109 protein-coding genes, 4 tRNA genes and 1 riboswitch (2 of these 114 only partly in view) are annotated in these 112,595 nt (G+C 67.3%); of the genes, 44 read left to right on the top strand and 69 right to left on the bottom strand.

The annotated features are described in order from the left end of the window. The 4 genes in view from AB6732_RS04515 to AB6732_RS04500 are tightly spaced (at most 53 nt apart) and all read right to left on the bottom strand, a layout consistent with a single transcriptional unit that may run on beyond the window. Positions 1-951, bottom strand: partial view of an FAD-dependent oxidoreductase gene (locus tag AB6732_RS04515; protein WP_370958653.1) — the beginning only. The gene continues 1,557 nt to the left of window position 1, outside the view; 951 of the gene's 2,508 nt are visible here — the first part of the coding sequence; its start codon is at positions 949-951; its stop codon lies off the left edge, out of view. 25 nt (positions 952-976) lie between these two features. Continuing rightward, positions 977-1,900, bottom strand: coding sequence for a formyltetrahydrofolate deformylase (gene purU, locus AB6732_RS04510; protein WP_370958651.1), 924 nt, complete (start codon positions 1,898-1,900; stop codon positions 977-979). Positions 1,901-1,953: 53 nt separating this feature from the next. Then, positions 1,954-3,348 carry a flavin reductase family protein gene (locus tag AB6732_RS04505; protein ID WP_370958649.1) on the bottom strand — a complete coding sequence of 465 codons (1,395 nt, stop codon included), beginning with the start codon at positions 3,346-3,348 and terminating at the stop codon, positions 1,954-1,956. Beyond that, positions 3,345-4,649, bottom strand: coding sequence for an aromatic ring-hydroxylating dioxygenase subunit alpha (locus AB6732_RS04500; RefSeq protein WP_307497279.1), 1,305 nt, complete (start codon positions 4,647-4,649; stop codon positions 3,345-3,347). Before AB6732_RS04500 ends, AB6732_RS04505 begins: the two co-directional genes overlap by 4 nt. A gap of 122 nt (positions 4,650-4,771) precedes the next feature. Here AB6732_RS04500 and AB6732_RS04495 point away from each other — a divergent pair, with 122 nt between their 5' ends. The 3 genes from AB6732_RS04495 (at position 4,772) to AB6732_RS04485 (ending at position 8,178) form a co-directional block, all read left to right on the top strand. Beyond that, entirely contained in the window at positions 4,772-5,701 is a 930-nt protein-coding gene (locus tag AB6732_RS04495; RefSeq protein ID WP_307497280.1) for a LysR family transcriptional regulator, read from the top strand. 114 nt (positions 5,702-5,815) lie between these two features. Continuing rightward, positions 5,816-7,381 carry a protease pro-enzyme activation domain-containing protein gene (locus AB6732_RS04490; protein WP_370958646.1) on the top strand — a complete coding sequence of 522 codons (1,566 nt, stop codon included), beginning with the start codon at positions 5,816-5,818 and terminating at the stop codon, positions 7,379-7,381. Positions 7,382-7,458: 77 nt separating this feature from the next. Next, the gene (locus tag AB6732_RS04485; protein WP_370958644.1) at positions 7,459-8,178 is read left to right on the top strand and encodes a VOC family protein; all 720 of its coding nucleotides are present in this window, start codon (positions 7,459-7,461) and stop codon (positions 8,176-8,178) included. 39 nt (positions 8,179-8,217) lie between these two features. Here AB6732_RS04485 and AB6732_RS04480 read toward each other — a convergent pair whose 3' ends face one another. Next, entirely contained in the window at positions 8,218-8,466 is a 249-nt protein-coding gene (locus tag AB6732_RS04480) for a hypothetical protein (protein ID WP_370958642.1), read from the bottom strand. Positions 8,467-8,691: 225 nt separating this feature from the next. Here AB6732_RS04480 and AB6732_RS04475 point away from each other — a divergent pair, with 225 nt between their 5' ends. Then, complete coding sequence (locus tag AB6732_RS04475) at positions 8,692-10,332, top strand: serine hydrolase domain-containing protein (protein ID WP_370958640.1); 1,641 nt, start codon at positions 8,692-8,694, stop codon at positions 10,330-10,332. Positions 10,333-10,342: 10 nt separating this feature from the next. On the opposite strand, the gene AB6732_RS04470 is transcribed toward AB6732_RS04475, so the two are convergent. Further along, the gene (locus AB6732_RS04470) at positions 10,343-11,449 is read right to left on the bottom strand and encodes a LacI family DNA-binding transcriptional regulator (RefSeq protein ID WP_370958638.1); all 1,107 of its coding nucleotides are present in this window, start codon (positions 11,447-11,449) and stop codon (positions 10,343-10,345) included. Between the two features lie 184 nt (positions 11,450-11,633). On the opposite strand from AB6732_RS04470, the gene AB6732_RS04465 reads away from it, so the two are divergent. Further along, complete coding sequence (locus AB6732_RS04465) at positions 11,634-12,953, top strand: MFS transporter (RefSeq protein ID WP_370958636.1); 1,320 nt, start codon at positions 11,634-11,636, stop codon at positions 12,951-12,953. A gap of 31 nt (positions 12,954-12,984) precedes the next feature. After that, entirely contained in the window at positions 12,985-13,983 is a 999-nt protein-coding gene (locus AB6732_RS04460) for an alpha/beta hydrolase (protein WP_370958634.1), read from the top strand. A gap of 18 nt (positions 13,984-14,001) precedes the next feature. Here AB6732_RS04460 and AB6732_RS04455 read toward each other — a convergent pair whose 3' ends face one another. Beyond that, a complete protein-coding gene (locus AB6732_RS04455) occupies positions 14,002-14,166 on the bottom strand; it encodes a hypothetical protein (RefSeq protein ID WP_370958632.1) in 165 nt (54 codons plus the stop codon). Between the two features lie 111 nt (positions 14,167-14,277). Between AB6732_RS04455 and AB6732_RS04450 the strand changes: the two genes are divergently transcribed. Further along, positions 14,278-14,781 (top strand): sigma factor-like helix-turn-helix DNA-binding protein, encoded by a 504-nt coding sequence (locus AB6732_RS04450; RefSeq protein ID WP_370958630.1) that lies wholly within the window; start codon positions 14,278-14,280, stop codon positions 14,779-14,781. A 100-nt stretch (positions 14,782-14,881) separates the two neighbouring features. On the opposite strand, the gene AB6732_RS04445 is transcribed toward AB6732_RS04450, so the two are convergent. Next, positions 14,882-15,328 carry a hypothetical protein gene (locus tag AB6732_RS04445; protein WP_370958628.1) on the bottom strand — a complete coding sequence of 149 codons (447 nt, stop codon included), beginning with the start codon at positions 15,326-15,328 and terminating at the stop codon, positions 14,882-14,884. A 182-nt stretch (positions 15,329-15,510) separates the two neighbouring features. On the opposite strand from AB6732_RS04445, the gene AB6732_RS04440 reads away from it, so the two are divergent. Genes AB6732_RS04440 through AB6732_RS04425 form a run of 4 tightly spaced genes read left to right on the top strand, consistent with a single transcriptional unit; the run spans position 15,511 to position 17,889 of the window. After that, positions 15,511-15,762 carry a multiubiquitin domain-containing protein gene (locus AB6732_RS04440; protein WP_370958626.1) on the top strand — a complete coding sequence of 84 codons (252 nt, stop codon included), beginning with the start codon at positions 15,511-15,513 and terminating at the stop codon, positions 15,760-15,762. A gap of 8 nt (positions 15,763-15,770) precedes the next feature. Further along, positions 15,771-16,157: an E2/UBC family protein gene (locus AB6732_RS04435; RefSeq protein ID WP_370958624.1), complete on the top strand. Its 387-nt coding sequence runs from the start codon at positions 15,771-15,773 to the stop codon at positions 16,155-16,157. Positions 16,158-16,159: 2 nt separating this feature from the next. Then, complete coding sequence (locus AB6732_RS04430; RefSeq protein WP_370958622.1) at positions 16,160-17,545, top strand: ThiF family adenylyltransferase; 1,386 nt, start codon at positions 16,160-16,162, stop codon at positions 17,543-17,545. Continuing rightward, positions 17,542-17,889: a DUF6527 family protein gene (locus AB6732_RS04425; RefSeq protein ID WP_370958620.1), complete on the top strand. Its 348-nt coding sequence runs from the start codon at positions 17,542-17,544 to the stop codon at positions 17,887-17,889. The genes AB6732_RS04430 and AB6732_RS04425 overlap by 4 nt, the downstream gene beginning before the upstream one ends. A gap of 452 nt (positions 17,890-18,341) precedes the next feature. Here AB6732_RS04425 and AB6732_RS04420 read toward each other — a convergent pair whose 3' ends face one another. After that, complete coding sequence (locus tag AB6732_RS04420) at positions 18,342-18,785, bottom strand: hypothetical protein (protein ID WP_370958618.1); 444 nt, start codon at positions 18,783-18,785, stop codon at positions 18,342-18,344. 248 nt (positions 18,786-19,033) lie between these two features. Next, positions 19,034-19,969 carry a hypothetical protein gene (locus AB6732_RS04415; protein ID WP_370958616.1) on the bottom strand — a complete coding sequence of 312 codons (936 nt, stop codon included), beginning with the start codon at positions 19,967-19,969 and terminating at the stop codon, positions 19,034-19,036. Positions 19,970-20,161: 192 nt separating this feature from the next. Between AB6732_RS04415 and AB6732_RS04410 the strand changes: the two genes are divergently transcribed. Further along, positions 20,162-20,395, top strand: a complete 234-nt coding sequence (locus AB6732_RS04410; RefSeq protein ID WP_370958614.1) for a hypothetical protein — start codon at positions 20,162-20,164, stop codon at positions 20,393-20,395. A gap of 14 nt (positions 20,396-20,409) precedes the next feature. Here the strand turns inward: AB6732_RS04410 and AB6732_RS04405 are convergent, their stop codons facing one another. Then, a complete protein-coding gene (locus AB6732_RS04405) occupies positions 20,410-20,664 on the bottom strand; it encodes a helix-turn-helix transcriptional regulator (RefSeq protein WP_370958612.1) in 255 nt (84 codons plus the stop codon). 96 nt (positions 20,665-20,760) lie between these two features. On the opposite strand from AB6732_RS04405, the gene AB6732_RS04400 reads away from it, so the two are divergent. Further along, on the top strand, positions 20,761-21,303 hold the full coding sequence (locus AB6732_RS04400) for a hypothetical protein (RefSeq protein WP_370958610.1): 543 nt from the start codon (positions 20,761-20,763) through the stop codon (positions 21,301-21,303). Beyond that, positions 21,303-21,599, top strand: a complete 297-nt coding sequence (locus AB6732_RS04395) for a hypothetical protein (RefSeq protein ID WP_370958608.1) — start codon at positions 21,303-21,305, stop codon at positions 21,597-21,599. Before AB6732_RS04400 ends, AB6732_RS04395 begins: the two co-directional genes overlap by 1 nt. Positions 21,600-22,012: 413 nt before the next feature. On the opposite strand, the gene AB6732_RS04390 is transcribed toward AB6732_RS04395, so the two are convergent. Further along, positions 22,013-22,894 (bottom strand): IS5 family transposase, encoded by an 882-nt coding sequence (locus tag AB6732_RS04390; protein WP_370958606.1) that lies wholly within the window; start codon positions 22,892-22,894, stop codon positions 22,013-22,015. A 299-nt stretch (positions 22,895-23,193) separates the two neighbouring features. Here AB6732_RS04390 and AB6732_RS04385 point away from each other — a divergent pair, with 299 nt between their 5' ends. Then, entirely contained in the window at positions 23,194-23,400 is a 207-nt protein-coding gene (locus AB6732_RS04385) for an excisionase family DNA-binding protein (RefSeq protein ID WP_370958604.1), read from the top strand. Positions 23,401-23,488: 88 nt separating this feature from the next. Here AB6732_RS04385 and AB6732_RS04380 read toward each other — a convergent pair whose 3' ends face one another. The 6 genes from AB6732_RS04380 to AB6732_RS04355 form a co-directional block, all read right to left on the bottom strand. Next, on the bottom strand, positions 23,489-24,319 hold the full coding sequence (locus tag AB6732_RS04380; protein WP_370958602.1) for a hypothetical protein: 831 nt from the start codon (positions 24,317-24,319) through the stop codon (positions 23,489-23,491). A gap of 514 nt (positions 24,320-24,833) precedes the next feature. Beyond that, positions 24,834-26,264: a toll/interleukin-1 receptor domain-containing protein gene (locus tag AB6732_RS04375; protein WP_370958600.1), complete on the bottom strand. Its 1,431-nt coding sequence runs from the start codon at positions 26,262-26,264 to the stop codon at positions 24,834-24,836. Between the two features lie 269 nt (positions 26,265-26,533). After that, positions 26,534-26,609, bottom strand: a tRNA-Val gene (locus AB6732_RS04370). A 133-nt stretch (positions 26,610-26,742) separates the two neighbouring features. Next, positions 26,743-27,609, bottom strand: a complete 867-nt coding sequence (locus AB6732_RS04365) for an NAD-dependent protein deacetylase (RefSeq protein ID WP_370958598.1) — start codon at positions 27,607-27,609, stop codon at positions 26,743-26,745. Then, complete coding sequence (locus tag AB6732_RS04360; RefSeq protein ID WP_278266650.1) at positions 27,606-28,100, bottom strand: peroxiredoxin; 495 nt, start codon at positions 28,098-28,100, stop codon at positions 27,606-27,608. The genes AB6732_RS04365 and AB6732_RS04360 overlap by 4 nt, the downstream gene beginning before the upstream one ends. Then, positions 28,100-28,519, bottom strand: a complete 420-nt coding sequence (locus tag AB6732_RS04355; RefSeq protein ID WP_307497293.1) for a DUF3052 domain-containing protein — start codon at positions 28,517-28,519, stop codon at positions 28,100-28,102. Before AB6732_RS04355 ends, AB6732_RS04360 begins: the two co-directional genes overlap by 1 nt. Before the next feature lie 346 nt (positions 28,520-28,865). On the opposite strand from AB6732_RS04355, the gene aceE reads away from it, so the two are divergent. From aceE to fabF, 6 genes are all read left to right on the top strand, one after another. After that, positions 28,866-31,604, top strand: coding sequence for a pyruvate dehydrogenase (acetyl-transferring), homodimeric type (gene aceE, locus AB6732_RS04350; RefSeq protein ID WP_370958595.1), 2,739 nt, complete (start codon positions 28,866-28,868; stop codon positions 31,602-31,604). A gap of 212 nt (positions 31,605-31,816) precedes the next feature. Beyond that, entirely contained in the window at positions 31,817-33,046 is a 1,230-nt protein-coding gene (locus AB6732_RS04345; protein ID WP_066210684.1) for a CdaR family transcriptional regulator, read from the top strand. A gap of 91 nt (positions 33,047-33,137) precedes the next feature. Continuing rightward, positions 33,138-34,121, top strand: a complete 984-nt coding sequence (locus AB6732_RS04340; RefSeq protein ID WP_370958593.1) for an ACP S-malonyltransferase — start codon at positions 33,138-33,140, stop codon at positions 34,119-34,121. Further along, positions 34,118-35,167 carry a beta-ketoacyl-ACP synthase III gene (locus AB6732_RS04335; protein WP_370958591.1) on the top strand — a complete coding sequence of 350 codons (1,050 nt, stop codon included), beginning with the start codon at positions 34,118-34,120 and terminating at the stop codon, positions 35,165-35,167. The genes AB6732_RS04340 and AB6732_RS04335 overlap by 4 nt, the downstream gene beginning before the upstream one ends. 99 nt (positions 35,168-35,266) lie before the next feature. After that, positions 35,267-35,512: an acyl carrier protein gene (locus tag AB6732_RS04330; protein WP_066210694.1), complete on the top strand. Its 246-nt coding sequence runs from the start codon at positions 35,267-35,269 to the stop codon at positions 35,510-35,512. A gap of 205 nt (positions 35,513-35,717) precedes the next feature. Next, positions 35,718-36,956, top strand: coding sequence for a beta-ketoacyl-ACP synthase II (gene fabF, locus AB6732_RS04325; RefSeq protein WP_307497302.1), 1,239 nt, complete (start codon positions 35,718-35,720; stop codon positions 36,954-36,956). A gap of 200 nt (positions 36,957-37,156) precedes the next feature. Here fabF and AB6732_RS04320 read toward each other — a convergent pair whose 3' ends face one another. The 15 genes from AB6732_RS04320 to rpsP form a co-directional block, all read right to left on the bottom strand. After that, positions 37,157-37,660: a DUF3145 domain-containing protein gene (locus tag AB6732_RS04320; protein WP_066210699.1), complete on the bottom strand. Its 504-nt coding sequence runs from the start codon at positions 37,658-37,660 to the stop codon at positions 37,157-37,159. 232 nt (positions 37,661-37,892) lie between these two features. Continuing rightward, a complete protein-coding gene (locus tag AB6732_RS04315) occupies positions 37,893-38,816 on the bottom strand; it encodes a tyrosine recombinase XerC (protein ID WP_370958588.1) in 924 nt (307 codons plus the stop codon). Between the two features lie 129 nt (positions 38,817-38,945). Continuing rightward, positions 38,946-40,145 carry a DNA-processing protein DprA gene (gene dprA, locus AB6732_RS04310; RefSeq protein ID WP_370958586.1) on the bottom strand — a complete coding sequence of 400 codons (1,200 nt, stop codon included), beginning with the start codon at positions 40,143-40,145 and terminating at the stop codon, positions 38,946-38,948. Next, entirely contained in the window at positions 40,142-41,695 is a 1,554-nt protein-coding gene (locus AB6732_RS04305; protein WP_370958584.1) for a YifB family Mg chelatase-like AAA ATPase, read from the bottom strand. The genes dprA and AB6732_RS04305 overlap by 4 nt, the downstream gene beginning before the upstream one ends. Continuing rightward, complete coding sequence (locus AB6732_RS04300) at positions 41,695-42,051, bottom strand: YraN family protein (protein ID WP_066211895.1); 357 nt, start codon at positions 42,049-42,051, stop codon at positions 41,695-41,697. Before AB6732_RS04300 ends, AB6732_RS04305 begins: the two co-directional genes overlap by 1 nt. Positions 42,052-42,196: 145 nt before the next feature. Then, positions 42,197-43,492: an MFS transporter gene (locus AB6732_RS04295; protein WP_370958582.1), complete on the bottom strand. Its 1,296-nt coding sequence runs from the start codon at positions 43,490-43,492 to the stop codon at positions 42,197-42,199. Positions 43,493-43,513: 21 nt separating this feature from the next. Next, the gene (locus AB6732_RS04290; RefSeq protein WP_066210710.1) at positions 43,514-43,840 is read right to left on the bottom strand and encodes a DUF2469 domain-containing protein; all 327 of its coding nucleotides are present in this window, start codon (positions 43,838-43,840) and stop codon (positions 43,514-43,516) included. A gap of 61 nt (positions 43,841-43,901) precedes the next feature. Beyond that, positions 43,902-44,702, bottom strand: coding sequence for a ribonuclease HII (locus AB6732_RS04285; protein ID WP_370958580.1), 801 nt, complete (start codon positions 44,700-44,702; stop codon positions 43,902-43,904). A 3-nt stretch (positions 44,703-44,705) separates the two neighbouring features. Next, a complete protein-coding gene (lepB, locus tag AB6732_RS04280) occupies positions 44,706-45,524 on the bottom strand; it encodes a signal peptidase I (RefSeq protein ID WP_370958578.1) in 819 nt (272 codons plus the stop codon). Between the two features lie 19 nt (positions 45,525-45,543). Beyond that, on the bottom strand, positions 45,544-46,200 hold the full coding sequence (gene lepB / locus AB6732_RS04275; protein WP_370958576.1) for a signal peptidase I: 657 nt from the start codon (positions 46,198-46,200) through the stop codon (positions 45,544-45,546). Between the two features lie 54 nt (positions 46,201-46,254). Beyond that, a complete protein-coding gene (gene rplS / locus AB6732_RS04270; RefSeq protein WP_370958574.1) occupies positions 46,255-46,614 on the bottom strand; it encodes a 50S ribosomal protein L19 in 360 nt (119 codons plus the stop codon). A 260-nt stretch (positions 46,615-46,874) separates the two neighbouring features. After that, positions 46,875-47,684, bottom strand: coding sequence for a tRNA (guanosine(37)-N1)-methyltransferase TrmD (trmD, locus tag AB6732_RS04265; protein ID WP_307497314.1), 810 nt, complete (start codon positions 47,682-47,684; stop codon positions 46,875-46,877). 3 nt (positions 47,685-47,687) lie between these two features. After that, entirely contained in the window at positions 47,688-48,236 is a 549-nt protein-coding gene (gene rimM, locus AB6732_RS04260) for a ribosome maturation factor RimM (RefSeq protein ID WP_370958572.1), read from the bottom strand. Positions 48,237-48,389: 153 nt separating this feature from the next. Then, a complete protein-coding gene (locus tag AB6732_RS04255; RefSeq protein ID WP_307497316.1) occupies positions 48,390-48,632 on the bottom strand; it encodes an RNA-binding protein in 243 nt (80 codons plus the stop codon). After that, on the bottom strand, positions 48,633-49,046 hold the full coding sequence (gene rpsP / locus AB6732_RS04250) for a 30S ribosomal protein S16 (RefSeq protein WP_066210725.1): 414 nt from the start codon (positions 49,044-49,046) through the stop codon (positions 48,633-48,635). A gap of 294 nt (positions 49,047-49,340) precedes the next feature. Between rpsP and AB6732_RS04245 the strand changes: the two genes are divergently transcribed. Further along, on the top strand, positions 49,341-49,706 hold the full coding sequence (locus AB6732_RS04245) for an ArsR/SmtB family transcription factor (RefSeq protein ID WP_370958569.1): 366 nt from the start codon (positions 49,341-49,343) through the stop codon (positions 49,704-49,706). Here AB6732_RS04245 and AB6732_RS04240 read toward each other — a convergent pair. Then, on the bottom strand, positions 49,691-49,858 hold the full coding sequence (locus AB6732_RS04240) for a hypothetical protein (RefSeq protein WP_370959624.1): 168 nt from the start codon (positions 49,856-49,858) through the stop codon (positions 49,691-49,693). The two genes, AB6732_RS04245 and AB6732_RS04240, sit on opposite strands and share 16 nt — an antisense overlap. On the opposite strand from AB6732_RS04240, the gene AB6732_RS04235 reads away from it, so the two are divergent. After that, entirely contained in the window at positions 49,841-50,773 is a 933-nt protein-coding gene (locus tag AB6732_RS04235; protein ID WP_370959594.1) for a cation diffusion facilitator family transporter, read from the top strand. The genes AB6732_RS04240 and AB6732_RS04235 overlap by 18 nt on opposite strands. A gap of 84 nt (positions 50,774-50,857) precedes the next feature. On the opposite strand, the gene AB6732_RS04230 is transcribed toward AB6732_RS04235, so the two are convergent. The 3 genes from AB6732_RS04230 to AB6732_RS04220 form a co-directional block, all read right to left on the bottom strand. Further along, positions 50,858-51,304, bottom strand: a complete 447-nt coding sequence (locus tag AB6732_RS04230) for a hypothetical protein (RefSeq protein ID WP_370958567.1) — start codon at positions 51,302-51,304, stop codon at positions 50,858-50,860. 73 nt (positions 51,305-51,377) lie between these two features. Next, the gene (locus tag AB6732_RS04225; RefSeq protein WP_370958565.1) at positions 51,378-52,256 is read right to left on the bottom strand and encodes a VOC family protein; all 879 of its coding nucleotides are present in this window, start codon (positions 52,254-52,256) and stop codon (positions 51,378-51,380) included. 27 nt (positions 52,257-52,283) lie between these two features. Beyond that, positions 52,284-53,411, bottom strand: a complete 1,128-nt coding sequence (locus AB6732_RS04220) for an amidohydrolase family protein (protein ID WP_370958563.1) — start codon at positions 53,409-53,411, stop codon at positions 52,284-52,286. 102 nt (positions 53,412-53,513) lie between these two features. Next, a riboswitch (TPP riboswitch) is annotated at positions 53,514-53,620 on the top strand. Here AB6732_RS04220 and thiC point away from each other — a divergent pair. Continuing rightward, complete coding sequence (thiC, locus tag AB6732_RS04215) at positions 53,614-55,401, top strand: phosphomethylpyrimidine synthase ThiC (RefSeq protein WP_370958561.1); 1,788 nt, start codon at positions 53,614-53,616, stop codon at positions 55,399-55,401. (Overlaps the previous riboswitch by 7 nt.) Before the next feature lie 104 nt (positions 55,402-55,505). Here thiC and AB6732_RS04210 read toward each other — a convergent pair whose 3' ends face one another. Then, positions 55,506-56,015: an alpha/beta hydrolase gene (locus tag AB6732_RS04210; RefSeq protein ID WP_370958559.1), complete on the bottom strand. Its 510-nt coding sequence runs from the start codon at positions 56,013-56,015 to the stop codon at positions 55,506-55,508. Positions 56,016-56,018: 3 nt separating this feature from the next. Further along, positions 56,019-57,590, bottom strand: a complete 1,572-nt coding sequence (gene ffh, locus AB6732_RS04205; RefSeq protein WP_370958557.1) for a signal recognition particle protein — start codon at positions 57,588-57,590, stop codon at positions 56,019-56,021. A gap of 142 nt (positions 57,591-57,732) precedes the next feature. Here ffh and AB6732_RS04200 point away from each other — a divergent pair, with 142 nt between their 5' ends. Continuing rightward, entirely contained in the window at positions 57,733-59,136 is a 1,404-nt protein-coding gene (locus AB6732_RS04200) for a glucose-6-phosphate dehydrogenase (RefSeq protein WP_370958555.1), read from the top strand. Positions 59,137-59,266: 130 nt separating this feature from the next. On the opposite strand, the gene AB6732_RS04195 is transcribed toward AB6732_RS04200, so the two are convergent. The 4 genes from AB6732_RS04195 to smc form a co-directional block, all read right to left on the bottom strand. Further along, a complete protein-coding gene (locus AB6732_RS04195) occupies positions 59,267-59,605 on the bottom strand; it encodes a P-II family nitrogen regulator (RefSeq protein ID WP_066210740.1) in 339 nt (112 codons plus the stop codon). After that, entirely contained in the window at positions 59,602-60,969 is a 1,368-nt protein-coding gene (locus AB6732_RS04190; protein ID WP_066210742.1) for an ammonium transporter, read from the bottom strand. The genes AB6732_RS04195 and AB6732_RS04190 overlap by 4 nt, the downstream gene beginning before the upstream one ends. A gap of 296 nt (positions 60,970-61,265) precedes the next feature. Further along, positions 61,266-62,471: a signal recognition particle-docking protein FtsY gene (gene ftsY, locus AB6732_RS04185; RefSeq protein WP_370958552.1), complete on the bottom strand. Its 1,206-nt coding sequence runs from the start codon at positions 62,469-62,471 to the stop codon at positions 61,266-61,268. Between the two features lie 21 nt (positions 62,472-62,492). Further along, positions 62,493-66,089 carry a chromosome segregation protein SMC gene (smc, locus tag AB6732_RS04180; RefSeq protein WP_370958550.1) on the bottom strand — a complete coding sequence of 1,199 codons (3,597 nt, stop codon included), beginning with the start codon at positions 66,087-66,089 and terminating at the stop codon, positions 62,493-62,495. Positions 66,090-66,383: 294 nt separating this feature from the next. Between smc and AB6732_RS04175 the strand changes: the two genes are divergently transcribed. From AB6732_RS04175 to AB6732_RS04165, 3 genes are all read left to right on the top strand, one after another. After that, positions 66,384-67,325: a 5'-nucleotidase gene (locus AB6732_RS04175; protein WP_370958548.1), complete on the top strand. Its 942-nt coding sequence runs from the start codon at positions 66,384-66,386 to the stop codon at positions 67,323-67,325. 216 nt (positions 67,326-67,541) lie between these two features. Further along, a complete protein-coding gene (locus tag AB6732_RS04170) occupies positions 67,542-69,200 on the top strand; it encodes an Eco57I restriction-modification methylase domain-containing protein (RefSeq protein WP_370958546.1) in 1,659 nt (552 codons plus the stop codon). After that, complete coding sequence (locus tag AB6732_RS04165; protein ID WP_370958544.1) at positions 69,187-69,918, top strand: hypothetical protein; 732 nt, start codon at positions 69,187-69,189, stop codon at positions 69,916-69,918. Before AB6732_RS04170 ends, AB6732_RS04165 begins: the two co-directional genes overlap by 14 nt. A 413-nt stretch (positions 69,919-70,331) precedes the next feature. Here AB6732_RS04165 and mutM read toward each other — a convergent pair whose 3' ends face one another. From mutM to coaD, 5 genes are all read right to left on the bottom strand, one after another. After that, positions 70,332-71,273 (bottom strand): bifunctional DNA-formamidopyrimidine glycosylase/DNA-(apurinic or apyrimidinic site) lyase, encoded by a 942-nt coding sequence (mutM, locus tag AB6732_RS04160; RefSeq protein WP_370958542.1) that lies wholly within the window; start codon positions 71,271-71,273, stop codon positions 70,332-70,334. A gap of 3 nt (positions 71,274-71,276) precedes the next feature. Beyond that, positions 71,277-71,972: a ribonuclease III gene (gene rnc / locus AB6732_RS04155; protein ID WP_370958540.1), complete on the bottom strand. Its 696-nt coding sequence runs from the start codon at positions 71,970-71,972 to the stop codon at positions 71,277-71,279. A 16-nt stretch (positions 71,973-71,988) separates the two neighbouring features. Next, positions 71,989-72,192 carry a 50S ribosomal protein L32 gene (rpmF, locus tag AB6732_RS04150; RefSeq protein WP_307497329.1) on the bottom strand — a complete coding sequence of 68 codons (204 nt, stop codon included), beginning with the start codon at positions 72,190-72,192 and terminating at the stop codon, positions 71,989-71,991. 52 nt (positions 72,193-72,244) lie between these two features. Then, positions 72,245-72,772 (bottom strand): DUF177 domain-containing protein, encoded by a 528-nt coding sequence (locus AB6732_RS04145; RefSeq protein WP_370959593.1) that lies wholly within the window; start codon positions 72,770-72,772, stop codon positions 72,245-72,247. Positions 72,773-72,917: 145 nt separating this feature from the next. Next, complete coding sequence (coaD, locus tag AB6732_RS04140) at positions 72,918-73,400, bottom strand: pantetheine-phosphate adenylyltransferase (RefSeq protein ID WP_370958538.1); 483 nt, start codon at positions 73,398-73,400, stop codon at positions 72,918-72,920. Positions 73,401-73,578: 178 nt separating this feature from the next. On the opposite strand from coaD, the gene AB6732_RS04135 reads away from it, so the two are divergent. The 3 genes from AB6732_RS04135 to AB6732_RS04125 are packed head-to-tail and all read left to right on the top strand — an operon-like array spanning position 73,579 to position 76,074. Beyond that, entirely contained in the window at positions 73,579-74,784 is a 1,206-nt protein-coding gene (locus AB6732_RS04135) for an aminotransferase class I/II-fold pyridoxal phosphate-dependent enzyme (RefSeq protein WP_370959592.1), read from the top strand. Further along, positions 74,781-75,566 carry a spermidine synthase gene (locus AB6732_RS04130; protein ID WP_370958536.1) on the top strand — a complete coding sequence of 262 codons (786 nt, stop codon included), beginning with the start codon at positions 74,781-74,783 and terminating at the stop codon, positions 75,564-75,566. The genes AB6732_RS04135 and AB6732_RS04130 overlap by 4 nt, the downstream gene beginning before the upstream one ends. Positions 75,567-75,570: 4 nt before the next feature. After that, entirely contained in the window at positions 75,571-76,074 is a 504-nt protein-coding gene (locus AB6732_RS04125; RefSeq protein ID WP_370958534.1) for a GNAT family N-acetyltransferase, read from the top strand. 180 nt (positions 76,075-76,254) lie between these two features. Here the strand turns inward: AB6732_RS04125 and rsmD are convergent, their stop codons facing one another. From rsmD to thiL, 4 genes are all read right to left on the bottom strand, one after another. Further along, positions 76,255-76,818 (bottom strand): 16S rRNA (guanine(966)-N(2))-methyltransferase RsmD, encoded by a 564-nt coding sequence (gene rsmD, locus AB6732_RS04120; protein ID WP_370958532.1) that lies wholly within the window; start codon positions 76,816-76,818, stop codon positions 76,255-76,257. A 60-nt stretch (positions 76,819-76,878) separates the two neighbouring features. Further along, the gene (locus tag AB6732_RS04115) at positions 76,879-79,098 is read right to left on the bottom strand and encodes an ATP-dependent DNA helicase RecG (RefSeq protein ID WP_370958530.1); all 2,220 of its coding nucleotides are present in this window, start codon (positions 79,096-79,098) and stop codon (positions 76,879-76,881) included. Positions 79,099-79,161: 63 nt separating this feature from the next. Further along, entirely contained in the window at positions 79,162-80,136 is a 975-nt protein-coding gene (locus AB6732_RS04110; RefSeq protein WP_370958528.1) for a DAK2 domain-containing protein, read from the bottom strand. Positions 80,137-80,158: 22 nt separating this feature from the next. After that, positions 80,159-81,217 (bottom strand): thiamine-phosphate kinase, encoded by a 1,059-nt coding sequence (thiL, locus tag AB6732_RS04105; RefSeq protein WP_370958526.1) that lies wholly within the window; start codon positions 81,215-81,217, stop codon positions 80,159-80,161. Positions 81,218-81,359: 142 nt separating this feature from the next. Here thiL and AB6732_RS04100 point away from each other — a divergent pair, with 142 nt between their 5' ends. Then, positions 81,360-81,893 (top strand): DUF3515 domain-containing protein, encoded by a 534-nt coding sequence (locus AB6732_RS04100; RefSeq protein ID WP_370958524.1) that lies wholly within the window; start codon positions 81,360-81,362, stop codon positions 81,891-81,893. 77 nt (positions 81,894-81,970) lie between these two features. Here AB6732_RS04100 and AB6732_RS04095 read toward each other — a convergent pair whose 3' ends face one another. The 5 genes from AB6732_RS04095 to AB6732_RS04075 all read right to left on the bottom strand — a co-directional run bounded on the left by AB6732_RS04095 (position 81,971) and on the right by AB6732_RS04075 (position 87,690). Next, on the bottom strand, positions 81,971-83,113 hold the full coding sequence (locus AB6732_RS04095; protein WP_370959591.1) for a D-alanine--D-alanine ligase family protein: 1,143 nt from the start codon (positions 83,111-83,113) through the stop codon (positions 81,971-81,973). A 41-nt stretch (positions 83,114-83,154) separates the two neighbouring features. Then, complete coding sequence (locus AB6732_RS04090) at positions 83,155-84,219, bottom strand: NAD(P)H-dependent glycerol-3-phosphate dehydrogenase (RefSeq protein WP_370958522.1); 1,065 nt, start codon at positions 84,217-84,219, stop codon at positions 83,155-83,157. Continuing rightward, complete coding sequence (locus tag AB6732_RS04085) at positions 84,216-84,995, bottom strand: lysophospholipid acyltransferase family protein (RefSeq protein WP_370959590.1); 780 nt, start codon at positions 84,993-84,995, stop codon at positions 84,216-84,218. Before AB6732_RS04085 ends, AB6732_RS04090 begins: the two co-directional genes overlap by 4 nt. Positions 84,996-85,031: 36 nt before the next feature. After that, the gene (gene murA, locus AB6732_RS04080; RefSeq protein WP_370959589.1) at positions 85,032-86,354 is read right to left on the bottom strand and encodes a UDP-N-acetylglucosamine 1-carboxyvinyltransferase; all 1,323 of its coding nucleotides are present in this window, start codon (positions 86,352-86,354) and stop codon (positions 85,032-85,034) included. Between the two features lie 109 nt (positions 86,355-86,463). Continuing rightward, positions 86,464-87,690 (bottom strand): ROK family protein, encoded by a 1,227-nt coding sequence (locus tag AB6732_RS04075; protein ID WP_370959588.1) that lies wholly within the window; start codon positions 87,688-87,690, stop codon positions 86,464-86,466. Between the two features lie 235 nt (positions 87,691-87,925). Here AB6732_RS04075 and AB6732_RS04070 point away from each other — a divergent pair, with 235 nt between their 5' ends. The 5 genes from AB6732_RS04070 (at position 87,926) to AB6732_RS04050 (ending at position 94,574) form a co-directional block, all read left to right on the top strand. After that, on the top strand, positions 87,926-89,218 hold the full coding sequence (locus AB6732_RS04070; protein WP_370958520.1) for an ABC transporter substrate-binding protein: 1,293 nt from the start codon (positions 87,926-87,928) through the stop codon (positions 89,216-89,218). Then, positions 89,215-90,117 carry a carbohydrate ABC transporter permease gene (locus tag AB6732_RS04065; RefSeq protein ID WP_370958518.1) on the top strand — a complete coding sequence of 301 codons (903 nt, stop codon included), beginning with the start codon at positions 89,215-89,217 and terminating at the stop codon, positions 90,115-90,117. Before AB6732_RS04070 ends, AB6732_RS04065 begins: the two co-directional genes overlap by 4 nt. Next, positions 90,117-91,031: a carbohydrate ABC transporter permease gene (locus AB6732_RS04060; RefSeq protein WP_370958516.1), complete on the top strand. Its 915-nt coding sequence runs from the start codon at positions 90,117-90,119 to the stop codon at positions 91,029-91,031. The genes AB6732_RS04065 and AB6732_RS04060 overlap by 1 nt, the downstream gene beginning before the upstream one ends. 48 nt (positions 91,032-91,079) lie before the next feature. Then, entirely contained in the window at positions 91,080-92,786 is a 1,707-nt protein-coding gene (locus AB6732_RS04055) for a glycoside hydrolase family 13 protein (RefSeq protein ID WP_370958514.1), read from the top strand. 69 nt (positions 92,787-92,855) lie between these two features. Continuing rightward, complete coding sequence (locus AB6732_RS04050) at positions 92,856-94,574, top strand: glycoside hydrolase family 13 protein (RefSeq protein ID WP_370958512.1); 1,719 nt, start codon at positions 92,856-92,858, stop codon at positions 94,572-94,574. A 139-nt stretch (positions 94,575-94,713) separates the two neighbouring features. Here the strand turns inward: AB6732_RS04050 and leuD are convergent, their stop codons facing one another. After that, a complete protein-coding gene (gene leuD, locus AB6732_RS04045; RefSeq protein ID WP_370958510.1) occupies positions 94,714-95,313 on the bottom strand; it encodes a 3-isopropylmalate dehydratase small subunit in 600 nt (199 codons plus the stop codon). A 33-nt stretch (positions 95,314-95,346) separates the two neighbouring features. Continuing rightward, complete coding sequence (gene leuC / locus AB6732_RS04040) at positions 95,347-96,798, bottom strand: 3-isopropylmalate dehydratase large subunit (protein ID WP_370958508.1); 1,452 nt, start codon at positions 96,796-96,798, stop codon at positions 95,347-95,349. A gap of 133 nt (positions 96,799-96,931) precedes the next feature. Here leuC and AB6732_RS04035 point away from each other — a divergent pair, with 133 nt between their 5' ends. After that, entirely contained in the window at positions 96,932-97,651 is a 720-nt protein-coding gene (locus tag AB6732_RS04035; protein WP_066210786.1) for an IclR family transcriptional regulator, read from the top strand. A 15-nt stretch (positions 97,652-97,666) separates the two neighbouring features. Next, positions 97,667-98,206 carry a DUF1697 domain-containing protein gene (locus AB6732_RS04030; protein ID WP_370958506.1) on the top strand — a complete coding sequence of 180 codons (540 nt, stop codon included), beginning with the start codon at positions 97,667-97,669 and terminating at the stop codon, positions 98,204-98,206. A gap of 167 nt (positions 98,207-98,373) precedes the next feature. On the opposite strand, the gene AB6732_RS04025 is transcribed toward AB6732_RS04030, so the two are convergent. The 7 genes from AB6732_RS04025 to AB6732_RS03995 all read right to left on the bottom strand — a co-directional run bounded on the left by AB6732_RS04025 (position 98,374) and on the right by AB6732_RS03995 (position 102,843). Beyond that, a tRNA-Glu gene (locus tag AB6732_RS04025) sits at positions 98,374-98,449 on the bottom strand. 102 nt (positions 98,450-98,551) lie between these two features. Next, positions 98,552-98,624 (bottom strand) — tRNA-Glu (locus tag AB6732_RS04020). A gap of 65 nt (positions 98,625-98,689) precedes the next feature. After that, positions 98,690-98,761 (bottom strand) — tRNA-Gln (locus AB6732_RS04015). A gap of 114 nt (positions 98,762-98,875) precedes the next feature. Beyond that, positions 98,876-99,730: an HAD family hydrolase gene (locus tag AB6732_RS04010; protein WP_370958504.1), complete on the bottom strand. Its 855-nt coding sequence runs from the start codon at positions 99,728-99,730 to the stop codon at positions 98,876-98,878. An 8-nt stretch (positions 99,731-99,738) separates the two neighbouring features. Then, complete coding sequence (gltX, locus tag AB6732_RS04005) at positions 99,739-101,256, bottom strand: glutamate--tRNA ligase (RefSeq protein ID WP_278266701.1); 1,518 nt, start codon at positions 101,254-101,256, stop codon at positions 99,739-99,741. A 139-nt stretch (positions 101,257-101,395) separates the two neighbouring features. Continuing rightward, complete coding sequence (locus AB6732_RS04000; protein WP_370958501.1) at positions 101,396-102,172, bottom strand: fumarylacetoacetate hydrolase family protein; 777 nt, start codon at positions 102,170-102,172, stop codon at positions 101,396-101,398. Between the two features lie 50 nt (positions 102,173-102,222). Further along, positions 102,223-102,843 carry a TetR/AcrR family transcriptional regulator C-terminal domain-containing protein gene (locus AB6732_RS03995; protein ID WP_370958499.1) on the bottom strand — a complete coding sequence of 207 codons (621 nt, stop codon included), beginning with the start codon at positions 102,841-102,843 and terminating at the stop codon, positions 102,223-102,225. A gap of 62 nt (positions 102,844-102,905) precedes the next feature. Here AB6732_RS03995 and AB6732_RS03990 point away from each other — a divergent pair, with 62 nt between their 5' ends. Beyond that, entirely contained in the window at positions 102,906-104,132 is a 1,227-nt protein-coding gene (locus tag AB6732_RS03990; RefSeq protein WP_370958497.1) for a beta-ketoacyl synthase, read from the top strand. On the opposite strand, the gene AB6732_RS03985 is transcribed toward AB6732_RS03990, so the two are convergent. The 3 genes from AB6732_RS03985 to AB6732_RS03975 form a co-directional block, all read right to left on the bottom strand. Further along, positions 104,129-104,983, bottom strand: a complete 855-nt coding sequence (locus AB6732_RS03985) for an MBL fold metallo-hydrolase (RefSeq protein ID WP_370958495.1) — start codon at positions 104,981-104,983, stop codon at positions 104,129-104,131. The two genes, AB6732_RS03990 and AB6732_RS03985, sit on opposite strands and share 4 nt — an antisense overlap. Before the next feature lie 95 nt (positions 104,984-105,078). Then, complete coding sequence (locus AB6732_RS03980; RefSeq protein WP_370958493.1) at positions 105,079-106,191, bottom strand: branched-chain amino acid aminotransferase; 1,113 nt, start codon at positions 106,189-106,191, stop codon at positions 105,079-105,081. A gap of 86 nt (positions 106,192-106,277) precedes the next feature. Further along, positions 106,278-107,339 carry a 3-isopropylmalate dehydrogenase gene (locus AB6732_RS03975; protein WP_370958491.1) on the bottom strand — a complete coding sequence of 354 codons (1,062 nt, stop codon included), beginning with the start codon at positions 107,337-107,339 and terminating at the stop codon, positions 106,278-106,280. 139 nt (positions 107,340-107,478) lie between these two features. Here AB6732_RS03975 and AB6732_RS03970 point away from each other — a divergent pair, with 139 nt between their 5' ends. The 4 genes from AB6732_RS03970 to AB6732_RS03955 all read left to right on the top strand — a co-directional run. Continuing rightward, positions 107,479-108,705: a sensor histidine kinase gene (locus tag AB6732_RS03970; RefSeq protein ID WP_370958489.1), complete on the top strand. Its 1,227-nt coding sequence runs from the start codon at positions 107,479-107,481 to the stop codon at positions 108,703-108,705. A gap of 2 nt (positions 108,706-108,707) precedes the next feature. After that, the gene (locus AB6732_RS03965; protein ID WP_066210809.1) at positions 108,708-109,421 is read left to right on the top strand and encodes a response regulator transcription factor; all 714 of its coding nucleotides are present in this window, start codon (positions 108,708-108,710) and stop codon (positions 109,419-109,421) included. 113 nt (positions 109,422-109,534) lie between these two features. After that, a complete protein-coding gene (locus tag AB6732_RS03960) occupies positions 109,535-110,311 on the top strand; it encodes an ABC transporter ATP-binding protein (protein ID WP_370958487.1) in 777 nt (258 codons plus the stop codon). Further along, positions 110,311-112,595, top strand: the 5' portion of a protein-coding gene (locus AB6732_RS03955; protein ID WP_370958485.1) for an ABC transporter permease. 250 nt of this gene lie beyond the right edge of the window; the window shows 2,285 of its 2,535 coding nt (coding positions 1-2,285); the start codon lies at positions 110,311-110,313; its stop codon lies beyond the right edge, outside the window. The genes AB6732_RS03960 and AB6732_RS03955 overlap by 1 nt, the downstream gene beginning before the upstream one ends.

The following is a 112,595-nucleotide window of genomic DNA, read 5'->3' as shown; positions in this document are numbered from 1 at the left end:
GGCCGGGAGGAAGTCCTCCAGCGTGAAGTCCAGGCGGGACGGCATCTTATGATCCGACATCTCCTCGGCGGAGACCTGCGGCAGCCGGGTCATGTCCACGGGCATCGGGCGGTGGGCGTAGCTGCCGATGCCGATGCGGTCGCCCCACTCGCGGTAGTAGAGGTCCTTGTCCTGGTAGCGCAGGATGGGCTTGCTCGCACCCTTGGGCAGCTCGTTGACCCCGTCGAGTTCCGGCAAGGGCGTGGTGACGGCGTACTGGTGTCCGAGCGGCAGCAGCGGCACTTCGAGCCCCACCATCTTGCCCAGCTCGCGGCCCCAGAATCCGGCGCAGGAGACCACGATGTCGGCGGGGATCAGGCCGGCGTCGGTCTCGACGCCGGTGACCTTGCCGCCGTCGCGGGCGATGCCGGTCACGGTGGTGGAGCCGCGGAACTCGACGCCGCGCTCGCTCGCGCGTTCGATGAGCAGCTGCACGGCACGGGCCGCGAGCGCGAGGCCGTCACTCGGGATGAGCAGGCCTCCGAGGATCTCACGGCCGTCGCTCAGCGCGCCGGTGGTCAGCAGGGGATAGTGCTTTTCGCACTCGTCGGCGTCGATGATGCGGCTCTCGACGCCCCAGGAGGTCATGAGACCCATCTTGCGATGGAGGTCCTTCAGCCGCTCCGGCGTGGTGGCGAGCTCGAGGCCGCCCACCTGGTTGAAGCAGGACTGGCCGTCCTTGCTCAGCCCCAGGAGCTTCTCCACGGTGTACGTGGCGAACTGGGTCATGGTCCGGGAACCGTTGTTCTGGAACACCAGGCCCGGCGCATGGGAGGTCGAGCCGCCCGCCAGTTCCAGGGGTCCCTGCTCGACGACCGTGACGTTCGTCCAGCCGCGACTGGAGAGTTCGTCCGCGAGGTTGGTGCCGACGATGCCGGCGCCGATGATGACGACTCGTGGTGATGTGCTCATCTTCTTGTGTTTCTCCTGGTTCGCGTCAGCGGAAAACGACGGTTCGGGTGTTGTTCAGCAGGACCCGGTGCTGGCAGTGCCACTGCACGGCCCGGGACAGGGCCTGGGACTCGGCGTCCCGGCCGACGGTGGCGAGGGCGTTCGCATCCAGGCTGTGGTCCACCCGGAACACCTCCTGCTCGATGATCGGGCCTTCGTCCAGGTCCGCCGTGACGTAGTGCGCGGTGGCCCCGATGAGCTTCACGCCGCGGTCGTAGGCCTGGTGGTACGGCTTGGCGCCCTTGAAACCCGGGAGGAACGAGTGGTGGATGTTGATCGCTCGGCCGCGCAGGGTCTGGGTGAGGCCATCAGAGAGGACCTGCATGTAGCGGGCCAGCACCACCAGATCGGCCTGATACTCGTCCACGAGTTCCAGCAGCCGCGCCTCGGCCTGCGGCTTGGTGTCGGCGGTGATCGGCACGTGGATGAACGGCAGGCCCGCGGCCTCCGCCATGGCCCGCAGGTCCTCATGATTGGACACCACGACGGCGATCTCCGCCCCCAGGCTGCCGGCTCGCCACCGGAAGATGAGGTCGTTGAGGCAGTGGCCGAACTTGGACACCATCACGAGCAGGCGCTGCGGCTTGCCGTCATGGATGGTGAAGTCCATGCCGAACTCCTCGGCCACGGCGGCGAACTCCGCGCTGAGGCCTTCGACGGTGACGTCCTCGTCGCCGGGGGTGAAGGCCGTGCGCAGGAACAGCTTGCCGCTGACCTGGTCGTCGAACTGCTGGTGCTCGATGATGTCGAAGCCACGGTCCGCCAGGAAGGCGGTGATGGCGCGGACGATCCCCGGGCGTTCCGGACAGGCGAGAGTGAGGACGTACTGGGGCGTGGGGGTCCTGCCCTGGGTGGCAATGTTTTCGGCAGTCGCCTCGCCGGCGGTGCGGCTTTCAAGAACAACGGTCACGATCTACTCCTGGATCTTGAGACGTGCTGTGTGGTGACGGGGGGACGGAGAGGTCAGGCGTCGATGACCAGGTCGGTCTTCGCCGTGGAGCAGCAGGGCAGGAACTTTCCGGCGGCGATCTCCCGCGCACGGATGCCCCCCTGGTGGTTCATGTCGACGTCGCCGGAGAGCTTGACGACTTTGCAGGAGCCGCACATGCCTTCCTTGCAGTTGGCGCCGATCCGCACGCCCGCGCGCTGCGCCACTTCGAGGATGTGTTCGCTGGGGTCGATCCGGACGTTGACCCCGGTGCGGAGAAAGGACAGGGTGAGGCTTCCGGTGCCCACGGTGCTGAAGTCGGCGGGGTCGGGGGCCCCGGGTGCGGGCGCCGGCTCGGCGTCGGGTGTTCCCGTGCCCGCGGCTTCCAGCGGCAGCCCCGTGGCGTCGAGCGTGCCGTCCTCGTCGTAGCCAGGTTCGTAGAGCCCGAAGGCGGCCGGCTGGCTCTCGTAGTACTCCTCGGGGGATTCCGCGATCTCTTCGGCGATCTCCTCCGCGATGTCCGAGGCCAGCGCGATCTCCCGTTGGTACTCGAGCAGTGTCTGCCGGTTCCCGGTGAAGAACTCCATGTAGATCGAGGTGTCGTCCACCCCGACCTTCTTCAGGAGCTCCGTGGCGGTGTTCAGGTACCCCTCGGGACCGCAGGCGTACACCTGCCGGCCGTTGGCGTCCGGGGCGACCTCGTCGATCATCCCCGCACTGAGCCGCCCGCGCAGGCCCTGCCATCCCTCCGGGACGCCCCGGTCGCCGAGCGAGTAGTGCACCCGGATCCGCGAATCCACGGAGGCAATGTGGTCCAGTTCCCGCTGGAAGGCGAAGCCGTCGGCCTCGGCCCCGTGATAGAGCACGACGACGTCGGCCTGGCCGGGCAGTGAATGGATGGTCCTGACCATGGACATGATGGGAGTGATGCCCGCCCCCGCGGCCAGCAGGAGATAGCGGGCGCGGCGGTCCGCATCCGGCAGATGGAACGCGCCGACCGGCCCGAGCATGTCCAGCACGGTGCCGGGCTTCACGTTCTCGTGGATCCACGGCGAGACCGCGCCGGTGGAATCCCTCTTCGCCGAAAAGCTGAAGGTCCACGGCTGGGTGGGTGAGCTGGACAGCGAGTAGCTGCGGTCCACCGGTTCTTCGTCGTCGCCGTTCACCGGGAAGGCGATGTTGACGTACTGGCCGGCACGGAACGCGAGCGGGGCCCCGTCGCCGCGACGGAAGACGAAGGTCATCAGACCGCCCGCCTCGGGGATGGTCTCGACGCACTCGGCCATGAACTCCTGCGGGTGCCACGGACCCAATGCCCGGGCGGCCCGGGCGGGGGTCTCGGCGCTGCCCATCACCCGGTTCCAGGGCATCTCCAGCCCGCGGATGCGCTGGGGTTCCCGGACCGCCTGCTGAGTGAGGACTTCGGTCATGCCAGGTGCTCCTGCACGCGGTGCACGTACCAGTTGATGAACGCCTCCACCTGGTACTCGCTCTTCATGTACGGGCCGGGTTCGTAGGCGGGGCTCGCGGCGCCCTGCTGGCAGAGCTCCACGAACGCCTTGTCCTGGATGTTGGTCTGCTTCCAGGTGTAGGTGAGCTTGTCCAGGTCGTAGTCGACGCCTTCCACGGCGTCGTCGGCCACCAGCCAGGTGGTGCGGACGAGCGTCTGGTGCTCGTTGATCGGGAACACGCCGAAGGTGATGACGTGGTCGCTCATGAAGTGGAACCAGCAGTTCGGCTGGAGGTGCATCGAACAGCGGCCCAGGCGGAAGTCCCGCAGGTCGCCGAGGAGCTTCTTGGACAGTCGGCGGCCGTCGGCGGAGAACGACTCACCGTCGCCGTCGAGAGCTTCACGGGAGATGCGGATGCCGGCGATGCGGGTGTCGAGCTCCTCCACCACCTGGTGTGGCAGGCCGTACCGGTCGCAACGCGCCTCGAGATCCGACTGGGCCACCTTGTTGCGCTCCCAGACCTCTTCAAGGTGGGTGGGGATGAGTCCCTCCGTCAGGCCCCAGGTGGGGAACAGGGAGCACGCGAGCTCGGGGTGCCCGTCGCAGTGGTAGCACTCACGGTTGTTCTCCATGACGAGCTTCCAGTTGCCCTCTTCGATGATGTTCTGCTGGTACGCGATCTTCGTCGTGGCGAGCTCGTGGGGCGCCAGGTACGGCTCGAAGATCTTGGCGGTCTCATAGAAGTCGGTGGGCGGTTCGGCCGCGAGACACACGAAGATGAGGCCGGCGACCTCAAGGCCGTGGGCCTTTTTGAGCGCGAAGCAGTTCTTGTCGAACTTGGCTTCGCCGGGTGCGGAGGCGTGGATCAGGTTGCCCTCCGGCGAGTACGTCCACGAGTGGTACCCGCAGACCAGGTTGCCGGTCTGCCCCGCGGCCTCGGTGAGCACCCGGGCGCCACGGTGGCGGCAGACGTTGTGCAGGACGTTCACGCCGCCGTCGTCGTTGCGCAGGACGATCAGGGAGTAGGGCCCGTAATCTACCGTCACATAGTCCCCCGGCTCCGGCAGCTCCGCGGTGCTCGCGGCGAAGATCCAGTGCTGCCCGAAGATGGCTTCCATGTCCAGCTTGAAGATCGTGGGGTCCGTGTAGAACGGGGCGTCGAGCGAGTATCCGGTGCGCCGGAACTCGAACAAGGCGGAGATCTCGGCCAGCTGCTCCACGGGCAGAGTGGCGGCGAGTCGTCCGCGCGAGCTGAGGGGAGCGTTCGCTGGAGCGGTCATGGGTTTCCTCCCGGGGAGACACGAGGGGCGGGGTGCGCGACAGGCTTGTCATGATGAGATTAGGGTCACATTCCCCGCAGAAAAAGCGCGAGATTTTGGGAATATCCATGCAGAATTAGCGCATGATCGATGTCAGGCTCATCACACTCCGCGTCTTCGGCCAATGCGGCACCATCGGCGCCACCGCGGAGCTCACGGGCTACTCCCCCTCGGCGGTCTCCGCACAGCTCCGCGAGCTGCAACGGGTGCTCGGAATGCAACTGCTCACCAAAGACGGACGTGGCCTGCGGCTGACCACCACGGGACGCATCCTCGTCGCCGGCTCGGACGCGCTGATCGCCGAATGGGAACGCCTGCGCGCGGCCGCCATGGAGGCCGGGGACCAGGTCCAGTCCCACTTCGGCCTTGGAGGCTTCTCGACGGCGGCGGCCCACCTGCTCGCCCCGCTCGCCGCGACCCTGCGCTCTACGCGGCCCCTCGTGGATGTCCAGGTCCTCGAAGCCGACCCGGCCCGGTGCTTCGACCTCCTGGTCGCGGAGCGGATCGATCTGGCGGTCATCATCGCGATGCAGTCGGACGCTCAGGAGGAGGACCAGCGCTTCGAGAAGACGGTTCTGCTGGATGACCCGCTGGACGTGATCGTCCCGGCCGATCATCCCCTGGCATCGCGGGAGGTCGTCACCCTGGAGGAACTGGCCTCGGAACCGTGGATCACGGAGGCCGTCGGGTCCACCTATCACTCGCTCTTCACGGCGGCGTTCACGGCGGTCGGCGTGACACCCCGGATCGCCCACGAGGCCTCCGAGTGGGAGACGATGATCGCGTTTGTCGGCGCGGGCCTCGGCGTCGGTCTGCTGCCGCGGCTGGCCCCATTGCGCGGCGCCGAGAACGTCGTACGGCTGCGGATCTCCGGCAAGGGGCGGCCGTCGCGCCGGATCATCGCCGTCGCCCGCCGGGGCAGCCTCGGCTCGCCGTTGATCCAGGAATCACTCGGCATCCTGCAGGCCGGCGCGCACCAGATCCTCACGGCGCGCCTGGACGAAGAGGACTGATCGCCTCGGTTTTGACGGCCCGCCCGAGGGAGCGAGGGGCCTTTACCCTGTCAGTCGGCACGGTGATACTGGCATCGGGGATCCGTTATGAACCGACGATGTCTGGAGGACCCGATGGCCGGAGTGAACGAACCCTACAACGCACGGGAAGACGGCATTCCCCTCAAGAGTTCCGCCCGGGCGGTGGTGCCCGGCGTGGAGCTGCACGGCCCGGCGGACGGCGCCAGCCGCCTGGAGATCACGGTGGTCCTGCGGCGCAGGACGGCGCTGCCGTCCTCTGCGGCGGAAAGCCATCTGACCGCCGCTGAACTGGCGTCGGAGTACGGGGCGTCGGACGACGACGTGCGGCTCGCCACCGAGGTCTTCACCCGGCTGGGCGCGGACGTGGTCGAGTCGGACCCCGCGTCGCGCCGTCTCCGGCTGTCCGGCACCGTGGAGCAGCTGAGCAGCATCTTCGGCACCACGCTGGAGGATGCCACGAGCACCGCGCCGGACGGCGCCACGGTGCACTACCGGCACCGGCAGGGTGAACTGAGAATCCCCGCCGAGCTGAACGGCATCGTGGTCGCCGTGCTCGGCCTGGACGACCGCCCCCAGGCCCGCGCCCATTTCCGTGTGCTCCCCCGCGCGGCCGCGGGCACCAGCTACAGCCCCGTGGACCTGGGCCGCGTGTACGGCTTCCCCGACGGCACCGACGGCTCGGGGCAGACGGTGGCCATCATCGAGCTCGGAGGCGGCTACGCGCAGGCCGATCTCGACGCCTACTTCTCGGGACTGGGACTCGCCACGCCCCACATCACGTCCATCGGCGTCGACGGCGGCATGAACCAGGGCGGGAACGATCCGCAGGGCGCCGATGGAGAGGTCCTGCTGGACATCGAGGTGGTCGGCGCACTGGCGCCGAAGGCAGCGATCCAGGTCTACTTCGCCCCCAACACGGACGCTGGATTCCTGGACGCCGTGGTCGCCGCGACCAAGGCTTCGCCGTGTGCCATCAGCATCAGCTGGGGCCAGAGCGAGGACCAGTGGACGGCCCAGGCCCGCGACGCATTCGACCAGGCCCTCGCCGACGCCGCGGCGCTCGGCATCACTACGACCGTGGCGGCCGGGGACCGCGGCAGCAGCGACGGCGCGGCCGACGGAAAGGCCCATGTGGACTTCCCGGCATCCAGCCCGCACGCTCTGGCCTGCGGCGGCACGAGGCTCGAAGCGGATCCTGCAACCGGGACGATCAGCTCGGAGACCGTGTGGAACGAAGGTCCCGACTCGGCGACCGGCGGCGGCTACAGCAAGGCGTTCCCCCGGCCGGCCTGGCAGTCGCCGTCGGCCGGGAAATCCGGGCGGGGGGTGCCGGACGTCAGCGCCGTCGCGGATCCGCAGACCGGCTACCGGATCCGCGTGGACGGCAAGGACATGGTGATCGGCGGCACGAGCGCCGTGGCCCCGCTCTGGGCTGCGCTCATCGCGCGCTTCGCGCAGGCCGGGAACCGGCGGTTCGGTCTCATCCAGCCCTCCCTCTACGCCGTGTCGTCGGGATTCCGGGACGTGACCGTCGGCGACAACGGCAGCTACCACGCGGGGCCCGGCTGGGATGCCTGCACGGGACTGGGCACACCCGACGGCACTGCGCTGCTGGCGGCACTGAAAGGGCACTTAAAGAATGAGGCACTGAAAGAATGAAGCACTGAAAGGATGACGGCGACACCTGGACAGCCACGCCCGGAGACTTCACCGCGAAAGGCCGAGAAAGGAATGACATGACCCACCCCCGCCTCGCAGCACTGTGTTTCGATGCCCGGGATCCTGCCGCGCTCGGCGTCTTCTGGTCTGCGGTCCTGCGCCGGGACGTCTCCGCGGACGGAGACGGGTCCGTGCTCGAAGCGATGCGCGACACCGAGTTCCCGGTGCGTTTCCGGCCCAGCCTCGAGCCGAAGACCACACCGAACCGCTTCCACTTCGACCTCACGAGCTCCTCGCCCGAGGACCAGGCCGCCATCGTGGACCGGGCACTGGCTCATGGAGCGCAGCACCTCGACGTCGGTCAGCGTCCCGAGGAGCGCCACGTGGTCCTCGCCGATCCAGAAGGCAACGAGTTCTGCGTGATCCCCTCGGACAACCGGTTCCTGGCGGGAACGGCGGCCATCGGGGCTCTGTCCGGTGACGGCACTCAGCGCGTGGGCCATTTCTGGGCCGAGGCTCTCGGCTGGCCTCTGGTCTGGGATGAGAACGAAGAGACCGCGATCCAGTCCCCCGACGGCGGGACCAAGATCACCTGGGGCGGCCCGCCCGTGCGCCCGAAACTCGGAGTGTCCCGTCTGCGCCTCGAACTCGCCGCTCCCCGGGAGACGTTGGCCGCGACGGTGGAACGCCTGGTGGCACTCGGCGCCTCCTCCGCGGCCGACCCGCCTTCCAGCGACGGCGGCGGCGTGGTGCTGGCCGACCCCGACGGCAACGAGTTCACCCTGCTGGCGTTGTAGTCCGCCGGGGGCTGGAAGTCGCGCGCTGACCCCGCGACGCTACACAGAGCTGCTGGCCCGGTGCCGCGCCCTCGCGCCGCGCCGTGCCTTCATCCAGTTTCTGCGAGCCCGCGTCGCACTGCCCGGGAGCCACCGGAACAGCGCCTTCGGCACAGCACCGGAGAAGAGGTACGTCTTCCCGTCGTGCTCCAGGGCGAACTCGGGTTTGCCCTCCGGGGCCGTCGATCCTGCGCCGAGGGACAGGGCGAAGGCGCACTTCCCACCGAAAGCCAGGTAGCTCTCACTCACGTTGACATCCTCAATCCTCTGGGCGGGCCGCCGATGGCTGACCTCCGGCACCACCGCATCACTCTGATGAGTGGCGCGAGGCCCCGGATCATGACGTGATCCGGGGCCCCGAATTGGTCCGGGTTCGATCTCGAACGTCAGGGGTGGACCGAGGACTCACACTTGCATAGGCTGACGTCAGACGCCGTGTATGCGCATACAGTCCCCTCGCGGAAGGTGGTCCTCGTGACCCACGAAGTGTTGCCCCGTCAGACGCCCGAACAGCTCGGCGTGAATCCCGTCGGAATCAGGTCTTTCCTCGACGCCGTCGAACAGGCCGGCATTGAAATGCACAGCCTCATGATCGCGGTCGACGGCGCCGTGATCGCCGAGTCCTGGTGGCATGCCTATGACGCGTCAACGCCTCATCTGCTGTACTCGCTGAGCAAGAGCTTCACCTCCGTGGCAGCCGGCATCGCGGAGTCCGAGGGCCTGCTGCACCGGGACGACCGGCTGGCCGATCACCTCCCGGAGGCCGCGGGGTACGGCGAAGCGACGATCGCCGACGCCCTCCGCATGTCGGTGGGACATCTCCTCGACCCGGTCCTCGATCCGAGCGTCGAGCTTCCGGTCACCGACGACGGCCTGCTCCAGCTGCTGTCCGCGTACCACCCGGAGCGGCCTCCGGGAGAGATCTTCACCTACGACCAGCTCGCCACCTTCGCGGTCGCCAAGATCATCGAACGCGCCGCCGGAACCTCGCTCCTCGAGTACCTGCGTCCCCGCCTCCTCGATCCCCTCGGAATCACGGAGGCGAAGTGGGCCGGCGGCGAGTCCAACCCCGGGTTCACGGGCCTCCATCTCCGCACCGAATCGATCGCCGCGTTCGGGCAACTGCTCCTGCAGCGCGGTGTCTGGCAGGGCCGCCGGCTCGTGCCGGCGGAGTGGATCGATCAGGCCACCTCGGTGCGGATCAGCAATGACGCGGACCACCGGTTCCCACCGGGCCAGCCGGTGGACCGGGACAGCTCGCTCGGCTACGGGTACCAGTTCTGGATCGGCGACCACGGCTATCACGCGGGCGGCGCGTACAGCCAGCTGTGCATCGTCCTGCCCGCAGTGAACTCGGTGATCGCCCTGACCGCCTCGACCGTGCTCGGCCAGACCCTCCTCGACGCCGTCTGGGAGCACCTGCTCCCCGTGCTGTCGGACCGGGGATCAGGTGCTCCGACGGTCGATGCCGATCCCGTGGACAGCGCGGCCCTCTCCCGCCGCCTTCTGGAAGCGACTATTCCCGCGCCCACGGCCGGCGCCGAGCTCCGCGCCGCAGCCCAGGCGAAAGCCAATCTGGGGATGCTGGCGGGACTCGTTCTGGCGCTCCGGGGCGATGCTGCCCCCGCCGGCTGGGTGGAGGCCGCCGAGCGCGCGCCGGAGTGGGCCGCCCTGGCCGCGCAATCGGCCGGCACGGAAGGCGCACGGCTGGCGCCGCCGTCGTCGCACAGCGTCGCCGGGACCGTTTTCACCCGCGCGCCCGGGGAGCCGGGGCTCCCCGAGGTGCGCTTCGGCGGGCTCGGCGGCACGGACCTGCCGGAGCTCGAGGAGGTGCGGCTCGACGGCGACACCCTGACCTTGACGCTCGACGGCGCGGCCTATCGTCTCCAGGTCGGCGGCGATGACTGGGCGCAAGGCGAGCTGCTGAGTGATCCGCCGGTCCGTTTCGCCGTGCGCGGCGGCTGGGACGGGACCGACACGTTCGAAGCTGAACTCCGGATGATCGAGGGCCCGCATGTGGGGCTGCTCAGTCTCTCCCCCGCGACCGGGCACTTCTCGTTCACCTGGCGGGAACCGACGCTCGTGGGCCGGGGCCTCGCCGGCTACCAGGTGTAAGGCCAGCCTCTCAGGGACAGCCGCAGCTGCGGCCCAGGAGCATCGCCACCGGCAGGACGACGTGCCGCGTGTCCCCCGGCGCCTCCAGAGCCTCGGTGAGAAGCTCGACGGCGGCGCGCCCGAGCTCGTCCATCGGCTGGCGGACCGTCGTGAGCGGCGGATCCGCCAGCCGGGCCGCGTCGATGCCGTCGAAGCCGGTGACGGCGACGTCCCCGGGGACCGCGATCCCGTGCTCCACGAGCGCGGCCTGCACCCCCAGGGCCGTCTGATCACTGGAGCAGACGATCGCGTCCGGGAGCGAGTCCGAGAACGAGGGGACCGACGTCAGCAGAGTGGTCATGGCGGCGTACGTGGCGGAGCGGGACCCGGCGTCCACGAGCGGCTCGGCCGGAACCTCCAGGCCTCGGTCCTGCAGCGCAGCGCTGAAACCCGCATGACGAGCGGCGTGCTCGGCTCCCGTGGCGGAACCGGCGAACGCGAAACGGCGGGCGCCGTGGTCATCGGCCAGATGCGCAGTGAGCGCCCGCATGCCGCTGAAGTCGTCGACCCTGACGGAGGAGGCGGTCATGCCCTCCGGCACGAGCTGTGAGACGAGAACCATCGGGAGCCGCTGCGCCAGGAGCCTCAGTTGCGCCTCCTCGATCGTGGCGGGCAGCACCACGAGACCGTCGCTGCGGCGTGCGATGTCATCGAGCGCCACGCCTCGGCCGTCGGCGTCCTGCCATCCGACCAGGAGTGGGAGCCGGCGCAGGGTGCACTCGAGTTCGATGCCCCGCAGCACCTCGTCGGCGTAGAGCGGGAACAGCCGGGGCCAGCCGCCGCGGTACTCGACGCGGGGCACCTCCCCCTCGGCGCTCGGCACCGGGCTGCGGTCCCATTCGTCGGGTTCGTGCCCGCTGAACGAATAGAAGCCGAGGGTACCGGTGCTCCGTTCGGCGAGGCCGCGGGCCAAACCGCTGGGCAGATAGCCGAGTTCCTGGACGGCGCTCTGGATGCGGTCCCGGAGCGTCTCGCTGAGCTTTTCCGGAGTGCGGAAGTACCTCGAGATTGACGCCGTGGACACACCGGCCGCCGCTGCGACGTCGTACACCGATGGACGCGCCTTCGTCACGGTCATCCCTCACTCCCTGTCCTCCGACGCCCGTCCGGCGTCGGCCGCCCCGGAATGGGCCGGGGCCGCCGCCCCCAACGGTATCGGAAGAAGCGCCACTCCAGCCCTTGTTTCCACGAATGTACGCGCATACACTCGTGTCCACCAACCTCGGGTACGACATCCGTGCACCAACTCGATGAGGAGTTACATGTCGGTCCAGAAGAGAACCCCCGCCGCGCTTGACCCATCGCCGGCCGTTCCGGAACCCGTCCTGCACCTGGCCGACGCCGAAACGGTGCCCGGGGAACGGCAGACTCCCTGGTTCTGGGTGAGCTTCGCCCTCGCTTGGGGCGCCACCGGCGTCGCGCAGGGGGTGGCCGGCGTCGCGGTGCCTCAGCTGCTGAAACAGTGGGACGCTGCGAGCGCCTCGGCGAACCTCAGTGTCCTGCTGACGGTGGGCGGCTTCGCCACGCTTGTGGTGACCCCGGTCTTCGGGCGGCTGAGCGACCGCTCGCGATCCCGCCTGGGGCTGCGGCGGCCGTGGATCCTGACCGGATCGCTGATCGCCCTCGCCGGCTACCTCGCGCTCGCCTGGGCGCCGTCGCCCGCGTGGCTCTGGATCGGCATCGTGCTGAACTATGTGGGCTGGGGCGCCGTCGCCATGGCGCAGCACAGCCTCTTCGCGGATCAGATCCGACGCCGGATCCGCGCCATCATGTCGGCGGTCACCGGGGCGGCCGGCACGGTCGGCATCCTGGTGGGCACGATGATGACCGGGCAGCTCGCCTCCCTGGGCCAGGCCGCCATGTTCCTCATCCCGGGCGCCGTGGCGGTGGTGCTGTCTCTGACGTTGTTCTTCACCCTGCGGGATCTCCGTCGGACAGACGCTCCCCCGCCTTTCAATCTGGAAGCGTTCATCAGCACCTTCTGGCTCAGTCCGCGGCGCCACCCTGACTTCGCCTGGGCCTGGATCTGCCGTTTCCTCATGACCGCGTCGATCGTCACGGTGACGAGCTACCTCTACCTGACGATCTCCGGGCGGTTCGACCTCGACGATCCCTCGGTGATCGCCGGAGTGCAGACCCAGGCCACGCTGGTCTTCACCGTCTGCAATCTGCTGTTCGCCTTCATCTTCGGCGTCATCTCGGACCGGACCAGGCGGCGCAAGCCGAGCGTGCTGTTCGGCGCGATGCTCAGTGCCATCGGTCTCATCGTGGCAGTCGCGACGCCGGGGCTGCCCATCTTCCTGGTCGGGATCGCCCTGATTGGCGCGGGGCAGGGCGCCTACATCTCGGCCGACGTGGCCCTGATGACCGAATGCCTCCCCTCGGTGGAAGAGGCCGGCAAGGACCTGGGAATCGTGGCGCTGGCGTATCTGCTGCCGAACATCTTCGTCCCGGTGCTCGGCTTCCTCCTCACCCGGATCGGCTCGCCCACCGGGGAGAACTTCGCAGCCCTCTATGTGGCCGCCTTCGCCATGGCCGTGCTGGCCGGTCTGTCCGTCCTCAGAATCAGGAGTGTGCGCTGATGACCTGCGTCAACGGGAAAGGCCGCCTCGGATGAGGTGGAGACGAGGACGCTGGCGGCGTCCCGCCGTCGACCCCGCCGTCACCGCCTTTGAGCAGGCTGCGGCTCCTTTCAAGAAGCCGGAACCGTCCGATCCTGCCGGGCGTCGCCGCGTGGCCCAGGAGAATGACGACCGGATCCAGGCCCAGTTCGCCGAGCAGCCTCCTGAAACCGCGACGGCGGATCACCTGGTCCCGGCACGTCAGGCGCCTGACGTGCGGGTGCGGGTGTACTGGCCGGGCGGGGAGCCGGCGTCCCCCGGGGCGGGACTCCCGGTGCTCGTGTACTGCTACGGCGGCGGCTTCACCCTGGGCGGGATCGACTGGCAGGCCTGGGACGCTCGACTGCGACGGCGGGCGCAGGACGCCGGCGTCATCATCGTGGCGCCGGACTACGCGCACGCCCCGGAGCACCGGTTCCCGGTCCAGCCGGAGCAGTGCTGGGCGGCGTTCGAGTGGGCCGTCGAGCACGCCGAGGAGCTGGGAGGGTCGCGGGACCGGATGGCCGTCGGTGGCGCCTCGTCGGGCGGCAACCTCGCAGCGACGGTGACGCTCATGAATCGCGACCGGAAGCAGATCCCGGTGCGGCTTCAGATTCTGGAGAACCCGGCGCTCGACCTCACGATCGGCCACGCGGACATGAGTGGCATCGGCCCCAGCATGCCGCACGTCATCCTGGAGAAGGCGGGCCGCGCACTCGTGGCTCAGTACCTCGGGCCGGACCGGGCGCTCGCTCGGGAACCGTATGCGTCACCTCTCCTCGCGGAGTCGCACGAGGGCCTCCCACCCGCCGTGATCTTCACCGCAGAACTGGACCCACTGCGCGGCGACGGTGAGGCGTACGCCCGGGCACTCTCGGCGTCGGGCGTCCCGGTGATGGCGCTACGGTTCGTCTCGCAGACCCACGAATCCTTGGGGATCCCGCTCCCGTTCGCGGCCGGTGATTTCGCACACCGGGCGTGGGTCAATGAGGTGGCACGGCTGCGGGAGTAGGTGTGGTGCGGGGCGTTTTCAGCCGCGGTCGCGGGCCGCTTCCCGCTCAATGCGCTTCCGGCGGGACGACTCCGCCAGGATCGCGGCGGTGATCGCCCCGATCGCCGCCGACGTCGGTCCGTTCACGTAGTAGCCCACTCCGGCGCCCAGCACCGTCACGATGGCCGTCCCCCACAAGTTCATCTGAGTGCTCCCCACTGCTCACGATTTTCGACCGTCTGTCTCTGGAGACTATCGAGGAAAGCACCCGAGGACAACGGTGCGGTCGCTTGGCAGAGGAATTCGGATGAACCATTGCCCACAGAAGAAGCCCCGGTTCCGCAGTATGATATTCCTGCGGAACCGGGGCTTTCGGTGGTGGGCCTGGTCGGCCGCCCTTCCCACCCTGTCTACCCCGAGAAAACCCTGACGGAACTACAGGACCTGAACCGAGCGTTGGCCAGGGTTACACCCGAGGAGTCCACGTTGAAGCCGCCTTCCCGGACCTGGCGACTGTCCACTGCTCAGGAACGGCAGCTGGTGGATGCGTACGACCATGGCGCGACCATCAGCGAGCTCGGCCGGCGATTCGGCATCAGCCGCGGACGAGTCCGCACCATCGTGGCCAAATATGACGCGACCCAGGATCGGCAGCCGCATCCCAAAGAAGCCGAGTTCGCTCAAGCCGTCACAATGTACGAGGCCGGCCAGACACTGAAGAGCATCTCGGCCACGGTGGGCATGCCAGAGACAACGCTCCGGATCGGTCTCGTGAAGCGCGGCGTGAGGATGCGTCCCCGAGGGAAGGTGAAGGGCTAGGTCATCATCTTCGGCGGAGCGTCAGTTACGCGGCACGGCCTCGTTCATCAGCTGGCCGCTCGCGGTCTTCGGCTTCTCGCATCAGCCGGGCCAGCTCCTGCTAGGCCTCCTGAAGGGTCTGCTCCAGCTTGACAAGGTCCCGCTCGATATCCTGGCTGGCCAGCTCGACGGCCGCGGTTACCAACTTACGCAGATCAGGCTCAGGGCGAGCGATGGCTGTGACGACGATGCGGTCCGCTCCCCTATGTCGCCGACTACGCACAGGTACAGGCGTATCGGTGACAGGCCAGGGCTCAGGTAGGAATGGCAGGATGCGCTTGAAGGCACGACCGGCCCGCTGGGGGAGAGAGTAGTCGTGTCGCGAGACCTCTTGCCTGTGCGCCAACGCCCCTTCGCGGCTGAGCAGCTTGCTCGGAGCGTAAAAGTGATGCAGGACCATCTGACCTTTGTAGGTGAGGTAACTGAAGCCGTGGGCGCTCCGGTCCGCCCAGCAACGGTGCAGCAGGGTTCGTTGCTCTAAATATGTTTTGTCGGTTAGTCGTGGCATCGCGCTCCTCCTTTGCCGTTAGATCCGCTGACATTGAGCCCCCTTGTGCAGCCAACCTCCAGAAAAATTGTCAGTGGGTCGCGCTAGGCTCGATTCAGGCTAGGTCGAGATGGAAATTGACGAAGGTTCCGCATCCAATTTATGTCATAATAGATAATAACTAAACCTTATGGAGGAATATCGTGGAAACTGCGAAACAGGGACCCAAGGAAAATACGATCCACATCGACAAGCACGTCTACAAGGTGTCAGCCAACTCCTTGACTGGGACTGAGATCCGAAACTTGGTCGCTCCGCCCCTGGCGTCGACCTATGACCTGTATTTGGAAGTACCAGGCAAGGACGATCACCTCGTCGGCAACGATGAGTCCATCACCCTGAAGCCGGGCATGCACTTCTTCAGTGCCCCTGGCAACATCACGCCGGGACGATAGGCGACACAATGCTGGACGATGACGACCTTGCGAAGCTCGATGCGAAGGGCCTCAAACATGAGGTCACAGTCGATGGAAGTGGTTGGACAGAGCTCGTCATCAAGGACTACCCACTCCCCCAAGGATTCACAGCTCAAGCGACAGATCTACTCGTTCGGCTGCCGCCAGGATTCCCCGACGCGGCGCCGGACATGTTTTGGGTGAACCCAGAAATTCGATTGGCTGCGACCGGCGCCTATGCGCCCGCCTCCGAAGTTCCAGAACAATACCTTGGTCGAATCTGGCAACGCTTCAGTCGCCATCTCGCCCCTGGTACTTGGCGACCCGGAATTGATTCTCTCGAAACGTGGATGGCAGCAATCGCTCAGCTCCTCAGGAAGGACGTCGGACTCTAACCATGGGCACGACAACAGTTGCCTTCACAGAAGCTGCCTGGCGCGAACTCACCAGCGCCCTTGATGAGAACCTCGAGCGAGCCTGGGTACTGACTGCCAGGCTCGTCAGAACCGACGCTTCTAGGCACACGACGTTGCTAGTCCGGTCGGTGCTTACCGTTCCTGACGAGACGTACCTCCTGCGATCTCATGATGGCCTCTCCATCGCAAGCGCTGGCTGGGTGCCCGCATTTCGAGCAGCAAGCGACAGCGATTGCCTACCGATCTTCGTTCACACCCATCCCGGCGGAGAGCCTAAACCCTCCAGCCATGACGATGTCGTGGACAAGCAGCTTCGGTCAGTTGCCGGGGTACGAACCGAGCTTGGTCACTACGCATCGCTCGTTCTCGGTGGCAAGGCAAGCTCCCCCGCATTTAGCGGGCGCGTTTATCTCAGCGGTTCCGTCCAGCATCTTGAAGTCGACAGGGTCCGGGTTGTCGGCGAGCGTCTCTCGATCACGTCGGCTTGGTCCAGTGACGACGATGACGTACAAACCGAGATCTTCGACCGCCAGGTCCGAGCGTTTGGCGAGGCCGGGCAACACACGTTGCGGCAACTGAAAGTAGGAGTGGTCGGGGCTGGCGGCACAGGCTCGGCCGTGATAGAACAACTCGCTCGGCTTGGTGTCGGCGAGCTAACCATTGTCGACCTCGACACGCTGACAGAAACGAACGTCACCCGTGTCTACGGATCTTCCCTGTCCGACGTTGACAGGCCGAAGGTGGACATTGCGGCTGAGCATGTGAAGGCAATTGGTCTCGGGACGACGGTCATTCCAGTTCACGGCAGCCTACTCGACAAGCAAGTTGCCCTGGCGCTGGCTCACTCTGACATTCTATTTGGCTGCACCGACGACCATGCCGGCCGGACCCTCCTCACACGCATGCCACAGGCCATGCTCCAGCTCCTGATCGATTGTGGAGTCACGATCGATTCCCGCAATGAGGCTGTCCATGAAATCTGGGGGCGGGTGTCGATCGTCTCACCAACATCGCCCTGCCTTGTTTGCCTTGGTGAGATTGATCCGGACAAGGCAAGTGCCGAGCAGCTGCCCGCCGCCGAGCACGCTCGGAGAGTTGCCGAAGGCTATGCACCAGAGTTGAAGACACCAGATCCTTCGGTAGTCACCTACACTTCTGCAACAGCGGCCTTCGCAGTGAACGAGGGAATCTCACGGGTCCTCGGGTATTCCGAGGCAGAGCCAGCCAACAGAATCCTCTACGGCATGATCAACCGGCGACTCAGCACCGCGCATCGGCCGCGCCAAGGAACACATAGCTGCGGCAAGGCAGACCGGATCGCCGCCGGCCTCCACGGGGCCTTCCTGAATTGGGGATGGACTCAATGAGCCACAACGTCATCCGGCGGTGGCTCCGCCGCCATCACATCTTCACCGGCAGAGTTGATCGGGTTATCTACTACCCGGAGCGGCACGACCTGCCCGAGATCCCCCGTGCCAACGAGCTCGCAGTTGCCGGCTCGCCGGATTTCCCGAAATGGTTACTGATCGACTGCCCTTGCGGGAAGGGCCACACCGTACTGGTACCACTTTCCAAGCGTGCCAACCCAGCGTGGCGGATAAGCATCGATGACCGCCATGGTCCGTCAGTGTTTCCCTCGATTGATCGCAATCGACACGAGGGCGAGCGGTGCCACTACTGGATCAAGAACGGACAGATCCACTGGGCATAGACCACCGATAGCAGGTCCCTGCAGTCATCGGTACATCTCACAGAAGTGGCCCATGCGCCCAAAAGAAGTACCGATGTCCACCCGCTATGAGAGTAAAACCCCCACAACAGGGGTACCCGTCGAAGGCGAATCGGGCATGCCTGCGGGAACGCGGGTTCGCAGCGACGATCCCCGAGCGCGACGATCAGATCGCACTCCACGAGAACGCCGAACGGCAGCGACTTCGTGACGGTAGCGGCCGCTACGTCACCGACCGCGAGAAACTGATCGTCCACGCATCCACCTCCTTTCCCTGAATCGGGCGAAGGAGAACAGGCGGATCAAGAAACGGTCGGGGAGCCCTTCCAGTTCGTGCCGCGCTTCGCGTCCAGCACCATCTCGATCTTCACAGGACCAGTCTAGCGACACGGCTCGACGACGAGGTCACGACAGCCGAGCTTTAGCAACACGCCCTAGGAGAGTCGTCCATCCCAGGCATGCAATTCTCCTAGCTGAACCCGCATCTCACCCAGCTTGACGCTTTTGCGAAGTCGACTCCTGCTATAGGGCACGAGGACGACTATCGCCACCCTCTCGGAATGTTCCAACTCGATTCGAATGGCATCGCCACCGTCAAACCGCACATCGGCGACATACGCGGCTGCTCGTAGGGCTTCCTTGTCCGAGGCTACGCCTTCACGCAGAAGCGCCAGCACATCGTTCGAATTGGGGTGGTCGCCCAGGCCCGGGTCCGCCGCGATCAAGGACGCCCGCCCACCCCTAGTGATAGTTGCGCCAAACGGATACAACTCCCCTCTACGCCCGAGCGTCTCGATCGCGAAAGGTAGAACTGCATTGAGCAGTTCGTCTAGATCGTCCTGGGCTACCGGTGATGCAGAATCCCGCCATGATGCCATGGGGCGAGTCTGCCACATAGCGATATCCAGGAGTGGCTTAGCTGGCGACTCACCGCACAGCGAGTCCCACCCCGAGCGATCAATCGTTCATCGGCCCCAACGAACGCTGTGCGCAAAAGCAAGCGCCCCCGGCAGATTGCTGGAGGCGCGAGCAGAAGCGGTTCAACAAAAACCACAAGTGGTCGTGGTGTGACTAAGAGGACGCGCCAATAGTCCTTCGTAGCATCGGCGCGTCCTCGTCTGGCGAGCTACATCCCGAGGAGTGCGGCCTGGGCGAGCGCGAGTAGCGCCTGTCCCGCCCCAGTTCCGGCCGCAGATCCCAGCGCTCCGATGAACGAGGTCACGGCCGACTTGAGCACTCCGGCGGAGGCTCCCTCATGAGCGGCAGCTTCAATTTCTCCGACCGCTCCTTCAGCGCTGGCTTTATCGTCCTCTGACATCTGAAGGAGAGGTGCCATCTGACGGAAAGCATCAACCAGATTGCGAGCTTCCTGCACCTGCTTCTGGGTGACAGAAACCGACTGTTCAACGTTCTTGCTTCCGGCCGCAACGTTGACGTTGTTCGAGCCACTGATGTGCACGTTGTTGTTTGTCACGCTCATTCCCACCCCTGGGTCGTTAACTGATCGATTTTGCTCTACTACGGCCGTCCCACGCGGAGTGATAGAGGGACGGAGCACTCCTGTCCCCATGGCCGCGGGACCCTTGATGTAATCCTCCTCGCGGAGCCAAAGGCTGGCTCGGTCCACCTCTTCGTCGGAATAGGGCGAGCCGAAATGGTTTGCCCCTGACTCGGGCAGGAAGCTTGACAGTCTCGGACTGCTCCCCAGGGCGTGTTCCGCCGCATAAACCCACCTGAGGAGGCTATCTCGAAGCGACCTGTTCCTAGAGACAAGGTCACGTTGAAGATCGGAGAAGTTCGCCGCGATGTCTCGCCCTTCCTGGCGAACCTGAACGCCTCCAATGCCCGCAAGGGTTTCCCAATAGTCAATCCACTTCAACTGACGCATCTGGGCCAGGTCGGAGTTGAGGGATTCACGGGTCCCGCCGTCGGCGAAGAAATCTTCCTCGACATCTTCCACTGGGACATCCTGGCCGTCGCCTGGTTGTTCAGCAAGGAGCTTCATCAGCTTGAGCTGTCGAAGCCCGCCTGGAGCACCGGCAAAGTTTTGCAAGGTCGTCACAATGTCCCCAATCTCGGATGCCAGAGCGTTCGTGCTCTGCCTTCCGAAAATACCAATAGGCTCTGACATTTCAAGGCCCGTGACAGCAGAGCGCCGCCGATCTTCTGAGTGAGACGCCAAGCCCCCTAGGCCCTAACGAGTGTCGAACCCCGATCGACCCTTCAATCCCACCCCTCCATCTACACTGAGGCCGTGAAGAGGATGAAGTACGAGAAGGGTCTGATCAGCCGCGCGGCGCCTGAGTACTTCCCGTCTGCCACAGTGTTCCCCGCCAGAGTCCTCGCGGCCCAGGTAGCAGCTTCCATGGCTCTCGACGGTCGCCGTGTTAATCCGGATGCGATCACCGTGGAGTCAACCGTGGAGTCAACGGCGGCATCCAGCAAGGTGGTTGCCAGGATTCTCGCCATCAAGAACGGCGAGGCCTAGCTTTCCAGCGAACCTCAACCTTTGGGATCGGCCCGACCATCACCAGTCCACACCGGCGCGAGCAGCTCGTCCATGCCGACGCCGAACGCCTTCGAGAGCTTCAGCCAGGTCATGAGGTCCCCCTTGTGCCGTCCTGCCGCGATGTTCAGCAAGGTCTGACGCCCCAGATTGGACGCCTCCGCCAGCTGGTCGTACGTCAAACCGGCCGCTTCTCTACGTGCATTGAAGATGTGGCGAAGCTGCGTGAGGTCGGGATCGTGAAAGGCCATCTATCCAGCCCACGGGACTTCCCCCTCGAAGTCAGTCCACGATTGTGTACTATCGGTACATGATCATGAACTGCCTAGTGCGAAAGGGGCCCTCCCATGCCGTCACGTCTTGAGCCGATCAAGGCGGCCTGGAGAGCCGCGCCGAAGCCCCTCCGTGCCGCTTCCACTCTGTGGGCCGCCGCGGGAGTATGGGCCGTGATCACGGCAATCTCCATGCTCATTGCGGCAGCGAATGCGGTGAACCGGGCTACTGACGCTCTAAACGGAGTCGGGCAGTTCAGCGACAGCCAGGAAATCCGCAGCGGCGAGTTCATGGCGAAGGGTCTCGCGCCGTTCCAGGGGATCGCGACCGGGATGAGCTTCGGATTGATCGTCGTAGCGCTCCTCATGTGCGCCTGCTACGTGCTCCTGGGCTTCTTCGCGCTGAAGGGCAAGGCCGCGCCCCGAGTCGTCGCTACGGTTCTCGCGGCACTCTCACTTCCGGGCCTGTTCATGGGGGCAGGGGTCTTCTTCGGTGTCCTCCTAGGAATCGCGGGCGTCGTGTTCGCTTGGCAGAAGCCGGTCACCTACTTCATAAGGGCGAAGGCGCTGCCTCTGCCGTCGTACCAGCCGCGAAGCACTCCAGAGGGAGGCCAGTGATGAGTAATCGTTTTGAGTCGAAAGACCTGCACCGGACCGCTGCAATCGCACGCTTCCTCGAGGTGGTGCGAGAAGAGCTGGGCGACCGTTCACACTTGTCGATCCCCGACGAAGAGGTCTTCCCGCTCATCATGTCCGTCGTAGCCACCGGCGCGACACATGCTGAAGCTGCACGTGGTCGATGCACTGAGGGGGTGCTGGTCGAACGGCACAAGGAATGGGCCAAGTCTGGGCTCTGGACTCGCTACCTGTTTTTGGACTACCCGCAAGTCATCGAAGCGATTGGGATGCTGTAGCGAGTCGGACGAGTCGAGTGGGAAGCAGAATGGCTATCGCGTGAGCATTCAGATTACATTCTGTAGTCTTGTAGTAAGCTATTCATAGAGAGATCGATAGAGCAGAGTGGGCCAGCCCTCCCCGCAAAAGAGAACTGGCCCACTCGTTTCGGATAGCGACTACCCTCCGATCCGCTTGATCAGGTCAAGCAGTACGGGATTGAGAGCCGAGAGAAGCTTCGCAACGGTATCCAGCCACTGGCGAAGCCTCTCGGCTCTTCCATATTCAGGGGACTTCTTCCCCACATTCATCACCTCCTTCTCGCTTACGCCGCACCTGCGACGAGTGCCGCAGAAGGATGCGACAGGCCTATCTTGCCAGAGCATGGAAGAACTTCTTGGCATTGGATCGGGTTGAATTCTTAGAGCGATCGTCAGTTGCCGGTCTTCCGTTTTATTCGTCGCGCGAGGCTCCGTCCCCACTTCGACTTCCACCGCTTGGGTCGCCCTTCCCAGCGATATCGCGCCCATCCCTCTTTGACGAGCTTCTTGATTAGGATGATCGTCGTGGCGAACTGGACCCATGCGTCAATCACCGCTCGGCGCCGTTCATGGCAAACCGCCAGAACCTTAAACGAGTTGAACCAACTGTGAGCCCTCTCAACCTTCCATCGAGAGTCGACTTGAAGCTTCACGCCCTTCTTGCTGATCATGTAGTCACAGCCAAGTTCGTCCAGGAACGCACGCGTCTTCCGCGAGTCATACCCGGCATCGAGGTGGACGGTCATCTGGTCTGGTAGCTCGAACGTGAACGGACGAAGTCCTTCGAACGTCGGCGTCAGGAGCCGCGAATCGTTGGTATTTGCCGGAGCAATAACAGTGACGAGCGGTGCGCCATTACCGTCGACCATCAACGAGCGCATGATGCCGAGTTTCGCCCTGTCCACGGGCGACCTGCCCGCGACTTCGCCACCGCCAGGAGCTTTCGTGATGCACCCGTCCACCGCTACATCCTCAAAGTCGAACCCGATCATTCGGTCGTAGCCCGCTTGGACGATCTCAAGGAGACGGCCAAAGATACCGGCCTCAATCCATTCGTCTCGCCGACGCCTCAGGGTCGTGGCTGAAACCTCGAGGGTGCTGGCTCTCTCAAATGAACGTCCCTCGACAACGATCGAAACCAAGCACTCAAAGATGGTTCGATCACTGATCCGAGGGCGGTGGCCGCCATAGGGATGTGTGTCGATGCGTTCCGGGATGAGCGGTTCGAACGCCTTCCACAGAGGAATCAGGAAGTCCCGAGCGAGAGCGGGCACAGAGATGCTCCAGTCATTGATGACTAGAGCCGGAAAGGCGAACCAAGGTTGCCGATCCATAAGCTGACGGTCGTCTGATACCCGCCAGGAGCATCGCCCCATGCAGAGCTCTGCTAGAAATTGCTGCCGATCTCGGGCTCTTACCACCGAGGGGAAGGTCGTGTTTCTCCGGACGACCACCGGGACTGCTTTCGTTAGTTCGAGATTAGCGAATCTTCGGGCATGCCCGTCAACCCCAATAGCCTGAGAGTTCCCTGGGAATAAAATAGAGCGCGAATTCGTCTACCGATGGAGGGAAGATGGCAGATAAGCCGCTAACCGTTGCAGAAGCAGCCAAGCTTGCGAAGATTCCTGAATCGACGTTCCGGTTCTGGATCAAGCGTGGTGAGATCAAGATGGAGCGTTCGCCCGGTGGCCTCATGCGCGTTAGGGAGTCCGAAGCGCGACGGCTCAGAGCATGGCTTGACGGCGAAGATGTGGAACCGTCGCGGATGCCACATGACTGAGCGTCAACACTAGGTTTCCGTAGAAGAAAGCCTCAAAGATTCACTGCTTTCTCATACCGGTTCGCTCGCCCGAGAACAAGTGTGGTGCTCAGAAGCTGGTTGATGCCCGGTCGGATATGAGCATGGATGCTCCATCATTGTCGGAAAGAGCGAAATCGAGCGTTCCGGCAAGGTGGCAGTATTTGGTGGAGGCCAAATCAAGCAAACTGACTGTTGTCTCTAGAATCTTCCAAACTGCAGGATAGTTGAGATACGTGTGAAATAGGCCATCCATCACCTCGTCATTGCGAACGACTTCAATTAGCGCCCACTGAGAGCCGTGAATCATTCCACTACAGAGATTCCACGACTTTAGCCATGTGGAATCGTGATCGAGAAACGTCAGGCTTCGGAATATTTGACTTATCTGGGGAAGTTTCTGATTCTTTCCGAGACTCTCAAGTGAGAATTTTCTCTCGATCGCACGAAGGGTGACTTCCTTCTGATCAACTTCGTCTCTGACATCAACACCCATGCTTCTTGCGAAATCCACTCTTCGTCGGTTTTCGTCGCGACCCGCCTGGATGTATCTCCGGATGCGAGCCTTCTTATTGAGCGGAAGCATTAACCATACGGCTAGTGCGGAGCATTCCAAAGACTGACGAAATACAGAAAAGGAACTGAGATTCAGTTCCGTTAGATATTCCGGATGATCATCGCTAAAGCCGAGGAGTCTCGGCACGTCATTGAGGGTCGAAGCTGAGAATCTCAGGAGGGTCGATACATAATTTGAGTACTCCAAGGGCTCGCACATGGAATCCATCGCACTCAGATCGGACTCGCTCGTCGGCTTCAGTCGATTTGAGATGTAGTCCTGAACAAATAGGGCTCGCCGAAATTGTGGACCAAGATATTCGTGCGCCAAAGGCTTGTCGAGCATTAAAGCTTCCCCTTTTCGATAATAGTGTGCGAAAACTTCGTCAATTGAGCAAGAGCTTCCGAATGATGGCGAATGTCATTCTAAATGAACTCGCCGCACTCTGTGGCAAACTCGGACGTGAACTTTATGCTGGAAGTAGCGTAATCATCCCATGCTACGGCGCTTCAACGAGTTTGGGGTCGGCGAAGTTCTTGCAGTCTATCCAGCTGGCTGCAATGGCGGCCTGGCAAGGACTCGCGTCAAGACTGAGAGCCTCAGTTTGCTGGACGGCGAGCGTGTTGATGAAGGACGAAGTGACGATGACTACCTGAGCCTCTTCTACTCCCACGAGGTGGTGCCAGTCCCTGTAGGCGAGTAGCCCATCGAGATTATTGGACCGTCCACTTAGGGCCGTGCCATCTCAGGTGAATTCAGGCGATTCAGGTGTCACGATCACTCAAACCTCCCGGCGCCGGACTCCCCATACTCTCGGGAGGGGTCACCCCGATTCCGGGTCTTACACCATGGAGGCCGCTCACTTCCTCTTCATCTTCCGCGCTCTTCGCTTCTCGCGGTGTGCAAACAAGTGGTGAAGAAACTTCGGCGCTATCACTCTCGACGCCAGCTCATCAGCACTCTCCGCCAGCGATAGACGTCTCACGCTAAGTCCCAAGCGCTGCACCAGATCACGACGAGCCTCATTTGTGACTTGGAATTCGTCGAGCGACTCCGCTTCGCTCACAAGCTCGCCAAACTTACCCGCGATCTCACGATCAATTTCATGATTCTCTTCATCCGCATCGCGATAAGTCATATCCTGAATCCAGACTCCCCAGGATGCCATTCCTTCAGTTAGGATTGCCCGGACTTGAGGTCCCAACCATTCACTGTTCGAGGAAAGGAGCCACGCGAGATAGTCGATATAGTCGTAGAACTTAACGGGCGGTCCGTTGGCAACTGCATGTCCCTGAACGAAAGCGCATGCGACATGGATAGGCTCATAGCCGCCAAAATTTGGGTCGTGTAGTGCAAAGCCCTCAGAACATCTTGGGACTCGACCGTCGCTGGTGATTGCGGTGCCGAATGATGAACCTTTGGCAACTTGTTGCTCACTCCATGCGATAGAACGCTGATAGGCGGCTTCGATAGCTGACTCAAAACGGCCGCCAAAGCCGGTGATTGTAAGCTGAGGAGCATAGGTTATGAGATAGTCGATGTGATCCGCGCACATATCGCCGAGGCCAATGTGTGTTTCGATAAATTCCAGAACCTCACTCGGCGGCGTGATCTGCGTAATCGGTCTTTCCTCGGCCGCCAACAGCCATTGCATTTGCAACGCTGCCCATCCGAGTCGGACGCCACGTTCGGTCGGCTCGCTCGTAAAGTCTGGAAGGGGGAAGCCCCAGCGACCCCATCCCATTGCTTCCTGCCAGGTGCCCTCCATATCGTTGGATTCGGCTGTTGCTGCGACGTCAAGCCACCAGTCATCTGTAACTACTGGTGGCACAAAGCCCTTTTCAATCAGAAAGTCCCTCGCAACGACGAGCGTTGAACCTTTTGGTCGGATCACGTCGACTAGACGGGCCACAATATCGTTCAAATCGGAGTCAGCACTTAGAGCCAATCTGTCCGCTAGCGGCGGCGAGTACGCCAGGACTTGCTCTCGCGTTAGGTCGAGCCAGATAGGAAGGATGACATCGTCTGAACCGCCCAGCTGGCGCGAAACCAAACCGTCGAGTTCCCACTGCGACCATTGCTTCTCGAAGAAGTGCGGGCTCAAAACCACGATTCCGAACCGCGACTGGGCAAGCCCGCGGTCGATGGAACGGCGTAAGCTATTGCCCACTCGTAGACTGAATTCGTCATACCAGACTTCAATGTGGGCATTGCGCAGTCGTTCTGCGAGAGGACGGACGAACGACTCCTTGTCTTCGCTGGCATGGCTAATGAACACGTCGTAGAGCATGGCTCAGATTCTAAACTGCAATAGCTTCCGATCCTCGTTGATCGTCGCTACTTCGACCAGTAACCGCTGTGAGCTCACCTTGAACCTCGTCCTGCGTCAACTGCTTGAACTGGTCTCCTCTGGCCTACCATGTTCGCCTCGTCGGCTTCGAGGCTACTCGCCTAGCGGATCAGCGCATAGCCCTCCGGTGCTTATGCGAATGATCTCGGCGGGCGACGGTGGAGGGGAGCCGATGTCGAGGGCTATTGGCGCGTCCCCTAAGACCGATTTGGTGGGCCCTACCGGGATCGAACCGATGACATCCACGGTGTAAACGTGGCGCTCTACCAGCTGAGCTAAAGGCCCTTCTCTGTCGTCCGCGCTGCGGTCAACAGGTATCAACCTTAGCGGATGCCCAGTTCAGCGGGCAAACGGCGACGCCGCCGGCAACCCTGCCGCGGCACCCCAGAGGAGGCCGACCGCCGTCGTGGTGCGCGGGTCAGCGCGCCCGGGGCGCCGGCGGCGGAAGCATGGCACGGGCGAACGCCCGCAAGGTCTCCGAGGTGCCCCTGTGCAGCCGCACGGTGGCCAGCTCATCGCCCCTGGTCGGGCCTTGATTGACCAGCACCACCGGGGTGCCCGTCTTGTCGGCCTGCCGGACGAAACGCAGCCCGCTCATGACCGTGAGCGAGGTCCCGGCCACGAGCAGCACGTCGGCTTCCTCCACGAGCTTCAGGGCTCGGGCGAGACGCGGCTTCGGGACGTTCTCGCCGAAGAACACGAAGTCGGGCTTCAGCACTCCCCCGCAGCGCGGGCACGGAGCGACCACGAACTCACGGGCCAGGGCGTCATCGATCCGGGCGTCGGCATCGGGCGCCTCCACGACACCGAGTTCCTCGGCCCGCTCGATGAACCCGGGATTGAGCGCGGTCAGCATCTCCTCGAGCGTCCGGCGCCGCAGCAGATCGCCACACTCGGTGCAGATGATCTGGTCGACCCGGCCATGCAGATCCACCACGTTCTCGCTGCCGGCGTCCTCATGGAGCCGGTCCACGTTCTGCGTGATGACGGCCTGGATGGCCCCGCCGCGTTCGAGCTCGGCCAGCGCGAGGTGACCGTCGTTGGGCTCGGCCCACTTCACGCGTCGCCAGCCCAGATGATTCCGGGCCCAGTACCGTTGCCGGGCCGCAGCGGAGCCCATGTACTCCTGGAGCGTGATCGGATTGGAGGGACGCGAACCCGGGCCCCGATACGCGGGGATCCCGGAATCCGTGCTGATCCCGGCCCCCGTCAGCACCACCACGGCACGGGAGCGGAGAAGGCCCAGGGCCTCCTCGAGCGCCTCGTCCGTGGTGATTTCGGTCATTCCGCGAGTTCCGCGAGGGCCTGCCGGTACGCCTCGAAATCGCGTGCCTGGCCGCGCGGGTTGACCACGCCGTAGCGGACCACTCCGTCGGCGTCCAGGATGAACGTGCCGCGCACGGCCATGCCGGATTCCTCGTCGAACACCCCGTACGCCCGGGCGGCTGCGCCATGCGGCCAGAAGTCGGCCAGGAGATCGAAGTCGTAACCCTGCTGATCGGCCCAGGCCCGCAGCGCGAACTTGCTGTCCACGGACACGGCCAGCACGCGGGCGTCGAGCCCGGCGAACAGGGAGATGTTGTCCCGGATCTCACACAGCTCACCCGTGCAGATGCCGGAGAACGCGAACGGGAAGAACACGACGACGGCGGGGCGGCCGCGCAGCGCACTGAGCGTCACCTCTTCACCGAACTGGTTCACCAGGGTGAAGTCGGGTGCCTCCTCCCCCACGGCCGGGGAAACCAGCCCCAGAGGGTTCGCCACTTGTTGAGACATCACTTCTTCTTCCGGAACACCAGTCGGGTCCCGGACCAGTCCTTCGCAGCGGACAAAGTCGATGTGCTGTGCAGACCTGCGGTGGGGGCGGCCTGCTGGATATCCGCGGGAGGAACGTACCCGTCCCGGCCGGACTTGGGGGTCAGGATCCAGACCACACCGTCGCCTTCCAGTGCGGGAAGCACGTCCACGAGGGCGTCTACCAGGTCGCCATCCTCGTTGCGCCACCACAGGATGACGGCGTCGACTACTTCCTGTTCTTCCTCGTCCAGCAGCTCCGAACCGGTGATGTCCTCGATGTCCGCGCGGAAGTCGAAGTCGACATCCTCGTCGTATCCGAACTCCTGGATCAGGTCGCCGTCTTTGAAACCCAGACGGCTGGCAGTGGTGACGTCCGCGACGGCGTCGGCCTCGCTCACTCGTTCCTCCTCGTAGTAGGCCGGTAACTCCATTCCGGCCCGCGTCACTTCCCATTGTGATGCATGAGAGGCGCTTTCGCAGCGGTTGACACCGAATTGTCGTCAGTCGTCCTTCCGAGACCCGCGGGCCGCGCGCAATGCACGGGTCCCCAAATGCGAAGGCCTCGATGTGAGGGCTAGAGTGATCCATGAACACGAGTGAGTCATGTCCGGAACCCCGGCCGTGCAGGACGAGTGACCAGTTGAGAGTGCCGGAATCACCTGACCGGCGCCCGGAAGCGATTTGCCGCGCGCGGTAGCCCCTGGATCAGCGAGGCGCCGCAGTTGCATCAAAGAGAGGTTTGACGTGGCTGCTGAAGAAATCACCCCTTCGATCCTGAGCGGTCTGACCGCCGGTGTCCCCGATGTGGATCCCGAGGAGACCAGCGAATGGGTTGAATCATTCGACGCGTTGGTCAAGGAGCAAGGCACGGAGCGCGCACGCTTCATCATGCGTTCCCTGCTCCAGCGTGCCGGCGCACAGTCCGTGGGCGTCCCCATGGTCACCACCACCGACTACGTGAACACCATCCCGGTGGACCAGGAGCCTGCCTTCCCGGGCAACGAGGAGCTCGAGCGCCGCTACCGCGCCTACATGCGGTGGAACGCCGCGATCATGGTGCACCGCGCACAGGACCCGCGGATCGGCGTCGGCGGCCACATCTCCACCTACGCAGGTGCCGCGACCCTCTACGAAGTCGGCTTCAACCACTTCTTCCGTGGCAAGGATCACCCCGGTGGCGGCGACCAGGTCTTCTTCCAGGGCCACGCCTCCCCCGGCATGTACGCCCGCGCCTTCATGGAAGGCCGCCTGAGCGAGGAAGACCTCAACGCCTTCCGCCAGGAGAAGTCCAAGGCTCCGCACGGCCTGTCCTCCTACCCGCACCCGCGCCTCATGCCGGAGTTCTGGGAGTTCCCGACCGTGTCCATGGGCATCGGCCCCATGAACGCCATCTACCAGGCACAATCCAACCGCTACCTGCACAACCGCGGCCTCAAGGACACGAGCGACCAGCACGTCTGGGCCTTCCTGGGTGACGGCGAGATGGACGAGCCGGAGAGCCGCGGCCTGCTGCAGCTCGCGGCCAACGAAGGCCTGGACAACCTGACCTTCGTGATCAACTGCAACCTCCAGCGCCTCGACGGACCCGTCCGCGGCAACGGCAAAATCATGCAGGAACTCGAGGCCTTCTTCCGCGGCGCCGGCTGGAACGTCATCAAGGTCGTCTGGGGCCGCGAGTGGGACGACCTGCTCGCCAAGGACCAGGACGGCTCGCTCGTCGACATCATGAACACCACGGTCGACGGCGACTACCAGACCTACAAGGCCGAGAACGGCGCCTTCGTGCGTGAGCACTTCTTCGGCCGCACCCCGCAGACCAAGGAACTCGTCGCGGACCTCACCGACGACCAGATCTGGAACCTCAAGCGCGGCGGCCACGACTACCGCAAGGTCTACGCGGCCTACAAGGCAGCGATGGAGTTCAAGGGCAAGCCCACGGTCATCCTGGCTCACACGGTCAAGGGCTACGGCCTCGGCACCCACTTCGAAGGCCGCAACGCGACCCACCAGATGAAGAAGCTGACCATGGAGGACCTGAAGGCCTTCCGCGATCACCTCCGCATCCCGGTCACGGATGAAGAGCTCGAGAAGGACCTCTACAACCCGCCGTACTACCACCCGGGCACCGACGCACCGGAGATCAAGTACATGATGGAGCGCCGCGCGGCCCTCGGCGGTTCGGTTCCCGAGCGCCGTGCCAAGCACGACGAACTCGTGCTGCCGGGTGACAAGGCCTACGAGGTCGCCTACAAGGGTTCGGGCAAGCAGAAGGCCGCCACCACGATGGCCTTCGTCCGTCTCCTGAAGGACCTCCTCCGCGACAAGGACTTCGGCAAGCACGTCGCCCTGATCGTGCCGGACGAGTCCCGCACCTTCGGCATGGACGCGTTCTTCCCGACCGCCAAGATCTACAACCCGAACGGCCAGAACTACCTGTCCGTGGACCGCGAGCTCGTCCTGGCGTACAAGGAAGCCGCGACCGGTCAGCTGATCCACCCGGGCATCAACGAGGCCGGCGCCGTCGCCGCGTTCACCGCCGCCGGCACGTCCTACGCGACCCACGGGGTCCCGCTCATCCCGATCTACGTGTTCTACTCGATGTTCGGTTTCCAGCGCACCGGCGACTCCTTCTGGGCCGCCGCGGACCAGATGACCCGTGGCTTCATCATTGGCGCCACCGCCGGCCGCACCACCTTGACGGGTGAAGGCCTTCAGCACGCGGACGGCCACTCGCCGATCCTGGCCGGCACCAACCCGGCCATCCGCAGCTACGACCCGGCCTTCGGCTACGAGATCGCCCACATCATGCGGGACGGCCTCGAACGCATGTACGGCCCGGACTCCGACGACCGGAACATCATGTACTACCTCACGGTGTACAACGAGCCGATCCACCAGCCGGCGCAGCCGGAGAACGTGGACGTCGAGGGCATCACCCGTGGCATCCACCACATCAGCTCCCCGAGCGTCGACGGCCCTCGCGCCAACGTGTTCGCCGCCGGTGTCTCCGTGCCGTGGGCCCTGGATGCCCAGCAGGTCCTCGCCGACGACTGGGGCGTCGCGGCCGACGTCTGGAGCGTCACGTCCTTCAACGAGCTGCGCCGCGACGGTGTGGCCGTGGACGAGCACAACCTGCTCAACCCGGAGGACCTTCAGACTCCGTACATCACGCAGAAGATGGCGGACAACCCCCACCCGGTGGTCGCCGTCTCGGACTACATGCGTGCCGTGCCGGACCAGATCCGCCAGTACCTCCCCAACCGCTTCACCGCCCTGGGCGCGGACGGCTTCGGCTTCTCCGACACCCGCCAGGCAGCCCGCCGCTTCTTCAAGAACGACACCCACTCGATCGTGGTCGCCGTTCTCCAGCAGCTGGCCGCCGAGGGCAAGGTCGACGCGACCGCGCCGCGCCAGGCGATCGAGAAGTACGACCTGAACAACGTGAACGCCGGAACCACGGGCGGCGCGGGCGGCGACGCCTGATCTCCGTCCCCCGACGTGACTGAACGCTGAGGCCCGCATCCGCACCGGATGCGGGCCTCAGCCGTCCCTGCGCACAGCGTCAGCCGCGCGCGACGACGGCGGGCGGGGCACGCCGTCGTCGTCACCGCGATCCTCACCGCGGTCATCACCCCAGGTGGGCCGCGGCCCAGTTGTAGCCTTCACACAAAGCACCTGGCACTAAGCTTCTTAGCATGACGCAGTCCGAAGGAAAGCCCTCGCCCACCCCGGCCGCCTCCGCGGACAAGGCGGAGACCCTGAAGAAGCTGCGCGCCAACGTCGGGCAGCTCTCGACCCGGACCACGCGGCAGCTCGAAGCCTCGCTCCCCTGGTACGCCCGGCTCAGCGCCGATGAGCGGTCCACGCTCGGCCTAGTGGCGCAGAACGGCATCGCGGCGTTCGTCACCTGGTACGAACGGCCCAGCTCCCCCGCCTGGATCTTGTCCGACGTCTTCGGCACGGCGCCGAGCGAGATGACCCGCGCCATCAGCCTGCAGAAGGCGCTCCAGCTCATCCGGATCGTGGTCGAGGTGGTCGAGGAACAGGTCCCCGTGCTCGCACCGGAGAAGGCTCAGCCCGAACTCCGCGAGGCGGTGCTCCGGTACTCCCGGGAGGTGGCCTTCGCCGCGGCCGATGTCTACGCCCGTGCCGCCGAATCCCGCGGTTCATGGGACACCCGCCTCGAAGCGCTCATCGTGGACGCGATCCTGCGCGGCGAGAACACGGACGCCCTCCGGTCCCGGATCGCGGCCCTCGGCTGGAAGGCCCAGGAGCGCTTCACGGTGGTCGTCGGCAAGACACCCCTCGAACCGAGCGCCAGCTACGTCAGCGAACTGCGGCGCACGGCCGGACGGTACGCCGACGACGCGCTCGTGGGCATCCAGGGCGACCGGCTCATCCTCGTGCTCGGCGGCCTGCATGACCGTGAGACCTCCCTCGCCAGACTGAGCGAGCTGTTCGCTCCCGGTCCCGTGGTGCACGGCCCCGAAGCCGCGTCCCTCACCGATGCCAGCCTGTCCGCGCAGGCGGCCTTCGCCGGGCTGACCGCTGCCCGCGCCTGGCCTGCGGCTCCCCGCCCTGTCGCCGCGGGCGACCTTCTGCCGGAACGTGTCATCTCCGGCGATGAGACCGCCCGCAGACAGCTCGTCGCGGGGATCTACCGGCCTCTCCTGGCGGCTTCGAACGGCCTGGTGGACACTCTGAGCAGCTACCTGGAGCTCGGGCACTCCCTCGAGGCGACGGCCCGCGAGCTCTTCGTCCACGCCAACACCGTGCGGTACCGGCTCAAGAGGGTCTGTGACGTGACCGGCTGGGACCCGCTGATCCCACGGGAGGCGTACGTGCTGCAGACCGCCCTGGCGGTCGGCCGGCTCGCTCCACCGCAGCGACCCGCGCACGACCGCCATGCAACGCGCCCACATTGACCCATTCTTGTAGACTTCCTACAAACAGGCCCCCTGAGCTTCGTTCAAGCAAACAGGCGGCAATGCCCCCTCGATTTGGAAAGCTGATTAAGTGCTAGCAATCGTCTGCCCCGGACAGGGCTCCCAGACCCCCGGTTTCCTCGCCCCCTGGCTGGAGGTCCCCGGCGTCGCCGAGCATCTGGCCGCCCTGAGCGAAGTGGCTCAGCTGGACCTGGCCACCCATGGAACCACCTCCGATGAGGAGACCATCAAGGACACCGCCGTCGCGCAGCCGCTCATCGTGGCCGCCGGTCTGGTCTCCGCGAAGGCCCTCTTCGACGTCGAGCTCTCGACCCTTCCCGTCACGCTCGCCGGTCACTCGGTGGGAGAGATCACCGCGACCGCTCTCGCAGGCGTCCTCAGCGAAGCCGACGCCATGCGCTTCGTGCGGGAGCGCGCGAACGGCATGGCAGAGGCCGCAGCCGTCACGCCGACCGGCATGAGCGCCGTCGTCGGCGGTGATCCCACCGAGGTTCTCGCCGCGATCGAAGCGTCCGGCGCCGCCCCCGCGAACGTCAACGGCGCCGGCCAGGTAGTGGCCGCGGGCACCTTCGAGCAGCTCGAAGCCCTCGCCGCCAACCCGCCGGCCAAGGCCCGCGTGATCCCGCTGAAGGTCGCGGGCGCGTTCCACACCACGCACATGGCCCCCGCCGTCGCAGCGCTGGACGTGCTGCAGCACGAGCTGGACATCCACGAGCCCCAGGTGCCGCTGCTCTCCAACTACGACGGCCAGCTCGTCGCCAACGGCAAGGCCGGCGTCGCCAGCCTGGTCGCCCAGGTCTCCCGCCCGGTCCGCTGGGATCTCTGCATGGAGACCCTGCTGGCACAGGGCGTGAAGGGCGTCATCGAGCTCTCCCCCGCCGGCACCCTCGCGGGTCTGGCGAAGCGCGGCATGCCGGGCATCAAGACGGTGGCCGTCAAGACTCCGGCCGACCTCGACGCCGCGCTGGCCCTCTTCGCCGAGGTCGAGCAGGATGCCGCTCCCGGCGGCTCCGGTCACCATGCGGCGGGGAACGGCGAGGGCGCACAGGCATGACCCCCGTCCTCCGGCAGAACGACGTCAGGGCAGGAACCCGCATCCACGGTGTGGGGGCCTTCCGCCCTGACGTCGTGGTGACCAATGACGACGTCTGCCAGTGGATCGATTCCTCCGACGAGTGGATCCGGCAGCGCACGGGCATCGTGACCCGGCGCCGCGCCTCTCAGGACGTGAGCGTCATCGACATGGCTGAGGGCGCCGCGCGCGACGCCCTCGCCAAGGCGGGCATCGAGGCGTCGTGTCTCGGGGCGGTCATCGTCTCCACGGTCTCGCACCCCTTCGCCACTCCGTCCGCCGCCACGGCACTGACTGAGCGCCTCGGCGCGACCCCGGCCCCCGCTTACGACGTCTCCGCCGCCTGCGCGGGGTACTGCTACGGCGTGGCCCAGGCGGACGCCCTGGTCCGGTCCGGCGCCGCCGAGTACGTTCTGGTGGTGGGCGCGGAGAAGCTTTCCGACCTCATCGACAACCACGAACGCACCATCTCCTTCCTGCTCGGCGACGGAGCCGGCGCCGTCGTCATCGGCCCGTCGGATGAGCCGGGCATCAGCCCGTCCATCTGGGGGTCCGACGGCAGCAAGTGGGGCGCCATCGGCATGACACACTCGCTCAACGACGTCCGCGGTCTGGAAAGCCTCGCCGCAGCGGGCGACGAGGATGCCGTCGTCGAGGCCGCCCGGAACATCTGGCCGACCATGCGCCAGGACGGCCCCACGGTCTTCCGGTGGGCGGTCTGGGAGATGGCCAAGGTGGCACAGTCCGCGCTCGACGCGGCCGGCGTCACCGCCGAAGATCTGAGCGCCTTCGTGCCGCACCAGGCGAACATGCGCATCATCGATGAGATGGTGAAGCAGCTCAAGCTTCCCGAGCACGTCAAGGTCGGGCGGGACATCGCCGATTCGGGCAACACGTCCGCGGCGTCCATCCCCCTGGCCATGCACCGCCTGCTCGAGGAGAACCCGGACCTCAGTGGCGGCCTCGCACTGCAGATCGGCTTCGGGGCCGGCCTGGTGTTCGGCGCACAGGTGGTCCGGCTCCCCTGAGCCACACGACTTCCCGACCACAACTTCACAACCACCGGTCAGCACAAGCTGGCCGTCAAGCCCCGGCAGCTGCCGGAACAACACAGAAAAGGAGCCGACATGGCTAGCAACGAAGAGATCCTGGCCGGCCTGGCTGAAATCGTCAACGAGGAGACCGGCCTGGCTCCCGAGGCTGTCGAGCTGGACAAGTCCTTCACCGAGGACCTGGACATCGACTCCATCTCCATGATGACCATCGTGGTGAACGCTGAGGAGAAGTTCGGCGTGCGCATCCCCGACGAAGAGGTCAAGAACCTCAAGACCGTCGCCGACGCCGTGAACTTCATCGCGAACGCCCAGGCCTGATCGCCTGCTGCCGGAGCTGACCATCCCGGGATGACCTCATCCCGGGATGGCGCTCCCTGGCACGGCCGGCCGTCGTGCCTCTCCTTGAGAGGACACCACTGCCCGCCCTGCCCGTGCCGGACGCCGTCCCAGGAGGCGTCCACCACGGCACTCCCCTGAACCTGACGCCCTACAGGGCAGACCCTAGATCACTTGGAGAGTGACGATGCCTCGCAAAGTTGTCATCACCGGCCTCGGTGCCACCACGCCCATCGGTGGCGACGTCCCCACTCTGTGGAAGAACGCCCTCAAGGGCGTCTCCGGCGCGCGCACCCTCGAGGACGAGTGGGTCAGCACCTACGAGCTCCCCGTCACTTTCGCAGCCCGCTGCTCCGAACCGGCGTCTGAAAAGCTCAGCCGCGTCGAGATGAAGCGCATGGATCCGTCCACCCAGTTCGGCGTGGTCGCGGCCCGTGAGGCCTGGGCCGACTCCGGCATCGAGGACATGGACAAGGACCGCCTCGGCGTGGCCTTCGCCACCGGCATCGGCGGCGTCTGGACTCTGCTGGACGCCTGGGACACGCTCAAGGAGCGCGGTCCCCGCCGTGTGCTGCCCATGACCGTGCCGATGCTCATGCCCAACGGCGTGGCCGCGGCCGTGAGCCTGGACCTCGGCGCCCGCGCCGGCGCCCACACCCCCGTTTCCGCCTGCGCCTCCGGCACCGAGGCCCTGCACCTGGGCCTGGACCTGATCCGCTCCGGCAAGGCCGATGTGGTCATGTGCGGTGGTGCGGAAGCCGCCATCCACCCGATGCCGATCGCGGCGTTCGCGTCCATGCAGGCCCTGTCCCGCCGGAACGACGACCCGCAGCACGCTTCCCGCCCGTACGACGTGAACCGTGACGGCTTCGTCATGGGTGAAGGCGCCGGTGCCCTGGTGCTCGAGGCCGAGGAGCACGCCCTGGCCCGTGGCGCCCGCATCTACGGCGAGCTGGCCGGCACCTCGGTCACCGCCGACGCCTACCACATCACGGCTCCGGACCCCGAGGGTCTCGGCGCCACCCGTGCCCTGAAGGCCGCGATGTTCGACGGGCGTATCCAGCCCGAGGACGTCGTGCACGTGAATGCTCACGCAACCTCCACCCCGGTGGGCGACAAGCCCGAGTACACGGCTCTCCGGGCCGCTCTGGGCACCCATGTGGACGACGTGGCGGTCTCCGCCACCAAGTCCCAGATGGGTCACCTCCTGGGCGCCTCCGGTGCCGTGGAAGCCGTGCTGACGACCCTGGCCGTCTACGAGCGCAAGGCCCCGGTCACGATCAACCTGGAGAACCAGGACCCGGAGATCCCGCTGGACGTGGTCACCAAGACCGCCCGCGAGCTCCCCGCCGGTGACATCGTGGCGCTGAGCAACTCGTTCGGCTTCGGCGGCCACAACGCCGTGATCGCGGTCCGTAACTACTGATCCGCACGCAGCTGCATTAACGACGACGGCGCCACTCACCTCACGGTGAGGGGCGCCGTTTTCGTTGGTGTGGGTTTTCCGCTGCCGCGACTGCGCCGCGGACGGCCTCGTGGCGGGGACAGCCCGGCGATGCGTGCACCGAGGCGGGCCAAAGGCGTGGAGGACGGCCCGTCCCCGGATCCTGCTGTTGTGAGGGGCGGTCAGCCCACCTGGTGAAGCCAGCGGACGTTGGAACCTTCGGAGGCGTGACGGAACGGCTCCAGTTCCTCATCCCAGGCTTCGCCGAGGGCGAGCGAGAGCTCGTGGTAGACGGCGGCGGGGTCCCCGGCGCCGGCTTCGTAGGCGAAGCGGATGCGGTCTTCGGAGACCATGATGTTGCCGTGGGCGTCAGTGACGGCGTGGAAGATGCCGAGTTCCGGGGTGTGGGACCAGCGGCCTCCATCGGTTCCGGGAGAGGCTTCTTCGGTCACTTCGTAGCGGAGGTGGGTCCAGCCGCGGAGGGTGGAAGCGAGCTGGATCGCGGTCCCGGGGGCACCGGTCCAGGCCAGTTCAGCCCGGAACATTCCAGGCGCGGCAGGCTGAGCCACCCACTCCAGGGTGGCCGAATCGTCCAGCAGCGATGCGACAGCCCACTCGACGTGGGGGCACAACGCAGCTGGGGCGGAGTGCACGAACAGCACTCCCCGAGTCATTGCAACAGACATCCCATCCTCCTTAGCCGTAGGTACGTCTTCCCCAACGCCCTCGACTCCGTGAAGTCCGGTGATTCCTGTTTCGCCTTCTTGCAGGCTCTTGAGTTGTCTGTGGCCTTGCGGCACCGGCCGATGGTTCAAGCACTACTTGAACCCCGGCGCTGGTTCTTATTGTGCCGTAGGCGGGTGATTTGTGCCAGTGGCAGAGTCGCCCGAGCCGCACGCGTCTTCAGGCATGCGGTTTTCAGGCCCGCGGGTGCGCCTGGCGGTAACTGTCCCTGAGCCGTTCGACGGAGACGTGGGTGTACAGCTGCGTCGTCGCCGGGGTGCTATGGCCCAGGAGTTCCTGGACGGCCCGGAGTTCCGCGCCGCCGTCCAGGAGGTGGGTGGCGGCCGTGTGGCGGAGTGCATGGGGTCCGGTGGCCGCGGTGTCGCCCAGAGTCGCGAAGCGGTCCGCCACGAGGCTACGGATCTGCCGCGGATCCACCCGGCCGCCTCGCGCACCGAGGAAGAGCGCAGGACCACTCGACGCCGTGGCGAGCGCAGGCCGTCCCCGCCGCAACCAGTCGACGATCGCGCGGGAGGCAGGAACACCGAAGGGGACGGTGCGCTCCTTGTCGCCCTTGCCGAGGACCCGGAGCGTTCGGCGTTCCAGGTCCACGTCGTCCACGTCGAGGCCCACGAGCTCCCCCACGCGGATGCCCGACGCATACAGTGTCTCGACCACGGCGAGGTTACGCAGTGCGACAGGATCGGCCTCCTGCGCCGCGGCCTGCAGGTCCTGGAGCACTTTGTCCATCTGTGCCCGGCGGAGCACGGTGGGCAGACCGGAAGTCTTCTTCGGCGACCGCAGACGGAGCGTGGGGTCCTGCGTGATCCCGCCTTCGCGGAGGAGCCACGCGAAGAACGTCCTGGCGCTGGCCGCATGCCGCGCCAGGGTGGCCCGCGCCATCCCTCGGGCCGAATGATCCGCCAACCACTCGCGGAGGAGATGGAGGTCCACGTCATCCCACGATGCGGCTCCGGCTTTCGCCGCGAATTCCTGCAATTGACGGACGTCCGTGAGGTACGCCCGGAGGGTGTTCCCGGACCGGCCCCGCTCGCCCGTGAGGTACCGGGCATATTCTTCCCGGACGTTGTCCTGGAAGGGGGCTGGTTTCTGTGGCACCTCTCCACTCTGCCGCCCTCGTGGACCAGGATCAAGCCCGGAGGGGAACGTGCAGGACAGGTAGCGCCCGATCTGCCACGGGTGAGTCTGCCCTGGCCGGATCGGGCAGCCAACCTCCCCACGAACCTCTCATGCAGATCTCCTCGTCGTCCCTCGGCGCCAGAGAAGGCCCACGGACTCCGCCAGTCCCAGCACCTGGAGGCGTCCCAACCCCGCACGGACTGCCAGCAGACTGAGGCCGGCGACCACGCACAGCTTCTCCGGCGGAACCGGCGTTCTCAAGGGCAGGGCGTCCAAGAGAACCAGGTCCTCCAAGGACAGCCCGTCCTGAATCGCCGCCTCCGCCCGATCCTGAACGCCGCCGCTCGGATCCGGCTCCCCTCCCAGCAGTTCGAGGACTTCCTGAACGTCGGTGACGAGGACCGCCCCGCCGTCGCGCAGAAGACGGTGACAACCGGCACTGTTCGCCGATAGCACCGATCCGGGAACGGCAGCCACGGGTCGGCCCAGGGCCTCCGCGTGGTGAGCCGTGTTCAGGGCTCCGGAACGCCACCGGGCCTCGACCACGACTGTCGCTCCGGCGAACGCCGCGATCATCCTGTTCCTCTGAAGAAACCTGTACCGGGTGGGCGCCGCTCCGGGAGGCACCTCCGCGACCACCAGCCCGCGGCGAGCGACCGTCCGCAGGAGCTCGTCATTGCCGCTCGGGTAGAAGCGATCCAGACCTCCCGCCATGAAAGCGACGGTCGGAGCCCGGCCTCCGCCCGGATCGGCACCGGTCAAGGCCGCACGGTGCGCGTGCGCATCGATCCCGTAGGCTCCGCCGGACACGACCGTGAACCCACGACGGGCCAGCCCATGCGCGAGGTCGGCGCTGACCGTGGCTCCGTAGGCCGTCGAGTCACGCGACCCCACCACGGCCACTGCATGCCCGGCATCCGGGAGCAGTGAGGGGTTCCCCCGGTACCAGAGCCCGAGCGGAGCCTGAAGGCCCAGGTCCGAGAGCTGCTGGGGCCAGTGCTCGTCCGACGGGATCAGGAAGCCGCCCCCGAGCCGTTGCAGGACCATCAGGTCGCGCTCGGGCGCCAGGGAAGGCACTCGGGGCCGCCACCGGGAGAAGGCCGCTCCGAGTCCCTTCCACGACGTGTTGCCTCCCTCCTCAGCCAGCAGTTCGTGGAGTGATTGCTCCAGGCCCGGATCCGGTTCTCCTCCGGACGTGATGACGGCGAGCGCATCGTCCGGCCCCAGGACTGCGACCAGGGCGAGTCCCACCGCGTCCTGCGGCTCGAACAGCCGGGTGAGGGACGCACGGGCGAGAAGTTCGCTCATGCCGCCGCCTCCGGCGACCTCAGGGCGAGGGCGAGCCCCACGTGGTCGCTGCTCGGCATCGTCTCGCCGGCCAGATCGGCCAGCGTCCAGGCCAGACGCAGAACTCGGTCGTAGCCGCGGGCGCTGAGAGAACCCCGATCCATCGCCGCATCAAGAATGCGCGTCGTAGCGCGATCTGGCCGTAGGCTGCCTCGCAGGATCTTTCCCGGGACCATCGAGTTGGTCTCCAGGCCGAAACGTCCGAGGCGCTCCTTCTGCGCCTGTCGTGCCCGGCGGACCCGGTCCCGGACCACAGCGGTGTCCTCGTTCTCCCCTTGCGAGTCCAGGTCCAGTCGGCTGATCTTCTGAACGCCCAACTGAATGTCGACGCGGTCGAGAAGTGGCCCCGAAAGCCGCCCGAAGTAGCGTCGACGAGCCAGCGGGGTGCACGTGCATTCCAGTCCCTTGCCGCTCGCTTTCCCGCACGGGCAGGGGTTCGCCGCCAGGAGCAGCTGGAAACGCGAGGGGTAGGACGCGGATCCTCCGGCCCGATGGATCATGAGTTTCCCGTGTTCCAGGGGCTGCCGCAGCGCGTCCAGGACCCGTCGTTCGTATTCCGGAGCCTCGTCCAGGAACAGCACCCCGCGATGTGCTCGCGACGCGGCGCCAGGCCTGGGCAAACCGGCTCCCCCTCCGACGATGGCGGCGCACGTGGCCGTGTGATGGGGATTCTCGAAGGGCGGCTGCCGGATGAGCTCGGTGCGCACCTCGCCCTGGGTGGCCAGCGAGTGGATGCTGGTCACTTCCAGCGCGGCCTCGTCGTCCAGAGGCGGCAGAAGTCCGGGCAGGCGTTCGGCCAGCATCGTCTTTCCCGCTCCCGGTGGGCCGACCATGAGCATGTGATGTGCCCCGGCCGCGGCGACCTCCAGCGCGAAACGTGCCTCGTGCTGTCCGGCGACATCCGCCAGATTCGGCACAGGAACCGGGAGCTCCACGGTCTCCCCCTTGCCCTCGGAATCAGCCGGATCGAAATCCAGGTTCAGCTCCTTCGGATCGGCGCCGAAGTCGAACACCAGCCGGGCGAAGGTCCGATACGAGGAGACCTTCGCACCAGGCACCAAGCACGCTTCAGCAGCGTTCCCCTGAGCCACGACCACCCGCGGATGACCGGCCTTCACCGCAGCCGCCACCGCCGGCAACACGCCACGCACCGGACGAAGCCGACCATCCAGCCCCAGCTCCGCCAGAAACACCACGCCCTCCGTGCCTCGGATTTCACCGTTCGCAGCGACTGCTGACACAGCAATGGCCAAGTCAAACCCCGAACCGCGCTTCGGCAAGGACGCCGGGAACAGATTCACCGTGATCTTCCGACGGCTGAGCGGAATCCCGGAATTCGCAGCGCAGGCCCGGATCCGCTCCCGGGACTCCGACAGCGCAGCATCCGGCAAGCCGAGAATGACGAACCCCGGAAGCGAGTTCCCGATATCGGCCTCGACCTCCACCACCCGGCCCTCCAAGCCGTTGAGCGCCACGGACAGGGACCTCCCAACCCCGTTCCGGCCCGCCATCAGCCGATCCCTTTCAGGTGCTCGATGACCGGCTCCTCACCACGCACGGCGATGACGGCGATCGCATCCAGCCTGCGGCGCGGAAGGCGCAGCCCTCGCTCCCTGATCCAGCGGCACGCCAGAAGATGCAACCGCGCAAGCTTCGGCGGAGTCACCGCCTCAAAGGGATGCCCATAGTCCAGGCTGCTTCTGGTCTTGACCTCGGCCACCACCAGGGTGTCGCCGTCGACGGCCACGATGTCCAGCTCGCCCGCAGCGCACCGCCAGTTCTGCTCCACCACCCGGATACCCTGGTCCTCCAGGAAATCCGCGGCAAGCTCCTCGCCCCGCTGCCCGAGCACGTCCTTCGCTCTCATGTCCCTCACCTCCACACCCAGTCTCAAGGCGCGGAACAAAACGCCAGAGGGGTGGATCAGCCTATGTGGACAAACGCGGAAGCACACCGTCCCCAAGGCACCGTGGGCGGCTCACGAAGCCACCGAACCTCTTGGGAAGAACCGCTCACTTCTCCCGTATGGAGGCGGCAGCCTCAGGCTCGGGCTCCTCCCTGTCCCGGCCTCGGACCAACAGCAGCGCCCCGCCGAGCACCGTCACTCCGCCACCGAGGCACACAGCCCAGGGAACCAGGAGCCCGCCGGCCCCGGGAAGAGCGAACAGCAGCGACACCACGACGGCGGCCGCGAGCGAGCTGAGCGCCGCGACGCCCGCCGTTGTCGAGACAACCCGGCCCGTAAGCTCCGGCGGTGCGGCCTCCAGGAGGATCGGCGACTGCACGACGGCGTAGAGGCTGAACAGGAATCCGCTCGCGAACATGAGCCCGAAGGACACGCCGTGGTCCGGCGTCCACGCCAGTAGCGCGTAACTGATCCCCAGCGCGCCGAGGCTCGCGGCGAAGAGCCGATGGAGGTCACAGCGGTTCACCAGCCGGTGAGCGGCCACCGCGCCCACGAAACCGCCCACCCCGAACAGGGATGAGCCGACCCCGTAGTCGATGAGTGTGCCGCCCTTGGTGTCCACCCACAGCAGGACCAGGGCCACGTTGTTGACGCCCAGCGGCACGCCGTACAGCACCGATCCGAGCAGTACGACCCGGAGCCGGCGCACCGTCCACGTGACCTTCCAGCCCTCCACCAGAGCCTCGAGGAAGCCTGGCCGGGCGCTCGGGGGCAGACCGTCGCCGCGACCGCCCCGGGGGAATCCGGCGAACGCCAGCGCCGCGCCCACGGCGAACAGCCCGGTGATGAGAAGTAGACAGACTTCGAGCCCCGCGAGGCTGAAGGCGAAGGGCCCCAGCGACGCCGACACGATGCTCAGCGCGGTGAGCACGGTCATCGAGAGGCTGGACGCGGATCCCCGCAGCTCCTGTGGCACGAAAAGCTGCACGGCCTTGGCACGGGCCGCCGCGAACAGCTGATTCGCGGTGGAACAGGCGACGACCAGAACGAAGAGGACCACCGCCACGACCGGCGCCTCAGCCCGGCCCAGATAAGCACTGCCTACGGCGACCACGGCGAGTCCGGCGCGTGCCGCCGTCGAAATCTTCAGCGAGAGCGCGGCGCCCAGGGAATCCGACCAGACGCCCATCACGGCCGTACCGAAGATCCTCGGGATCGTGGACAGCACCACATAGGACCCGAGGAGCAGGGAGCGAACGCCCGGATCGGCAGCCGTCGCGGCGACGATCCAGCAATACACGACGGATTCCAGGAGGAACTCCGCGAAGACGGACGCCGACATCACCTGCAAGAGGCGTCGGAACTCCGGAATCCGCAGGACGGAACCGCGCGCGTCACTCACGTCGGCCCGCCCACGGGGAAATCAGTTGCCCAGATCTTCGGGCTGCGGCAGTCCCAGGTCATCGTTGCGGGGCAGTTCCTCGACATTGACGTCCTTGAACGTGATGACGCGGACATTCTTGACGAAGCGGGCCGTGCGGTAGACGTCCCAGACCCAGGCGTCGGTGAGCTTCAGGTCGAAATAGACCTCACCATCGGCACTGCGCGCCTGCAGATCCACGTGGTTCGCCAGATAGAAGCGCCGTTCGGTTTCCACGACGTAGCTGAAAAGCCCCACCACATCCCGGTACTCCCGGTACAGCTGGAGTTCCATCTCCGTCTCGTAGTTTTCAAGATCCTCGGCACTCATGCCTCCATCTTCCCCCAGGTGGGACGCGAGTGCACACCGGCTCGTGGGCGGGCCGTCAGACTCAGAGGAGTTTCCAGCTCCGGCGGTGATGATCGCACGGCCCGAGCTGGCGGATCGCGTCCTTGTGCGCGGCGGTGCCGTATCCCTTGTTGACGTCCCAGCCGAACGCCGGGTGCTCCTCGGCCAGCGCGGCCATGATGGCGTCGCGCTCGACCTTGGCCAGGATGCTGGCCGCTGCCACGCCCTGACAGTCCATGTCCGCCTTGATGCGCATGGTCACGGGGATGTCGCGGATGTCGACGGCGGTGGTCACGCTCCCCGGTGCCGGTGCCCCGGCGGCCGCCACGGACTGCGCGGACGCGACGACGGCGGCGCCCCCACCGCGCGGGCCCGCCGCGCCGTCGTCGGCCGGGAGAGCCGTGGTCGCCAAGGCGTCACCGGCAGGAGCGAGCAGGTCGAAAAGAGACTCCTCCGGCCTCTGGAGCCAGTTGTGCTTGCCGTCCAGTAGGACGGCGTCCGCCCGGCCCCCAGCGGCCACCACGCCCTGCCAGGCACGCTGCGCGGCGAGGGCCAGGGCTTCCACGATCCCGAAGGAGTCGATCTCGGCCGCTTCGGCGTGCCCGACGGCGCAAAACGCGGCCCACTCCCGGACGACGGGCGCGAGTTCCTCCCGGCGCGCCGCCTTGAGCAGCTTGGAGTCCCGCACGTCCGGCAGCTCCACGAGGGCCGTGAGGTCGAGCACGGTCAGCCCCACGCTCACCGGTCCGGCCAGGGCGCCGCGTCCCACCTCATCGAGGCAGGCGAGGTACCGGACGGACGGCCCGGCCAGCGACCGTTCCATGTCGAGGGTGGGGGCAGGCATCGGCTACTCCCCCGAGTGCGTCGTGCCCGCGGCCGCGCCCTGATCCGGGCGGCTGTCCTCAGCCGCCTTGGACGGGGCGGGGACGTCCTTGAACACGTCAGGGTAGTTGTCCAGCACGGACATGCGGTTCAGCGGCAGCACGATCACCGCGGCACGGCCCTGGACGTCCTTGATATCGACGAATCCGCTGCCCGGACCGGCCACGTGAGAACGGGAGTCGGCCGAGTCGTTCCGGTTGTCCCCCATGACCCAGATCTTGCCCTCGGGCACGACCACGTCGAAGGGCTTCACCACAGGGGTGCTGTCCGGGTTGATGTACTTCTCGTTCAGGCTCGCGCCGTTGATCTGGATCCGCCCCTGGGCGTCACAGCAGACCACGTGGTCGCCGGGCAGGCCGATGAGCCGCTTGACCAGGTACTGCTTGGTGTCGTCCGGCTGGAGACCGAGGAAGACCAGGACGTCCCCCACCCAGGCGAGCGGCCCGCGGTTCTCCACCGGGGCGGGCGGCAGCCAGCCCTTGGTGTCGCGGAAGACCACCACGTCGCCCCGTTCCAGGGCGATCGGATTGGGCACCAGGCGGTTCACGAAGATCCGGTCATCGACTTCGAGGGTGTGGACCATCGAGGGGCTCGGCACGAAGAAGGCCTGGAACAGGAACGTCTTGATGAGGAAGGACAGCAGCACCGCGGCGGCGACGATGCCACCGATCTCTTTGACGAAGGACAGCAGCGGGTGGTCCTTCTTCCGTTGCTGTGCGCGGCTCTTGCGATCCTGCGGAGCCTCTTCAGGCTGGGGTTCCGGTTCGGGAAGGTGTGCTCCCAATGCCGTCCTTCCGGTCAGGTCACGGGCCAGTTGCCGGTGACGGAATCTGTCCAAATCTATCAAGAGGCCACACGATGCTCTCCGCCCGTCCGATGACACGGTCGAGCGCGATCATGCCGCCGCCCGGGGCCCCGAGCAGCGACCGTGAGTCGCGGGACACGGAGCGGTGATCGCCCATGACCCACAGACGATCCTCCGGCACTTTCACGTCGAACGTGAAGTCACTCGCCGTGTCTCCAGGAAACAGATAGCTTTCCTGCAGGGGCTTCCCGTTCACTTCGAGTTTCCCGTCCACGGTGCAGCAGCGCACCCGGTCCCCGCCCACGCCGATGACGCGCTTCACATACACGGTGTCGTGCCCGATCACGCCGAGCCACTGCCCGATCGACGTGAACGCGTCGATCACGGGCCCCCGCCCGCTCTCCGCCGGGTCCAGTGAGCCCCGCCCATCGAAGACGACGAGGTCGCCACGCTGCGGCACGCTGCGCTGGAAGGCCGTGCGGGACACGGCGATCCGGTCCCCCTCCTGCAGCAGCGGCTCCATGGAGGCGGAGGGGATGTAATACACATCCACCCACAGGGCGCGGACGCAGGAGACCAGGAGGATGGCGAGAACCACCCCGGAAGCGACAAAACGCCAGCCCCGCAGAGGGTTCTGGCGTTTTGTCGTCTTCATGCGAAGGAAAATCCCAGGAGCGTCCTGCCGGAGCGGAGACGCAGACCTGAAGACTTACTTGGAGTTGCTGAAGTCGCGCTTTTCCTTGATCTTCGCAGCCTTGCCGCGGAGCTTGCGCATGTAGTACAGCTTGGCGCGGCGCACGTCACCACGGGTGACGAGCTCGATCTTCTCGATGATCGGGGAGTGCACCGGGAAGGTACGCTCCACGCCGACACCGAAGGAGACCTTGCGGACCGTGAAGGTCTCGCGCACGCCGGCGCCCTGACGACCCATGACGAAGCCCTGGAAGACCTGAACACGGCTGTTCTTGCCTTCGATGATGTTGACGTGCACCTTGAGGGTGTCGCCGGGGCGGAAGTCGGGGACATCGTTGCGCAGCGACGCTGCATCGATGGAATCGAGGATGTTCATATCCATACTCCTGGCGGGCGCCACAGGTCATCCGCTTGGGTAGCCAGCCCCGCGACGGCCGGAGCCGGGCACGGTGCTGAAGTTGCAAGCCGCGGTTCCCTTGTGGGTTCCGCGGTGGTCCTCTTGTTGACGGCACACCCCCTGTGGCAGGCGGCAGCCCAATGGACACCAAGAATCAATTTTGCCACAGCCACGGGGGCGAGGCCAATCCGCTGGCCGGCGAGGGAAGCGTTCCCCTGCCGGTGTCAGCGCGCGGCGCGTCAGGCTCCGGCGTCGCCGCTCTCGGGACGGCGCACCAGCCGGCCGCCGACGACGTCGTATCCCAGCGCCGAGAACGCCTCGCGGTCCGCGCGGGGCAGCTTCGCCGCGTCGAAGTCCGCGAGCAGGTCCGGCCGGCGCTCGGCCGTCCGGGCGTACTGCTGGTGACGGCGCCACTGGGCGATCTTGCCGTGGTTCCCGGACAGCAGGACTTCGGGGACCTCGTGGTCCCGCCAGGAGGAGGGCTTGGTGTAGACGGGGTACTCGAGGAGGCCGTCGGAGTGCGACTCCTCCACGAGGGACTCGGCGTTCCCCACCACACCGGGCACCAGCCGGCCGATCGCCTCGACCATGGCCATGACGGCCACCTCACCGCCGTTCAGAACGTAGTCGCCCAGGCTGACGGGCCGGACGTCGAAGTGCTCCTGCGCCCAGTCGATCACGCGCTCATCGATGCCTTCGTACCGCCCGCAGGCGAAGACCAGCTGCGGCTCCTCGGCCAGCTCGTACGCCATCGCCTGGGTGAAGCGCGCGCCAGCGGGAGACGGAACGATCAGGACCGGCTTGCCCTCCCGCGTCCCCTCCACCGGCAGGACCGATTCGAGCGCCTGGGCCCACGGCTCGGGCTTCATGACCATCCCGGCGCCGCCGCCGTAGGGGGTGTCATCCACGGTGCGGTGCCGGTCGGTCGTGAAGTCGCGGAGGTCGTGGACCTCGAGCGACAGGAGGCCGTCCTGGCGGGCCTTGCCGAGCAGCGAAAGCCCCAGCGGTTGCAGGTACTCCGGGAAGATGCTGATGACGTCGATGCGCATGGGTCAGGCCTCGTCGCCGGACGGGGCGGAGCCCTCCTGCTCGGCGTTCAGTTCCAGCAGTCCCGGCGGCGGGGTGAGCAGGACGTAACCCTCTTCAGGGTCGATCTCGGGAACGATCTCGTCTACGAACGGGATCAGCACGTCCCGGCCGTCGACGGTGCGGATGACCAGAAGGTCCTGCACGGGCATGGTGCGGAGTTCGACGACGGTGCCGACCTTCTCGTCACCCACACGGACCTCCAGGCCGAGCAGTTCGTGCTCGTACCAGCCTTCGTCCTCACCGTCGTCCTCGAGTTCGTCACTGTCCACGAACAGGTAGGTGCCACGGAGTTCCTCGGCACGGTTGCGGTCCCGCACAGCGTCGAAGCCGAGCAGGAGCGTGCCCTTGTTCCAGCGCGCGCTGGTCACGGTGAGCGGGCCGTTGGCCGCGGGCTCGGTCACGAACTCGGCGCCGGGCGCGAAACGCCCTTCGGGATCGTCCGTGAACAGTTCGACGGTGACTTCCCCACGGATGCCGTGCGGCCTGCCCAAGCGTGCAACCTGGAGCTGCATGTTCCACCTACCAATTCATGTCTGTCGATGGCGCCGGGAGCGCCGGGTTTACACCGTGAAGGTCTTCTGAGGATGTCATCTGACGGGAACGGCCCCTCCACCACGAGGGCGGAGGGGCCGTTCCGGCTTTAGCCTTGTCTTCGCAGGCCGGTTCTAACGACGGCGTTCGCCGTCGACGACGTCCACGCGGATGGGGCCACCCTCGGAGAGGGCACCCACCACCGTGCGGAGCGCGCGTGCCGTACGGCCCTGACGGCCGATGACTCGGCCCAGGTCGTCGTCGTTCACACGAACCTCGAGGCTCTCACCGCGGCGGCCGTTCTTGGCGGCGACGGAGACATCCTCGGGGCTGTCCACGATGCCGCGGACCAAGTGCTCAAGAACCTCGGGAAGCAACTACTCAGCCTCGGTGGTCTCGGCGGCTTCCTCGGAAGCCTCCTCAGCCTTCTTGGCCTTCGGGGTGATGGCTTCCGGCATGACGACGGAGTCGGTGGACGGAGCCACGAACGCCGGCTTGGCTTCCTTGGTCTTCAGGGTGCCCTCGGCGCCCGGGAGACCCTTGAACTTCTGCCAGTCACCGGTGATCTTGAGGAGGTTCAGAACCTGCTCGGTCGGCTGAGCGCCAACGGACAGCCAGTACTGAGCACGCTCGGAGTCGACCTCGATGTAGGAGGGCTGCTCGGTGGGGTGGTACTTGCCGATCTCCTCGATGGCACGGCCATCGCGGCGGGTGCGGGAATCCGCAACGACGATACGGTAGTACGGTGCGCGCATCTTGCCGAAGCGCTTAAGGCGAATCTTAACGGCCACTGTTGTGGTCACTCCTGTTTCTGAAACGGGGTTGAACCCAGCGTTCTGCTCCCGTGGGGCGGGCCATACTGGAGGGTTCGAAAGGAACATGATCATGCACGGGAAGAGGGGCCACGCAGATCAGGTACCCGTCCATTATGCCAGAGACGGCCAAGGGTGCCTAATGCGCCGCGCAGCGCACTGAACCGTCGGGGCCCGACGCCGGACATCGAGCCAGGCAGCGTCGGCGGGCTCCGCGCGCACTCCCCTCCCCTTCCACGAGACCCCGCGTTGCCATCGTGCAATAATCTGCGTATGGACGCAGATAAGCAGATATGCGGAATGGATCCCGACGGTCAGTACGTGGAACTCGCCGTGGAGGTCTTCACCCTGCTCGCGGATGCCACCCGGGTGCGGATCATTCTGGCCCTGCGACGCGAGGAGGAACTCTCCGTCAATCACCTCGCCGAGCTGGTGGGCAAGTCCCCCGCCGCAGTCTCACAGCATCTGGCCAAGCTGCGGATGGCCCGGATCGTCGCCACCCGTCAGGAAGGACAGCGGGTGTTCTACCGGCTCGAGAACGAGCACGCCTCCCAGCTCGTCTCCGACGCGATCTTCCAGGCGGAGCACTCCCTCGGCGGCCTCCCGCGCCACCACCACACCGGTCAGGGCGAGGCATGACGAAGGACGAGCACGCGCACGGACACGCGCACGACGCCGGACATCAGCACGGCCACGGAGCGCACGGGCACTCCCACGATCACGGCCATGACCATGGCCATGACCATGGCCATGGCCACGCGCACTCCTCCGGTCTGAGGGGCTTCCTTCACGGGCTCTTCGTCCCGCATTCCCACGACACGTCAGACTCGATCGATGACGCCCTTGAAGCGCATTCGGAAGGCATCCGGGCTCTGAAACTGAGCCTCGTCATCATGCTGCTCACCACGGCCGCCCAAGCCGGAGTGGTGGCCTTCTCGGGTTCGGTGGCACTGCTGGCCGACACCATCCACAATCTGTCCGACGCTCTGACGGCGGTACCGCTGTGGATCGCCTTCGTGCTCTCCCGCCGGGCCGCAACCCGGCGCTACACCTACGGCTTCGGCAGATCGGAGGATCTGGCCGGGCTGTTCATCGTGCTCATGATCGCCCTCTCCTCCGTGGTCGCCGCCTGGGAGGCCGTGGACCGGATCATCACGCCACGCCCGGTGCAGAACATCGGCTGGGTGATCGCTGCCGGCGTCATCGGCTTCCTCGGCAATGAGGCGGTGGCGGTCTACCGCATCCGGGTCGGACGGCGGATCGGTTCCGCGGCACTGGTCGCCGACGGCGTGCATGCCCGCACGGATGGCTTCACGTCACTCGCCGTGGTCCTCGGCGGCATTGGAGTCCTGCTCGGCTTCCCGCTCGCGGATCCCCTGATCGGGCTGCTGATCTCGATCATGATCGCCGTGCTGCTCATCGGCACCGTACGCTCCGTGGGTCGCAGGCTCATGGACGGCATCGAACCGGAACTCGTGGACCGCGCCGAGCACGCCCTCGAACACGTCGCGGGAATCGAGGCGGTCGAGCGCGTGCGCCTCCGCTGGGTCGGTCACCGTCTGCACGGCGACGCCGTCGTCCACACCTCGGCCCTCACGCTCGCCGAGGCCGATCTGGTCGCGGAAGACGCCAAGAAATCCCTGAAACGGCACTTGCCCAAACTGGACGAGGTGACGGTGCGGGTCACCGCGACCGGCCCGTCCTGAGCCGGATTCGCCGGCTTCCCGGCAACAGAAAGGCGCGTGGGCGCCGGCCTCTCCAGGCCGGCGCCCACGCGCCTTTCGCGAGCCTCAGGCCGAGTACAAGTACAGCCGGTTCCGGGAGGAGGAATCGGTCCTGCCGGCGAGCGCGGACAGGGCGAGCAGGTACTGCTGCGCCTCACCGGCCGCGAACGGCACGTCCTCGTCAGCCGCCCACTGGACCGCCACGGACTGGAGCGCCGGGTCGTCGCCGTCGCTCTGGTAGCCGGGCAGTTCCTCCAGGACGCGGACGGCGGAGGCCGGGAAGGCGTACAGCTCGTCGACGGCGATGTCCGCCATCTCGAGTTCCTGTTCACCCTGGGTGTGCACGGCCTGCGCCGCCAAGGAGCACAGCTGCTCGACCTCGAAATCACTGATGCCGGGGATCCGGAGTGCCGACCCGTCGGGAGCCGCACCCCCGGACAAAGCCTTGGCCCGCTGAAGGGCCTCCTGGTGAGTGGCGATGAAGACCTCTACGAAAGCGTTCGACTGGCTCATGACATCCTCGGGTTCGTCGGTGGCGCTGGGGGTTCCCGGTTCTCCAGGACGACTGGAGCCGGATGGCTTCAGGCTATCCCACCGCGACGCGCACCTGGTTGCGCCACGGGTCTTCGAAGCGCAATTCCGCACCGGTGTGGTGGTGACCCACCCCGGCGACCCGCAGGCGGTCGGCGAGCGCCGCGACGTCGTCGTCCGCGGGGACGTGGAGGAGCACCTCGCCGAGCCCCAGCGTGTCCTTGCGCGGACCTGCGCCGCGGCTGTTCCAGACGTTCATGGCCATGTGGTGGTGGTAGCCGCCGGCCGAGACGAAGAGCGCGCTGTTCCCGATCTCGGCGGTGCGCTCGAAGCCCAGCGTGTCCACGTAGAAGCGCGCGGCGGTGGGGACATCGCCCACCTGCAGATGCACATGCCCGACGTCGGCACGCGCGTGCCGCTGCTGCTGCAGTGCCGCTTCACTCAGGTGCTCGCCAAGGTAGCCGTTGGGGTCCAGGGGCAGCGAGTCCATGACGACGGTGCTCCCGTCCCAGGACCACTCGCTGCGCGGGCGGTCGTAGTACAGCTCGATGCCGTTGCCCTCAGGGTCGCCGAAGTAGAACGCCTGACTGACCAGGTGGTCGGCGCTGCCCTGGAAGAGCCGGGCGTCATAGGACGCGGCGGTGGCCAGGGTGGCGGCGAGGGACGCCTGATCCTCGAAGAGGAGCGCCGTGTGGAAGAGGCCGGCCTCTCCCCGGCCCGGCAGCTGCAGTCCGGCGGCCGGCTCCAGGTGGACGAGGGCGGAGTCGCCGCGGCCGAGGTAGAGGCCGCCGTCCTGCTCCGCGACGACTTCCAGGCCGAGCGCGCGCTGGTAGTAGTCGCTCATGAGGTTCATGTCGGCGACCTTGAGCATGACGGTCCCCATGCTCAGATCTGCGGGGAGGAGGTCCTGGGAGTGCGGGAGCGAAGTGTTCATACCTCTTAAATTACTTGAAGCTTCAATTTATTCCATACCGCTGGGGCGTTTCTCCCCGGGCAGGTCACCGTTCAGCACCACACGTCGGGGCGCCGCCAGCGTGCCCAGGTTCCTCCGCGGGTCCTGCGCGTACAGCACCACATCGGCGGGAGCGCCTTCCTCGAGGTTCTCCGCCCCGAGCCATTCGCGGGCGGACCAGCACGCCGCATCAAGGGCGACCACGGACGGCAGCCCGGCACGGTGCAGCTCCGCGACCTCGTCCGCGATCCGCCCGTGTGCGATCACGCTGCCCGCATCCGTGCCCGCGAAGACCTGCACCCCGGCGGCGTAGGCGCGGGCGACGTTCTCGTACCGTCCCTCCCAGAGGGCATGCATGTGGGCCGCGTAGACCGGGAACTTCGGCTCGGCCTGGGCGACGATGTCCGGGAACGTGGCGATGTTGATCAGGGTGGGAACGATCGGGATGTTCGCCTCCACGAGCCGGGGCAGATGCTCGGGCTGGAGGCCCGTCGCGTGTTCGACGCAGTCGATCCCGGCGGCGATGACATCGTCCAGGACCTCCTCGCCGAAGCAGTGGGCCGTGACCCGGGCGCCTTCTTCGTGGGCCGCGGAGATCGCCTCCGCGACCAGCTCAGCGGGGAAGGACGGGCGGAGGTCGCCGGCGTCACGGTCGATCCAGTCCCCCACCAGCTTCACCCAGCCGCGCGGATCAGTGGCCACGGACAGACGGGCCTGCTCGCGGACGGTCTCCACGAGGTCCCGGTCCTCGACCTCGAGAGCCAGACCGCGGAGGTAGCGACGGGAGGCGGCGACGTGGCGGGCCGCCCGGATGATGCGCGGCGCGTCCGCCCGGTCGGTGAGCCAGCGGGTGTCCGCCGGGGACCCGGCGTCGCGCACCAGAAGAGTGCCCGCGGACAGATCGGCGCGTGCCTGCGCCAGTGAGGTGGCTTCATCCGCGGCGCCGCCCTCGACCAGGCCGATGTGGCAATGAGCATCCACCAGACCCGGAACCACCCAGCCGTCCAGCCTGAGGTCCGGCTCCACTGCGGGCATCCTGAAGGTCAGGCGCCCGTCGACGGACCAGAGCCCGAGCGCTTCGTCGTCCGGCCCCAGCAGAACGGGGCCCGTGAACTCGATGACTGGGTGACGTCGCATGTCCGGCATGGCTTCAAGCGTAGGTCAGTGAGCCTGCGAGCGGGAGATGACGGTCGCCGTCCGGGCGTTGCGGACCACCCCGTCCGGACCGTGCTACGGTGTTCGCGACCACACGGGTGTCCCAGGAGGGGCTGAGATCGGACTGACACTGTCCGGACCGTAGAACCTGACCGGGTAATGCCGGCGAAGGAAGTGAGTACCGATGAAATCCTTGCAGCAATCCCCTGCCCACAGCCTGGAATTCCTCACGGGAGACGACGGCATCGCCGTCCCCGTGACGAGCATCCAGCTGAACAACTCCCCCGACGGCGCGGCCAACCCGCCGTTCCAGGCGTACCGGACGGTGGGGCCGGGCAGCGATCCCGAACACGGCCTGCCGGACCTCCGCGCCGGCTGGATCCGATCCCGCGGCGACGTCGAAGAGTATGAGGGGCGTCAGCGTGATCTGCTCGACGACGGCCGCTCGGCCGCGCGTCGAGGAGCCGCCTCCGAAGAGTGGCAGGGTGCGCAGCGCCCGCCGCTGAAGGCACGGCCCGGCAAACGGGTGACTCAGATGCACTACGCCCGCGCTGGGATCGTGACCCCGGAGATGCGGTTCGTGGCACTCCGCGAGAACTGCCCGGTGGAACTCGTCCGCTCGGAGCTTGCGGCCGGTCGGGCGATCATCCCGGCCAACATCAACCACCCGGAGTCCGAGCCGATGATCATCGGCAAGGCCTTCCTGGTCAAGATCAACGCCAACATCGGAAACTCGGCGGTGACCAGCTCCATCGCCGAGGAGGTGGACAAACTCCACTGGGCCACCCTCTGGGGTGCAGACACCGTCATGGATCTCTCCACCGGGGACGACATCCACACCACGCGCGAATGGATCCTGCGGAACTCCCCCGTGCCGATCGGCACCGTGCCCATCTACCAGGCACTCGAGAAGGTCAACGGCGACGCCTCGGCCCTCACCTGGGAGGTCTTCCGGGACACCGTCATCGAACAGTGCGAGCAGGGCGTGGACTACATGACCATCCACGCCGGGGTGCTCCTGCGGTACGTGCCGCTCACGGCGGACCGCGTCACGGGCATCGTCTCCCGCGGTGGCTCCATCATGGCCGGCTGGTGCCTGGCGCACCATCGGGAGAACTTCCTCTACACGCACTTCGACGAACTCTGCGAGATCTTCGCGCAGTACGACGTCGCGTTCTCCCTGGGCGATGGCCTGCGGCCCGGCTCGACGGCGGACGCCAACGACGCCGCGCAGTTCGCCGAGCTGGACACGCTGGCCGAGCTGACCAAACGGGCGTGGGAGCACGACGTGCAGGTCATGGTCGAAGGCCCCGGGCACATCCCGTTCCACCTGGTCCGCGGGAACGTCGAACGTCAGCAGGAGCTCTGCGACGGCGCCCCGTTCTACACGCTCGGCCCGCTCGTGACGGACGTCGCCCCCGGCTACGACCACATCACCTCGGCCATCGGCGCCACGGAGATCGCCCGCTACGGCACGGCCATGCTGTGTTACGTCACGCCCAAGGAACATCTGGGACTGCCGAACAAGGACGACGTGAAGACCGGCGTGATCACGTACAAGATCGCGGCCCACGCGGCGGACCTGGCCAAGGGGCACCCAGGGGCGCACGAACGGGACGACGCCCTGTCCAAGGCCCGGTTCGAGTTCCGCTGGAAGGACCAATTCTCGCTGTCCCTCGACCCCGCCACGGCCGAGGCCTTCCATGACGAGACGCTGCCTGCCGAACCGGCCAAGACGGCACACTTCTGTTCGATGTGCGGGCCGAAGTTCTGTTCCATGAGGATCTCCCAGGACATCCGGCGGGACTTCGGTTCCCGGGAAGCCCAGGAGGCCACGGTGGAAGAGGCACTGGCTCAGGAGGCGCTGGCTCAGGAAGCACTGGCCGGGATGGCGGCGAAGAGCCGGGAGTTCCAGTCCCAGGGCGGCAAGGTCTACGTGGAATCGATCCCGGTGGGCGCGCCCCAGGACTGAGTCGCAGGAATGCGGGGTCACTTGGTGCCGGATGATCCGTCCGGAGCCGGCCTCAAGTGGCCCCGCAGCGCGTCTGTCCGGCGGCGCTGTTCAGGCGGTACTGTTCAGGCGGTGCGGCGGAGGAAGTCCTTGATCGCGGCCGCCCCCTCGGAGGAGTCCTGCGGACGGTGCGCTCCCGGCGCGACGACGTGTTCCGCGCCGGACTCGGCCAGGAGCCGGGCCGTGCGCTCATAGGCGGGCTCCCAGCCGCCCGAGAGCACGAGCATCGGGACACCCGGGATGATCGCGCCTTCGGTCCCCTGGGGACGGGGCGCGGTGAGGTCCGGCAGCCACGGTTCGCACAGCACCAACGCCCGCACCAGAGAGGAGTGCTCGACGGCGGCCTGCACGGCCGCCGTCGCGCCCTCACCATGCGCCACGATCACGGACGGAACGTCGGCCATCGTGCCAAGGACCGCTGCGGCGTCCAGCGCTTGACCGTCCGGCTGCTTGAGGAACAGGGCGTCGAATTCGAGCGCCAGTCCGTGCTGCCGCGGCCAGGCGGCGGCCCCGGACGCGTCACGCCCGGGGACGAAGACCACCCGGGGCAGCGCGCCGGTGCTGTTCAGGACCAAACCCTATTTGCCCAGGAACTTCTCGAAGCCCTTGGGGAGCTCCATGGTGGACGGGTCGAAGTCCTGCGCCTGCTGCCCGAAAGCGGCACCGGACGGGGCGCGGTTCGCCTTCCGGGCCTCGGCCTCGCGCAGCTCCTGAGCGGCCTTGGCCGGGTTGCCCGAGCGGGCCTTCTTCTTGCCGGTGTTCTTCTTGGCCGCCTTGCGGGCCGTGCCGCCACCGGCGCCCATCGACATGCCGGGCATCCCGGGCATACCGCCCTGCGCCATCTTCTTCATCATCTTCTGGGCCTGACCGAAGCGCTCCAGGAGGCCGTTGACCTCGGAGACGTGCACGCCGGAACCACGGGCGATGCGGGCACGGCGCGAGCCGTTGATGATCTTGGGGGCCACACGCTCGTGCGGGGTCATGGAGCGGACCATCGCCTCGACACGGTCGATCTCGCGCTCGTCGAACTGCTCCAGCTGCTGACGCATGTTCTGTGCGCCCGGCATCATCATGAGCATCTTCTTCATCGAGCCCATTTTGCGGATCTGCTGCATCTGGGCGAGGAAGTCCTCGAAGGTGAAGTCCTCCTGGTCGGCGAACTTCTTCGCCATCCGGGCGGCTTCGTCCTTGTCCCAGTTCTGCTCGGCCTGCTCGATGAGGGACAGGATGTCGCCCATGTCGAGTATGCGGGAGGCCATGCGGTCCGGGTGGAAGAGCTCGAAGTCGTCCACGCCTTCGCCGGTGGAGGCGAACATGACGGGCTTGCCGGTCACGGAGGCGACCGAGAGGGCGGCGCCGCCGCGGGCGTCGCCGTCGAGCTTGGAGAGCACGACGCCGGTGAAGTCGACGCCCTCATGGAAGGCGTTGGCCGTGTTGACGGCGTCCTGGCCGATCATCGCGTCGATGACGAACAGGACCTCGTCCGGGTTGATCGCCTCGCGGATGCGGCGCGCCTGGTCCATCATCTCGGCGTCCACACCGAGACGGCCGGCGGTGTCCACGATGACCACGTCGTGCAGCTTCTGGCGGGCCTCGGCCACACCCGCCTCGGCGACGGCCACCGGATCGCCGGTGGGGACGTCGAATTCGCTGGTGGTGCCCGGGTGCGGTGCGAAGACCGGCACGCCGGCACGCTGGCCGACCACCTGGAGCTGCGTCACGGCGTTGGGACGCTGGAGGTCGCAGGCCACCAGCAGGGGGCTGTGACCCTGGCCCTTGAGCCACTTGGAGAGCTTGCCGGCGAGGGTGGTCTTACCGGCGCCCTGGAGACCCGCGAGCATGATCACGGTGGGCGGGTTCTTCGCCAGGCGCAGACGGCGGGTCTCGCCACCCAGGATCGTGACGAGTTCCTCGTTGACGATCTTGACGATCTGCTGGCTCGGGTTCAGCGCAGCGGAGACCTCGGCGCCGAGGGCGCGCTCCTTCACGCGGGAGGCGAACTCACGCACCACGGGCACGGCGACGTCGGCATCCAGCAGGGCGCGACGGATCTCGCGCACGGTGGCGTCGACGTCGGCCTCGCTCAGGCGGCCTTTGCCGCGGAGGTTCTTGAACGTCGCTGTGAGCCGGTCAGAGAGTGAATTGAACACGCGCCGCGCACTTCTTTCGGATGGAGGTTCCAGGACTTCACCCCGGTGAGGGATGGAACCCCTCACAGGGCCCCGCGCCAGGGTGGCACGGGCTTTCAGCTTTCTAGGGTACCAAGTCGGACTGACGAGATGGCATGCTGGCATGGTGACCAGTACGCGACGCGCCCGGCGATCCCGGGCCCAGGACATCAAGACACTGCTCATCCTCGGCGCCTCGGGCGACCTCACGGGACGGCTCCTGCTGCCAGGGCTCGCCTCCCTGGTCTCCGCCGGCCGGGCTCCCGGGCTCACCCTGGTGGGTGCGGGGACCGAGCCCTGGACGCCCAGCAAGTGGCAGCGGCGGCTCGCGAAGGCCCTCCCGCTGGATGCCGGCGAGGAGGCGAGCGCCCATTGGAAGGAGCTCATGGCCACCTCGCAGTACCGCCAGGTGGACGTCACCGCCCCCGGCGCCCTCGCAGGCCTGCTCGCCTCGCTCGACGGCCCCGTAGCGGTCTTCTTCGCCCTGCCGCCGCGCATCAGCCAGCTCGCCTGCGAGTCGCTCGCCCCCGAGGAAGTGCCGTTCGGAACGCGCCTGGTCCTGGAAAAGCCGTTCGGCTCCGACGCAGCCTCCGCCCGCGAACTCAACGGCACCCTGCGCCGCCTGGTCCCCGAGGAGCACATCCACCGGGTGGACCACTTCCTCGGCAAGTCCACGGTGCTCAACATCATCGGCATGCGCTTCGCGAACCGCTTCTTCGAGCCGCTCTGGAACCGCGACAACGTGGCCGAGGTGGAGATCGCCTTCGAGGAGGACCTCGCGCTGGAAGGCCGCGCGGGATATTACGACTCCGCGGGCGCCCTGCGCGACATGATCCAGAGCCACCTGCTGCAGGTGATGGCGCTCATGGCCATGGAACCCCCGGCAACCCTCGGCGAACGGGATCTGCGCGACGGCATCGCCACCGTGCTGCGGGCCAGCCGCGTCGCCACGCCCTTCCGCCGCAACACGCGGCGCGCCCGGTACACCGCTGGCAAGATCGGCGGCCGGAAGGTCCCCGACTACGTCGCAGAGGAAGGCGTGCACCCGGAGCGCGAGACCGAAACGTTCGCCGAGGTCCGCGTCGAGATCAACAACACCCGCTGGGCCGGGGTGCCGTTCATCCTCCGCACCGGCAAGGCCATGGGCACGCGCCGCAAGGAAGCCGTGGTCCGCTTCCGCCCCCTGGCGCACCTGCCGGCCGGCTTCAGCGGCACGGACCAGCCGGACGAACTGCGCATCGGGTTCGGACCGGACACCCTCAGCATCGGCCTGGACGTCACGAGCGCCGGGAACGGCTTCGAACTCTCCCGCGCGGAGCTGGTGACCGAACTGCACTCCTCGGCGCTGCTCCCCTACGGCGAAGTCCTGGACGGCGTGCTGCATGGCGACCCGCTGCTCTCCGTGCGCGCCGACGTGGCGGAGGACTGCTGGCGGATCGTGGATCCCGTCCTCTCCGCGTGGTCCCACGGGCGCGTCCCGCTTGAGGACTACCCGGCGGGCTCCCGGGGGCCGGTCACCGAGAGCTGACCCGCACTCTCCGAACGCACGACGACGGCGACGCGCCCTGGCCGGGTGCGTCGCCGTCGTCGTTGGGGGGAGGTGATCGTGTTGGGGAGGAAGGGCGCCTCCCGTGCGGCGGGAGGCCGGAACAGCTCCGCTAAATGGCGGCTGCTCCGCGTTCTCCGGTCCGGACCCGGACCGCTTCGTACACGTCCACGGACCAGACCTTGCCGTCACCGGCGCGGCCGGTGTTGGAACTGGCGATGATGACGTCCACGACGTCATCCGCCGTCTCGTCCGTGGCCAGGACCTCGACCCGCAGCTTCGGCAGGAGGTTCACGTTGTACTCAGCCCCACGGTAGACCTCGGTGTAGCCGCGCTGACGGCCGTAGCCGCTGGCCGCGCTCACCGTGAGTCCCTGGACCCCGTACGCTTCAAGACCTTCGCGGATGCTCTCGAGCTTCTCCGGGCGGACGATTGCCGTGACGAGTTTCATGCGTCAACACTCTCCTTGCGATCCTTGCCTGCGCTCTTCTTGGATCCGGCGGAATCCCGCTGGAACTCTGCTGCCCGGCGGTCCAGCGCCTCGGAGATGGCCTCCAGCGAACCGTGCGGCTGGAAGGTGCCACCCTGACCGGCGATGCCGAACTCGTAAGCCGACTCCGCGTGGAGGGACAGGTCCACGCCGATCTCCTCCTGCTCCTCCGAGACCCGGAAGCCGAGCGTCTTGTGGATGGCGAAGCCGATGATGGCCGTCAGAACCGCGGTGTAGACCATGGAGAAGCCTGCCGCCGCCAGCTGCGACCACAGCTGGTCCCAGCCGCCGCCGTAGAAGAGGCCGGCACGGGAGCCTTCGAGCGGGATGGCGATGAAGCCCAGTGCGACGGTGCCGATGAGGCCGGAGACCAGGTGGACACCCACCACGTCCAGGGAGTCGTCGTAGCCGAAGCGGAACTTGAGGCCGACGGCCAGGGCGGAGGCCACACCGGCCACGATGCCCAGACCGATGGCGCCCACCGGGCTGACGTTGGCACAGGCGGGGGTGATGGCGACCAGACCGGCGACCACACCGGACGCGGCGCCCAGCGAGGTGGGGTGGCCGTCACGGATCCGCTCGGTCACGAGCCAGCCGAGCATACCGGCGGCCGGAGCTGCGAGGGTGTTGATCCAGATGAGGCCACCCTGCTGCGCGGTGGTGGCGGCGCCGGCGTTGAAGCCGAACCAGCCGAACCAGAGGATCGCCGCACCGAGCATGACGAACGGGATGTTGTGCGGGCGGTGGTTCGGGTCCTTGCCGAAGCCGCGGCGATTGCCGATGATCAGGACGAGGATGAGGCCCGCGACACCGGCGTTGATGTGCACCACGGTGCCGCCGGCGAAGTCGATGGCCGGGCCGAGCGCCTTGCCGATGGCGCCGTCGGGGCCGAAGAGACCGCCGCCCCACACCATGAACGCGATCGGGCAGTAGACCAGGGTCACCCAGACCGGCACGAAGAGCGCCCAGGCGCCGAACTTCGCACGGTCCGCGATGGCGCCGGAGATCAGGGCCACCGTGATGATGGCGAAGGTGGCGGCGTAGCCGGCCTTGATCAGGCCGTCAGGGGTGCTGACGTTCTCCAGACCGAAGGTGGCGAACGGGTTGCCGAACAGTTCGAAAACGCCTTCGCCGCCGCTCATGGAGGATCCCCATAGGACCCACACCACGCCGACGATGCCGATGGAGATGAAGCTCATCATCATCATGTTCAGGGCGGCTTTGGCACGGGTCATGCCGCCGTAGAAGAATGCCAGGCCGGGCGTCATGAACAACACCAGGGCCGCAGCCACCATGACCCACACATTGCTGGCGGTAAGTTCCATGGCTTTCGGTCCTTTCTCGAAGGGGCTCTCTCGCGAGGTGCCCGTGGTTCTTTCTGACGCCGGGGCGTCCTGCATTCAACTTTCGGCCTCCCGTGTTTCACCTGGCCTGGTGGTTCATTGCGTGGTTGTTACGCTTCCGGCCCGGGCGTAAAGGGTCGGTGTCCAGAACGTTTCCGGCATGTTTCGCAGCCGGACGCACGGCCGGGTTCACGGCCCCGGGACGCACGAAGGCCCCGCAGGCATTCGCCTGCGGGGCCTTCGGAAGCTGTCCGGAGAGGTGCGGTCCGGGGAAGTGCTCAGTCGAGCAGCGCGTCGACGAACGCCTCCGGGTCGAACGGCGCCAGATCATCGGGGCCTTCGCCGAGACCGACGAGCTTCACCGGGACGCCCAGGGTGCGCTGGATCGCGACGACGATGCCGCCCTTGGCGGTGCCGTCGAGCTTGGTGAGCACGATGCCGCTGATGTCCACGACCTCGGCGAACACCTTGGCCTGGGTGAGGCCGTTCTGGCCCGTGGTCGCATCCAGCACCAGGAGGACCTCGTCCACCTCGGCCAGCTTCTCGATGACACGCTTGACCTTGCCGAGTTCGTCCATCAGGCCGGTCTTGTTCTGCAGGCGGCCGGCGGTGTCCACCATGACCACGTCGACTTCCTGGTCGATGCCGGCCTTCACCGCCTCATACGCCACCGACGCCGGGTCGGCGCCTTCCACATCGGACTTGACGGTGGGCACGCCCACGCGCTCGCCCCAGGTGGTGAGCTGTTCGGCGGCCGCCGCACGGAAGGTGTCCGCGGCGCCCAGGAGCACGTCCTTGTCCTCGGCGACGAGCACGCGGGCCAGCTTGCCGACCGTGGTGGTCTTGCCGACGCCGTTGACACCCACCACGAGCACGACGGCGGGTCGCTCGGCATGGCGGGTCACGTTGAGGGTCCGGTCCATGGACGGGTCGACGAGCTTGAGGAGCTCCTCGCGCAGCATGGCGCGGACCTCGGCGGTGTCACGGGTGCCCATGACCTTCACGCGGGCGCGGAGCGCGTCCATCAGCTCCATGGTCGGCTCGGTGCCGAGGTCGGCCAGGAGGAGGGTCTCCTCGATCTCGTCCCAGGTGTCCTCGTCGATGCGGTCGCTGGAGAGCAGGGCGAGCAGGCCCTTGCCGAGGATGTTGCCGGAGCCGACCAGGCGCGCCCGGAGGCGGTTCAGGCGGCCGACCACCGGCGCGGGACGCTCCACGAGCGGCGCGGCAGGCACCACTTCCTCGACGGGCTCTTCGACGAGCGTGCCCGTGGAGGGCGAGGTGGCGGCGTCGTGCGCGGCGGCCGCTTCGTCGTCGCGGTCCAGAACGGCGGTGCCGCCCGAGGAGGGACGCGCGGGATCGTTCGCGTCACGCGTGCTGGTGTACTTCCGGGAGTTGCGGCCCTTGAGAAGCAGCGGGACCGCCAGGCCGATGACCACCAGGGCGCCGACGATGGACAGGATCACGGGAAGGAGGACGTCATTCACCCCCCTAGCTTCTCACGCGGGCTACTCCCCCATGCGCTGTGAGATCACGGTGGTGACGCCGTCGCCGCGCATCGTGACGCCGTAGAGGGCGTCCGCCACCTCCATGGTGCGTTTCTGGTGCGTGATCACGATCAGCTGGCTGGACTCCCGCAGCTCCTCGAAGATCGTGATGAGGCGGCCGAGGTTGACGTCGTCCAGGGCGGCTTCCACCTCGTCCATGACGTAGAACGGCGAGGGGCGCGCCTTGAAGATCGCCACGAGAAGCGCCACGGCGGTCAGGGAGCGTTCGCCGCCGGAGAGCAGGGACAGGCGCTTGATCTTCTTGCCGGCGGGCCGGGCCTCGACCTCGATGCCGGTGGTGAGCATGTCGTCCGGATCGGTCAGGACCAGACGGCCCTCGCCGCCCGGGAACAGGCGTCCGAAGACGTGGACGAACTGCTCCGACGTGTCGGCGAACGCCTGGGAGAAGACCTCCTGCACCCGGGCATCCACCTCCTTGATGATGTCCAGAAGGTCCTTGCGGCTCGCCTTCAGGTCCTCGAGCTGGGTGTTGAGGAACTGATGGCGCTCCTCCAGTGCGGCGAACTCCTCCAATGCGAGGGGGTTGATCTTGCCCAGCGAGGACAGGTCCTTCTCGGCGCGCTTGAGACGCTTCTCCTGCTCGGCACGGACGAACGGCACGCCCGTGGGGACCGGATTGCCGTCGTCATCCACCTCCTGCCGCAGCTCGGCCCACTTGTCCTGGGCGCCGTCCACGGACGGCACGGGAAGATGCGGCCCGAATTCGGCCACGAGCTCCTCTGGTCCGAGCCCGAGTTCGTCGATGGCCCGCTGCTCGACGGCCTCGATCCGCGCGCGCTGCTGGGTGAGTGCCAGCTGATCACGGTGCGCGGACCCGGTCAGATCCGCGAGTTCCCGGGCCAGGGCGTCGTTCCCGGCGCGCAGGCCTCCGAGTAGGGTGTCGTACTTGCTGCCGTCCTCCTCCACGCGGGCGAGCTCCGCGGCGGCGGAGTCGACGGAGCGGTCCGCCACCAGGACGGCCTGCCGTGCGGCCTCCGCGACGGCGGACGCACGCGCTGCCTGACGCCGGCGACGTTCTGCCCGGACCACGGCCTCCTGCTGGGCCCGGCGTTCGCTTGCCGCCGCGCGTTCCAGGCCGGCCGCCCGGCGTTCGCCGTTGGACAGCTGTTCCTCGGCCGTGCGCAAGGCGAGCCGTGCGTCCACTTCCATGGCCCGGACCTCACGGGCGCGAGTCTCCAGCGTCTCCCGCTGATCCTGGATCGCCTCGCCCTCCTGTGACTGCGAGGCATCCTCGTGGGCCCGGGTCAGCTGGGCCGCGAGGGTTTCCAGGCTCTCGTTCTCCTGGGCAAGGGTCTTCTGGGCGCGGTCCCGGGTCTCGCGCAGACGCTCGGCCTCGGCGGTGATGGAGCGCAGCTGACCCTTGAGGCTGCCGAGCTTCTCCGCGGAGGCGGCGAGGGTGGCGTCAGACTCGTGCAGGCGGTCCAGGGCGGCGTCGGCACGTTCCCGGGCCTGCTCGAGCTGGTCCGCGAGTCCCTTGCGGGCGAACCGCAGCCGCTCGAGCTCAGAGGTCACTCGGCCGAGCCGCTGCTCGGTCTCCTCAAGGGCCGTCTGGGTTTCCAGCAGCGAACCGCTCGCCGGGGATCCGCCGCTCGCGGTGTGGGCGGAGAGGACATCGCCCTCACGTGTCACCACGGTGGATTGCGGTGCCGCTGCCAGGATCTCGCCTGCGGCCTGGAGCGTCTCGGCGATGAGGACGGACTCCAGCAGCCGGAGCACCGCTTCCCCACCCGGGCCGTGGGCGGTCACGACGGCGTGTGCCGGCACGGCGTCGGTGGGAACAGAGCCCTTGGAGGTCTCCGTCGACGCGGTCCGTGCCGGGGTCTCTAGCTCACCGGGACGCCCGATCAGCACGTTCGCCCGGCCGGCGTCCTCATCCTTGAGCTGTTCGAGCGCCCGGGCGGCGCCCTCCACGCCGTCCGCGACGAGCGCCTCGGCGAACGGTCCGAGCGCCGCGGCGATGGCGGCCTCGTGACCGGGCGTGACCTTGACGGCGTTCGCGATGCTCCCGAGGATTCCGGGGTGGCCCTCCAGGTGGGCGCTGCCGTCCCGGGGTGCGGTGGCCTGGCGGAGCGCCTCAATCCGCGCGCCGAGCGCTGCGAGCTGATGCTCGGCGTCGCGCTGCTCCGCGGCGAGCCGCCCGTCCTGTGCTTCCAGGGATTCCAGCGCGTCGGCGGCCTGCTCGTACTCGGTGTCCAGGTCCTGCTCGCCGGACTCGCTGTCCGCGAGTTCGGCCTCCTGGGAGGCGAACTCGGCTTCCGCCGTCGCGCGGCGGCGTTCGCATTCCAGCAGAGAGTCGTGGATGCGACCGAGCTCCGCCTCGACCGACTGCACCCGTGACCGTGCGGCGCCCACCTTGCCGCTCAGGGTGGCGAGCGACTCACGGCGGTCCGCGGCGGCCCGCAGGGCGGCGGTCACCCGGGCGTCCTCGGCCCGCGCGAGCGCTTCGGCTTCCGCCCGCTGGTTCACGACGACGTCGAGCATCTCCTTCAGCTGCCCCACCTCGGCGGCAATCCGGGCGGCTTCCTCCCGGGCCCGGACGGCTTGCTGCTCCATCTGCTCGGCGTCGTTCTGACGCGTCACCGGCTCCGAGCTGCCCAGCAGGCGGTGACGTTCGGTGGCGAGCTGCCCGAGACCGCGCAGGCGTTCCCGGGCGGTGGTCAGCTGGTGCCAGGTGGCGCGGGCCTGGGTGATCCGCGGGGACATCGCGGCGGCCGACTGCTCGGCGAGGGACTGCTGTTCACGGCCCTGCGCAAGATCTGCCTCGACCACGGCGATCCGTTCGCGGAGAGCCTGTTCGCGGGCGGCGTCGGACTCGAGCTCGCCCGTGAGGCGGACCAGATCGTCGGCGAGGAGGCGCGCCTTGGCGTCCCGGAGTTCACTCTGAACGGTCTGGGCCCGGCGCGCGACGGCGGCCTGCCGCCCGAGCGGTCCCAGCTGGCGGCGCAGTTCGGCGGAGAGGTCGCTGAGCCGCTGCAGGTTGCCCTGCATGGCGTCGAGCTTGCGGAGCGTGCGCTCCTTCCGGCGGCGGTGCTTCAGGATGCCGGCGGCCTCCTCGATGAAGCCGCGGCGGTCCTCCGGGGTGGCGTGGAGGATGCGGTCCAGCTGGCCCTGCCCCACGATGACGTGCATCTCACGGCCGAGACCCGAGTCGGACAGGAGCTCCTGGATGTCGAGAAGACGGCAGCTGGTCCCATTGATGGCGTACTCGCTGCCGCCCGTGCGGAACAGGGTGCGGGAAATGGTGACTTCGCTGTAGTCGATGGGCAGATCGCCGTCGGCGTTGTCGATGGTGAGTGAGACGTGCGCACGGCCGAGCGGCGGGCGACCGGACGTCCCGGCGAAGATGACGTCCTCCATCTTGCCGCCGCGCAGGGTCTTGGCGCCCTGCTCCCCCATCACCCAGGCGAGGGCGTCCACCACATTGGACTTGCCGCTGCCATTGGGCCCCACGATGGCTGTCACGCCGGGCTCGAACGTGAAGCTCGTAGCCGAGGCGAAAGACTTGAAGCCACGGATGGTGAGGTTCTTCAGGTGCACGGTGGTGGGGACTCTCTGGCCGGCTCAGGACGGGTTGGAGGAATACGCGTCCCCCAAGACTATCCCGGGATGGCGGGGTTCCTGGGGGGTGGCGCGGCGGCGCAGGGGCTTGGTCAGACAGGCCGGGGCCGGTCCGGCGGCCGCTACTTCTACTTATTCTCTCGGCCATACCGACGCGCCCTCCCGCCCTTACAATGAAGGAAAGGGTCGCAATGTCGTGTCCACAGGGCGAAATTTCGCACGTTGGATCGCCGCACATGCTAGCTCGAACACCAAGTCCTCTACACTCAAGGCATGGTTGCCATTGGGGAAGACACACTTGTCATCGGTATCGCCTCCAGCGCCTTGTTCGACCTAACCGAATCGCATTCAGTGTTCGAACAGCAAGGCGAAGATGCTTACCGAGATTTCCAGGAACGGAACTACGAAACTCAGTTGTCTCCCGGCATCGCGTACCCATTCATAAAGCGGCTGCTCAGCCTGAACACTTTGCAGACTGAGGGAGCGCCACTTGTCGAAGTCGTAGTGCTATCTCGAAACGATCCGGAGACCGGCGCACGTGTGATGCGTTCGATCGAGTCTCACGGTCTGCCTATGACGCGGGCGATCTTTATGCAGGGCCGTTCACCCTTCAAGTTCATGCCTGCTTTCAAGATGAAACTCTTCTTGTCCGCCAATCCCGACGACGTGAAGGCGGCACTTTCACTCGGATACCCGGCCGGCCAGGTAGTTGGTGAAGCTGGACATCTAGCCGCCGACAACCCGCATGACAAGGACCTGAGGATTGCTTTCGACTTCGACGCCGTGTTGGCGGATGATTCCGCGGAGCAAGTCTATGCTTCTAATGGCATCGAAGGATTCCGAAATCATGAAGTCCAGAACGAGACGACACCATTGCCGCCCGGACCCATGAACGGTCTACTGGAGGCCATCAATCGTATACAAGATGTTGAGGACGATCGGGTCGCAGCAGATGGCTCTTATCGGCGACGTCTCTTCGTATCTATCGTCACCGCTCGCAACGCGCCTGCTCACGCCCGCGCTATCCGAACTTTGAAGTCGTGGGGACTCCGTGTGAACGATGCATTCTTTTTAGGCGGCTGGGAAAAAACTGCTGTTCTGGAGATTCTCAAACCCCACATTTTCTTCGACGATCAAATGTCACACCTAGAGGATGCCCGATCGGTAGTTCCGAGCGTCCACGTACCTTTTGGCATCAAGAACATATCCGTGTAGGAACCCGCATCTCCAAAGAGTCAGTAAGCCTACCGCGGCACGCCAATTTGCCGCCTCCATGCTGCCAGCTTGAGCCATCCGCCTTCTGCTTGAGGGGCCACATGTATGACCAACGCTCATCACGAGTGAGGGCGGGCAGGCACACCTGGAGAACTTGTCGTACGCCACACACCGATGTGAACTCGCTTTGTCAGTGGTCTACGGCAGAATGGAAGCATGTCTTTGAGTGTCGCCGCCCATCCCGATACAGCGGACCTCCGCAAGGCGCGAGGGGCGTTCTTCACGCCCGACGCAGTCGCGTCATTCGTCGTCAATTGGGCGATCCGTGGCGCTGACGACGTCGTCCTGGAGCCCTCCTGCGGAGAAGCGGCGTTCCTAACACACGCGGTCGCCGCTCTTCGCGCCCTCAACCCGGCTCAACTGCCACGAGTGTCGGGTGTGGAGATCCATGCAGCCTCTGCGGCTGAGGCGCGTCGGCTCGTAGTCGATGCTGGAGGCGACCCTGACATCACTGTGGGCGACTTCTTTCTCAAGGCACCGACAGGCTCGTACTCCGCAGTCATCGGCAATCCGCCTTACATCCGCTACCAAGACTTCTCCGGCGAAGCGCGTCGGCGATCGCGCGAGGCCGCGCTGCAGGCTGGTGTGAACCTCTCCGGACTAGCGTCGAGCTGGGCCGCTTTCACGGTGCATTCATCGCTCATGCTGCGTAAGGGCGGGCGGCTCGGATTGGTGGTCCCGGCCGAACTCCTATCGGTTAACTACGCCTCCGAGGTGCGCCGGTTCCTCCTCAGCCACTTTGCGAGGATCGATCTCGTGCTCTTCACCGAGCGGGTGTTCGCCGAGGCACAGGAAGATGTGGTCATCCTACTCGCCGAAGGTTTCGACGAGGGCAGCGCGAAACACATGTCGATCTACCAGGCGCAGAACGTTGCGGCGCTTTCAACCACCCTCGCGGCGACGACCTGGGCTCCGACCGACCCCGCGGGAAAGTGGACGCCGTCGCTACTCAACGCACGAGCTCTGGGCACGTACAGTGCCCTCGCCTCCGACGGTTTCACGACACTTCATGCCTGGGGCGAGACGACACTCGGCATGGTGACAGGCAATAACCGTTATTTCACTATGAGCCCCCAAGATGCCGCGGACCGACGTATTCCTCGCGCGGAGCTCCTCAAGCTCTCCCCGCCAGGCAGTTCACACTTACGCGGCCTCGTGCTCTCCGACGAAGCGTGGCGCGCACTCGGCAAGAATGGTTCAGCGACATTTCTGTTCCGGCCGGGTTCTAATCCTTCCGCTGCAGCGGCGAAGTACATCCGTGCCGGGGAAATTGCCAAAGTCCACCAGGCGTACAAGTGCCGGGTACGGAAGACCTGGTGGCAGGTTCCACTCGTGAAGCCCGCAGATCTCTTTTTGACTTATATGAACGCCGATACCCCACGAATCACGACCAATGCCGCCGGAGCGCTGCACCTCAACAGTGTCCACGGGATCTACCTTACCGACGAGCACCGGGATCTTGGGCGAGAGCTCTTACCGCTAGCGGCCCTAACGTCGATGACGCTCGTCGGAGCAGAGACCGTTGGCCGTGCGTACGGAGGGGGCATGCTCAAGATTGAGCCACGCGAGGCCGATCGGCTCCCCGTCCCCAGCGCGGACGTTGCTGAGGCGGCGCGAGACAAGCTGGTCGCCCTGCGTCCTCAGGTTGGCTCGCGCCTTCGATCAGGCCGACTGGTCGAAGCGGCGAAGCTTGTCGACGACGTCCTCCTCGTAGGTGAGCTCGGAGTATCCCGGTCCGATGCTAAGGCACTGCGTGACCAGTACATCGAACTTTCAGCACGACGTTCGGCAAGGGGGCGTCGTGTCGAGGCTTGATGACCGCCTGGCCGCCGCAATCAAGGCAGCTGGAGTCAAACCGGCCGACAGCGAGCTCGCGCCAACAAAGAAGAACTATAATCAGCGCTTGTCCGACTGCATCGCACTCGCTCTCGCGGAGGAACTGCGTGATCGCGGTATGAAAGAAGCCCGCCCGTCCGGCCCTGGCGAGGCAGGTGTGAGCGGGGCTGAGCGACGCCTTGCTGGCGGCATTGGGGCGAAGAAGGTCGACGTCTCGTGGGCTACTGAAGAAAGTGGCCTGATCTTCGCCGTGTCAGTCAAAAGCATCATGTTCCGAGACGGCAAGAGCAACAACTTCCAGAAGAATTTGACGAACCGCCGCGGCGACATGTTGGTGGAAGCCGTTACGCTTCACCGGCGGTTCCCTTATGCCGTACTCGCTGCGTTCTTCATTCTCGATGCGGCCGCAGCCACTGACGGGACAGCCCGGCGAAACAGCACCTTCGAGAATGCAATCCCAAGATTACGGCTGTTCACCCGCCGCCCCGATCCGGCGGGGCGTGAGGAACAGTTCGAGCGTTTCTATCTCGCGCTAGTCGACGCGAATCAGTTCCAGCCGAGTCTGCGAATCTTCGAAGTCAACGACGGTGAGACCGAGATCAACTTGGACACTGCTCTGGACGATCTAATCGAACTTATCGGTGAGCGGAACTTCGACTTGTACGGCGGCACCGACGGCCAGATCACGAAGCTTTAATCTAAGGCTCGCTTATCGCACGCTCCGGGTACTCGATCGTGCAGTCCCCTGCCACCGCGTGACCAAGCCCTATGTCAGCCTTGATGTCCCCGAGCCGATCGGGCCGAAAATGCGCTCAGGGACATCGGGGGCTCGTCTCGGATTCCCTTTGTTTCATGGAAACCGGGCGACCCCTCGTCATGGAAACCTGGCAATCCAATCGGGCTCAACGTTCCCAAGATGCAATGCTCCGTCCCTACCAGACTATGAGCTCTGTCCCATTGATGGCTTTTCACATTCTCGGGACTTTGCCACCGACCAAACACGAATACTTCCTAGCAGGCCAACAGCGCGGACGCTAGGGGCTGCAGTCCATGCCCACAGTAGGGAGCGGCCAGCGCACAAAAAATCTTCGCGAGCAACCGCCCGAAGAGTCAGCGTATTCGCTGGCACTTGGGGCAGAAGTACGAGGAGCGGTTCATGAACGACGCCCGACGGATGAGCGTCTCCCGGCCCTCGGCAGCACAGCGCAGGCACGGCTGGCCTGCCCGTCCGTAGGCGTTCAGGGACCTGGAGAAGTACCCCGACGCCCCGTTCACGTTGACGTACAGGGAGTCGAAGCTGGTGCCGCCCGCGGCCAGGGCCCGTTCCATGACCTCGCGGCACGCGTCGAGGAGCCGGAACGTCTCGGGCCGCCGCAGGGTCGCCGTCGAGCGTTCGCCGTGCAGACGCGCGGCCCACAGCGCCTCGTCGGCGTAGATGTTGCCCACGCCCGACATGAGGTTCTGATCCAGCAGGGCTCGCTTGACCGTGCTGCGCCGGCGGATGAGCACCTGGTGCACGGCCTCAGGATTGAAGTGGGGATCGAGCAGGTCCCGGGCGATGTTCCGGACCTCCCCGGGCAGCAGAGGCGCCTCGGAACCACGCCCGCCGGGCAGGCCATCGAGCGTGGGCACGAGGGAGGTGACGGACAGCCCGCCGAAGATGCGCTGGTCCACGAACCGCAGCTCGTCCGGCATCCCGGGACTCGGGCTGAGGGCCAGCCGGACCTTCAGGTGTTTCTCGTCGGGAGCGTCCGGCTCCTCGAGGAGCAGCTGGCCGCTCATGCCCAGATGGGCCAGGAGCGCCGTGGCCGGGAACGGTCCAGGAGGATCGGCCTCTCCCCCGGCGGGTTCGAGCAGAAGCCACAGATACTTGCCGCGGCGGACCGCCGCGTTGATCCGCGCGCCGCCGAGGGAGGAGGAGAAGTGGGAGGGGCCGCCGTCGTGCCTGCGGATGCTCCGCGCGTCGAGCACTTCCGCGTCCTCGATGCGGCGACCGACCGCCCAGCGCTCCAGGCCGGAGCGCACCACCTCGACTTCGGGCAGCTCAGGCATGGGTCAGGAGTCGGCCGGAACGGGGTTCAGCTGACGCCAGGCGTCACCCGCGGCTTCCTGTTCGGCTTCCTTCTTGGAATTGCCGTGGCCGGTGCCATAGGCGTTGCCGCCCATCATGAGCACGGCCTTGAAGACCCGGGCATGATCCGGGCCGGAGCCGGTGACGTCGTAGACCACGGGGCCGAGCTGACGGCTGGCCGCGTACTCCTGGATGTAGGTCTTCCAGTCGGTGGCCGCGCCCAGGGCGGCGGCATCCGTCAGCAGAGGACCCATCAGGCGCATGACCATGTCCCGGGCCACGTCGATCCCGTGGTTGAGGTAGCAGGCGCCGATCAGGGCCTCCATGGTGTCCGCGAGGATGGAAGCCTTGTCCATCCCGTTGGTGCGCTTCTCGCCCTGGCCGAGGTAGATGTGCTCCCCGACGCCGAGCTGGCGCGCGACGCCGGCCAGCGCCCGGGTGCTGACGACGGCGGAGCGACGCTTGGCGAGCTCGCCTTCCGGCAGATCCGGGTAATCGCGGTACAGCGCGTCGGTCACGGAGAATCCCAGGATCGAGTCGCCCAGGAACTCCAGGCGCTCGTTGGTGGGGATCCCGCCGTTCTCGTAGGCGTAGGACCGGTGTGTGAGTGCAAGACGAAGCGTCTCGGCGTCAAGAGTGACGCCGAGACGCTTCATCAGGTCTTCGGGTGAAGACGTCATATCAGCCGGGGGCGGATTAGACGTCAGCGACCTTGCGGCCCTTGTACTCCAGGAAGAGCTCGGTACCGGCGGAGTCGGTCACGACCTTGGCCTGGTGAGGCAGGCTGTAGGTGACGCGGCCGTTCTCAACGGTCTTCACCAGGTTGGGGGCGGTAGCCTTCCACTGGGAGCGGCGGGCACGGGTATTCGAGCGAGACATCTTCCGCTTGGGAACAGCCACGGCTAACTCTTTTCTCTCTCAGTCCATCTCTGAACTTGGGTCCAACACTGAATCAATCGGTTTTGCCGGTTTGGCCTTGCAAATTCGCGAGGGCAGCCCAGCGAGGGTCCAATACCTCGTGGTGGTGCCCCGGCTCATCGTCAAGGCGAATTCCGCATTCGGAACACAGCCCCTGACAATCTTCCCGGCACACCGGCTGGAAGGGCAGCGCAGTCACTACCGCATCCCGCAACACCGGCTCAAGATCGATCTCATCGTGCTCGACTCGACGTTGCTCTTCATCGTCTCCCTCTGCCGCGGACACGTGTTCCGGGTAGAAGAAAAGCTCTTGCACAGTGACGCGCTGGTCATACGCAAGGGGATCCAGGCAGCGGCCGCATTCGCCCTCGATGAGGACGTCCGCGGTTCCCGATACCAGAATTCCTTCGTGTACGGACTCCAGCCTCAAGTCCAGCTCCACGGGGGAACCTTCCTTGGCGCCAATGAGCGGCACACCAAGATCTCTTGGTGCTGGCACCTGCTCTTCCAGGGTCCGCATGCTGCCTGGGCTGCGCCCAAGATCCTTGACATCGATAGTCAAAGGTGTGCGGTGATCGCGTTTGATGAGAACTCCTGAAAGAACATAGGACCGACGAACCATCTTAGCGTGAGCCAGGCACTAGACTCAAACCGCAGGCCTCAGCCCGGTCCGTTCACCCAGAAATCCTACCCTTAACCGCCGGGTCTCAGGCCTTCGGCGCGCCGCCACTGAGCCGCTTGAGCACAGCACGGGGCACGAAATCCGAGATGTCCCCGCCCAGGGAGTCCACTTCCTTGATGAGGGAAGAGGAGATGTGGGTGAAACGCCCCTCAGCGGCGAGGAACACCGTCTCCACGCCGGTGAGCTGCCGGTTCATCGTGGCCATCGGGAGTTCGTAGTCGAAGTCACTCGACGAACGGAGGCCCTTGACGATGGCGCTGGCGCCGCGGCGGTGACAGTACTCCGCGAGCAGTCCCTCCCCCATCGGCTCCACGATGATCCCGCTCAGGTAGCCGAGCGTCTCCCGTGCCATGTCGAGCCGCTCGTCCAGCGTGAAGCGGTACTTCTTGGCAGGGTTGGTCGACACGGCCACCACCACTTCATCGAAGATGTTCGCGGCACGCGCGATCACCTCGAGATGCCCATGATGGATGGGATCGAAGGAACCGGGGCACACAGCACGACGCATGTCTCGACGCTACAGCAGAGGCGCCCGGGATAGCATGACCGACAGGGGCGCGCCGCGCCTCCTCCCAGGGCCCGCGACGTGATGCACGGGCGCGGACGCCCCGGAGCGGCACCATGCGAAGCAGGCACCTCACGTGACTCCAGCAGAAGACCTCCCCTGGCTGACGGACTCCCCGTGGATGGACGCGGCCCGTGGAGCCAACCTCCTCGGCGCCGACGGCTCCCTGGGGACGACCATCTTCGAGGAGATGACGGGCCTGGCGGTCCGGCACCAGGCGATCAACCTGGGCCAGGGGTTCCCCGATGAGGACGGCCCCGGACCCATCCGCGAGCTCGCCCAGGAGGCGATCGCCCGCGGGGAGAACCAGTACGCCCCGGGGAAGGGCATCCAGCCCCTGCGAGAGGCGATCGCCGGACACCAGCATCGCTTCTATGGGATCGGGCTAGATCCCGAGACACAGGTGGTGGTGACCACCGGCGCCACCGAGGCGATCGCGGCGGCGATCCTCGCCGTCGTGCGTCCCGGGGATGAAGTGGTGACGTTCGAACCGTTCTACGACTCGTACGGGGCCATGATCGCCCTGGCGGGCGGCGTGCACCGGACCGTCCCGCTGCGGGCCCCGGACTTCCAGCCGGACCCGGAGGAGCTGGCCGCCGCGTTCGGTCCGCGGACCCGCCTGGTGATCCTCAACAACCCTCACAATCCGTGCGGCGTGGTGTTCGGGACGGAGGTGCTCGACCAGATCGTCGAGCAGGCCACGCGGCATGACGCGGTGATCCTGAGCGACGAGGTCTACGAGCACCTGACGTTCGACGTGCCCCACGTGCCGATCGCGACGCGTCCTGGTGCCTTCGACCGCACCCTCACGGTCTCCTCGGCCGGTAAGACCTTCTCTTTCACCGGCTGGAAGGTCGGCTGGCTGAGCGGGCCGGCTCCCCTGGTCGCGGCCGCGCGCACCGTCAAGCAGTTCCTGAGCTACAGCTCCGGGACGCCGTTCCAGGGCGCCGTGGCGTCGGCCCTTAACCTGGACGACTCCCTCTACCGTGGCTTCGCCGAGGCCCTGCGCGTGAAGCGGGACCTCCTCTCGGACGGTCTGCGGGCCGCCGGTTTCACCGTCTACGAACCGCAGGGCACCTACTTCGTCACCGTGGACACCGCTCCCCTGGGCTTCCACGACGCGGCGGCGCTGGCCCGGCTGATGCCGGAACGCATCGGGGTGGCGGCCATCCCCCTCTCGGTCTTCTGCCACGACGACGGCGCGCGCCGCACCGCGAGCCTGCTCCGCTTCGCCTTCTGCAAGCGTGAGCCGGTGCTCCGTGAGGCGGTAGCCCGGCTCGGCGGACTGAGCGAGGCACTGGGCCAGGCCTCAGAGGTGAGCCGGTGAGCTCGCGGTACCTGCGGGCCAGTGGTGTCCACGCGAGCATCGAGCCGGACACCCTCGTGCCCGGCTCGGCGATCCTCGCGCTCGGGGGCGCCGAGCAGTCCCATGTGAACCTGGCCGACCCGGGCCAGATCTTCTATGAGTACCTCGCCCGCATGGCCCATGCCACGGACCTCGTGGCGCCATCCGGACAGCCGGTCACGGCCGCTCACCTCGGCGCCGGCGCCCTCACCCTGCCCCGGTATCTGCAGCACACGCGCCCCGGCTCTCGGCAGTGGGCCGTGGAGCTGGAGCGCGAGCTGCCGGACTTCGTCCTCACGGAGCTGCCCCTGCCTGAGGGCACCCGGCTGGAGATGGCGCTGGGAGATGCGCGGGCGGAGTTCGCCGCGCTGGGACCGGAGGCCGACGGCGGGCCGCGGCGGTTCGACGTCGTGGTGCTCGATGTCTTCTCCGGCCCCGAAGCCCCAGCACACCTCGCGTCGGCGGACTTCTACCGCGAAGTGGCGGAGCGGCTCGAACCGGGTGGCCTCTTCCTGGTCAACGTCGGCGACGACCCGCCCTTCACCCTCATCCGCAGCCAGGGCAAGGCGCTCCTGGAGGTCTTCCCCGGCGAGGTCGCAGCTCTCTGCGAGACCGGCATGCTCGCCGCGCGCTACCCGGGCAACATCGTGTTCGCGGCCCGCACCGAACCCTGGCCCGCTGCTTGGACGGAAGCCCTCCTGACCGCAGGCCCCCACCCCGCCGCAGTGCTGAGCGGCATGGAGCTCGAAGACTGGCTGGGGTGAAGCGATGAACTCGCATGTTCGCCAAGCCAGGGGCGCTGATGTCGACGGCATCGTCGCCGTCGGGCACACGACGTGGCCGTCCACGTATCTCGAGCTGGCCGGTGCCGAGTACGTCACGGCTGGATTGGCACGCTGGTGGGCTCCCGAAGGAATAGCTCGCGCCATCGAGGCCGGGCAGGTCCTGGTCGCCGAAACGGACGATCGCGTGGTGGGCGTTGCGATGTTCTCCGTCGACGGCTCCGTGGTGGACCTGTGGAAGCTCTATGTGATGCCGGACTGCCAGGGATCTGGCGTCGGCGCGCAACTGCTCCAGGCGGTCATCGACGGTCCGGCACTCGAGGCGGCAACTGTTCGTCTGGCGCACAAGAAGGGCAACACCCGGGCCCGTACGTTCTATGAGCGCTGGGGCTTCGTGGAAACCCACAGAACTCCCGACGATCTGGGAGGTCCCGACAACGTCTGGATGGAACTCATCCTTCGCCACCGTCACGAGTCCCCCGCCACCTGAGCGGCATGGAGCTCGAGGACTGGCTGGGGTGAACTCGGCTGTCCGACGGGCGTTTTCCCGGAAGCGGCGCATCGCGCCTCGCAGCGAGGAACGAGCGCAGAGGCGCGTCTAAGCCGCGGGGGAAAACACCCGGCAGGCACACCGGGCCCGGCCCCGGGACCCAGTCCTAGGAACGAACGCTCAGGCCGGCTCCGCGAACCACAGGGTCGTCTCGCCATACTTCTTCTCCGCGAACCGCTCGAGCCCCTCGGGCCACTCCGGCTCGGGCGACCGCGAACTCCGCTCGACCACCACGACGGCGCCGTCCGACAGCCGCGGCACGAGCAGTTCCAGGACCTTCATCAGGTCCTCCTCGGTGAGCGGGTATGGCGGGTCGAGGAACACGAGGTCCCACGATCCCACGGCGGTCCGCTCCAGGAACGTGGCCACCTTGGCACGCTGCACCGACGTCCGCAGCCCCTTGGCCGAAGCTGTCACGAGTTCGGCGTTCTTCTGGCAGACCCGTGACGCCTTCTCGTCGAAGTCCACGAGCGTGACCGAGGCGGCGCCACGGCTCCCGGCTTCCAGCCCGAGCGCTCCGGAGCCGGCGAAAAGGTCGAGCACCTCGGCGCCCTGCAGGATCCCGTACGACTCCAGGCGCGAGAACAGCGCCTCCTTGACCCGGTCGGTGGTGGGGCGCGTGGCCGTGCCCGGCACCGACACCAGGCTCAGCCCTCCGGCAGCGCCTGCAATGATCCGGCTCATGGGTTCCTTCCTTCGAGTGCACCGCGGACCTCGGGCCCCGCCGTGCACCGGCGTCCGTGCTCAGCCCCGTTCAAGGAATGCTTCCTTCTCCGGGTTCAGATAATTCTCCATCGCCACCCGGAGCGCCTGATGCTGCTGCAGGGTGGGGTCCTCCGCCACGAGATCCTGGGCGTCGTCCCGCGCCTCGGCGATGATCTTCTCGTCCTGGATGACGCGCAGCAGCTTGAGGGTCGACCTCCCGCCCGACTGCCGGGCGCCCAGGATATCGCCTTCGCGCCGCAGCTTGAGATCCTCCTGCGACAGTGCGAAGCCGTCGGTCGTGGCGGCGACCGCGGTGAGCCGCTCGCGGCTCGGGTGATCCGGTTCCAGGCGCGTGACCAGGAGGCACGTGCCCGGCAAGCCGCCACGGCCCACCCGTCCGCGCAGCTGGTGCAGCTGGGAGATGCCGAAGCGGTCGGCGTCGAGGATCACCATGAGCGTCGCATTGGGGACGTCCACGCCCACCTCGATCACCGTCGTGGACACCAGCACGCCGACCTCCCCGGCGGCGAAGGCGGCCATGATGGCGGACTTCTCCTCGGCGGCCATGCGCCCGTGCAGGGCCTCCACCCGGACGCCCTGCAGCGCCGCGGCCCCGCGGAGCGTCTCCAGCATGCCGACGACGCCGGCCAGCTGCTGCGTGCCCTGCTCACCACCGGCCGGGTCGGCGAGGCCCTCGCCGCCGTCATCGTTGGAGACGTCACCGTCGCCGATCTTGGGGCAGACGACGTACACCTGGCGTCCGGCGTCGACCTCCTCGCGGGCCCGCTGCCAGAGCCGTGCCTCCCAGGACGGGTGCTCCTGCAGCCCCACCACATGGGTGACGATCGGCGCACGTCCGGCCGGCAGTTCGTCCAGCACCGAGGTCTCCAGATCGCCGAAGACCGTCATGGCCACGGTGCGCGGGATGGGGGTGGCCGTCATGACGAGCAGGTGCGGCGGGGCGTCCGCCTTGGCGCGGAGGGCGTCCCGCTGCTCCACGCCGAAACGGTGCTGTTCGTCCACCACCACGAGTCCGAGGTCGAAGAACGTCACGTTCTCCCCCAGCAGGGCGTGGGTGCCCACCACGATGTCCGCGTCGCCCGAGGCCGCGTCCAGGAGCGCCTGGCGGCGTGCCGCCGTCGAGAGTGAACCCGTGAGGAGGGCGACGCTCACGGAGGGGCCGTCACCAGGTCCGAGCAGGCCGTCACGGGCCAGGGTGCCGAGGGTGCGGCGGATGGACTCGGCGTGCTGAGCGGCCAGGACCTCCGTGGGGGCCAGGAGCGCGGCCTGACCTCCCGAATCCACCACCTGGAGCATCGCCCGGAGTGCCACGAGTGTCTTGCCCGAGCCCACGTCGCCCTGCAGGAGCCGGTTCATGGGGTGGGACGTCGCCAGGTCGCGGGAGAGCTCTTCGCCGATGCGCCGCTGACCCGCCGTGAGCGTGAAGGGAAGCTGGGCGTCGAAGGCCTGGAGCGCGCCGTCGAGCCTTCCGGGACGGGAGGTGGCCACCTCCTGCGCCATCTCCGCGCGGCGACGGGCCAGCGCCGTCTGGAGGACCAGCGCCTCCTGGTACCGGAAGCGGTGACGCGCACGCCAGTAGTCCTCGGCCGTGGCGGGCTGGTGGATCATCCGGTACGCCTCGGACAGCCCGGGAAGGTGCTTCCGGTGCCGGATCTCCGCGGGGATCGGGTCACCCCAGCCGCCGGTGTCCACCTGGTCCAGCACGATGCCGACCGCCCGCTGGACGGTCCAGGAGCTCACCTTCGCGGTGGCCGCGTACACGGGGATCGGCATCCGCGCGAGAGCCTCGGCGTCCGCGGTGCTCGTGACCGCCTCGTCCAGCAGGATGAAATCCGGATTGGTGAGCGTGAGCTTGCCGGCATAGGAGCCGACCCGGCCGGAGAACAGCGCCAGCACGCCCGGCTGCAGCTGCTGCTTCGCCTTGAAGCCGTTGAAGAAGCTCAGTTTCACGGAGGAGAGCGCCGGGCCGAACTCGTCTTCGGCGTCGCTGATCACCACTTCGGTGATGGAACCGCGACGGGCGCGCATGGTGCGGGTGCTGCTCGAGATGACGCGGGCGAGAATCGTGACGTCCTCGTCGAACGGCAGGGTCTCGATGCTGCTGAGCTCTCCGCGGTCCAGGTACCGGCGCGGGAAGTCGTCCAGGAGGTCCCCCACGGTGTGAAGGCCCAGATTCTTGTCCAGGCTCCCGGCCACGCGCTTGCCGAGAAGGAGCTCCAGCGAGGTGTGCTGTTCCATGGGTCATCGTCTCCGGCCGGAGGGGTCCAGGACCGCGGGCACGCGTGCGTTCCGCCGTCCCATTCAGGACTCGCGGGGGGCGGCGAGCTCCGACAGGGTGACGTTGGCGGGCTCGCCCAGGGCGTTGATCAGTTCGAGCACCGGGGCGGGATCCGCCGCATGCACGTGGACGCGCCAGCGGTAGCTGAGCTCGCCTTCCTGCACGTCGACGCCGTCGCGGTGCCCGGACACGGCCTTCACCGGGGAGATGATGACGGACTCGCCGATCTCGTCGAGGCGCTGGCGCAGGGTGGCTGCGTCCAACGGCGACAGTTCGATGGTGCACATGACCTCGTAGCCGTCATCCGCGGGCATGTCGCCGTGGATGTGGGGGAATTCGGTCTGGTAACCGTGCAGCTCGTCCCAGGCCGTCTCGCTCGTCTGCGTGCCCAGGATGGTGCCGCGCAGGCAGTCCAGGACCAGGAGGAACCCGACGGCGCCGGCGTCCACCACCTGGGCCTGACGCAGGGCGCCGAGCTGCTCCTCCGTGCGGACCACGGCCTGCTGGACCGTCTCCACCACGTGGTTCAGGGACTGCGCGAGAGCCAGGTTGCTGTCATCGCCGTTGAGGGCGGAGTCCATCTCCTCGGCGGCGTCCGCCGCGGCCGCCAGAGCGGAGAGCATGGTGCCCTCGACGGGCTCGCTCAGCGCGGACCAGCAGCGCATCCGCGCCCGGCGCAGGCCGGAGGCCAGCAAGGGGGCGCTGAGGCGGGGGTGCCCCTGCACGGATTCCGCGAGTGCGGCGAGGAAGACGGCCAGGAGCGTGCCGGAGTTCCCGCGGGCGTTCTCCATGGCGGCGCCTGCGGCATCGGAGAGCACGACGCCGACGTCGTTGCCCACCGCGTACTCCTCGGTTCCGATGGCGCGCGCCGCGGCCCGGAGGGTCAGGTAGAGGTTGGTGCCGGTGTCGCCGTCGGCCACGGGGAAGATGTTGATGGCATTCAGGCGGTCGCTGTGATTGCCCACCACCTGCTCGGCGGCGCAGAGCCAGCGCCTCATCGCCTGAGCGTTGGCGGCAATCTTATGGTGCCCCAAAGTGATCCCATCCTCGCGTCGCATGCCCTGCTGAATGTCCCTCGCCGTCGCGGATCCGGGAACCGTGTTCCTGTCCCGGCGGGGTGGGCACCACTGAGCCTACAACAGTGAAGCTGTCCGGTACGGGACCGTTTCCTGGGAAAGTGCTGAGCAGGCAGAAGTCCTCTCCCCCGCCCTGGATCCACGCCCGGACCAGGTCTTCCGCGGATTCACCGGACCCCGGCACGGCGACAAGAAGGTCTGCCGCGGGGCGCAGTTCCGGCCCGAAGGCGGCCAGGAGGAGAGGGTCGAGTTCGAGCGTCACGCTGCTCGCCCGAGCGAGCCGTGCGGAGTCCTTCAGCAGGCCGTCGGAGAGGTCCATCATGGCGGTCGCGCCCGCTGCCAGGGCTTCCGCGCCGCTGCCGAGGGGCGGGCACGGCCGGCACTGGGCATCCATCAGCGCACGCTGGTCCGGCGTGAGATCCCCCACGGGGACAGTGCTCTCCAGGAGGGACCAGCCGGCGGCGGCACGGCCCAGCCTCCCTGCCACGGCCACGACATCCCCGGCCGCGGCTCCCGAACGGAGCCCGACCTTCCCGGCCACCTCCCGGCCCATCGCCGTGGCGGTCACCGAGATCTCCCGCCCGCGGCCGAGGTCACCCCCGACGACGGCGACCTCCGCCCCCAGCGCACGCACGGCGTCGTGCACTCCGCGGGCGAAGTCCTCCACCCAGGCGACGGGCGTCTCCGGGGGCAGGGTGAGACTGATAAGCAGCGAATGGGGCTCCGCGCCCATGGCGTTGATGTCGCTCAGATTCTGGGCCGCGGACTTCCACCCGACGTCGTGGCCCGTGCTCGCATAACCGTTGTTCCAGCGCAGACGGAAGTCCTGATCCTGCGTCTGGGTGTCGATCGAGACCACCACGGTGCCGCCCGGTGCGGCGACCACGGCGGCGTCGTCCCCGGGGCCCAGGAGCATCGCAGGGCCCTGCGGCAGGAGGGGGAAGATCCTCGCGAGGAGGCCGGACTCCCCCACGGTGGCGACGGTCGGCTGGTTCTCTGGCACACGGCAACGCTATCCAACTTCCGGCCCGGAGCGTCAAACGTTCCCGGCGAGGACCTGTCATCCGGTGCGGGGAGGCCGGACGGCGCCACCGCGCGACCGTCTCCTGACAAGGGCTCCCAGCGAAGCTCGGTAGGCTGGTGCCATGCGTGTCACCCGTCCTGCCCCGCGGTCCGCGGCCCGGAAGCTCCCGAAACCGGCGGCCCTGCTGGCCCTCTCGCTGGGCTCCGTCTTCGCCCTCAGCGCCTGTTCACCCGCCGTCGACGTCACCCCGGCCAAGGATGCGGCCAACCCGGATTGCGCGCCCATGATGGTGGCGCTTCCGGACAAGATCGGCGACGCGGCGCTGCGGAAGACGAACGCCCAGGCCACGGCCGCGTGGGGCGACCCGTCCCTGGTGATCCTGCGCTGCGGCGTCACCCCGCCCGGGCCGACGAAGGACCGGTGCGCCACCGTCAACGGCGTGGACTGGGTCATCAAGGAAGGCGAGAAGGGGAATCCGATCTACACCCTGACGACGTTCGGTCGCACGCCTGCCGTGGAGGTGCTCCTGGATCCGGGGAAGATCTCCTCCGCCACGGTGCTCGCCGATCTCTCGGCGCCCGCCAGCAAGATCAAGGCGACCAAGAAGTGCGTGGGCCAGGAGGATCTTCAGAACCTCCCGGGCAGCGGCAAGTAGGCAGTCGCCCTCGGCAGGGGAAGCCCTGACGGAGAAGGCCCCCACCGCGAACGGAGGGGGCCCTCTGTATGCCTGGGTCAGCGCAGCCCGGTCTTGCGGTGCAACGCGAGGTGGATGAGCTCGTCGATCAGCTCGGTGTAGCTCAGGCCCGTGGCGGCCCACATCTGCGGGTACATGCTCTTGGGGGTGAAGCCGGGCAGCGTGTTGATCTCGTTGATGATGAAGTCGCCGTCCGGGGTGTAGAAGAAGTCCACGCGGCTCAGTCCTTCGGCCCCGATCGCGTCGAAGGCGACGCCCGCGAGCTTCCGGACCTCGGCGATGGCCTCCTCCGGCAGGTCCGCCGGGCAGCTGAGCGATGCGGCGTTGTCCACGTACTTGGCTTCGAAGTCGTAGAAGGAGTGCTCCCCCACGGCCACGGCGATCTCGGCGGGCAGCGACGCCCGCGGCTCATCGGTGCCCCGGCCTTCGAGCACGGCGCACTCGATCTCACGGCCGACGATCCCGGCCTCGATCACGAGCTTCGGATCATGCCTGCGGGCCTCCTCGATGGCGGCATCCAGATCCTCCATGCGGTCCACCTTGGAGATGCCCATGCTGGAACCGGCTCGCGCGGGCTTGACGAAGACGGGGAAGCCCAGTTCTTCCACCTGGCGACGCACGCCGGCGGGGTCACGGAGCCACTGACGGTCGGTCACGGCGACGTACGGTCCGACCTTCAGCCCGGCGGCCTCGAAGACCACCTTCATGAAGTGCTTGTCCATTCCGATAGCCGAGGCCAGCACGCCGGCGCCCACATAACGGGTGTCGCTGAGCTCCAGGAGCCCCTGAACTGTCCCGTCCTCGCCGAAGGGTCCGTGCAGCAGGGGGAAGACGACGTCCACCTGGCCCAGCTCGGTGGGCACCTGGTCCGGCGCCGCCACGATCAGCTGGTGTTCGCCCCCGATCTCGGCCAGGGCCACGGTGGCGTCCCCGGGGGTGACCTCGGGCAGGGCGTCCGCGGTGAGCGACCACTGGTCCAGATCACCCTCGGGCAGCACCCACTGGCCCGTCTTGGCGATGCCGATCGGGATCACGTCGTACTTGTCCCGGTCGATGGCTCCCAGCACGCCCGCTGCGGTGACACAGCTGACGGCGTGCTCACTGGAGCGTCCTCCGAAGAGGACGGCGATGCGGGGCTTCCGGGCGTCAGTCACAGTGGTTCCGTTCGGGTCGTCGGTGATGCGGGTCGTCGGTGGTGCGGGTCGTGGCTGGGAGCGCCGGCTCAGTAGCCGTCCTCGGACTTCAAGGAGCGGTTCAGGAGCAGCGGGCCCAGATCCTCGACAGCCAGCTTACCGGCGAGCACCGCCACGACGGCGGCGGTGATGGGCATCTCGACGCCCTGACGCGCCGCCAGCTCCTGCACGGCGTCCGCGGACTTCACACCCTCGGCCGTCTGGGTCATGCGTTCCACCACTTCATCCAGCGTCAGTCCCTGGCCCAGCAGCTTGCCGGCCGTGTGGTTGCGGGACAGCGGTGACGCGCACGTCGCCACGAGGTCGCCCAGGCCGGCCAGACCGGCCAGGGTGTGGGCTTCACCGCCCAGTACCAGCGCCAGGCGGGTTGTCTCGGCGAGGCCACGCGTGATCACGGAGGCCTTGGTGTTGTCCCCCATGTCCCGGCCCTCGCAGATGCCCACGGCCAGCGCGATGACGTTCTTGACGATGCCCCCGATCTCGACCCCGACCACGTCCGAGCTCATGTACGGGCGGAAGTACGGCGCCGTGCAGAGTTCCGCGACGCGCTGCGCCATGGCCTCGTCCGCGCACGCCACCACGGAGGCCGTGGGCTCCTCGCGGGCGATCTCCATGGCCAGGTTCGGGCCGGAGAGCACCAGGATCTGAGACTCCGGAGTCCCCCACTCCTGGGCGATCACCTCGCTCATCCGCTCATCCGTGCCGCGCTCCAGCCCCTTCATGAGGGAGACCACGAGCGCACCGGGCGCCACGGCGTCCTTCCAGGCACGCAGCTGCTCACGCAGGGACTGCGCAGGGACCGCCAGCACGACGACGGCGGCGTCCCGCAGGGCCTCGACGGCACTGTCCGTGGCACGCACCGCGTCCGGCAAGGGGATCTGCTGCAGGTAGCGGCTGTTGCGGTGCTCGCGGTTGATCTCCTCCGCGGCCTCGGCACGCCGGGCCCAGAGCACGATGTCCCGGGGTTCGCCCGCCGCGAGGGCGGCGTCGCCCAGGACCTTCGCGAAAGTGGTCCCCCAGGAACCGGCGCCCATGACGGCGATCTTCTCCACAGCTGCCTTCCCTGGTGCGGTGCCGGTGGCGTGAGCGCTCACGCGGCGCCGCCGTCGTCGTTCTTCGAGGCCGGAGTGGCGCCCGTCGAGTCGAGCCGGCCCGTGGCGCTCTGGCCGTGGGCCGCCGGGTCCCAGCGCTCGGCCGGCGCCGGCTCCTGCCGGAGCTCCGCGACCAGGGCGGTCACGGCGTTCATGATGCGCGTGGTGGCCTCGGCGAGCACGGTCTTGGTCATCGGTTTGCCGCGCAGGTCCTCCAGATCCACCGGCGGGCCCACCACGACACGCACCGTCTTCCGTGGGAAGACGTGGAGCTTCTTGGCGTAGCGCGGAAAGAGTTCCTGGGCGCCCCAGTGGCCGATCGGCACGACCGGCGCGCCGGTCTGCAGCGCCAGCCGGGCCGCGCCTGTGTGCCCCTTCATGGGCCACAGATCGGGGTCACGCGTCAGGGTGCCCTCCGGATAGATGATGATCGAGCCACCGGCGTCCACCACCTCCTGCGCCACCTTGAGCGAGTTGTTCGCTCCGGCAGTGGTGCGCTCCACCGGGATCTGCCGCGAACTGTGCAGCAGGCGTCCGAACACAGGGATCTTGAACAGGCTCGCCTTGGCGAGGAAGTGCGGCGGGCGCTTGGCGTTGTAGAGCATGTGCCCCACCACGACCGGGTCGATCTCCGTGACGTGATTGGGCGCGGCGATGAAACCGCCCTCGGGCAGGTTCTCCAGGCCTTCCCAGCGCTTGGAGAGCACCAGGTTGATGAGGGGCCGGAGCACGCCGGCCAGGAAGGCGAAGGTGGCCCGGGTCCCCAGGCTCTCCTTCATGCCGTGCTGAGTCATCTCGGTCTTCCCCATGGGGTTCTACGCTCCGGTGAGTTCGAAATCGGCGCCGAGCCCGGCGATCTTCTCGGTGAAACGCTCGTAACCGCGCTGGATGACCTCGGTGCCGGTGACGCGGGAGACGCCCGTGGCGGCGAAGGCCGCGATCAGGTGGCTGAAGCCGCCCCGCAGATCCGGGACGTCGATGTCCCGTCCCACCAGTGGCGTGGAGCCGGAGATGACGGCCGAGTGGAGGAAGTTCCTCTGCCCGAAGCGGCACGGCACGCTGCCGAGGCATTCGCGGTGCAGCTGAATGCTCGCGCCCATGCGGGTGAGGGCCTGGGTGAAGCCGAAGCGGTTCTCGTAGACCGTCTCGTGCACGATCGAGACACCGTCCGCCTGGGTCAGGGCCACCACGAGGGGCTGCTGCCAGTCGGTCATGAATCCGGGGTGCACATCGGTCTCGAGCACGAGCGGGTTCAGCTTGCCGCCCGGGTGGTAGAAGCGGATGCCCTCGTCCATGATGTCCATGCCGCCGCCCACCTTCCGGTAGGTGTTCAGGAAGGTCATCATGTCGTGCTGGGCGGCGCCCTCGACGAAGATGTCGCCCTGGGTCACGAGCGCGGCGGAGGCCCAGGAGGCCGTCTCGTTGCGGTCGGGAAGGGCGCGGTGATCGTAACCGCGCAGCTCGGAGACGCCTTCGATCCGGATGGTGCGATCCATCTGGATACTGATGATGGCGCCCATCTTCTGGAGCACCGCGATGAGGTCCACCACTTCGGGTTCCATGGCGGCGCCGCGCAGCTCCGTGATGCCCTCGGCACGGGTGGCGGAGAGCAGTACCTGCTCGGTGGCGCCGACGCTCGGGTAGTCGAGGGTGATCTTGGCGCCCTTGAGGCCTTCCGGCGCCGAGAGGTGGATGCCGTTGCCGGTCTTCTCCACCACGGCGCCGAACTTGCGCAGGACGGCCAGGTGGAAGTCGATGGGCCGGTCGCCGATGCGGCAGCCGCCGAGGTCCGGGATGAAGGCCGCGCCGATCGCGTGGATGAGCGGTCCACAGAGCAGGATCGGGATGCGGGAGTCACCGGCGTGCGCGTCGATCTCGGTGTGGGAGGCGTTCCTGGCGTTGGCCGGGTCCAGGCTCAGATCCCCGGTCACCGGGTCCTTCACCACCGTCACGCCGTGCAGCTGGAGCAGGCTGGTGACGACCTCGACGTCCTTGATCTCCGGGACGTTGCGGAGCACGGAGGGCTCGCTGCCGAGCAGTGCCGCGACCATCGCCTTGGGCACCAGATTCTTGGCGCCCCGCACGGAAACCTTGCCACTGAGCGGAACCCCGCCCCGGATGGTCAGCACACTACTCATCGACATCTGCCCTCGCACTTCTACGTTCGGAGCTGGGTCCCAGCTCCTCATCAAGCATAGAGCCCCGACGGCGCGCGGGCGGGACCCTGCGCGCCTGCACCGGCCCGGGTCAGGCGCGCTCCGGCGAGCCTGTGCGCAGCGATGCAGGGTACACGTCCAGCGCATTCTCCTCGACGTAATCAAGGGCGTGGCGGACGGCTCCGAGGGACACGATGCCCTCCCCCAGGGACGAGGTGAGCACCCGCGGCGGGGTATGGGTGAAGCGCGGCAGCTCCCGCTCGATGCCCGGCAGCAGGGCCCCCGCCGACTCGGCCACGGCGCCTGCGATGACGACTGCTTCCGGATTCACCATGGTGCTCAGCGCGCCGATGACGCGGGCCATGCGCCGGGCCACCCTGTCGAGGATCCCGACGGCGGTCGCGTCTCCGTCCGCCGCGGCCGAGAACACCATCTCCGCGCTCAGTGCGGAGGGGTCCCCGCCGCAGAGGACGCGCAAGGTGGTGTCCGCGCCGTCGTCGAGCGCTTCCCGCGCCCACTGAGCCACATGGTGCGCGATGCCGTGCGTGTCGCCCACCCCGTCGAGGTGCTCCAGGTAGCCGAGTTCGCCGAAGCCGCCGAGCTGGCCGTGCAGGAGGCGGCCGGATTCGAGGACGCCGGAACCGAGCCGGTCACCGGCCAGCATGACCGCAAGGTTGTCGATGCCCTGTGCGACGCCCATCCAGCGTTCCGCGAGCGCGGCGAGGTTGGCGTCGTTCTCCAGGAGCACGTGCCAGCCATGGCGTTCGGAGACGATCGCCCGGACGTCGAAGGACCGCCAGAACTCCTGGACCGTGAGGACGTTCCCGTCCCGGCCGACCGGCGCGGCCACGCCCACAGCGACCGCGAGCACGGAGTCCGCGGTGACGCCGGCGTCGGCGAGCGCCTGAGCGGCGAGGCGGTCCAGGACGTCCGCACGCTCGTCGGCGGCGACGTTGTCGGCGGGGAACGGCAGGGTCACCTGGGACAGGGGCGCGCCGGCCATGTCGGCCACGATGGCGGTGATCTTGTGGGCGCCGATGTCGATGCCGAGCACGCTTGCGGCGCGGTCGTCGAACACGAACCGGCGCGCGGGTCGGCCCTTGACGTAGTCGCCCGCGTCCCGCTGGTTCTCCAGCTCCCGGAGCCAGCCGAGCCGCACGAGTTCATCGCAGATCGAGATGACCGTGGCGCGGGACAGGCCGGTTCCCGCCATGAGCTCGGTCCCCGTGAGGACTCCGGCCCCGCGCATCGCCTGAAGCATGGCTCGTGCGTTGATCCTGCGCACCACCTGAGTCGAAGGCGCGGTCTCGCTCATCATCGACACCCCACACTCCTTCTGCCCGCGAGGCCCGTCCGCGGGCCTGCTCTGAAATCTAACTCATGAAACGAGGCGGCGAAACATGGGCCGCCCGCGCTTGACGGCGTGAGACGGATCACGCCTATACTGCTGATGGGTTATAAATTTACCTCCTATCTAAACTCGCCCGGCAACTCTCAGAAGGACTTCCCGCCCGGCGCCTGCGGTCCGAGCACCGCACGACGAAAGGACAACGGTGTCTGTGAAACCGACACGGGCCAAGCGCACAGCGGGGCTGGCGTTGAGCCTCGCCCTACTGGGCGGCCTGCTCTCAGGGTGTGCGAGCGACGGCGGGACGGAGACCATCCGTTTCACCTTCAGCAAGCGCGAAGCGATCCCCTTCATGACCAAGCTGGTGAACGAGTACAACGCCTCGCAGGACAAGACGCGGGTGGTGCTGGACACCTCGGGTGTGGACGTGGTCTCGGCGAGTTTCGTCCGCGGCAACCCGCCGGATCTGATGCTGGCGAACTACAACACCGAAGTCTCGCGGTTCATCGACCGCTGCGCGCTCAGCGATCTGAGCGGGACGGCCGCCGCGGGTCAGATCCGCCAGGACTACCAGCCCCTGCTGGATCAGTACGGACATTGCGAGGGACGGCAGAGCGCACTCCCCTACTCCGTCATGGCGTCCTCGGTCATCTACGACAAGAAGATCTTCGCCGCCCACGGCATCGCCGTGCCGAAGACCTGGGATCAGTTGCTCGCCGCCTGTGAGGCCCTCAAAGCCTCCGGCGTCACTCCCTTCCAGGCGACCATCATGGACAACTGGACGGTCGGCCAGGGCTGGTTCGATTACGCCGTGGGCGGCTCGCTCGATGTCGTGGACTTCTACCAGCGGCTCGCCGCCGAAGGCGACACGGTGGGCACGACGTCGAAGACGTCGTTCTCGAAGGCTTTCGCCGGGCCGCTGGCCAAGATGCAGCAGCTCCTGAAGTACACCAACAAGAACGCCGCCAGCCAGACCTACGGCGACGGCAACCTCGCCTTCGCCCAGGGCAAGGCCGCCATGTACCTGCAAGGGCCGTGGGCGTTCAGCGAGATCGCCAAGACGGCGCCCGATCTGGAACTCGGAACCTTCCCCCTGCCCATGACGAACAACGAGAAGGACCTGGCCGTGCGGGTCAACCTGGACCTCGCGGCCATGGTGCCCCAGGCCTCGAAGCACCGGGAAGCCGCCCGGGCGTTCCTGGACTACCTCTACAAGCCCCAGCACATCCAGGCGTACAACGACTCCCAGCTGGGGTTCACCCCGCTCAAGGGCGCCGCGCCTCCGAAGGATCCGCGGGTCGCCGGGATGATCCCCTACGTCGACCAGGGCAAGGTCTACCAGGGTCCCTCGGTGCTCATCCCGAAGACCATCCCGGTCTTCAACTACGCCCAGGCGATCGCCCTCGGCGCCCAGCCCGAAGCCACCCTGCGCACCCTGGACGCCGACTGGGCGCGGCTCGCGTTCCGGGCGCCGGCCACGAAGGAGAAGACGAAGTGAGCACCTCCACCAGCACTGCGGGAACCGCGGTGCGCCGCAGCCGCCGTCGTGTCGAACCCGTCTACTGGCTCTTCCTGCTGCCGAGCCTCGTCCTGTTCACCCTGGCCATCACGGTGCCCGGCGTCATCGGCATCACGTTCAGCTTCACCGACTCCATCGGCGTGGGCGACTGGAGCTTCAACGGCCTGACCAACTACATCGCCCTGTTCAGCGACCCGGCCATCCTGCAGAGCTACCTGTTCACGTTCGGCTTCTCGATCGTGACCGTGCTCGTGGTCAACGTGATCGCCTTCCTCCTGGCGATCGGGCTCACGGCGCGCATCCGTTTCAAGACCGGGCTCCGCACCGTCTTCGTGATCCCGATGGTCATCTCGGGCATCATCATCGCGTACGTCTTCAACTTCCTGTTCTCGAACTCGCTGCCCGCCGTCGGCACGGCCACGGGCGTGACCTGGCTCCAGACGAGCCTGCTCGCCAACCCGGACCTCGCGTGGGTGGCGATCGTGGCCGTGACCGCCTGGCAGGCCATCCCCGGCACACTGCTCATCTACATCGCGGGGCTCCTCTCGGTCCCGGGCGATGTCTACGAAGCGGCCGATCTGGACGGCGCCAGCAAGACGCAGCAGCTCCTGCGGGTGACCATGCCGCTCGTGGCCGGGTACGTGGTCATCAACGTCATCCTCGGCTTCAAGGGCTTCCTCAACGCCTACGACATCATCAAGGGCCTCACCGACGGCGGTCCGGGCACCTCGACCCGCAGCATCGCCATGAGCATCATCGCCGGCTTCAACGGCGGCGACTACGGCTACCAGATGGCCAACGCGACGATCTTCTTCGTCGTCGCGGTCCTCATCTCCCTGCTCCAGCTCTCGCTGACCCGCGGAAGGAACGCACTCTGATGTCGACGCAGACGCTTCTCACCTCTGAGACACCCGCCACCGACGGCGAGCGCGAGCTCACCCGGGGCCGGGGCCACACGCCCCGCGTCCGGCTGGAGCGGGTCAACTGGCCCGCCACCGTCCTGCTCCTGCTCTGCGCGGTCACCGTGCTCCTGCCCCTCTACGTCACCCTCTCGATGGCGTTCAAGACCGGGGCGCAGGCCGTGGACGGCAACGCCTTCTCGCTGCCCGCGCCCTTCTCGGTCGACGGCTTCGTGCAGGCCTGGAATCTGACGAGCTTCCCCGTGGGGGCCGGTGTCAGCCTCCTGGTGACGGCCGGCACCGTGGTGCTCACCATCGTGCTCTCGGCGTTCACGTCGTACGCGATCGTGCGCAACTGGGACCGCAAGGTGTTCCGCTACTCGTTCTACTATCTGCTGGCCGCGATGTTCATCCCGTTCCCCGTGGTGGCGCTGCCGCAGATCCAGCTCACCGGGCTCCTGCACCTGGACAACCCGCTGGGAGTCATCCTTCTGGCAAGCATGTTCCAGCTGAGCTTCAGCGTGCTGCTGTTCACGGCCTTCCTCCGGTCGATCCCGCTCGAGCTCGAAGAGAGCGCCCGGATCGACGGGGCGAGCACCTGGGTCACCTTCTGGCGCATCATCTTCCCGCTGCTCGCCCCCATGAGCGCCACGGTGGGCATCTTCGCGTTCCTGTACGCGTGGAACGACTTCATGATGCCGTCCCTCATCATCTCGGATCCGGCACTGCAGACCCTTCCGGTTCGGCAGAACCTGTTCCAGACTCAATTCAGCAACAACTACAACGTGTCCTTCGCGTCCTACCTCATGGCGATGGCTCCCGCGATCGTCGCCTACCTGTTCACGCAGCGCTGGGTCATGGCGGGCGTCACCCAGGGCGCCGTCAAGGGCTGACGCCCACTCCGCCGCATCCGTCACACCGACTTCCCCGAGGAATCCCCCATGGCAGCAGAACCCGTCCTCCTCCCCGAGGCCACCTGGTGGCGTCAGGCCGCCGTCTACCAGATCTACCCCCGCTCTTTCGCGGACGCCGACGGCGACGGCATCGGCGATCTGCGCGGCATCATCTCGCGGGTGCCGTACCTGGCCGGTCTGGGGATCGACGCCGTGTGGCTGAGTCCCTTCTACCCCTCGGCACTCGCGGACGGCGGCTACGACGTGGCGGACTACCGCGACGTCGACCCGCGGATCGGCACGCTCGACGAGTTCGACGAGATGGTGACGGCCCTGCACGCCGCCGGCATCCGCGTCATCGTGGACATCGTGCCGAACCACTCCTCGGACGAGCACGCGTGGTTCCGGGAGGCTCTGGCCTCGCCCCGCGGTTCCGCGGCCCGGGAGCGGTACCTCTTCCGTGACGGGCTGGGCGAGCACGGGGAGCTCCCGCCGTCGGACTGGGACTCGGTGTTCGGCGGGCCTGCCTGGGAGCGCATCACCGAACCGGACGGGACGCCGGGCCAGTGGTACCTGCACACCTTTGCCAAGGAGCAGCCGGACTTCAACTGGGACAACCCGGAGGTCCGCGAGGACTTCCTGAAGACCCTGCGTTTCTGGTCCGATCGCGGCGTGGACGGCTTCCGCGTGGACGTGGCGAACCTCCTGGTGAAGGACCTTCCGGAGACGCTGCCCAGCCGCGCGGAACTGGAGGCCCTGGACCGCGACTCCGGCACGCACCCGCTCATGGACCGGGACGAGGTGCACGAGATCTACGCCGACTGGCGCGCCGTGTTCAACGAGTACGACCCGCCCCGCACCGCCGTCGCCGAGGCCTGGGTCGATTCCCCGGTGCGCCGCGCGAAGTACGCCTCACCGAACGGGCTGGGCCAGGCCTTCAACTTCGATCTCCTGACGGCGGACTTCGACCCGGAGGCGTTCCGCCGGATCGTCACGGAGAACCTCGCCCAGTCGGCGACCACCGGCTCGTCCTCCACCTGGGTGCTCTCCAACCACGACGTCACCCGCCACGCCACCCGCTACGGGCTACCGCCGTTGGGAGACCGCAAGGGCGTCAAACAGGGCATCGAGTGGATGATCGCCGGAGCGCCGGCCGACGGCGTCGATCCCGCCCTCGGCCTCGCCCGGGCCCGCGCCGCCACGCTCTTCCTCCTGGCCCTGCCCGGCAGCACCTACCTCTACCAGGGTGAGGAGCTCGGCCTGCAGGAAGTCGGCGATCTGCCGGCCGAGGCTCGGCAGGACCCGGCCTACCATCGCTCGGTGCACCAGCCTGCCTGGTCCTACGACGGCCTGGGGCGCGACGGCTGTCGTGTGCCACTCCCCTGGACGTTGTCCGGACTGTCCTTCGGCTTCGGGCCGGGCGGCGCACATCTGCCCCAGCCGGAGTGGTTCGGCGCGTACTCGGTGGAAGCCGAGGACTCGGACCCGGCGTCGACCCTCAATCTGTACCGTGCGGCCCTGCACCTGCGCAGCACGCTGCAGGGCGCCGAGACGCTGGACTGGGTGGAGACGCCCGCTGCGGCACTCGGCTTCACCCGTCCCGGTGGCTGGCTGACGATCACCAACTTCGGCCAGGAACCTGTGGAGCTGCCCGTGGGAGAGCTGCTGCTCGCGAGCGCACCCGTGCAGAACGGCCTGCTGCCGGGTTCCGCGACCGCCTGGCTGCGTGTCCCGGGCACCGCGGCCTCGGCCTGACCGCCTCCTCTCCCGTTCCCGGCCCGAGTGATCCCTGGGCCGGACCCCGACCTTCCGACAAGGAGCATTGTGAGCACCACCGCCCCCGAGGCACAGCACCGCGACGCCGACCACCTGAGCGACCCCGAGTGGTGGCGCCAGGCGGCCGTCTATCAGATCTACCCGCGCAGCTTCGCCGATGCGAATGGTGACGGCATCGGCGATCTGCCCGGCATCACGTCCAAGGTCGGGTATCTCCGGGAACTGGGGATCGACGCCGTCTGGCTGAGCCCGTTCTACCCCTCGGCCCTGGCCGATGGCGGCTACGACGTGGACGACTACCGCGACGTCGACCCGCGTCTCGGCACCCTCGCGGACTTCGACGACATGGTCGCCGCGCTCCACGCAGCCGGCATCCGCCTCATCGTGGACATCGTGCCGAACCACTCCTCCGACCGCCACGAGTGGTTCCAGGAGGCCCTCGCCTCGGAACCCGGCTCCCCCGCCCGCAACCGGTACATCTTCCGCGACGGCAAGGGCGAGCACGGCGAACTGCCGCCGTCCGACTGGGATTCAGTGTTCGGCGGCCCGGCCTGGGAACGCGTCACCGAACCGGACGGCACCCCGGGTCAGTGGTACTTCCACCTGTTCGCCAAGGAACAGCCGGACTTCAACTGGGACAACCCCGAGGTCCGCGAGGATTTCCTGAAGACCCTGCGGTTCTGGTCCGACCGCGGCGTCGACGGATTCCGCGTGGATGTGGCGCACGGGATGGTCAAGGACTTCTCCGAGCCGATGCCGTCCAAGGCGGACCTCCAGGCGCTGAACACCGGGACGGACGGGTTCGTGGACGGCTCCCACCCGTTCTGGGATCGCGACGCGGTGCACGAGATCTACGCCGAGTGGCGCACGGTCTTCAACGAGTACTCCCCCGCCCGCACGGCCGTGGCCGAGGCCTGGGTGCACCCGGACCGCCGCGCCCGGTACGCGAGCCCGGAGGGACTGGGCCAGGCGTTCAACTTCGACCTCCTCCAGGCGGACTTCCGGGCCGAGGACTTCCGCGCGGTCATCACGAAGAACCTCGCCGAGGCAGCGGCAAGCGGCGCCTCCTCCACGTGGGTCTTCTCCAACCACGACGTCGTCCGGCACGCCACGCGCTACGGGCTGCCAGAGTCCGGTCCGGCGGAGTCCGGCGCCATCATGGCGAACGCCGGCAAGTCCTGGCTGCTCGACGGCGGTGACCCGGGCGCGGTGGACGCCGCACTCGGCCTGCGGCGCGCCCGCGCCGCCACGCAGCTCATGCTCGCCCTGCCGGGCTCGTCCTATCTGTACCAGGGCGAGGAGCTCGGGCTACAGGAAGTCGGTCAGATCCCGGACTCGGAGCGGCAGGACCCATCCTTCTTCCGGAACCCCGGCGTGGAGATCGGCCGCGACGGCTGCCGCGTCCCCCTGCCCTGGACGTCGTCCGGACCGTCGTTCGGTTTCGGCGCCGGCGGTTCCCACCTGCCCCAGCCCTCATGGTTCGCGGACTACTCGGTGCAGGCGGAGGAAGCGGATGAGGACTCCACGCTGAGCTTCTACCGCAAGGCCCTGGCTCTGCGGAGCGAGCTCCAGGCGGCCGAGGACCTCGAATGGCTGCCCACTGAGGAGCCCTCGGTGCTCGCCTTCCGGCGTCCCGGCGGCTGGATCAGCGTCACGAACTTCGGCGACGCTCCGGCCACGCTCCCGGACGGCGAGGTCCTGCTGAGCAGCGGCCCCCTCGAGGGACACACGCTCCCGGGCGCGACCACCGCCTGGCTGCGGGACTGACCAGCCGCACACCGGCTGACGCACTCTCCGCACGACGACGGCGGCCCCTCCCGCGGGAGGGGCCGCCGTCGTCGTGTGTCACGTCAGTCGTGGCCGGCTGGGCGGCCGTTCAACGCTCGGCCGTTCAGCGCGCCGCCATTCAGCTTTTGGCAGGGAGCGTCTTCGGCTTGAAGGACGGCCGCGTCGCCTCGTAGGCGGTGATGTCCTCTTCGTGCTGCAGGGTCAGCCCGATGTCATCCAGGCCTTCCAGCAGACGCCAGCGGGTGTAGTCGTCGATCTGGAACGGCGCCACGACGTTGCCGCATTCCACGACCTTGGACTGGAGGTCCACGCGGATCTCGGTGCCCGGCGCGTTCTCGAGGATCTTCCAGATCAGCTCGATGTCGTCCTGCTCCAGCACGGCGGCCAGGAGGCCCTGCTTGCCGGAGTTGCCACGGAAGATGTCCGCGAACCGCGAGGACAGCACGGCCTTGAAACCGTAGTCCTTGAGTGCCCAGACCGCGTGTTCGCGCGAGGAGCCGGTGCCGAAGTCGGGGCCGGCCACCAGCACGGAGCCGCGGTTGAAGGGCTCCCGGTTCAGGATGAAGTTCTCATCCTTGCGCCAGCCGGCGAACAGGGCGTCTTCAAAGCCCGTCCGGGTGATGCGCTTGAGGTAGACAGCGGGGATGATCTGGTCCGTGTCGACGTTGCTCTGACGCAGCGGGACGCCGATGCCGGTGTGGGTGGTGAATTTTTCCATCGTGTGCTCCTGGGAAATCGTGTCGCGGCGGGCTCAGGCGGCGGCAGCGCCGGCGTCGTCCTGTGCCAGGGGTTCCAGATCCGACGGGGAGCTCAGCGTCCCGCGGACCGCGGTGGCGGCGGCCACCACGGGCGAGACCAGGTGGGTGCGCCCGCCCTTGCCCTGACGGCCTTCGAAGTTGCGGTTGGAGGTGGACGCGCAGCGTTCGCCCGGGGCCAACTGGTCCGGGTTCATGCCGAGGCACATCGAGCAGCCCGCAAAGCGCCACTCGGCGCCGAACTCCTTGAAGACCTTGTCCAGGCCGATCGCCTCCGCCTCCAAGCGGACACGGGCGGAGCCGGGAACCACCATCATGCGGATGTCGGGATCTTTGCGGCGGCCACGGATGACGTCCGCCGCGGCCTGCAGGTCCTCCAGGCGCGAGTTGGTGCATGAGCCGAGGAACACGGTGTCCACCCGGATCTCCTTCATCGGGGTGCCGGCTTCCAGGTCCATGTACTCCAGGGCACGGCGTGCGGCGGCCTTCTGGTTCTCGTCACCGAAGGACTCGGGGTCCGGGACGGCCTGCGACAAGGACACGCCCTGGCCCGGGTTGGTGCCCCAGGTGACGAACGGCGCGAGGGTGTCGGCGTCCAGGAAGACTTCCTCGTCGAAGACGGCCCCCTCATCGGTGTGCAGGGTGTCCCAGTACTCGACGGCGGCATCCCAGTCGGCTCCTTCGGGAGCGTGCGGGCGGCCCTTCATGAAGTCGTAGGTGGTCTGGTCCGGCGCCACCATGCCGGCGCGGGCGCCGGCCTCGATCGACATGTTGCAGATGGTCATGCGCGCTTCCATGGACAGCGCCCGGATGGCGGAGCCGCGGTATTCCAGGACGTAGCCCTGCCCGCCGCCGGTGCCGATCTTCGCGATGACCGCCAGGATGATGTCCTTCGAGGAGACGCCCGGCTTCAGGGTGCCCTCCACGTTGATGGCCATGGTCTTGAACGGCTTCAGGGACAGCGTCTGGGTGGCCATGACATGCTCGACCTCGGAGGTGCCGATGCCCATGGCCAGCGCGCCGAACGCGCCGTGCGTGGAGGTGTGGGAGTCGCCGCACACCACGGTCATTCCGGGCTGCGTCAGGCCGAGCTGCGGGCCGACGACGTGGACGATGCCCTGTTCCTTGTCACCCAGGGAGTGCAGGCGGACGCCGAACTCCTTGCAGTTGGCGCGCAGCGTCTCGATCTGGGTGCGGCTGGTGGGGTCCGGGATCGGCTTGTCGATGTCGATCGTCGGAGTGTTGTGGTCCTCGGTGGCGATCGTCAGATCGGGGCGGCGCAGCGGACGGCCGGCCAGGCGCAGACCCTCGAAGGCCTGCGGGGAGGTCACCTCGTGCACCAGGTGAAGGTCGATGAAGAGGAGATCGGGCTGGGCGTTGACTCCTTCGCCCTCGCCTTTACGCACGATGTGCGCGTCCCAGACCTTCTCGGCCAGTGTCTTCGGCATGGCCTTCTCCCTTCATTGCGCGGGCCGGTGGCCCCGCGGTGTGCTGATGCTGTATTTCAACTGTTCCAGCCCGCACCGGAGAGTGCCAGCGAAATGATTTGCATCTCAGATATTGAGACGGCAATATCATTGTATGGACACTTCAAGTGGCGTCGGCGTCATCGACAAAGCGGCTCAGGTTCTCGACGCTCTCGAGGCCGGACCGACCACCCTGGCACAGCTGGTCGCTGCCACCGGACTCGCACGCCCCACCGTGCACCGGCTCGCCCTCGCCCTCGTGCACCACCGCCTGGTGAGCCGCGACATGCAGGGCCGCTTCGTGCTCGGCAGCCGCCTCGTCGAGCTGGCCTCCGCCGCGGGTGAGGACCGTCTGATCGCCTCTGCCGGCCCGGTGCTCCTCCAGCTGCGGGACGCCACCGGCGAGTCCGCCCAGATCTTCCGCCGCCAGGGCGAATGGCGTGTGTGCGTCGCCTCCGCCGAACGCCCCGTCGGCCTGCGGGACACGATCCCCGTCGGCACCCAGCTCTCCATGAAGGCCGGCTCGGCCGCCCAGGTGCTGCTCGCCTGGGAGGACCACGACCGCCTGCTGGAGGGCCTGCAGAACGCCCGCTTCACCCCCACCGTCCTCGCGGGCGTACGACGTCGGGGCTGGGCTCAGAGCCTCGGCGAACGCGAGCCGGGGGTCGCCTCCGTCTCGGCCCCCGTGCGCGGGCCGTCCGGCCGCGTGATCGCCGCCGTGTCGATCTCCGGACCGATCGAGCGCCTCACGCGGCAGCCGGGCCGGATGCACGCCGAGGTCGTCTGCAACGCCGGGCGCCTGCTCACTGAAGCCTTGCGCAAGGGCAACGACTGAGGCACGGTTGACGTCATGACCGAGCCGCACCGCTACGCCGTCTTCCTCCGCGGGATCAATGTGGGAGGGATCAACATCCGGATGGCCGACCTCAAGGCCCGCCTGAGCGACGGACCCTTTCAGAACGTGAAGACGCTGCTGGCGACGGGCAACGTGATCCTGGAGTCGGATGCCGGTCCGGACGCCGTGAAGAAGGCCTGCGAGGACGCCTTGCGGGCCCGTTTCGGGTACGACGCCTGGGTCATCGTCACGGACCGCGAGGAGATCGACCGGATCGTCAAGGCCACCCCCTATCCGGCCGACGACCCGGAGCAGCACTCCTACGTCACCCTGGCCAGCGACCCCACGGTGCTGGACTCCCTGATCGAGGCCGCCTCGGCACTGGGCCCCACCGGCATCGTCCGTCTGACACCCGGCGCCATCGCGACCCAGGTGGCCGTGGGATCCAGCACGGACGCTCCTGTCTCCAAGCTCATGGCACGGGCCGCCTACAAGCCCTACACCACCACCCGGAACCTCCGGACCCTGCTGAAGGTCCAGGCCGCCCTCGCCTGAGAGCCGCGTGTCGGCCAAGCCCACGCCCGCCGAGTTCGGGGATTCGTTCCGAGCGCGGTGGCTGCAACCCCTGTTCTCGGAAGCAACCCCCGAACTCGGCGAACAGTCAGCGAAGAGCCAGGCTTAAACGCAAGAATCCCCGGCCCATGAGGACCGGGGATTCTTCGTGGTGACCCCAGCGGGATTCGAACCCGCGTTACCGCCGTGAGAGGGCGGCGTACTAGGCCGCTATACGATGGGGCCGAGCACTTGCGGCTCTTGTTCCGGAGAACAACGCCGCGCCGATTTTCGTCTGTGAACAGACGTGAAGACCATCCACCCGGCATGCCGCGTGAATGGATTTCGTGACCCCAGCGGGATTCGAACCCGCGTTACCGCCGTGAGAGGGCGGCGTACTAGGCCGCTATACGATGGGGCCAGTACTTTTCGGAGGATCAGAGAGAACTCGATCTTCCGGCTGTTTTTCCCGAAGGAAAACCTGCGCTGGGATACCAGGACTCGAACCTAGAATGACGGTACCAGAAACCGTAGTGTTGCCAATTACACCATATCCCATCGGCATTTCAGGGCATTCGCCGGTTCCCCTTGCGGTTCACCGTGCCCCTCAGCACGAGTAATTACTTTACCTGTTCGCCTGGCCGCTGACAAATCGGCGGCCGGAGCGGTGGATCACACCGCGTCACCGACGCTCAGGGACTCCCGCGCCGGGTCATCGAGACCGAGCAGCGCGGGCACTTCGGACAAGGAACGGATGGTCAGGCGCTCCCCGGCCGGCCGCACGAATCCGGGCACAGGAGAGTTCCCGGAGCTGCCGCTCCCGGGGATCCCGCGATCCAGGTGTACGCCCTTCAGACCGGCGGCCACGGCGCCGTCATGATCCACCACCGGGTTGTCCCCCACGTACCAGCAGTCCGCCGGCGGCACGGCCAGCTGTCGCGCGCCCTCGTGGAAGATGGCGGGGTCGGGCTTGGTCACGCCGAGGGTGTCGGTCCCCACCACCACCGTGATGCGGGACAGCCCGGCGTAGCCCAGCTTGGCCCGCTGGAACGCCTCCACGTTGTTGCTGACCGCCCCATACGGGATACCGTGCGCGTCGAGGAGGTCGAGCACGGGCAGCACGTCCGGGAACGGGGTCACCCCGGACTCGGCGAGCTCCGCGAACCGGACGACCCAGCGCAGGGCCAGTTCGTCGTCGACCGTCAGGCCGAGCGGCTCCGCGGCCCGGTGCAGCCGCAGGATCCGCATGGACCGGAAGTCCAGCCGGCCGGTGAGGTAGTCGTCGTAGGCGCCGGTGACGTCCTGCACGAAGTGCTCACTGAACGCCAGCCAGCGACGGCGGGCCTCGGCGTCGTGCGCGGAAAGCCCCGCGCCGTCCGCGGCGGGCACGCCGGAACCCAGCCCCAGAGATGCCAGCGCCCCGGGCGGCAGGACCTCGAGGAGGCTGCCGCCCAGGGCGCGGGTCATGGCGGAGGCCAGGTCCACGAGGGTGTCATCGATGTCGAACAGGACTCCCGTGGGGACCATGGCGCGCCTCAGCGGGTGGCGCGGAAGGCGCGGAGACGGGCCAGGGAGGAGTCCTTCCCCAGAATCACCATCGACTCGAACAGCGGCGGGGAGATCCGGCGGCCGGAGAGGGCCGTGCGGACCGGGCCGAAGGCCAGGCGGGGCTTGAGGCCCAGGCCGTCCACCAGAGCGCCTCGCAGGGCCTCCTGGATGGTCTCGGCGTTCCAGTCCTCCAGAGCGTCCAGCGCGTCGACCGCGGCATCCAGCGCCTCGCCGGCGTTCTCCGGCATGCCCTTCAGCGCGTCATCCGCGACGTCGATCGCGTCGTCGGCCTTGAAGAGGAACGCGAGCATCTCCGGGGCCTCGCCCAGCAGGGTGATGCGCTCCTGGACCAGCGGCGCGGCTTCGGTGAGGATCTCCTCCTCGCGACCGGTGAGGGTCTCCCCCACCAGGCCCGCGGCGCGCAGGTACGGCACCAGACGGTTGCGGAAGTCCTCGGCGCCGAGGAGACGGATGTGGGTGCCGTTGATGGCGTCCGCCTTCTTCTGGTCGAAGCGCGCCGGGTTGGCCAGGACGTCGTGGATGTCGAAGTTCTCCACGAGCTGGTCCACTGTGAAGATGTCCTCGTCGGCGGACAGAGACCACCCGAGCAGGGCCAGGTAGTTCAGCAGGCCCTCCGGGATGAAGCCGCGGTCGCGCTGCAGGAAGAGGCTGGACTGCGGGTCGCGCTTGGAGAGCTTCTTGTTGCCCTCGCCCATCACGTACGGCAGGTGGCCGAAGAGCGGCATGTACTCGGCGACACCGATGGCGTACAGCGCGCGGTAGAGCGCGATCTGGCGCGGCGTGGAGGACAGCAGGTCCTCGCCGCGGAGCACGTGCGTCACGCCCATGAGCGCGTCGTCCACCGGGTTCACCAGGGTGTAGAGGGGCTGGCCGTTGGCTCGGACTACCACGAAGTCCGGAACGGAGCCCGCCTTGAAGGTGATCTCGCCGCGCACCAGGTCGGTGAAGGTGAGGTCCTCGTCCGGCATGCGCAGGCGCAGCACGGGCTCGCGGCCCTCCGCCTTGAACGCCGCCACCTGCTCCTCGCTCAGCTCGCGGTCGAAGCCGTCATAGCCGAGCTTCGGGTCGCGGCCTGCGGCGCGGTGGCGGGCTTCGATCTCCTCCGGCGTGGAGTAGGACTCGTAGACGTGCCCGCCGGCGACCAGCTTGGCGATGACGTCCTGGTAGATCTCACCGCGCTGGGACTGGCGGTACGGCTCGTGCGGGCCGCCGGTCACGACGCCTTCATCCCAGGTGATTCCGAGCCACGCCAGGGCCTCGAGGAGCTGCTGGTAGCTCTCCTCCGAGTCGCGCTGCTGATCCGTGTCCTCGATGCGGAAGATCATCTTGCCGCCGGTGTGGCGGGCGTAGGCCCAGTTGAACAGGGCGGTGCGGATCAGGCCGACGTGCGGGGTGCCCGTGGGAGACGGGCAGAAGCGCACGCGGACAGGCGTGGTGTCATCGACGCTGGGGATTTCGGAGCCAAGGCGTTCAGCTGTAGTCATAGTGGTTCTAACTTTACGACTTTCCGGGACCGTCCACGGACGCCCCGGCTCAGTCCGGACAGCGCGACGGCGCGTCGCGGCTTCCGCCGCCACGCGCCGTCGTGCCCGGAAGGGCCGTCCGGGAGGCTCGGGGGGACGCCTAGCGCCGCACCACCGGGTTGCTCAGCGTCCCGATGCCCTCGATCTCCACAGAGACCCGGTCCCCCTCGTTCAGCAGCCCGACACCGGCCGGGGTGCCCGTGAGGATGACGTCACCGGGCAGGAGGGTGAACGCGCGGGACACTTCGGCGACGAGTTCCTTGACACCCCAGACCATGTCCGCGGTGTTGCCGTCCTGCTTGACCTCGCCGTTGACCAGGGTGCGCAGGCCGAGGGACTCGGTGTCCAGCTCGGTCTCGATCCACGGTCCGAGAGGCGCGGAGCCGTCGAAGCCCTTGGCGCGGGCCCACTGCTTCTCGCGGCGCTGGACGTCGCGGGCTGTGAGGTCGTTGGCGCAGGTGTATCCGAAGATGACCTCGTCGGCGCGCTCCACCGGCACATCCTTGCAGATACGGCCGATCACGACGGCGAGTTCGCCCTCGAAGGAGATCTCATCGCTGAATTCGGGCAGGAAGACGGGCTCACCGGGACCGATCACGGAGGTGTTGGGCTTGAAGAAGAGCAGCGGCTCCTCGGGGACCTCGTTGCCCAGCTCAGCGGCGTGTTCGGCGTAGTTGCGGCCGACACCCACCACCTTGCTGCGCGGGATGATCGGGGCCACGAGACGGACGTCGGCGAGCGGGTGGGTGGTTCCGGTCCGCTCGACGCCGTTGAAGAACGGGTCGCCGTGGATGACGGTCACGGTCTCGGACCCGGCGGGGCCGTCGACGATGCCGTACTGGGGTTCGGAGTCAAGGACGAAACGGGCGATACGCATGGTGCTAAGTCTAGGGGCGCGGAAACCGATTCCGGGCGCGGAACTCGTTCTCAGCCCTGCGGCCCTGTCCCGCTCCGGACGGTCAGCACGCCGGCCAGGTCCAGGTCATCGGCCGTTCCGTCGGCGCCGGCGCGTGAGAGGAGCGCCGCCCCCAGCGCCGTGCTCCAGAAGGTCCGTGACTCGGCTTCGAGGGGCCGTTCCGTCACCCATCCCCGACTGTCGGTCTGCTGCCGCAGGAACCGCTCCGATTGGCGGAACAGCAGGTGAAGGTGCTGGTCCACGACGGGGGCCAGCTCAGGCTTGGCGATCCCGGTCGCGAGGGCCTTCGCCACGAGCGGCAATGCGGGAAGAGCGAGCACGGCCCGAGAGATGTTCCGCCGGAACGCCTCGGCGTCGTGCGCCTGCCGGCCGATCCGCTCGACCCTTCGCGTCTCCTGCAACAGCACCAGGAAGGCGGCGTGGAGCAGCAGGGAATCCTTGGAGCCGAAGTGATACGTGACCTGGTTGGGGAAGACGCCGGCCTCCCGGGCGATCTCGGCCACGCTCACGTCCAGGCTCCGCCGTTCGGAGCAGAGCCGTGCGGCGGTGGCCGTGAGCCGATTCCGGGTGGCGCGGCCACGCTCCCCTCCCGACGAGGGGGCGGCCGGCGCCGTGCTTCGCTCCACGATCATCCTCAAATTGTATGTGATACAACTTTAAGCATTGTTGTATCGCATACAAGAAAGGCGATCCCATGGAATCCACCGATGTGGTCATCACCGGCCTCGGCGCCATCACCCCCCTGGGCCAGGACGTCCCGTCGACCTGGACCGCACTTCTCGCCGGCGACTCCGGGCTGGGCATCGTCGCTCTGCCCGGCGCCGGGGTCGCGGAACTCGCCCCGCAGGTCGCGGGCCGGATGGCGGCGGATCCGGCCACCCTGCTGGACCCCGTCCAGGCCAAGCGGCTCGACCGCTCCCAGCAGGCGGCCCTGGTGGCTACCGCAGAGGCATGGAACGACGCCGGAATGCCCGACGTCGACCCGGACAGATTCGCCGTCGCCATCGGCACGGGCATCGGCGGGGTGACCACGCTGCTCGAGCAGGACGACGTGTTGGAGACCTCGGGGCAGCGCCGGGTCTCCCCGCGGACGATCCCCATGCTCATGCCCAATGCCGCGGCCGCGACCGTCAGCATCCAGTACGGCGCCCGGGGCGGCGCGTTCACGCCGGTCTCCGCCTGCTCGTCAGGCGCCGAGGCCATCGCGCTCGGGGCCCGGCTCATCAGGTCCGGAGAGGCTGACGTGGTCATCGCAGGAGGAACCGAGGCCGCCATCGCGCCGATCACCGTCGCCGGATTCGCCCAGACCCGCGCCCTCGCGCAGCCGGGTGAGGACCCCGCCTCCGCCTCCCGGCCCTTCGCCGCCGACCGGCGGGGATTCGTCCTCTCGGAGGGGGCCGCCGTCGTCGTCCTGGAGAGCGCGGAGCATGCGCGACGCCGCGGCGCGGCCGTTCACGCGGTCCTGGCCGGGGCGGGCATCACCTCCGACGCACACCACATCACGGCCCCGGCTCCGGACGGTTCGGGGCAGACCGCCGCCATGCGCAAGGCCCTCGCCCAGGCAGGGCTGCGCCCGGAGGACATCTCCCACGTCAACGCCCACGCGACCGGGACGCCGGTGGGCGATTCCGGCGAGGCCCACGCGATCCGCGAGGTCCTCGGACGGGCCACGGTCACCGCGCCGAAAGCCGCCCTGGGCCACCTGTTCGGCGCCGCGGGCGCGATCGAAGCGCTCCTGGCGGTCCTGAGCGTGGAACACGGGGTCATCCCGCCCACCCGGAACCTTTCTGCGGACACGGTGGACCCGGGCATCGATCTGGATCTCGTCATCGAACGGCGCGACGCACCGCAGGACGCGGTGCTGAGCAATTCCTTCGGCTTCGGCGGGCAGAACGTGTCGCTCGTGATCACCCGGGCCTAGCCGTCGCGGGACTCCCGCAGGTACCGCAGCTGCGCTTCGATGCTCAGCCGCGCGGCGCGCCGCACACCGTCCGGCACATCCGGATAGACGGCCGCGGTGACCGCGTCGCCGTCGTCGCCCATGGCGGTGACGGCGCGGCGCACCTCGGCGAGCCGGGCCAGGCGGTGCTCCCGGTACTCCCGCACGACGACGCCGAGGTCCCCGCCCAGCCCGCCGTGGGCCGGGAGCAGGGTCACCGGAGCCTTGGCGGCCTCCGCGAGGGCGGCGAGCTTCTCGAGGCTGGCGAGGTAGTCGGCGACCGTGCCATCCGGGTGGTCGAGCATCGTGGTGCCGGTGCCGAGGATCGTGTCACCGCTCAGGAGGCTGCCGCCGCCGTCCGGTCCCCCGTCCTCGCCGGGCGCACGTGCGGCCCGCACATGGAAGCAGAGCGAATCGGAGGTGTGGCCCGGCGTCGCGATCACGCGGATCTCCTGGTCACCCACCCGCAGAGTCTCCCCGTCCAGCAACGGCCCTGCGGCTCGGCAGAAGGTCCGGGACGCAGCCCGCACCGGCGCGCCCGTCAGCTCCCGGAGCCGGTCGATCCCCGCCGTGTGGTCCGCGTGGCGGTGCGTGATCAGGATGAGCACCGGCCGGAGGGCCGCCAGCGCCGCCAGATGAGTCTCGTCCTCCGGCCCGGGGTCCACGATCACACAGGAACCGTCCGGCCCGATCACATAGCTCTGCGTGCCGCGCAGGCTCATGGGCCCGGGGTTCGGGGCGAGCAGCACCCGGAGGCCGGGACCGGCGTCGCTCAAGACGCCTGGGGCCAGGTCTGCTCCGGACGGAAGACGGTCGGGGGTGGTTTCCGGCATGAGGACAGCTTGCCAGAAACGGCTGTGGCCGCCCAGCGACGCGATGCGTCGCCGGACGGCCACGGGGCCCGGAACCGGAGCCGGAAGAACCGGACTCAGGCCAGGCGGGTCAGCCAGCCGTGCGTGTCTTCGACCTTGCCGGTCTGGATGCCGAGCAGGCGTTCGCGGATGGCCATGGTGACCTCGCCGGCCTTGGCATCCTCGCTGCCGATGCTCTCGTTCTCGTCCTTGAGCAGGCCGATCGGGGTGATGACCGCGGCCGTGCCGCAGGCGAACACCTCGGCGATCTCGCCGGAGGCCACGCCGTCGCGCCACTCATCCAGCGTGATCTTGCGCTCGACCACTTCGCGGCCCATTTCGCGGGCCACGGTGATGATGGAGGACCGGGTGACGCCTTCGAGGATCGTGCCGCTGAGGGCGGGAGTCACCAAGGAACCGTCCTTGAGGACGAAGAAGACGTTCATGCCACCGAGCTCTTCGACCGCGTTGTCATTGAACGGATCCAGGAAGAGGACCTGCTTGCAGCCGTGCGACTCGGCTTCCATCTGGGCAATCAGCGACGCGGCGTAGTTGCCGCCGCACTTGGCCGCACCGGTGCCGCCGCGGCCCGCACGGGCGTACTGACGGGAGATCCAGATGGACACGGGCTTCAGCTCGCCGCCGAAGTAGTTGCCGGCCGGGGATGCGATGACGCGGAAGGACACCTCGCGCGCCGGACGGACACCCAGGAAGGCCTCGGTGGCGATCATGAACGGCCGGAGATACAGCGCCTCGCCGTCGCCGGAGGGCACCCAATCCTGGTCCTCGGCCACGAGACGCTTGATCGCTTCGACGAAGACCTCTTCGGGAAGCTGCGGCAGGGCGAGACGCTCGGCGGACTTGTTCAGACGGCGGGCGTTGGCGTCGGGGCGGAAGGTCCAAATGGAACCGTCGGCGTGACGGTACGCCTTGAGGCCTTCGAAGATCTCCTGGCCGTAGTGCAGGACGCCGGCCGCGGGGTCCAGGCTGATCGGGCCGTACGGCTCGACGCGGGCGTCATGCCAGGAACCGTTGCCCTCCGCGTCGACGGTGTAGTCGACGACGGCGGTGTGATCGGTGAAGTGGTTGCCGAATCCCGGGTTCGCCAGGATCTCGGCGCGTTCCTCAGCGGACTTCGGGGTCTCCGAGCGCTGGATGGTGAAGGTGACGTCTTGAGCCGTCGCAGTCATGATTCCTCCAAAAAGTGCCGCTGAAGCGGCGCCTGCTCATCGCTGAGGGGACGCCGCCGGCGGCTGGTGAGTTGTCCTTGCCAAGCTTACGCTTTGCGGACGGCTTCGGTGATGGCTGCGCCGATCTCGCTCGTGGTGCGCGGGGCACCCGTGCGGGACTCTACGTCGGCCGCCACGGCCGTCTCAATGCGTCGGGCCGCCTCGTGGTGGCCCAAGTGATCGAGCAGGAGCGCGGCGGAGAGGATGGCCGCCGTGGGGTCCGCCTTCTGCTGGCTGGCGATGTCGGGCGCCGAACCGTGCACGGGTTCGAACATGGACGGTGCGGTGCGGTCCATGTTGATGTTCCCGGACGCCGCCAGGCCGATGCCACCCGTGACGGCAGCGGCGAGGTCAGTGAGGATGTCACCGAAGAGGTTGTCCGTGACGATCACATCGAAGCGGCTGGGATCGGTCACCATGAAGATGGTGGCCGCGTCGATGTGCAGGTAATCGTGGCTGACCTCAGGGAATTCCTGGGCGACAGCCTCCACGGTGCGCTTCCACAGATGCCCGGCGAAGACCAGGACATTGTGCTTGTGCACCAGGGTGACCTTCTTGCGGGGGCGCTGGCTGGCACGCCGGAAGGCGTCCCGGACCACGCGCTCGACGCCGTAGGCCGTGTTGAGCGAGACCTCGGTGGCCACCTCCTGCGGGGTTCCCGTGCGGAGGGAGCCGCCATTGCCCACGTACGGGCCTTCGGTGCCTTCGCGGACCACGACGAAGTCGATCTCCCCCGGGTTCGCCAGGGGGCTGCCCACCGTGCCGTAGAGGCGGGAGGGACGCAGGTTCACATAGTGGTCCAGCGAGAAGCGCAGCTTGAGCAGCAGTTCGCGCTCGACCAGGCCGGACGGGATGCGGGTGTCGCCGGGCGCGGCGCCGATGGCGCCGAACAGGATGGCGTCCCGGGTCTTCAGGTCCTCGAGCACGGTTTCCGGCAGGGTCTCGCCGGTCTCGAGCCAGTGCTGGGCGCCCAGCGCGTAGTGCGTGGGCAAGACCTGAACGCCGTCACGTTCGACGGCGGCGGTGAGCACGGCGAGCGCCTCAGCGGTGACTTCGGGGCCGATGCCGTCGCCGGGGATGACTGCCAGATCAATGGTGCTCGTGCTCATGTTTCCACAGTGCCAGAGCATCCAGAATATGGTCAACGCGTCTCACATTGTGAAACAGGCCTCCACTGGGGCGGGTGTGCGCCGATTTCCGACCCAGGGTTGAGGACCGTGCCGGAATGGTGGCATAAGGTCGGGAACGATGGAATTCTGGCAGCGCATCACCCATTGGACCCACCGGCACCACTTCATCGTGGACGTCATCGTGGCGGTCCTCGTCATCCTCGGCGTCGAGTCCATCTACCTGCTGTCGATGGTCACCTCGCCGGACCCCGGCGATCCGATGTACACGAGCAGGAACTGGGGCGCCATTCTGAGCCTCCCCATGCTCGCGACCCTCGCCTGGCGCCGGACCCGGCCGCGCATCGCCATGTGGACGCTCGCGGTGCTCTGCGTCGCGAGCCTCGCGATCGAATACGACCTCGCCGGCGGCATCCTGGCCGTCCCCTTCATCATCTACGCCGCTGCGGCGTACGGCCGGCGCTGGGACGGCCGCTTCGCCCTGATCCTCGGTCTCCTCGGCGGTGTCCTGCTCCCCGCCAAGATCCTCGCGCAGAACGCGAACGACTTCTCCCGGGGCGAGATCTTCGGCGTCGCGATGGCAGCCGTCACTCTCTGGCTCGTCGTCCTCTTCTGCTGGACCCTCGGCGCCCTCACCCGGGCACGGCGCATCAGGATCCAGGCCCTGGAGGACCGGGCCCGGCGTCTCGAGATCGAGAATCAGCAGGAACGCGCGCTGGCCGCCGCGGATGAACGGGCGCACATCGCCCGGGAGATGCACGACATCGTGGCCCACTCGCTCTCCGTGATCATCACCCAGGCCGACGGCGGCCGGTACGCCGCGGTGGCGGAGCCGGAGATGGGACGCAAAGTCCTGGAGACGATCGCTCAGACCGGCCGCGCCTCGCTGGCCGAGATGCGCAGGCTCCTCGGAGTGCTCCGGCAGGAAGAGGACACGGAGTACCGGCCCCAGCCAGGGCTCGAGGACATCCCGTATCTCGTGACGGACATGCGGGCCAGCGGGCTCGCCGTCGCGCTCCAGGAGGAAGGCGCGCCGCGCTCGACGCTGCCCGCCGGCGCGGGGCTGACCGCCTACCGGCTCGTGCAGGAGGCGCTCACCAACTGCCTCAAGCACGCCGGACCGGCCGCCTCCGTGAACGCCACGCTGCGGTGGAGCGCCAAGGGGCTGCATCTGACGATCAAGGACGACGGCCGCGGCGCCGCGGCCGATCCGCCGTCGGCCGGCGGCGGCAACGGGCTGCGCGGGATGGCCGAGCGCGTGGCGCTCTACGATGGAAAGGTCACGGCAGGACCCGCCCCTGGCGGAGGATTCACCGTGGAAGCACTGATCCCCTACTCGGAGGCCTGAGCATGCAGGAACCCACCCCCATCCGCGTCGCCCTGGTGGACGATCAGCAACTGGTCCGCTCGGGCTTCAGCATGCTCATCAACTCCCAGCCGGATCTGACGGTGGTGGCCGAAGCGTCCAACGGCCTCGAAGCCCTCCAGAACCTCGCCGCCACGACGGCCGATGTGGTGCTCATGGACGTGCGCATGCCCGGCATGGACGGAATCGAAGCCACCCGCCGTCTGCTGGACGACTCCTCCCGCCAGAACCCCGGATCGCAGCGTGCCGGCCTCAAGGTCGTGGTGCTGACCACCTTCGACCTCGACGAGTACGCGCTCGAAGCCATTCAGGCCGGCGCCAGCGGGTTCCTCCTCAAGGACGCGCCCCCCGAAGAACTCCTGGAAGCCATCCGCACCGTGCACCGCGGCGACGCCGTGATCGCCCCCTCCACCACCCGGAGGCTCCTGGATCACGTGGCGCCCATGCTCCGCAACAGCCCCCAGGCCCGTGGCAACCATCAGGAGGAACTCGACTCCCTCACGCCGCGCGAGCGGGAAGTCTTCGAGATGATCGCCGCAGGTGACTCCAACCCGGAGATCGCCGCCCGGCTGTTCGTCTCCGAGGCCACCGTCAAGACCCACGTGGGGCACGTGCTGGCCAAGATGCAGGCCCGCGACCGGGTGCAGCTGGTGGTCATGGCGTACGAGGCCGGAGTGGTCACCCCGGGCGTCGGCTGACCCTGGGCGGAGGCTTCCGGCCCGGGCCTCATCCCCCGGTATGAGCCCACCGCCTCCGAAAGGCAGACCACGGCCCGATCCGCCGGACCGGCGCCGCGCCATAGCGTGGAACCATGACCACGACAACGCACCAATTCCCTTCGCCCGGTTCGCCCTCCGGGACCACGCAACTGGCCGTCAGCGCCCAGCATCTCGTGAAGAACTACGGCAAGGGCGAAACCGCCGTGGCCGCTCTGCGGGACGTCAGCATCGACTTCGCCAAGGGCCGCTTCACCGCCATCATGGGGCCGTCCGGCTCCGGCAAGTCCACCCTGATGCACCTTCTCGCAGGCCTGGACACCGCCGACTCCGGCCACATCCACCTCGGCGACACCGAGATCACCGGCCTGAACGACACCCAGCTGACGACCCTGCGCCGTGAGAACGTCGGCTTCGTCTTCCAGGCCTTCAACCTCGTGCCCACTCTCACGGCGGAGCAGAACATCCTGCTCCCCATCGAACTCGCGGGCGGCAAGGCCGACCTCGAATGGTTCGACTTCATCGTGGACGTCCTCGGCCTCAAGGACCGGCTCAAGCACCGCCCGCACGAGCTCAGTGGTGGGCAGCAGCAGCGCGTCGCCGTCGCACGCGCCCTGCTCACCAGGCCGCATGTGCTGTTCGGCGATGAGCCCACCGGCAACCTGGACTCCCGCTCCGGCGCGGAGGTCCTTTCCCTGCTCCGCCGCAGCAGCAAGGAACTGGGTCAGACCATCATCATGGTCACCCACGACCCGGTCGCCGCGAGCTACGCCGACCGCGTGATCCTCATGAGCGACGGCCAGGTGGTCGGTCAGATCGAGCAGCCCACGGCCGAGTCGGTTCTCGCCGCCATGAGCGAGCTGGGGGCCTGATGCTGCGCGTCGCACTCTCCCAATTGCGCACCCACGGGCGGCGCTTCATCGCCGTGGGCCTGGCCATCATGCTCGCGGTGGCCTTCCTGGTCAGCACCCTCCTGGTGTCTTCCAGCACCAAGGCCTCCCTCGCCGCGAGCCTCGGCGAAAGTTATCACCGGGCCGGCCTCGTGGTGGCCCCGGTGAAGAGCAGCGAGAACTTCACTCCGGGCGACGTCACGACCCTGTCCAAGGTGCCGGGCGTGGAATCCGTCTACGGCCAGGCCGACACCATCGCCCTGGTGGACGGTCACAACGCCTCCTTCCTGGGCATGGTCCGGAATTCCGCCCCCGCCGAACTGGAATCCGCGAAGCCCCGCTCGGGCCATCTGCCGGGCTCCACCGGCGAAGTGGCCATCGACGCCAGCACGGCAGAGCAGTTCAGGCTCAGCGTCGGGTCCGTGCTGAAACTCCAGCCGGGCGGTGGCGCCGAGGAGAGCGCGGGCGCCCCCAAGCCGGGGCAGATCGCGCTCAAGATCTCCGGCATCCTGGAGCCGAGCTCCGATCCGCTGCGAGGCAGCTTCGCGCAGCTTCTCGCGCCCGCCTCCGTGGTCTCGCAGCTCTCCGGTGGTGAGGACAAGGTCTCCCTGATCCAGCTCCGGCTGGCCGCCGGCGCCGACGTCGGTCACGTCAAGCAGGAAGCCTCGAAGGCTCTCGCATCCGGCGCCGTGGCGTCCGCCATCCGCACTCCGGAGGAGGCCGCCGTCGCACAGGTCCAGCAGTTCACGGACGGCCAGGATCAACTGACCGTCGTGCTGCTCGCCTTCGCCGTGATCGCCTTGTTCGTCTCCGCCCTCGTGGTGTCCAACACCTTCTCGGTGATCATCGCCCAACGCACCCGCGAACTGGCGCTGCTCCGCTGCATCGGCGCCACCCGGTCCCAGATCCGCTCCTCCGTGCTGGTGGAAGCGGCGATCGTGGGCTTCGTCTCCTCGGTGATCGGCGCACTCGTGGGTGTCGGCGTGATGGCCGGGCTGATCGCCCTGGCGAAGACGGACCCGACACGGTCCTTCGCCACCCTCGCCGTCGATCCGTGGGCCCTCGTGGCAGGCGTGCTCATCGGCGTGATCATGACGTTCATCGCGGCTCTGGTGCCCGCCCGGGCCGCGACGCGGGTCGCCCCGCTGGCGGCGCTCCGCCCGCTCGACGACGCCTCGCTGAGCAACCGCCGCGGCCGGGTCCGTCTGGTGATCGGCTTCATCCTGCTGGTCATCGGCCTGCCCCTGCTGCTGGGCGGCGCCTGGATGAACAGCCTGTTCGTGGCCCTTCCGGGCGGCCTTCTGACCTTCCTGGGCGTGCTGTTCTGCGCCGGGCTGTTCATTCCGGGGGCCGTCCGCGCCGTGGGTCGCCTGGCTCACCCGAGCGGTGTTCCCGGCCGGCTGGCCGCACTCAATGCGGTCCGCAACCCCGCCCGCACCTCGGCCACGGCATCGGCCCTGCTCATCGGCGTGACTCTCGTGACCATGATGATGGTTGGCGCCGGCTCGGCGAAGGCGTCCCTGGGTCAGGGGCTGGCCGAACGGTACCCCGTCGACATCAGTGTGAGCTCGCCGTCGGGCCCGTCCGAGCGTCAGCCTGGCTCGGCTTCCAAGGCGTTCACCCCGGCCTCCGCGGAGAGCGTCTCCGGGCTGAAGGGCGTGGCGTCGAGCGCGCTGCTCGTCACCGCCGGCAACTTCGTCGACACCTCCGACGGCGCCAACGGGTCCCAGATGACGGTCTACGCGGTCGATCCGGCCGCCGCCCGCACGGTCCTCAACGACCAGAACCGCCAGCCGCAGAACGGAACCCTCCTGGTCTCCCGCACCGGTCCCAAGGGTCCGGTGACCGTCAACGGCCCGCGGGGCAAGATCGTCCTCGAGGCCGTCCGCACCAAGACGGACGAGATGCTACCGGTCATGACCCTTGAGGATGCCAAGACCATCAACAACGCCCTCCCCACCACGGGCGAGCGGCTGTGGGTGAAGCTCAACGCCGATGTGCAGGCGAGCGACATCCGCGGCGTGGTCAACACGATCGCCACGACGCTGGACGTCCCGGCGGCCTACGTGAGCGGAGCAGTCATGGAACGGGCCGCGTTCGAAGAGGTCATCAACGTCATGTTGCTCGTGGTCACGGCCCTGCTGGCAGTGGCGGTGTTCATCGCCCTGATCGGTGTGGCCAACACGCTGAGCCTGTCCGTGCTGGAACGCACCCGTGAGAACTCACTCCTCCGGGCACTCGGTCTGACGCGGCGCCAGCTCCGGCT

It is taken from the genome of Arthrobacter sp. RCC_34, from assembly GCF_041360795.1.
GTDB lineage: Bacteria > Actinomycetota > Actinomycetes > Actinomycetales > Micrococcaceae > Arthrobacter_E.
This window is presented reverse-complemented; position numbering and strand designations above follow the sequence as displayed.

What these genes read in the sequence shown, in the direction of transcription:
- AB6732_RS04330 (WP_066210694.1), top strand. Translation starts at nt 35,267, where the DNA reads ATGGCTAGCAACGAAGAGATCCTGGCCGGCCTGGCTGAAATCGTCAAC.
- leuC (WP_370958508.1), bottom strand. Translation starts at nt 96,798, where the DNA reads ATGCCGAAGACACTGGCCGAGAAGGTCTGGGACGCGCACATCGTGCGT.
- AB6732_RS04220 (WP_370958563.1), bottom strand. Translation starts at nt 53,411, where the DNA reads ATGCGACGTCACCCAGTCATCGAGTTCACGGGCCCCGTTCTGCTGGGG.
- AB6732_RS03970 (WP_370958489.1), top strand. Translation starts at nt 107,479, where the DNA reads ATGGAATTCTGGCAGCGCATCACCCATTGGACCCACCGGCACCACTTC.
- rplS (WP_370958574.1), bottom strand. Translation starts at nt 46,614, where the DNA reads ATGAACATCCTCGATTCCATCGATGCAGCGTCGCTGCGCAACGATGTC.
- rimM (WP_370958572.1), bottom strand. Translation starts at nt 48,236, where the DNA reads ATGCAGCTCCAGGTTGCACGCTTGGGCAGGCCGCACGGCATCCGTGGG.
- AB6732_RS03960 (WP_370958487.1), top strand. Translation starts at nt 109,535, where the DNA reads ATGACCACGACAACGCACCAATTCCCTTCGCCCGGTTCGCCCTCCGGG.
- AB6732_RS04500 (WP_307497279.1), bottom strand. Translation starts at nt 4,649, where the DNA reads ATGACCGCTCCAGCGAACGCTCCCCTCAGCTCGCGCGGACGACTCGCC.
- murA (WP_370959589.1), bottom strand. Translation starts at nt 86,354, where the DNA reads ATGAGTAGTGTGCTGACCATCCGGGGCGGGGTTCCGCTCAGTGGCAAG.
- AB6732_RS04445 (WP_370958628.1), bottom strand. Translation starts at nt 15,328, where the DNA reads ATGCCACGACTAACCGACAAAACATATTTAGAGCAACGAACCCTGCTG.
- AB6732_RS04030 (WP_370958506.1), top strand. Translation starts at nt 97,667, where the DNA reads ATGACCGAGCCGCACCGCTACGCCGTCTTCCTCCGCGGGATCAATGTG.
- AB6732_RS04010 (WP_370958504.1), bottom strand. Translation starts at nt 99,730, where the DNA reads ATGGTCCCCACGGGAGTCCTGTTCGACATCGATGACACCCTCGTGGAC.
- AB6732_RS04465 (WP_370958636.1), top strand. Translation starts at nt 11,634, where the DNA reads ATGTCGGTCCAGAAGAGAACCCCCGCCGCGCTTGACCCATCGCCGGCC.
- AB6732_RS03965 (WP_066210809.1), top strand. Translation starts at nt 108,708, where the DNA reads ATGCAGGAACCCACCCCCATCCGCGTCGCCCTGGTGGACGATCAGCAA.
- AB6732_RS03980 (WP_370958493.1), bottom strand. Translation starts at nt 106,191, where the DNA reads ATGACTGCGACGGCTCAAGACGTCACCTTCACCATCCAGCGCTCGGAG.
- AB6732_RS04385 (WP_370958604.1), top strand. Translation starts at nt 23,194, where the DNA reads ATGGCAGATAAGCCGCTAACCGTTGCAGAAGCAGCCAAGCTTGCGAAG.
- AB6732_RS04320 (WP_066210699.1), bottom strand. Translation starts at nt 37,660, where the DNA reads ATGTCTGTTGCAATGACTCGGGGAGTGCTGTTCGTGCACTCCGCCCCA.
- AB6732_RS04505 (WP_370958649.1), bottom strand. Translation starts at nt 3,348, where the DNA reads ATGACCGAAGTCCTCACTCAGCAGGCGGTCCGGGAACCCCAGCGCATC.
- AB6732_RS04345 (WP_066210684.1), top strand. Translation starts at nt 31,817, where the DNA reads ATGACGCAGTCCGAAGGAAAGCCCTCGCCCACCCCGGCCGCCTCCGCG.
- AB6732_RS03995 (WP_370958499.1), bottom strand. Translation starts at nt 102,843, where the DNA reads ATGATCGTGGAGCGAAGCACGGCGCCGGCCGCCCCCTCGTCGGGAGGG.
- AB6732_RS04075 (WP_370959588.1), bottom strand. Translation starts at nt 87,690, where the DNA reads ATGATGAGCGAGACCGCGCCTTCGACTCAGGTGGTGCGCAGGATCAAC.
- AB6732_RS04135 (WP_370959592.1), top strand. Translation starts at nt 73,579, where the DNA reads ATGGACGCGGCCCGTGGAGCCAACCTCCTCGGCGCCGACGGCTCCCTG.
- AB6732_RS04225 (WP_370958565.1), bottom strand. Translation starts at nt 52,256, where the DNA reads ATGAACACTTCGCTCCCGCACTCCCAGGACCTCCTCCCCGCAGATCTG.
- AB6732_RS04285 (WP_370958580.1), bottom strand. Translation starts at nt 44,702, where the DNA reads ATGCCTGCCCCCACCCTCGACATGGAACGGTCGCTGGCCGGGCCGTCC.
- AB6732_RS04395 (WP_370958608.1), top strand. Translation starts at nt 21,303, where the DNA reads ATGAGTAATCGTTTTGAGTCGAAAGACCTGCACCGGACCGCTGCAATC.
- AB6732_RS04470 (WP_370958638.1), bottom strand. Translation starts at nt 11,449, where the DNA reads ATGACCGTGACGAAGGCGCGTCCATCGGTGTACGACGTCGCAGCGGCG.
- AB6732_RS04100 (WP_370958524.1), top strand. Translation starts at nt 81,360, where the DNA reads ATGCGTGTCACCCGTCCTGCCCCGCGGTCCGCGGCCCGGAAGCTCCCG.
- AB6732_RS04085 (WP_370959590.1), bottom strand. Translation starts at nt 84,995, where the DNA reads ATGAAGGAGAGCCTGGGGACCCGGGCCACCTTCGCCTTCCTGGCCGGC.
- trmD (WP_307497314.1), bottom strand. Translation starts at nt 47,684, where the DNA reads ATGCGCATCGACGTCATCAGCATCTTCCCGGAGTACCTGCAACCGCTG.
- AB6732_RS04375 (WP_370958600.1), bottom strand. Translation starts at nt 26,264, where the DNA reads ATGCTCTACGACGTGTTCATTAGCCATGCCAGCGAAGACAAGGAGTCG.
- AB6732_RS04000 (WP_370958501.1), bottom strand. Translation starts at nt 102,172, where the DNA reads ATGCGTATCGCCCGTTTCGTCCTTGACTCCGAACCCCAGTACGGCATC.
- AB6732_RS03990 (WP_370958497.1), top strand. Translation starts at nt 102,906, where the DNA reads ATGGAATCCACCGATGTGGTCATCACCGGCCTCGGCGCCATCACCCCC.
- AB6732_RS04490 (WP_370958646.1), top strand. Translation starts at nt 5,816, where the DNA reads ATGGCCGGAGTGAACGAACCCTACAACGCACGGGAAGACGGCATTCCC.
- AB6732_RS04200 (WP_370958555.1), top strand. Translation starts at nt 57,733, where the DNA reads ATGGTGACCAGTACGCGACGCGCCCGGCGATCCCGGGCCCAGGACATC.
- AB6732_RS04170 (WP_370958546.1), top strand. Translation starts at nt 67,542, where the DNA reads ATGTCTTTGAGTGTCGCCGCCCATCCCGATACAGCGGACCTCCGCAAG.
- AB6732_RS04035 (WP_066210786.1), top strand. Translation starts at nt 96,932, where the DNA reads ATGGACACTTCAAGTGGCGTCGGCGTCATCGACAAAGCGGCTCAGGTT.
- AB6732_RS04335 (WP_370958591.1), top strand. Translation starts at nt 34,118, where the DNA reads ATGACCCCCGTCCTCCGGCAGAACGACGTCAGGGCAGGAACCCGCATC.
- AB6732_RS04485 (WP_370958644.1), top strand. Translation starts at nt 7,459, where the DNA reads ATGACCCACCCCCGCCTCGCAGCACTGTGTTTCGATGCCCGGGATCCT.
- AB6732_RS04305 (WP_370958584.1), bottom strand. Translation starts at nt 41,695, where the DNA reads ATGGCGGGCCGGAACGGGGTTGGGAGGTCCCTGTCCGTGGCGCTCAAC.
- thiC (WP_370958561.1), top strand. Translation starts at nt 53,614, where the DNA reads ATGAAATCCTTGCAGCAATCCCCTGCCCACAGCCTGGAATTCCTCACG.
- AB6732_RS04430 (WP_370958622.1), top strand. Translation starts at nt 16,160, where the DNA reads ATGGGCACGACAACAGTTGCCTTCACAGAAGCTGCCTGGCGCGAACTC.
- AB6732_RS04455 (WP_370958632.1), bottom strand. Translation starts at nt 14,166, where the DNA reads ATGAACTTGTGGGGGACGGCCATCGTGACGGTGCTGGGCGCCGGAGTG.
- gltX (WP_278266701.1), bottom strand. Translation starts at nt 101,256, where the DNA reads ATGACTACAGCTGAACGCCTTGGCTCCGAAATCCCCAGCGTCGATGAC.
- mutM (WP_370958542.1), bottom strand. Translation starts at nt 71,273, where the DNA reads ATGCCTGAGCTGCCCGAAGTCGAGGTGGTGCGCTCCGGCCTGGAGCGC.
- AB6732_RS04290 (WP_066210710.1), bottom strand. Translation starts at nt 43,840, where the DNA reads ATGAGTGCCGAGGATCTTGAAAACTACGAGACGGAGATGGAACTCCAG.
- AB6732_RS03985 (WP_370958495.1), bottom strand. Translation starts at nt 104,983, where the DNA reads ATGCCGGAAACCACCCCCGACCGTCTTCCGTCCGGAGCAGACCTGGCC.
- rsmD (WP_370958532.1), bottom strand. Translation starts at nt 76,818, where the DNA reads ATGAGCCGGATCATTGCAGGCGCTGCCGGAGGGCTGAGCCTGGTGTCG.
- AB6732_RS04110 (WP_370958528.1), bottom strand. Translation starts at nt 80,136, where the DNA reads ATGAGGCGCTGGCTCTGCGCCGCCGAGCAGGTGGTGGGCAATCACAGC.
- AB6732_RS04495 (WP_307497280.1), top strand. Translation starts at nt 4,772, where the DNA reads ATGATCGATGTCAGGCTCATCACACTCCGCGTCTTCGGCCAATGCGGC.
- dprA (WP_370958586.1), bottom strand. Translation starts at nt 40,145, where the DNA reads ATGAGCGAACTTCTCGCCCGTGCGTCCCTCACCCGGCTGTTCGAGCCG.
- AB6732_RS04425 (WP_370958620.1), top strand. Translation starts at nt 17,542, where the DNA reads ATGAGCCACAACGTCATCCGGCGGTGGCTCCGCCGCCATCACATCTTC.
- AB6732_RS04365 (WP_370958598.1), bottom strand. Translation starts at nt 27,609, where the DNA reads ATGACCGAAATCACCACGGACGAGGCGCTCGAGGAGGCCCTGGGCCTT.
- AB6732_RS04400 (WP_370958610.1), top strand. Translation starts at nt 20,761, where the DNA reads ATGCCGTCACGTCTTGAGCCGATCAAGGCGGCCTGGAGAGCCGCGCCG.
- AB6732_RS04245 (WP_370958569.1), top strand. Translation starts at nt 49,341, where the DNA reads ATGGACGCAGATAAGCAGATATGCGGAATGGATCCCGACGGTCAGTAC.
- AB6732_RS04190 (WP_066210742.1), bottom strand. Translation starts at nt 60,969, where the DNA reads ATGGAACTTACCGCCAGCAATGTGTGGGTCATGGTGGCTGCGGCCCTG.
- leuD (WP_370958510.1), bottom strand. Translation starts at nt 95,313, where the DNA reads ATGGAAAAATTCACCACCCACACCGGCATCGGCGTCCCGCTGCGTCAG.
- AB6732_RS04060 (WP_370958516.1), top strand. Translation starts at nt 90,117, where the DNA reads ATGTCGACGCAGACGCTTCTCACCTCTGAGACACCCGCCACCGACGGC.
- fabF (WP_307497302.1), top strand. Translation starts at nt 35,718, where the DNA reads ATGCCTCGCAAAGTTGTCATCACCGGCCTCGGTGCCACCACGCCCATC.
- AB6732_RS04055 (WP_370958514.1), top strand. Translation starts at nt 91,080, where the DNA reads ATGGCAGCAGAACCCGTCCTCCTCCCCGAGGCCACCTGGTGGCGTCAG.
- AB6732_RS04460 (WP_370958634.1), top strand. Translation starts at nt 12,985, where the DNA reads ATGAGGTGGAGACGAGGACGCTGGCGGCGTCCCGCCGTCGACCCCGCC.
- AB6732_RS04380 (WP_370958602.1), bottom strand. Translation starts at nt 24,319, where the DNA reads ATGCTCGACAAGCCTTTGGCGCACGAATATCTTGGTCCACAATTTCGG.
- AB6732_RS04230 (WP_370958567.1), bottom strand. Translation starts at nt 51,304, where the DNA reads ATGAGCCAGTCGAACGCTTTCGTAGAGGTCTTCATCGCCACTCACCAG.
- AB6732_RS04195 (WP_066210740.1), bottom strand. Translation starts at nt 59,605, where the DNA reads ATGAAACTCGTCACGGCAATCGTCCGCCCGGAGAAGCTCGAGAGCATC.
- AB6732_RS03975 (WP_370958491.1), bottom strand. Translation starts at nt 107,339, where the DNA reads ATGAGCACGAGCACCATTGATCTGGCAGTCATCCCCGGCGACGGCATC.
- rnc (WP_370958540.1), bottom strand. Translation starts at nt 71,972, where the DNA reads ATGACGTCTTCACCCGAAGACCTGATGAAGCGTCTCGGCGTCACTCTT.
- coaD (WP_370958538.1), bottom strand. Translation starts at nt 73,400, where the DNA reads ATGCGTCGTGCTGTGTGCCCCGGTTCCTTCGATCCCATCCATCATGGG.
- lepB (WP_370958576.1), bottom strand. Translation starts at nt 46,200, where the DNA reads ATGAAGACGACAAAACGCCAGAACCCTCTGCGGGGCTGGCGTTTTGTC.
- AB6732_RS04125 (WP_370958534.1), top strand. Translation starts at nt 75,571, where the DNA reads ATGAACTCGCATGTTCGCCAAGCCAGGGGCGCTGATGTCGACGGCATC.
- AB6732_RS04405 (WP_370958612.1), bottom strand. Translation starts at nt 20,664, where the DNA reads ATGGCCTTTCACGATCCCGACCTCACGCAGCTTCGCCACATCTTCAAT.
- AB6732_RS04360 (WP_278266650.1), bottom strand. Translation starts at nt 28,100, where the DNA reads ATGTCTCAACAAGTGGCGAACCCTCTGGGGCTGGTTTCCCCGGCCGTG.
- AB6732_RS04435 (WP_370958624.1), top strand. Translation starts at nt 15,771, where the DNA reads ATGCTGGACGATGACGACCTTGCGAAGCTCGATGCGAAGGGCCTCAAA.
- AB6732_RS04420 (WP_370958618.1), bottom strand. Translation starts at nt 18,785, where the DNA reads ATGGCATCATGGCGGGATTCTGCATCACCGGTAGCCCAGGACGATCTA.
- AB6732_RS04175 (WP_370958548.1), top strand. Translation starts at nt 66,384, where the DNA reads ATGGTTGCCATTGGGGAAGACACACTTGTCATCGGTATCGCCTCCAGC.
- AB6732_RS04300 (WP_066211895.1), bottom strand. Translation starts at nt 42,051, where the DNA reads ATGAGAGCGAAGGACGTGCTCGGGCAGCGGGGCGAGGAGCTTGCCGCG.
- AB6732_RS04115 (WP_370958530.1), bottom strand. Translation starts at nt 79,098, where the DNA reads ATGGAACAGCACACCTCGCTGGAGCTCCTTCTCGGCAAGCGCGTGGCC.